At 66.3% G+C, this 110,113-nt stretch carries 107 protein-coding genes; 67 read left to right on the top strand and 40 right to left on the bottom strand.

The genetic code is table 11. The annotated features are described in order from the left end of the window. Positions 1-98: 98 nt before the first annotated feature. Together ACOMD9_RS15100 and ACOMD9_RS15095 are read left to right on the top strand one after the other, a co-directional pair. Complete coding sequence (locus ACOMD9_RS15100) at positions 99-1,112, top strand: isocitrate dehydrogenase (RefSeq protein WP_421416436.1); 1,014 nt, start codon at positions 99-101, stop codon at positions 1,110-1,112. Positions 1,113-2,097: 985 nt separating this feature from the next. Beyond that, entirely contained in the window at positions 2,098-2,280 is a 183-nt protein-coding gene (locus ACOMD9_RS15095) for a hypothetical protein (RefSeq protein WP_421416434.1), read from the top strand. Here the strand turns inward: ACOMD9_RS15095 and ACOMD9_RS15090 are convergent. The 7 genes from ACOMD9_RS15090 to kdgD form a co-directional block, all read right to left on the bottom strand. Further along, positions 2,249-3,817 (bottom strand): aldehyde dehydrogenase (NADP(+)), encoded by a 1,569-nt coding sequence (locus tag ACOMD9_RS15090; RefSeq protein WP_421416432.1) that lies wholly within the window; start codon positions 3,815-3,817, stop codon positions 2,249-2,251. The two genes, ACOMD9_RS15095 and ACOMD9_RS15090, sit on opposite strands and share 32 nt — an antisense overlap. 23 nt (positions 3,818-3,840) lie before the next feature. Further along, positions 3,841-4,578 carry a FadR/GntR family transcriptional regulator gene (locus ACOMD9_RS15085; RefSeq protein ID WP_421416429.1) on the bottom strand — a complete coding sequence of 246 codons (738 nt, stop codon included), beginning with the start codon at positions 4,576-4,578 and terminating at the stop codon, positions 3,841-3,843. 72 nt (positions 4,579-4,650) lie between these two features. After that, positions 4,651-5,976, bottom strand: coding sequence for an enolase C-terminal domain-like protein (locus tag ACOMD9_RS15080; RefSeq protein WP_421416426.1), 1,326 nt, complete (start codon positions 5,974-5,976; stop codon positions 4,651-4,653). A gap of 82 nt (positions 5,977-6,058) precedes the next feature. After that, a complete protein-coding gene (locus ACOMD9_RS15075; protein WP_421416423.1) occupies positions 6,059-7,567 on the bottom strand; it encodes a tripartite tricarboxylate transporter permease in 1,509 nt (502 codons plus the stop codon). 17 nt (positions 7,568-7,584) lie between these two features. Beyond that, positions 7,585-8,028: a tripartite tricarboxylate transporter TctB family protein gene (locus tag ACOMD9_RS15070; RefSeq protein WP_421416420.1), complete on the bottom strand. Its 444-nt coding sequence runs from the start codon at positions 8,026-8,028 to the stop codon at positions 7,585-7,587. A 106-nt stretch (positions 8,029-8,134) separates the two neighbouring features. Beyond that, a complete protein-coding gene (locus tag ACOMD9_RS15065) occupies positions 8,135-9,190 on the bottom strand; it encodes an ABC transporter substrate-binding protein (protein WP_421416417.1) in 1,056 nt (351 codons plus the stop codon). A 26-nt stretch (positions 9,191-9,216) separates the two neighbouring features. Continuing rightward, on the bottom strand, positions 9,217-10,134 hold the full coding sequence (kdgD, locus tag ACOMD9_RS15060; RefSeq protein WP_421416415.1) for a 5-dehydro-4-deoxyglucarate dehydratase: 918 nt from the start codon (positions 10,132-10,134) through the stop codon (positions 9,217-9,219). Between the two features lie 352 nt (positions 10,135-10,486). Here kdgD and ACOMD9_RS15055 point away from each other — a divergent pair, with 352 nt between their 5' ends. The 11 genes from ACOMD9_RS15055 (at position 10,487) to ACOMD9_RS15000 (ending at position 20,961) form a co-directional block, all read left to right on the top strand. Next, positions 10,487-10,822: a Rossmann-fold NAD(P)-binding domain-containing protein gene (locus ACOMD9_RS15055; protein WP_421416457.1), complete on the top strand. Its 336-nt coding sequence runs from the start codon at positions 10,487-10,489 to the stop codon at positions 10,820-10,822. Positions 10,823-10,841: 19 nt separating this feature from the next. Continuing rightward, the gene (locus ACOMD9_RS15050) at positions 10,842-11,051 is read left to right on the top strand and encodes a hypothetical protein (RefSeq protein WP_421416412.1); all 210 of its coding nucleotides are present in this window, start codon (positions 10,842-10,844) and stop codon (positions 11,049-11,051) included. Between the two features lie 24 nt (positions 11,052-11,075). Further along, complete coding sequence (locus ACOMD9_RS15045) at positions 11,076-11,345, top strand: hypothetical protein (protein WP_421416409.1); 270 nt, start codon at positions 11,076-11,078, stop codon at positions 11,343-11,345. Positions 11,346-11,699: 354 nt separating this feature from the next. Continuing rightward, positions 11,700-12,065: a hypothetical protein gene (locus tag ACOMD9_RS15040; protein WP_421416406.1), complete on the top strand. Its 366-nt coding sequence runs from the start codon at positions 11,700-11,702 to the stop codon at positions 12,063-12,065. Between the two features lie 79 nt (positions 12,066-12,144). Then, complete coding sequence (radC, locus tag ACOMD9_RS15035) at positions 12,145-12,684, top strand: RadC family protein (RefSeq protein WP_421416404.1); 540 nt, start codon at positions 12,145-12,147, stop codon at positions 12,682-12,684. Positions 12,685-12,777: 93 nt separating this feature from the next. Continuing rightward, the gene (locus tag ACOMD9_RS15030; protein ID WP_421416401.1) at positions 12,778-13,368 is read left to right on the top strand and encodes a DUF3275 family protein; all 591 of its coding nucleotides are present in this window, start codon (positions 12,778-12,780) and stop codon (positions 13,366-13,368) included. A gap of 82 nt (positions 13,369-13,450) precedes the next feature. Further along, entirely contained in the window at positions 13,451-14,044 is a 594-nt protein-coding gene (locus tag ACOMD9_RS15025) for a hypothetical protein (protein WP_421416399.1), read from the top strand. A 68-nt stretch (positions 14,045-14,112) separates the two neighbouring features. Then, the gene (locus ACOMD9_RS15020; RefSeq protein WP_465249813.1) at positions 14,113-15,615 is read left to right on the top strand and encodes a DUF6094 domain-containing protein; all 1,503 of its coding nucleotides are present in this window, start codon (positions 14,113-14,115) and stop codon (positions 15,613-15,615) included. 94 nt (positions 15,616-15,709) lie between these two features. Continuing rightward, positions 15,710-17,974, top strand: coding sequence for an SNF2-related protein (locus tag ACOMD9_RS15010; protein ID WP_465249812.1), 2,265 nt, complete (start codon positions 15,710-15,712; stop codon positions 17,972-17,974). A gap of 321 nt (positions 17,975-18,295) precedes the next feature. Beyond that, positions 18,296-20,023 carry a MobH family relaxase gene (gene mobH / locus ACOMD9_RS15005; protein ID WP_421416396.1) on the top strand — a complete coding sequence of 576 codons (1,728 nt, stop codon included), beginning with the start codon at positions 18,296-18,298 and terminating at the stop codon, positions 20,021-20,023. Further along, entirely contained in the window at positions 20,020-20,961 is a 942-nt protein-coding gene (locus ACOMD9_RS15000) for a tyrosine-type recombinase/integrase (protein WP_421416394.1), read from the top strand. Before mobH ends, ACOMD9_RS15000 begins: the two co-directional genes overlap by 4 nt. 478 nt (positions 20,962-21,439) lie before the next feature. Here the strand turns inward: ACOMD9_RS15000 and ACOMD9_RS14995 are convergent, their stop codons facing one another. Next, positions 21,440-21,679, bottom strand: a complete 240-nt coding sequence (locus ACOMD9_RS14995; RefSeq protein ID WP_421416391.1) for a hypothetical protein — start codon at positions 21,677-21,679, stop codon at positions 21,440-21,442. 197 nt (positions 21,680-21,876) lie between these two features. On the opposite strand from ACOMD9_RS14995, the gene thpD reads away from it, so the two are divergent. Then, entirely contained in the window at positions 21,877-22,875 is a 999-nt protein-coding gene (thpD, locus tag ACOMD9_RS14990) for an ectoine hydroxylase (RefSeq protein ID WP_421416388.1), read from the top strand. Positions 22,876-22,979: 104 nt separating this feature from the next. Beyond that, positions 22,980-23,648 carry a fumarylacetoacetate hydrolase family protein gene (locus tag ACOMD9_RS14985; protein ID WP_421416385.1) on the top strand — a complete coding sequence of 223 codons (669 nt, stop codon included), beginning with the start codon at positions 22,980-22,982 and terminating at the stop codon, positions 23,646-23,648. A gap of 78 nt (positions 23,649-23,726) precedes the next feature. On the opposite strand, the gene speA is transcribed toward ACOMD9_RS14985, so the two are convergent. The 3 genes from speA to ACOMD9_RS14970 form a co-directional block, all read right to left on the bottom strand. Next, positions 23,727-25,649, bottom strand: a complete 1,923-nt coding sequence (speA, locus tag ACOMD9_RS14980; protein ID WP_421416382.1) for a biosynthetic arginine decarboxylase — start codon at positions 25,647-25,649, stop codon at positions 23,727-23,729. Next, entirely contained in the window at positions 25,646-26,605 is a 960-nt protein-coding gene (locus ACOMD9_RS14975) for a homoserine kinase (protein ID WP_421416380.1), read from the bottom strand. The genes speA and ACOMD9_RS14975 overlap by 4 nt, the downstream gene beginning before the upstream one ends. Before the next feature lie 165 nt (positions 26,606-26,770). After that, the gene (locus ACOMD9_RS14970; protein ID WP_421416378.1) at positions 26,771-27,064 is read right to left on the bottom strand and encodes a DUF2782 domain-containing protein; all 294 of its coding nucleotides are present in this window, start codon (positions 27,062-27,064) and stop codon (positions 26,771-26,773) included. A gap of 160 nt (positions 27,065-27,224) precedes the next feature. On the opposite strand from ACOMD9_RS14970, the gene polA reads away from it, so the two are divergent. Continuing rightward, on the top strand, positions 27,225-29,984 hold the full coding sequence (gene polA / locus ACOMD9_RS14965) for a DNA polymerase I (protein ID WP_421416375.1): 2,760 nt from the start codon (positions 27,225-27,227) through the stop codon (positions 29,982-29,984). A 145-nt stretch (positions 29,985-30,129) separates the two neighbouring features. Here the strand turns inward: polA and ACOMD9_RS14960 are convergent, their stop codons facing one another. Continuing rightward, positions 30,130-31,155 carry a Fe(3+) ABC transporter substrate-binding protein gene (locus ACOMD9_RS14960; RefSeq protein ID WP_421416450.1) on the bottom strand — a complete coding sequence of 342 codons (1,026 nt, stop codon included), beginning with the start codon at positions 31,153-31,155 and terminating at the stop codon, positions 30,130-30,132. Positions 31,156-31,422: 267 nt separating this feature from the next. On the opposite strand from ACOMD9_RS14960, the gene ACOMD9_RS14955 reads away from it, so the two are divergent. Then, the gene (locus ACOMD9_RS14955; protein WP_421416447.1) at positions 31,423-32,547 is read left to right on the top strand and encodes an ABC transporter ATP-binding protein; all 1,125 of its coding nucleotides are present in this window, start codon (positions 31,423-31,425) and stop codon (positions 32,545-32,547) included. Here the strand turns inward: ACOMD9_RS14955 and ACOMD9_RS14950 are convergent. The 4 genes from ACOMD9_RS14950 to dctP (ACOMD9_RS14935) all read right to left on the bottom strand — a co-directional run bounded on the left by ACOMD9_RS14950 (position 32,461) and on the right by dctP (ACOMD9_RS14935) (position 37,369). Next, positions 32,461-34,146: an ABC transporter permease gene (locus ACOMD9_RS14950; protein ID WP_421416374.1), complete on the bottom strand. Its 1,686-nt coding sequence runs from the start codon at positions 34,144-34,146 to the stop codon at positions 32,461-32,463. The two genes, ACOMD9_RS14955 and ACOMD9_RS14950, sit on opposite strands and share 87 nt — an antisense overlap. Positions 34,147-34,312: 166 nt before the next feature. Beyond that, entirely contained in the window at positions 34,313-35,647 is a 1,335-nt protein-coding gene (locus ACOMD9_RS14945) for a TRAP transporter large permease (protein ID WP_421416371.1), read from the bottom strand. Next, the gene (locus ACOMD9_RS14940) at positions 35,644-36,144 is read right to left on the bottom strand and encodes a TRAP transporter small permease subunit (protein ID WP_421416369.1); all 501 of its coding nucleotides are present in this window, start codon (positions 36,142-36,144) and stop codon (positions 35,644-35,646) included. The genes ACOMD9_RS14945 and ACOMD9_RS14940 overlap by 4 nt, the downstream gene beginning before the upstream one ends. A gap of 121 nt (positions 36,145-36,265) precedes the next feature. After that, positions 36,266-37,369, bottom strand: a complete 1,104-nt coding sequence (gene dctP, locus ACOMD9_RS14935) for a TRAP transporter substrate-binding protein DctP (RefSeq protein ID WP_421416366.1) — start codon at positions 37,367-37,369, stop codon at positions 36,266-36,268. 336 nt (positions 37,370-37,705) lie between these two features. Here dctP (ACOMD9_RS14935) and ACOMD9_RS14930 point away from each other — a divergent pair, with 336 nt between their 5' ends. Together ACOMD9_RS14930 and ACOMD9_RS14925 are read left to right on the top strand one after the other, a co-directional pair. Next, on the top strand, positions 37,706-39,856 hold the full coding sequence (locus ACOMD9_RS14930) for a tRNA(Met) cytidine acetyltransferase TmcA (RefSeq protein WP_421416365.1): 2,151 nt from the start codon (positions 37,706-37,708) through the stop codon (positions 39,854-39,856). Positions 39,857-39,917: 61 nt separating this feature from the next. Then, positions 39,918-41,387 (top strand): aminoacyl-histidine dipeptidase, encoded by a 1,470-nt coding sequence (locus ACOMD9_RS14925; RefSeq protein WP_421416363.1) that lies wholly within the window; start codon positions 39,918-39,920, stop codon positions 41,385-41,387. Positions 41,388-41,423: 36 nt separating this feature from the next. Here the strand turns inward: ACOMD9_RS14925 and ACOMD9_RS14920 are convergent, their stop codons facing one another. Next, a complete protein-coding gene (locus ACOMD9_RS14920) occupies positions 41,424-41,825 on the bottom strand; it encodes a hypothetical protein (protein WP_421416361.1) in 402 nt (133 codons plus the stop codon). Positions 41,826-41,967: 142 nt separating this feature from the next. Here ACOMD9_RS14920 and ACOMD9_RS14915 point away from each other — a divergent pair, with 142 nt between their 5' ends. Then, the gene (locus ACOMD9_RS14915; RefSeq protein WP_421416360.1) at positions 41,968-43,386 is read left to right on the top strand and encodes a DNA recombination protein RmuC; all 1,419 of its coding nucleotides are present in this window, start codon (positions 41,968-41,970) and stop codon (positions 43,384-43,386) included. A 70-nt stretch (positions 43,387-43,456) separates the two neighbouring features. Here the strand turns inward: ACOMD9_RS14915 and ACOMD9_RS14910 are convergent, their stop codons facing one another. Both ACOMD9_RS14910 and ACOMD9_RS14905 read right to left on the bottom strand, forming a co-directional pair. Then, positions 43,457-43,930, bottom strand: coding sequence for a Dps family protein (locus ACOMD9_RS14910; protein ID WP_421416358.1), 474 nt, complete (start codon positions 43,928-43,930; stop codon positions 43,457-43,459). 132 nt (positions 43,931-44,062) lie between these two features. Further along, complete coding sequence (locus tag ACOMD9_RS14905) at positions 44,063-45,202, bottom strand: glycerate kinase (protein WP_421416356.1); 1,140 nt, start codon at positions 45,200-45,202, stop codon at positions 44,063-44,065. Positions 45,203-45,333: 131 nt separating this feature from the next. On the opposite strand from ACOMD9_RS14905, the gene ACOMD9_RS14900 reads away from it, so the two are divergent. Genes ACOMD9_RS14900 through ACOMD9_RS14885 form a run of 4 tightly spaced genes read left to right on the top strand, consistent with a single transcriptional unit; the run spans position 45,334 to position 47,958 of the window. After that, complete coding sequence (locus ACOMD9_RS14900; protein ID WP_421416354.1) at positions 45,334-45,882, top strand: hypothetical protein; 549 nt, start codon at positions 45,334-45,336, stop codon at positions 45,880-45,882. Beyond that, on the top strand, positions 45,879-46,241 hold the full coding sequence (locus ACOMD9_RS14895; protein ID WP_421416352.1) for a hypothetical protein: 363 nt from the start codon (positions 45,879-45,881) through the stop codon (positions 46,239-46,241). Before ACOMD9_RS14900 ends, ACOMD9_RS14895 begins: the two co-directional genes overlap by 4 nt. A 38-nt stretch (positions 46,242-46,279) precedes the next feature. Then, the gene (locus ACOMD9_RS14890) at positions 46,280-46,966 is read left to right on the top strand and encodes a DUF1007 family protein (protein ID WP_421416349.1); all 687 of its coding nucleotides are present in this window, start codon (positions 46,280-46,282) and stop codon (positions 46,964-46,966) included. Then, positions 46,957-47,958 carry a nickel/cobalt transporter gene (locus ACOMD9_RS14885; RefSeq protein WP_421416347.1) on the top strand — a complete coding sequence of 334 codons (1,002 nt, stop codon included), beginning with the start codon at positions 46,957-46,959 and terminating at the stop codon, positions 47,956-47,958. Before ACOMD9_RS14890 ends, ACOMD9_RS14885 begins: the two co-directional genes overlap by 10 nt. Here the strand turns inward: ACOMD9_RS14885 and ACOMD9_RS14880 are convergent, their stop codons facing one another. Next, positions 47,959-48,381 (bottom strand): HIT family protein, encoded by a 423-nt coding sequence (locus tag ACOMD9_RS14880; RefSeq protein ID WP_421416346.1) that lies wholly within the window; start codon positions 48,379-48,381, stop codon positions 47,959-47,961. Between the two features lie 138 nt (positions 48,382-48,519). Here ACOMD9_RS14880 and ACOMD9_RS14875 point away from each other — a divergent pair, with 138 nt between their 5' ends. The 4 genes from ACOMD9_RS14875 (at position 48,520) to ACOMD9_RS14860 (ending at position 50,149) form a co-directional block, all read left to right on the top strand. Next, complete coding sequence (locus ACOMD9_RS14875) at positions 48,520-49,266, top strand: sulfite exporter TauE/SafE family protein (RefSeq protein WP_421416343.1); 747 nt, start codon at positions 48,520-48,522, stop codon at positions 49,264-49,266. An 86-nt stretch (positions 49,267-49,352) separates the two neighbouring features. Beyond that, positions 49,353-49,484 (top strand): entericidin A/B family lipoprotein, encoded by a 132-nt coding sequence (locus tag ACOMD9_RS14870; RefSeq protein WP_421416340.1) that lies wholly within the window; start codon positions 49,353-49,355, stop codon positions 49,482-49,484. A gap of 91 nt (positions 49,485-49,575) precedes the next feature. Beyond that, positions 49,576-49,707 (top strand): entericidin A/B family lipoprotein, encoded by a 132-nt coding sequence (locus ACOMD9_RS14865; RefSeq protein WP_421416339.1) that lies wholly within the window; start codon positions 49,576-49,578, stop codon positions 49,705-49,707. 175 nt (positions 49,708-49,882) lie between these two features. Further along, entirely contained in the window at positions 49,883-50,149 is a 267-nt protein-coding gene (locus ACOMD9_RS14860) for an I78 family peptidase inhibitor (RefSeq protein ID WP_421416337.1), read from the top strand. Positions 50,150-50,155: 6 nt separating this feature from the next. On the opposite strand, the gene ACOMD9_RS14855 is transcribed toward ACOMD9_RS14860, so the two are convergent. From ACOMD9_RS14855 to ACOMD9_RS14835, 5 genes are all read right to left on the bottom strand, one after another. Then, complete coding sequence (locus ACOMD9_RS14855; RefSeq protein ID WP_421416335.1) at positions 50,156-50,659, bottom strand: acyl-CoA thioesterase; 504 nt, start codon at positions 50,657-50,659, stop codon at positions 50,156-50,158. 28 nt (positions 50,660-50,687) lie between these two features. After that, a complete protein-coding gene (locus ACOMD9_RS14850) occupies positions 50,688-51,071 on the bottom strand; it encodes a DUF1622 domain-containing protein (protein WP_421416332.1) in 384 nt (127 codons plus the stop codon). Between the two features lie 81 nt (positions 51,072-51,152). Then, positions 51,153-52,466, bottom strand: coding sequence for a short-chain fatty acid transporter (locus ACOMD9_RS14845; protein ID WP_421416330.1), 1,314 nt, complete (start codon positions 52,464-52,466; stop codon positions 51,153-51,155). Positions 52,467-52,595: 129 nt separating this feature from the next. Then, positions 52,596-53,951, bottom strand: a complete 1,356-nt coding sequence (locus ACOMD9_RS14840) for an MATE family efflux transporter (RefSeq protein WP_421416328.1) — start codon at positions 53,949-53,951, stop codon at positions 52,596-52,598. Between the two features lie 101 nt (positions 53,952-54,052). Next, complete coding sequence (locus tag ACOMD9_RS14835; RefSeq protein ID WP_421416326.1) at positions 54,053-54,676, bottom strand: outer membrane beta-barrel protein; 624 nt, start codon at positions 54,674-54,676, stop codon at positions 54,053-54,055. A gap of 188 nt (positions 54,677-54,864) precedes the next feature. Between ACOMD9_RS14835 and ACOMD9_RS14830 the strand changes: the two genes are divergently transcribed. Further along, complete coding sequence (locus ACOMD9_RS14830) at positions 54,865-55,188, top strand: hypothetical protein (protein ID WP_421416324.1); 324 nt, start codon at positions 54,865-54,867, stop codon at positions 55,186-55,188. Positions 55,189-55,286: 98 nt separating this feature from the next. Here ACOMD9_RS14830 and ACOMD9_RS14825 read toward each other — a convergent pair whose 3' ends face one another. From ACOMD9_RS14825 to ACOMD9_RS14815, 3 genes are read right to left on the bottom strand one after another with little or no spacing between them, the layout of a single operon-like run. After that, complete coding sequence (locus ACOMD9_RS14825) at positions 55,287-55,535, bottom strand: YfhL family 4Fe-4S dicluster ferredoxin (protein ID WP_421416321.1); 249 nt, start codon at positions 55,533-55,535, stop codon at positions 55,287-55,289. A gap of 57 nt (positions 55,536-55,592) precedes the next feature. Next, on the bottom strand, positions 55,593-56,072 hold the full coding sequence (coaD, locus tag ACOMD9_RS14820) for a pantetheine-phosphate adenylyltransferase (RefSeq protein ID WP_421416319.1): 480 nt from the start codon (positions 56,070-56,072) through the stop codon (positions 55,593-55,595). A gap of 5 nt (positions 56,073-56,077) precedes the next feature. Then, on the bottom strand, positions 56,078-57,958 hold the full coding sequence (locus tag ACOMD9_RS14815) for a beta-ketoacyl synthase (RefSeq protein ID WP_421416444.1): 1,881 nt from the start codon (positions 57,956-57,958) through the stop codon (positions 56,078-56,080). Between the two features lie 341 nt (positions 57,959-58,299). Here ACOMD9_RS14815 and trmB point away from each other — a divergent pair, with 341 nt between their 5' ends. The 12 genes from trmB to ACOMD9_RS14755 all read left to right on the top strand — a co-directional run bounded on the left by trmB (position 58,300) and on the right by ACOMD9_RS14755 (position 69,561). Continuing rightward, a complete protein-coding gene (trmB, locus tag ACOMD9_RS14810) occupies positions 58,300-59,001 on the top strand; it encodes a methyltransferase domain-containing protein (protein WP_421416316.1) in 702 nt (233 codons plus the stop codon). After that, a complete protein-coding gene (locus ACOMD9_RS14805; RefSeq protein ID WP_421416441.1) occupies positions 58,998-59,330 on the top strand; it encodes an SMR family transporter in 333 nt (110 codons plus the stop codon). Before trmB ends, ACOMD9_RS14805 begins: the two co-directional genes overlap by 4 nt. Positions 59,331-59,393: 63 nt before the next feature. Continuing rightward, on the top strand, positions 59,394-60,830 hold the full coding sequence (gene dacB / locus ACOMD9_RS14800) for a D-alanyl-D-alanine carboxypeptidase/D-alanyl-D-alanine endopeptidase (RefSeq protein WP_421416314.1): 1,437 nt from the start codon (positions 59,394-59,396) through the stop codon (positions 60,828-60,830). Positions 60,831-60,843: 13 nt separating this feature from the next. Then, positions 60,844-61,215, top strand: a complete 372-nt coding sequence (locus tag ACOMD9_RS14795) for a diacylglycerol kinase (RefSeq protein ID WP_421416311.1) — start codon at positions 60,844-60,846, stop codon at positions 61,213-61,215. 76 nt (positions 61,216-61,291) lie between these two features. After that, complete coding sequence (gene glnE / locus ACOMD9_RS14790) at positions 61,292-64,288, top strand: bifunctional [glutamate--ammonia ligase]-adenylyl-L-tyrosine phosphorylase/[glutamate--ammonia-ligase] adenylyltransferase (protein ID WP_421416310.1); 2,997 nt, start codon at positions 61,292-61,294, stop codon at positions 64,286-64,288. Between the two features lie 17 nt (positions 64,289-64,305). Next, positions 64,306-64,749 (top strand): type II 3-dehydroquinate dehydratase, encoded by a 444-nt coding sequence (aroQ, locus tag ACOMD9_RS14785; protein ID WP_421416308.1) that lies wholly within the window; start codon positions 64,306-64,308, stop codon positions 64,747-64,749. Between the two features lie 149 nt (positions 64,750-64,898). Continuing rightward, on the top strand, positions 64,899-65,072 hold the full coding sequence (gene napE, locus ACOMD9_RS14780; RefSeq protein ID WP_421416307.1) for a periplasmic nitrate reductase, NapE protein: 174 nt from the start codon (positions 64,899-64,901) through the stop codon (positions 65,070-65,072). Between the two features lie 12 nt (positions 65,073-65,084). After that, the gene (gene napF, locus ACOMD9_RS14775; protein ID WP_421416304.1) at positions 65,085-65,633 is read left to right on the top strand and encodes a ferredoxin-type protein NapF; all 549 of its coding nucleotides are present in this window, start codon (positions 65,085-65,087) and stop codon (positions 65,631-65,633) included. Next, positions 65,623-65,907, top strand: coding sequence for a chaperone NapD (locus ACOMD9_RS14770; protein WP_421416302.1), 285 nt, complete (start codon positions 65,623-65,625; stop codon positions 65,905-65,907). The genes napF and ACOMD9_RS14770 overlap by 11 nt, the downstream gene beginning before the upstream one ends. Beyond that, a complete protein-coding gene (gene napA, locus ACOMD9_RS14765; protein WP_421416299.1) occupies positions 65,904-68,408 on the top strand; it encodes a nitrate reductase catalytic subunit NapA in 2,505 nt (834 codons plus the stop codon). The genes ACOMD9_RS14770 and napA overlap by 4 nt, the downstream gene beginning before the upstream one ends. A gap of 23 nt (positions 68,409-68,431) precedes the next feature. Beyond that, positions 68,432-68,920: a nitrate reductase cytochrome c-type subunit gene (locus tag ACOMD9_RS14760; RefSeq protein ID WP_421416296.1), complete on the top strand. Its 489-nt coding sequence runs from the start codon at positions 68,432-68,434 to the stop codon at positions 68,918-68,920. Continuing rightward, complete coding sequence (locus ACOMD9_RS14755) at positions 68,917-69,561, top strand: NapC/NirT family cytochrome c (RefSeq protein WP_421416294.1); 645 nt, start codon at positions 68,917-68,919, stop codon at positions 69,559-69,561. Before ACOMD9_RS14760 ends, ACOMD9_RS14755 begins: the two co-directional genes overlap by 4 nt. Positions 69,562-69,655: 94 nt before the next feature. Here ACOMD9_RS14755 and ACOMD9_RS14750 read toward each other — a convergent pair whose 3' ends face one another. Both ACOMD9_RS14750 and ACOMD9_RS14745 read right to left on the bottom strand, forming a co-directional pair. Beyond that, positions 69,656-70,549, bottom strand: coding sequence for a DMT family transporter (locus tag ACOMD9_RS14750; RefSeq protein WP_421416291.1), 894 nt, complete (start codon positions 70,547-70,549; stop codon positions 69,656-69,658). A 163-nt stretch (positions 70,550-70,712) separates the two neighbouring features. Beyond that, positions 70,713-71,495: an IclR family transcriptional regulator domain-containing protein gene (locus ACOMD9_RS14745; protein WP_421416438.1), complete on the bottom strand. Its 783-nt coding sequence runs from the start codon at positions 71,493-71,495 to the stop codon at positions 70,713-70,715. 151 nt (positions 71,496-71,646) lie between these two features. Here ACOMD9_RS14745 and ACOMD9_RS14740 point away from each other — a divergent pair, with 151 nt between their 5' ends. The 10 genes from ACOMD9_RS14740 (at position 71,647) to pcaG (ending at position 82,227) form a co-directional block, all read left to right on the top strand. Next, positions 71,647-72,990, top strand: a complete 1,344-nt coding sequence (locus ACOMD9_RS14740) for a class-II fumarase/aspartase family protein (RefSeq protein WP_421416290.1) — start codon at positions 71,647-71,649, stop codon at positions 72,988-72,990. Positions 72,991-73,168: 178 nt separating this feature from the next. Continuing rightward, positions 73,169-73,999 (top strand): CoA transferase subunit A, encoded by an 831-nt coding sequence (locus ACOMD9_RS14735; RefSeq protein WP_421416289.1) that lies wholly within the window; start codon positions 73,169-73,171, stop codon positions 73,997-73,999. Beyond that, positions 73,999-74,772, top strand: a complete 774-nt coding sequence (locus ACOMD9_RS14730; RefSeq protein WP_421416286.1) for a CoA-transferase subunit beta — start codon at positions 73,999-74,001, stop codon at positions 74,770-74,772. Before ACOMD9_RS14735 ends, ACOMD9_RS14730 begins: the two co-directional genes overlap by 1 nt. A gap of 10 nt (positions 74,773-74,782) precedes the next feature. Beyond that, positions 74,783-75,985 carry a 3-oxoadipyl-CoA thiolase gene (pcaF, locus tag ACOMD9_RS14725; protein ID WP_421416284.1) on the top strand — a complete coding sequence of 401 codons (1,203 nt, stop codon included), beginning with the start codon at positions 74,783-74,785 and terminating at the stop codon, positions 75,983-75,985. 116 nt (positions 75,986-76,101) lie between these two features. Then, complete coding sequence (locus ACOMD9_RS14720; RefSeq protein WP_421416282.1) at positions 76,102-76,932, top strand: 3-oxoadipate:acetyl-CoA acetyltransferase; 831 nt, start codon at positions 76,102-76,104, stop codon at positions 76,930-76,932. A 91-nt stretch (positions 76,933-77,023) separates the two neighbouring features. Next, complete coding sequence (locus tag ACOMD9_RS14715; protein ID WP_421416279.1) at positions 77,024-78,202, top strand: alpha/beta fold hydrolase; 1,179 nt, start codon at positions 77,024-77,026, stop codon at positions 78,200-78,202. A gap of 389 nt (positions 78,203-78,591) precedes the next feature. Continuing rightward, positions 78,592-79,797 carry an MFS transporter gene (locus ACOMD9_RS14710; RefSeq protein WP_421416278.1) on the top strand — a complete coding sequence of 402 codons (1,206 nt, stop codon included), beginning with the start codon at positions 78,592-78,594 and terminating at the stop codon, positions 79,795-79,797. Next, entirely contained in the window at positions 79,798-80,727 is a 930-nt protein-coding gene (gene pcaQ / locus ACOMD9_RS14705) for a pca operon transcription factor PcaQ (protein ID WP_421416275.1), read from the top strand. A 101-nt stretch (positions 80,728-80,828) separates the two neighbouring features. Beyond that, positions 80,829-81,563, top strand: a complete 735-nt coding sequence (gene pcaH, locus ACOMD9_RS14700) for a protocatechuate 3,4-dioxygenase subunit beta (RefSeq protein ID WP_421416272.1) — start codon at positions 80,829-80,831, stop codon at positions 81,561-81,563. A gap of 31 nt (positions 81,564-81,594) precedes the next feature. Next, positions 81,595-82,227, top strand: a complete 633-nt coding sequence (pcaG, locus tag ACOMD9_RS14695) for a protocatechuate 3,4-dioxygenase subunit alpha (RefSeq protein WP_421416270.1) — start codon at positions 81,595-81,597, stop codon at positions 82,225-82,227. A 109-nt stretch (positions 82,228-82,336) separates the two neighbouring features. Here pcaG and ACOMD9_RS14690 read toward each other — a convergent pair whose 3' ends face one another. Next, complete coding sequence (locus tag ACOMD9_RS14690; RefSeq protein WP_421416268.1) at positions 82,337-84,046, bottom strand: sigma 54-interacting transcriptional regulator; 1,710 nt, start codon at positions 84,044-84,046, stop codon at positions 82,337-82,339. A 348-nt stretch (positions 84,047-84,394) separates the two neighbouring features. Between ACOMD9_RS14690 and ACOMD9_RS14685 the strand changes: the two genes are divergently transcribed. The 10 genes from ACOMD9_RS14685 (at position 84,395) to ACOMD9_RS14640 (ending at position 94,838) form a co-directional block, all read left to right on the top strand. Then, on the top strand, positions 84,395-84,769 hold the full coding sequence (locus ACOMD9_RS14685) for a c-type cytochrome (protein ID WP_421416266.1): 375 nt from the start codon (positions 84,395-84,397) through the stop codon (positions 84,767-84,769). 4 nt (positions 84,770-84,773) lie between these two features. Further along, positions 84,774-85,322, top strand: coding sequence for a hypothetical protein (locus ACOMD9_RS14680; RefSeq protein WP_421416264.1), 549 nt, complete (start codon positions 84,774-84,776; stop codon positions 85,320-85,322). A gap of 32 nt (positions 85,323-85,354) precedes the next feature. Beyond that, on the top strand, positions 85,355-86,905 hold the full coding sequence (locus ACOMD9_RS14675; RefSeq protein WP_421416263.1) for an FAD-binding oxidoreductase: 1,551 nt from the start codon (positions 85,355-85,357) through the stop codon (positions 86,903-86,905). A 36-nt stretch (positions 86,906-86,941) separates the two neighbouring features. Further along, complete coding sequence (locus ACOMD9_RS14670) at positions 86,942-88,408, top strand: aldehyde dehydrogenase family protein (RefSeq protein WP_421416261.1); 1,467 nt, start codon at positions 86,942-86,944, stop codon at positions 88,406-88,408. Positions 88,409-88,478: 70 nt separating this feature from the next. Continuing rightward, entirely contained in the window at positions 88,479-89,387 is a 909-nt protein-coding gene (locus ACOMD9_RS14665; protein WP_421416258.1) for a SphA family protein, read from the top strand. A gap of 277 nt (positions 89,388-89,664) precedes the next feature. Further along, positions 89,665-90,564 carry an NAD(P)-dependent alcohol dehydrogenase gene (locus tag ACOMD9_RS14660; RefSeq protein WP_421416257.1) on the top strand — a complete coding sequence of 300 codons (900 nt, stop codon included), beginning with the start codon at positions 89,665-89,667 and terminating at the stop codon, positions 90,562-90,564. A gap of 293 nt (positions 90,565-90,857) precedes the next feature. Then, a complete protein-coding gene (locus ACOMD9_RS14655; RefSeq protein ID WP_421416255.1) occupies positions 90,858-91,694 on the top strand; it encodes a universal stress protein in 837 nt (278 codons plus the stop codon). A 294-nt stretch (positions 91,695-91,988) separates the two neighbouring features. Then, positions 91,989-93,020, top strand: coding sequence for a TRAP transporter substrate-binding protein (locus tag ACOMD9_RS14650; protein WP_421416253.1), 1,032 nt, complete (start codon positions 91,989-91,991; stop codon positions 93,018-93,020). 14 nt (positions 93,021-93,034) lie between these two features. Continuing rightward, entirely contained in the window at positions 93,035-93,559 is a 525-nt protein-coding gene (locus ACOMD9_RS14645; protein ID WP_421416251.1) for a TRAP transporter small permease, read from the top strand. Next, complete coding sequence (locus tag ACOMD9_RS14640; RefSeq protein ID WP_421416250.1) at positions 93,552-94,838, top strand: TRAP transporter large permease; 1,287 nt, start codon at positions 93,552-93,554, stop codon at positions 94,836-94,838. The genes ACOMD9_RS14645 and ACOMD9_RS14640 overlap by 8 nt, the downstream gene beginning before the upstream one ends. 168 nt (positions 94,839-95,006) lie before the next feature. On the opposite strand, the gene ACOMD9_RS14635 is transcribed toward ACOMD9_RS14640, so the two are convergent. Then, positions 95,007-95,468: a MarR family winged helix-turn-helix transcriptional regulator gene (locus tag ACOMD9_RS14635; protein ID WP_421416248.1), complete on the bottom strand. Its 462-nt coding sequence runs from the start codon at positions 95,466-95,468 to the stop codon at positions 95,007-95,009. 338 nt (positions 95,469-95,806) lie between these two features. Between ACOMD9_RS14635 and ACOMD9_RS14630 the strand changes: the two genes are divergently transcribed. Together ACOMD9_RS14630 and ACOMD9_RS14625 are read left to right on the top strand one after the other, a co-directional pair. Next, positions 95,807-97,645 carry a feruloyl-CoA synthase gene (locus tag ACOMD9_RS14630; RefSeq protein ID WP_421416245.1) on the top strand — a complete coding sequence of 613 codons (1,839 nt, stop codon included), beginning with the start codon at positions 95,807-95,809 and terminating at the stop codon, positions 97,643-97,645. Positions 97,646-97,664: 19 nt separating this feature from the next. Continuing rightward, on the top strand, positions 97,665-98,108 hold the full coding sequence (locus ACOMD9_RS14625) for an acyl-CoA thioesterase (protein WP_421416242.1): 444 nt from the start codon (positions 97,665-97,667) through the stop codon (positions 98,106-98,108). Here ACOMD9_RS14625 and ACOMD9_RS14620 read toward each other — a convergent pair. The 8 genes from ACOMD9_RS14620 to ACOMD9_RS14585 form a co-directional block, all read right to left on the bottom strand. Next, positions 98,105-98,575, bottom strand: coding sequence for a MarR family winged helix-turn-helix transcriptional regulator (locus ACOMD9_RS14620; RefSeq protein WP_421416240.1), 471 nt, complete (start codon positions 98,573-98,575; stop codon positions 98,105-98,107). The two genes, ACOMD9_RS14625 and ACOMD9_RS14620, sit on opposite strands and share 4 nt — an antisense overlap. A gap of 95 nt (positions 98,576-98,670) precedes the next feature. Beyond that, a complete protein-coding gene (gene maiA, locus ACOMD9_RS14615; protein WP_421416239.1) occupies positions 98,671-99,318 on the bottom strand; it encodes a maleylacetoacetate isomerase in 648 nt (215 codons plus the stop codon). Next, positions 99,315-100,022, bottom strand: coding sequence for a fumarylacetoacetate hydrolase family protein (locus ACOMD9_RS14610; protein ID WP_421416236.1), 708 nt, complete (start codon positions 100,020-100,022; stop codon positions 99,315-99,317). Before ACOMD9_RS14610 ends, maiA begins: the two co-directional genes overlap by 4 nt. Positions 100,023-100,074: 52 nt before the next feature. Beyond that, a complete protein-coding gene (gtdA, locus tag ACOMD9_RS14605) occupies positions 100,075-101,124 on the bottom strand; it encodes a gentisate 1,2-dioxygenase (protein ID WP_421416234.1) in 1,050 nt (349 codons plus the stop codon). Positions 101,125-101,143: 19 nt separating this feature from the next. After that, positions 101,144-102,346: a 3-hydroxybenzoate 6-monooxygenase gene (locus ACOMD9_RS14600; RefSeq protein ID WP_421416232.1), complete on the bottom strand. Its 1,203-nt coding sequence runs from the start codon at positions 102,344-102,346 to the stop codon at positions 101,144-101,146. Between the two features lie 31 nt (positions 102,347-102,377). After that, positions 102,378-103,637 (bottom strand): TRAP transporter large permease, encoded by a 1,260-nt coding sequence (locus ACOMD9_RS14595; protein ID WP_421416230.1) that lies wholly within the window; start codon positions 103,635-103,637, stop codon positions 102,378-102,380. 3 nt (positions 103,638-103,640) lie between these two features. Continuing rightward, positions 103,641-104,153: a TRAP transporter small permease gene (locus ACOMD9_RS14590; protein WP_421416228.1), complete on the bottom strand. Its 513-nt coding sequence runs from the start codon at positions 104,151-104,153 to the stop codon at positions 103,641-103,643. A gap of 44 nt (positions 104,154-104,197) precedes the next feature. Next, a complete protein-coding gene (locus tag ACOMD9_RS14585) occupies positions 104,198-105,217 on the bottom strand; it encodes a TRAP transporter substrate-binding protein (RefSeq protein WP_421416225.1) in 1,020 nt (339 codons plus the stop codon). 250 nt (positions 105,218-105,467) lie between these two features. Here ACOMD9_RS14585 and dctP (ACOMD9_RS14580) point away from each other — a divergent pair, with 250 nt between their 5' ends. The 4 genes from dctP (ACOMD9_RS14580) to ACOMD9_RS14565 form a co-directional block, all read left to right on the top strand. After that, positions 105,468-106,601: a TRAP transporter substrate-binding protein DctP gene (dctP, locus tag ACOMD9_RS14580; RefSeq protein WP_421416221.1), complete on the top strand. Its 1,134-nt coding sequence runs from the start codon at positions 105,468-105,470 to the stop codon at positions 106,599-106,601. Positions 106,602-106,661: 60 nt separating this feature from the next. Beyond that, positions 106,662-107,180, top strand: coding sequence for a TRAP transporter small permease (locus ACOMD9_RS14575; RefSeq protein ID WP_421416219.1), 519 nt, complete (start codon positions 106,662-106,664; stop codon positions 107,178-107,180). 5 nt (positions 107,181-107,185) lie between these two features. After that, a complete protein-coding gene (locus ACOMD9_RS14570) occupies positions 107,186-108,484 on the top strand; it encodes a TRAP transporter large permease (protein WP_421416216.1) in 1,299 nt (432 codons plus the stop codon). Between the two features lie 117 nt (positions 108,485-108,601). Next, on the top strand, positions 108,602-110,113 hold a 1,512-nt coding region (locus ACOMD9_RS14565), incomplete at its 3' end, for an acyl CoA:acetate/3-ketoacid CoA transferase (protein WP_421416213.1).

The following is a 110,113-nucleotide window of genomic DNA, read 5'->3' as shown; positions in this document are numbered from 1 at the left end:
GCGCTGACCCATGCCGGCCCCCTGACACCCTTCCTGGAGCCCGCCTGAGGGGCGGTCTCCATTTCATGCAACACAACACCCACCACGAGGATCCCCAGGTGAGTCAAACGATTGCGGTATTGAAAGGCGATGGTATCGGCCCCGAGATCATGGAGGCCACCCTGCGCGTACTGGACGCCCTCAACTGCGACCTGACCTACGAGTTTCATGATGCCGGCCTTGCCGCCCTGGACAAGCATGGCACCCTGGTACCTCCCGAGACGCTGGCGGCGATAGCGACACACTGCGTGGCCCTCAAGGGGCCGCTGACCACCCCGATCGGCAAGGGGTTCTCCTCCATCAATGTGCAGCTGCGCCGCCACTTCGACCTCTATGCCAACGTGAGGCCGGCGATCAGCTTTCCCGGCACCCGTTCACGCTACGATGACATCGACCTGATCACGGTGCGCGAGAACACCGAAGGCGCCTACCTCGCCGAAGGGCAGAGCCTCTCCGAGGATGGCGAGACCGCCCTGTCGAGCATCCGCGTGACTCGCAGTGGCTCCGAGCGCATCGTGCGCTATGCCTTCGAGCTGGCTCGCCAGAAAGGTCGCCAGAAGGTCACCGCGGTGCACAAGGCCAATATCATCAAGACCAGCTCTGGCTTGTTCCTGGAGGTTGCCCGAGAGGTGGCCAGGGACTATCCGGAGATCGAGTTCCAGGAGATGATCGTCGACAACGCCTGCATGCAGCTGGTGATGAACCCGAACCAGTTCGACGTCATCGTCACCACCAATCTGTTCGGCGACATCCTTTCCGACCTGTGTGCCGGCCTGGTCGGTGGTCTGGGCCTGGCCCCCGGGTCCAACATCGGCAGTGAGGTGGCCATCTTCGAGGCGGTGCACGGCTCGGCGCCGGACATAGCCGGCAAGAAGGTCGCCAACCCCTGTGCCCTGCTGCTGGCAGCGGCCGATATGCTCGACCATCTGGGAATGATGGAAAAGGGCGCGAAGATCCGGGGGGGCATCCGCGAGGTACTGGAGAATGACCGCGAGCAGGTCACACCGGACATGGGAGGAAGCGGTAATACCGACACTTTCGCTGATGCTTTGGTTAAAGTAGTTCGGAGGTAAACGTCTTAGAACGGGGCACTATTGCTGGAGCTGCCCCGGTTCAGTAAGCAAAAAAAAGATACAACACTCCCGGTTCTGCCCACATAGGACGGCACCGGGAGTGTTGCCGTGACATACATGCAGAGATATACCAGCTCCGCGAAGGATTTGCGTCCCTCACTGCCCACTACGATGTGATCGATAACGCGGATCTCCACCAGACCCAGCGCTTCTTTCAGTCACTCCGTGATACGTCTGTCGGCATCGCTGGGCTCAGGATCACTGCTGCAGCGTTACAGGCCAAAGTCTGTTTCACGACTTACCTCGGGTAGACACTGGTCAAGTCGATGATGCAGTCCATTCATACCTGACAAGGTCTGGCATCGCTTTTTCTCTGATGCTCACCACCAGCGTTCATGACGTCAGCAGTTCAAGGTGGTTTGCAATCACCGCCTGACTGGCGAACCCGAGGGGCTTACCCTCATCACAGATAAGCATAGCCGGCACATTACTCGTGCTCAGCATTCAAGGCACACCGATAAATTTCTTGACAACTACCGCTTTCAGAACCCTCCGAAGGACGGTCTTAAAGAGATCGGATAACGGAATCCCGTCGGCCAAGTAGATCGCCTCCCTCCATGATCTGATAGCCGATCAGAGAGACTCCAACGATGCCTGAGTGATCAAGGAAAAGTATCGCTGGATCCAGAAGTCGCCTCCGCCGCATCCCCCCCAGTGACTCATCACGAACTACCTCGAGATCATGCAGGAGACCGTCACCGCCAAGGCACTACTCAAGGCGATGGCCAAGGCCCTTACGAAGCTGGATCTCTAGCCTGACCAAAGCATGTCTGGAAGGTATGGACGGCCTGTTATAGGCGGCCCAATAACAACGCGCGCGCAGCAACCGTAAGAGATCAACGTCATTACGGTGACCTACCTTATAAGCAGCCCAGTGAAGAGCCTGCTCGATCAGGAAAAATCCACATGCTTTAACGATGAACCCATGAATCTGCACCCGGAGGAATTGCTGAAAAATCGCTATGGCTACCAGCAGAGGATAAATGCTAAAGCACATTTGATCATCTGGGACACTACAAATCAAAAAGGCGGCCCGCAGGCCGCCAAAGGGTCCAACCGCTTACAAGCTCTGGGGGTTAATCGCGCTTGCCGTCCACCAGCCGGCTGACGCCCAGCGGGTTGCCCTCCTTGAGGGCCTCGGGCAGCAATCCTTCGGGCAGGTTCTGATAGCACACCGGGCGCAGGAAGCGGTGGATCGCGGCACTGCCCACCGAGGTCGTGCGGCTGTCCGAGGTCGCCGGGAACGGGCCACCGTGGACCATGGCATGGCACACCTCGACGCCGGTGGGCCAGCCGTTGGCCAGCACACGACCGGCCTTGCGCTCGAGTACCGGTAACAGCGTCCGGGCGGCGTCCAGGTCGCCATCGTCCATCTGCAGCGTGGCGGTGAGCTGGCCCTCCAGGTGCTCGGCCACGGCGCGCATCTCCGCCAGGTCCCCGCACTCGATCACCAGCGAGGCGGCACCGAACACCTCGGCCTGCAGGGCCGCGTTGGCCAGGAAGTCGGCGCCGCTCGTGGCGAACAACGCGGTCTGGCACTGGTGAGGGCCCTCGCTGGCCGAGCCGCGAGCGATCTCGCGAGCCTCTCCGGCCAGCTGGCTCACGCCATCGTCGTAGGCGGCGTGGATGCCCGGGGTGAGCATGGTCTGGGCGGCGCTGCCCTTGACCGCTTCACCGGCGGCAGCGGTGAAGGCGTCCAGCGCCTCGCCCTTGATGGCGATCACCAGGCCCGGGTTGGTGCAGAACTGTCCGGCGCCCATGTTCAGCGAGCCGATGAAGCCCTCGGCGATCTCCTTGGCGCGTGCCTGGAGCGCCTCGGGCAGCAGGAACACCGGGTTGATGGAGCTCATCTCGGCGTAGACCGGGATCGGCTGGGGGCGGGCCTGGGCGGTAGCCATCAGCGCCAGGCCCCCGTTGCGCGAGCCGGTGAAGCCCACGGCCTGGATATGCGGATCGGCGACCAGCGCCTGGCCGATCTCCTTGCCCGAGCCGAACAGCAGCGAGAACACGCCTTCGGGAAGGCCACAGCTGGCCACGGCCTTCTGCACGGCGCGGCCGACCAGCTCGGAGGTGCCGGGGTGAGCAGAATGCGCCTTGACCACCACCGGACAGCCGGCGGCCAGCGCCGAGGCGGTATCGCCCCCCGCCACGCTGAACGCGAGCGGGAAGTTCGAGGCGCCGAACACCGCCACCGGGCCCAGGGCCACGTGGCGCTGGCGCAGGTCGACGCGGGGCATCGGCTGGCGATCCGGGAGAGCCGGGTCGATGCGCACGTCGAGCCACTCGCCGGCACGCACCACGGAGGCGAACAGGCGCAGCTGGCCGCAGGTGCGCCCGCGTTCACCCTCGATCCGTGCCTGAGGAAGGCCGGTCTCGGCCATGGCGCGCTCGACCAGCGCATCGCCCAGCGCCTCGATCTCGGTGGCGATGGTTTCCAGAAAGCTCGCCCGCTCCTCCAGCGAGGTCTCGCGGTAGGTGGTGAGGGCCTCCTCCGCGAGCTGGCAAGCTTCGGCCACCGCGTGGCGGTCCAGCCCCGGATACTCGGGGGCCAGCGCCTCCCCGGAGGCCGGGTCGATGGGGCGGATGACGGCCTGGTCGCCGGTGACGGCGCGCTGGCCGATCAGGGAAGTGCCTTGTGGGGTCATGCTGTCTCCCTTGGTTCGGTGGTTCAGCTTTCCTGGTACTGGGCGTACATGTTTCGTGACCGGTTGAGGTGCTGAAACATGGTCTCTCTTGCCGCCTCGGCATCGCGCGACAGAATTGCCTCGAGAATAAAGGCGTGTTCTTCCTGGACCCGCTCGAGGTAACGCGCCGCCGCGGCGGGATTGATGTCGATGCTCAGCAACTTGGCACGAGGAATGCTGCTGGGACTGAGCTGCTCGTAGAGCTGCGTGAAGGCCGGATTATGGGTGGCCTGGGTAATGGCATGGTGGAACTCGTAGTCCTCCACCCGTGCCTGGGATTTCTCGGCGCACGCCTTGAGAAAGGCCGCGTGCTTCTCCTCGAGCCGGCGACCGTCTACCTCATCGTGACGCAGCGCGGCCAGCTCCGCCGCAGCAGGCTCCAGGGCCAGGCGGAGCTCGAGGACATGCAGGATATCCTCCACCGTGGTCGGGTTGATGCGCTCTGCCGGTCGAGCCTCCACGGCCTGGGAACGCAGCACCGTAGTGCCCACGCCACGCCGTGTCGCCACTAGCCCCAGCGACTTGAGGTGGGTGATCGCCTCGCGGATGACCGTGCGGCTGACGCCGAAGGAATCACACAGCTGACTTTCCGTGGGGAGTTTCTCGCCTACCTTGGCCTTTCCCTCAAGAATCAGCGCCTCGAGTTGGTCGGCGACATGGGCGGAGAGACTTCCCTGCTTGGCCACCTTGTGCACGTCCAATCGCGCGATTTCTGGCGACATTTTCGTATCCTCTGCCATGGAAAAATGCCTTTGACCAAAAGTATGACTTTTAGTCTAGCAGCCTGGCAAACCCTAGCGCACCAGTGCCGGACGCTTTGGGTCGAATTCCCAGCCGGGAATCAGGTACTGCATCGCCATGGCGTCGTTGCGCTGCGTCACATCGAGGCCCTGGTAGAGGCGATGCGCCTCCATTAGCTTCTCCTCGTCCAGCTCGACACCCAGGCCTGGGGTCTTCGGCACGGTTAGCTTGCCGTCGCGGATCAGGAACGGCTCCTTGGTGATCCGCTGGCCGTCCTGCCAGATCCAGTGGGTATCGATGGCGGTGATCTCGCCAGGGCAGGCCGCGGCCACATGGGTCATCATGGCCAACGAGATGTCGAAGTGGTTGTTGCTGTGGGAGCCCCAGGTCATGCCCCACTCGTGGCACAGCTCGCCCACCGCCACGGCGCCCTGCATGGTCCAGAAGTGGCAGTCGGCCAGGGGGATGTCCACGGCATTGAGCTGTACGGCGTACTGCAGCTGCTTGAAGTCGGTGGCGATCATGTTGGTCGCCGTGGGCAGACCGGTGCGCTTCTTGAACTCGGCCATGGTCTCACGGCCCGAGTAGCTCTCCTCCTGTCCGCAGGGATCCTCGGCATAGCTCAGCAGGTGCTTGATCGGTTCCAGCACCCGCACCGCCTCGTCGAGTTTCCAGGCACCGTTGGGGTCGAGGGTTAAGCGGGCCTCCGGGAAGGCCTCGTGAAGCGCGCGGATGCAGTCGGCCTCCTGCTCACCGGGCAGCACGCCACCCTTGAGCTTGAAGTCCCTGAAGCCGTAGCGCTCATAGGCCGCCTTGGCCAGGTTGGCCACGGCATCGGGGGTCAGGGCCTCACGGCGGCGTACCTCGTCCCAAGCATCCTGTGGGTCGCTCGCCTGAGGATAGGGCAGGTCGGTCTTGGCCGGATCACCAAGCAGGAACAGATAGCCCAAGGCCTCGACCTCGTCTCGCTGACGACCGAACTGACCCAGCAGGTCGGCCACCGGCATGCCCAGTGCCTGACCATAGAGGTCGAACAGGGCGGATTCGATACCGGTGGTCACATGCACCGCCACCCGCAAGTCGAAGGTCTGGCGACCTCGCTCCTCGCGGCCGTTCTGAGCCAGCCGCAGGCGTACCTGGTTGAGGGTCTGCTTGATATCGTTGACCCGCGAGCCTTCCACCAGCTCACGGCACTGCTCCAGCCCCTTGAGGATGCCGGCGCTGGCCGGAATCTCGCCGACCCCCTGGTTGCCGGCATCATCCTCGAGGATCACCACGGAGCGGATGAACCAGGGCGCATGTCCACCGCTGAGGTTCAGCAGAAAACCATCGTATCCGGCCACGGGAACCACGCGCATGGTCTTTATCTTCGGGAGCATGACTCTTTTCCTCTGGAAAGTTTCGGTCAGATGACTAGGTTCGACTAAGCGACCTTGCCGCACCAATATTAGAAGGAAGCATTTATACCACCTGGCTTCGACGGTCTCTTGTGCGATTCTTCAAGCTCATCACGATGGAGAACACCACGGACGCCAGGATCAGTAGCCACAGCACCACGGCAATGGGGCTCTTGGTGAAGAAGATCGAGAGGGTGCCGAACGACTCGAGGCTCTTGACGAAGTAGACTTCCGCTTGACCGCCCAGGATGAACCCGATGATCAGCGGTGCCACTTCCAGGCCGATCTTCTGGATCAGGTAGCCGAGGATACCGAAGATCAGCAGGGTCCAGACATCGAACATGATGCCGTAATTGATCGCATAGGCGCCCACCACACACATCATAGTGATCAGCGGATAGAGGATATGCTTGGGCACCATCACTACCTTGGCGATGTGCTTGATGGCGAAGAACATCAGGAAGAATATCACGAAATTGGCAAAAACCAGCGCCGTCATCATGATGTACCAGGTATTGGCATTTTCGGGAATGAACAATGGTCCTACCTGAATGCCCTGGAGCGTGAAAGCGCCGATCAGCACAGCAGTGGTGGAATCACCGGGGATACCCAGAGAAAGCAGCGGAATCAGCGCACCGCCGGTCAAGGCGTTGTTGGCCGACTCCGAGGCCATGAGCCCCTGGGGCGCTCCCTTACCCATCTCCGAGGAATCCCGCGACAGGTTCTTCTCCTGAGTATAGGCGAGCACCGAGGCAGCACTCCCACCCACGCCGGGCAGCATGCCCACGAAGGTACCGATAAAGGACGAGCGCACCAGGTTGGTAAAACGTCCTTTGAAGATGGAGAACGCAAACGTTCCACCCTTGCCAAGTTTCAGCCGATCGCTGGTGAGGTCGCTTTTCACGCCTTTTTCGGCCTCGAGGAGAATGGTTGAGATACCAAATATACCTATCAGCACGGGCAGCAGAGAAAAGCCTTCATACAGGTAGGGCTCCATGAAATCGAACATCAACCGGGTCTTTCCGTTCCCGCCATCGGAGATGCTGTAGACACCCACCAGACTCAGCCAGATGCCGATCACGCCACTAAAGATACCCACCAGCATGTTGCTGGAGAGAGATGCGATGACAGACAGCGCTAGCAGGATGATCAGGAACTTCTCCACATAGGAAAACTTGATAGAGAAGTCCGCCAGCATGGGAGCGAACAGAAAAAGCACGGCAGCACTGATCAATCCACCAATAACGGAGGCAACGACACAAACTCTCAGGGCCTTCTCACCTTCGCCCTTCTGGGCCATGGGATAGCCATCGAAGGTCGTCGTGATCGAGGATGGCGTTCCCGGTATATTGAGCAGAACGGCCGGGACCATCCCTCCGGAGATCCCACCGACATACAGCCCCAGCAACAGCGCAAGGCCATTATGCAGGCCCAGAGCATAGGTCAGCGGCAAGCACACGGCCACGGCCATCGTGGCCGTCATGCCGGGGATCGCACCGAAGATGATGCCCACCAACGCGCCAAAGGCGGCTAGCAGAAAAAACGTGAAATCGAGAAGTGACAAGAATTCCATAGTGGCATCCACCTAGATCACGGCAGGGTGATTCTGAACAGCTTGGCCAGGACAAACCAGACCAGACTGGGGGCGACAACGGCATTGATCAGCACGATGACCACAGCTTTCTTCGTCCACTCATGCAGGTACATGAGAGCCATCAAGAAGACGAAGGGCATCGAGACGAACAAGAAACCATATCCCGTATAGGGGAACATATTCCCCACTACCGCCATGAGGTAAAAATACGCGACGATGAGGGCGAGGGTTCCGAAGAAACGAAAGCCATCCATGGATTCACCCACGATGGGCAGGGCACGCTCTCCTCGCTTCACCGCAGCCAAAAAGGGAATCACCTGGGTTACCAGGATAATGGCGAACAGCACCGCCAGGACCCAGTGAATGATTGTCGGGAAAACCAGGTGAGAGGTCTCGAAATCAATCGAGACACTGAGCAGACTGGACAGGCCTGATTCCATAGCGGCTCCGACGACGGGAAGGTAACCCTGCCCGTCCATTTTCTATGTCGATAAATGCCAGATAGCAGGAGCATCGGCGGCTTGTCACCGCCGATGCTCGAAGCGGTTACTGGATGTTTTCGATAATCGCTTCGTAACGCGACATCTTGTTCTTCAGATACTCAGAGGCTTCATCGGACGGTTTGAAATTCGGAATGAAGAAAGACTTCTTCTGAGTTTCCTGAATCTCGCCCTCGGCATAGATCTCTTCCAGAGCCTCATCAATCTGTTCGACGATGCCGGAATCCATCTCCTTGTTGTAGAGGAAGAAGAATTCCTTGTCGAAGGTGAAGTTTTCATCCTCGCCCATGGTGACGGTCACGTTGGGCTCGACATACTCCAGCAGCTGCTCGCGGCTGGTCTGTCCCATGCCTTCTTCCGGCGCCTGCTCGATGGTGCCCTGGCGAGCCGTCAGCCATACAAAGCGCATAGCCTTCTGATCGTCTTCAGGCAGGCGAGTGAACTGCTCGTTGGCCTGCACGGACCCATGGATCATGTCGACCTGGTCATCGTAGAGCTGCTGGTTCTTGTCCGCCTGGGACCCAGTGTTCACAGCGACCAGGTTGTCTTCCTGCCCCGGATGCTCGATGGCGATGGCGTTCTTCAAGGCACTGAAGCCGATCTCGGACACACCGCCCGGCTGGATCGCCACGCGCACCTCATCACCCTCACCGACTGCTGCGATGATCTCGTCAAGGTTCTCGTACGGCGAGTCCTTGGGTACCAAGTAGGCATTGCCCGGGTTAATCGCTACGGTCGGCCCGATGGTGTATTTCTCGAAAATGTTCTCGTAACCCTGAACGCCATAGAGGTAGCCCAGGTAGGACTGATCGTGGAAGATCATCAGGGTGTTACCGCGCGGATCGCGATCCAGCGTGCGGAAAGCGGAACTCGCACCGACGGCATCGACCTTCATGTTGAGGTCAAGCTTATTGGCCAGCTTGTCCACCACGATGCTGGAGTTCTGGTAGGTATCGCCCCCGGTAGACGTGGAGCCGATCACGACGCGGATATTGCCGCGCAACTGGCCTTCCTGGGCCATGGCGATGCCGGTGCCGAAGGTCATGGATGCCATGACGACAGCGGTGCCCAGTCCTGCCAGGGTCTTCTTGGATACGGTCATGCTTTCACCTCTTCGCTATTGTCGATTTATAGTTGCTTGGCAATGCCCACCAGCGTCTCGAGCTGCTGGCGCTCCTCGGATGAGGGCATGGTCAGGGGCGCGCGTACGCTGCCCGCCGGACGACCGATGATCTCGGCGCCGGCCTTGATCAGGCTGACGGCATAGCCCTTCTTCCGATCCCTGAGGTCCACGAAGGGAATGAAGAAGTCGTTGGTGATCTGCTTGACGACTTCGCTGTTGCCCTTGCGGAGTTCCTTGTAGAAGGTCACGGCCATGTCGGGCACGAAGTTGAACACGGCCGATGAGTAGGTGTTGACGCCGATGGACAGATAGGCCTCGGCGAAGATCTCGGCGGTCGGCACGCCGCCGATATAGACAAGCCGGTCGCCCACGGTCTTGACGATCTTGTTCAGGGCCTGGATGTCGCCCTTGCCGTCCTTGAGACCGACCAGGTTGGGGCAGGCCTCGGCCAGTGCCTTGACGGACCCGGCATCGAGGATCCCGTTGCCGCGGTTGTAATAGATGACATTGAGCGACGTGGACACACAGATCTGGCGGGCATATTCGACCAGTCCGTCCTGGGGGCATTCGGTCAGATAGGGTGGCATCAGCAGGATGCCGTCAGCACCGGACTCCTCAGCCGCCTGGGCGAAGGCCTTGCCGCTCTCGACGCTCAGCCCGGCACTGGCGATCACCGGCAGCTTGCCGTCCACCGTATCCACGGCCACGCGCACGATCTCGCGGAACTCGTCGAACGACAGGTTGAAGAACTCGCCGGTACCACCGGCCACGAAGACCGCGGAGATGTCGTGGCTGATGAACCACTCCAGCCGACGGCGATAACTCTCGGCGTCGAAACGGCCCTCCTGGTCGAAATCCGTGATGGGAAACGACAGCAGACCATCGCCGATGGCTTGCACCACTGCTTCTCTGGAAAACTTCACGCAACCGTCCTCATGCTTTCCGGGTCAGGGGCTCCCCGACCGCCTCGCGGGTGATCGACAACGGGTGTGTTGTCATACATCATACAACCGACAAACTAATCACCGACCGGTAGGCGGGCAAGCCCTAATGATCAAATTGCGACCAAAGTTTTAGGAAGCTCCCGACGTTGCCTCGTGCAAGGTCGCTTCTACAGGCTGGCTTACCCGCCATGAAGCAGTCGCTGCCGGCCAGATACTCATAAAGGGGGCAGACTGACCCCTGTTCGAAGCTCGCCCTCGCCGGGAAGCGGCCCCCTCCGCAAATAGCCACTCGACCCATCGCCTCAAAGGAACCTGAACCATGTAGAAGTGCATCCTGGCCTATGGCCGCCTGAACGATGAGCAACTGGCCCAGCTTGGCGAGGACTTCGAGGTCCAGGCCTTTCCGGGCCTGGCCTCCGCCGACGACCCGGCCTTCCGGGCCGCGCTACCCAGCGCCCACGGCCTCATCGGCGCCGGCCTGGCCATCTCGCCCGAGGTGCTCGACGCCGCGCCCCAGCTCGAAGCCATCGCCACCATCTCGGTATGCTACGACAACTACCCGGTCGAGGCGCTTACCCGTCGCGGCATCCTGCTGTGCAACACCCCCGACGTGCTCACCGAGACCACCGCCGACACCGGCTTCCTGCTGGTCATGGCCGCTGGGTGAACCCGACAAGGTGCAGGTGGTGGATCCGGATCCGCGTGATGGTGTGGCGGGGTCACTGGAGCTGCGCTGCAAGCTCGATCATGCGATCGGGTTCCCGTACTACAAGATCGAGGGGCTGGCGGCGATACTCGGTGAGCGTGGCGATGGCCTGCTGCTGTTCGGCGTGCGTGAACAGGGCAGAACCCATGACGACTTCGCCTATGTGTGCCGTTTGGTGGGAGCGCATTAAGAGATCAGTGACCAGGGCAATGTCGTGCTCATCGACGAGATACGAGAGTTTTACGCTTTCGACCCGAGGCACCATGAGGGCGTACGTTACGAATGCGGCCTCTCAAGCCTGGAGTATGATCCCTATCATGCCCGGCTCTATCTGTTGACCAGTTTCGAAACCGAGCTGGACGGTGTTCCCCATATCGGGGGTTACCTGTGGGTGATGGGGCTCGAAGATTTACCGGCGGGTCGACAACCCACGCTATTGACCACAGCAGGTTCTCTCGAAGGTGATGCGGAGTGTGGCGCTTGACGCACGGCTTCCGATGGTCGTGCCAATAGCTGGGTAGTCTGCGCATTCGCGTGTGATGGGCTCGCTTGACTCCTCATGCTTGTGTCGTAAGCTCAGACATGCAAGCCCCGCTGATGGCGGCCCGGTGGCCTCGACCGGCACCAACCGAGGCACCCCGGCACCCAGGCGTTTTGAGGGTGCGCCGCTTGGCGGTACGCCACCACCCAAGGCCTCGCGCATCCCGAGACGAGGCCGCCCGCCCGGGCTGGATGCAGTACGTCTTCCTCGGCACTGACGTGCCATCACCCACCAGGGGATTCACATCCCCGGTGGGGTAGGTGTGTCCCCTGTGTGCATTACCACAGGAGATCCACCATGAAATCCTTCGATATGTCGTCTCTGGCTCGTGACTACGGTTTTGTGGACAAGGTCCGCATCAGCGAGCGGGTCATGGATGACTGCATGTATGTCGCGGAGCACCTGGTCTCGGACTATGGGGCCAGCCCCATCGAACGATTCCAGCTGCTGCTGCAGCGCGTGGCCAGCCAGCTGTCCGGGTACCCAGAGGGGACTCAGGCGGTGCGGCTGACCCACCATCGCATCCCGCCCAGCGGGAACCCCCACCAGCCTCTGGCTCTTGAGCTCGAGGCCATCGTCGTGCAAGACGACCGTCAGCACGGTGACTACCTGCTGGTGGCTCGGCACGACGAGCTGAACCACGCGCTGCTCGCCGCGGCGTAACCCTTCCTCACTACCCACCCCGACCGGGACCACGTTCCCGGAGGGGCGCGGTCTCGGTCATGTCCAGGAGGTACTGGTCATGACACTTTCCTCTGCAGCTGCCTGCCCGGCAGATTCTCGCTACTCCTCTCCGAATGTGCCTCAGCTGTTCGTACGCGACAGCGACGGCAATTACCTGGCGGCCCCCGATGATCATGTCATTGATGTGGCGCGGCAGGTGGTGGAGCGCTCCGTTTCCAAGGGCGTGAAGCTCAATTCACCGACCCGGGTGCGTGAGTTCCTGTGGCTCAAGCTGGCCGGCTACGACCACGAGGTGTTTGGTGCCATCTTCCTGGACAGCCAGCACCGCGTGATTGAGTTCAGCGAGCTGTTCCACGGCACCCTGGATTCGGCCTCCGTCTATCCGCGGGAGGTGGTCAAGGCGGCGCTGCACCATAACGCCGGCGCAGTGATCTTCACCCACAACCACCCGAGCGGAGAACCCGACCCGAGCGATGCGGACCGACGCATCACCCAACGCCTCCAGGAGGCACTGGGTCTGATCGAAGTTCGCGTGCTCGACCACATCGTGGTGGGCGGCTCGGACTCGGTCTCCTTCGCGGAGCGGGGCTATCTCTGACACCTCGGGCTCTTGCCCGTGACCTCTTGGACGGGTGCCGGCACGGCCGGCCCCGTCCGCTCTTTTTGCATCCTGTCGAACAGGAGTCTGGTGATGATCAAGATCCCCGGGCGGCTCACCGTCCGCACCATTCATGGGCGAAACGGCCCCTTCAACGTAGGCCGGCTGGAGGCCTCGATCGGCGAGTTCGTCATCAAGGACCCTCAGCTGGACCAGTTCAGCGAAGGGGTATTTGAGGGCGAGTTTCTGCTGCTCGAGATTCGTCCGGCGAGCTACTTCACCGGAGGCCGGCTGGTCGTGGAGGTGCGTGCCAAGGTTGGCGAGATGCTGCTGACCGAGGACGGCATTCTGGTGACTCAGCATGGCCCGCGCTTCGACTCCGCAGAGATGGATCCGCTGGAGGAGGAGCCTGCACCTGCGCCGCCAGAGCCGACGGCTCCGAATGTGCCATCGTCTCAGGGTGAAGCCGGCGAGGCGCCAAGGCCTCAAGCCCCGGATACCCACGCCGGTGGCCAGGAGGCCAATCCCGACGCCGAGCTCTTCGGCCTGCTCTGGCCTCTGGGGCAGAGCGTCAAGCTCGATTCCACCGTGGATCGGGCGCTGTTCCGCCGTCAGGTGAGTCGACTGAAGGAATTGGGCTACCGATTCCAGGCGCCGACCCAGACCTGGCAAGCCGCTGCCTGAGGCAGCCACTTCCCACCGGGGCATCTCGATGCCCTGGGCTCGGGATGTCCCCATCGCTCTTCGCTAACCGATGGAGGCCACCATGCCCGAGCTCTATACCCTCGATGAGTGCCTGGACCTATACGCCGATGCGTTCTGCATTGGCCGGCAGCGTGAGTGCCTGTTTCTCTCTCTGTGGGGGCGGGATACGGCGCTGCAGGAGCTGCTGGCCAGGCTGACGCTGCCAGCGGCAGACAATGGCCTGGATACCCTGCATCTCTGCCAGGGCGACACTCGCCACCCCATGGTCTTTGGCGACATGGACCGCTACTCCCGGCGCTCCGCCCGGCTGCGCCAGACGCGCTTCGGCACCCTGGTGCACGTGTGGCTCTTCGACCAGCGGTGCATTACGCCGGATTGCGCCAACCTGCACAGCATCGCCCTGCTCGACGACGAGGAGGGCGCCTGCCCGGTTGATGACCAGCTGTGGCCTCTTGTGCGGGAGCTCAGCCCGCTGCCCCTACTGGATCACTGGCAGGCGCCGGTGATGACGCTGTTGCATGCCCAGCAGGCGGTACTGCCGGCCTCGTTTTCGCAGGGGCCGATTCAGGCCTGGGAGATCTCTCTCGATGAGAGCGACCTGGCCCCGCGCCTCAGTGGCATGATCCGCGCCGGCGTGCTCACCCCCGAGCCCTGAGCGCTCGCTCCACCCTGGTGCGGCCATTCTGGCCGCGCCTACCATACCCAACCGACAGGAGATGTCGCATGGCACTGATGTTTCAGCGCATTGCGCGCAACTTTGCCAGGAATGGCTATTTCCCCACGGATGAGGCGTCGCTCGAGCGGGTGCTTCAGGCGCTGACCCCGGCAAGCGCCGGACGGATGCGAGTGCTCGATCCCTGTGCGGGGGAGGGTGCTGCCATCGCCGAGCTTGCCCACCACCTGGGGCGCGAGCACGTTCAGGCCTGCGGCGTGGAGTATCACGCCAAGCGGGCCGCCTCGATGCATAGCCTGGTGGACAGGAGCTTGCAGGGCGACCTGATGGACACGGTGATCTCGCCGCGCAGCATGGGCTGCCTGTGGCTCAACCCGCCCTATGGCGACCTGCTGGCCGACCACGCCGGCTATGAGCTCTACCAGGGCAAGGGGCGTCGGCGGCTGGAGAAGCTGTTCTACCAGCGCACCATTGGCACCCTGCAGGTCGGGGGCGTGATGGTGCTGATCGTCCCCGACTACACCCTGGACAAGGAGCTGACCGGCTGGCTGGTCAATCACTTCACCGAGCTGCGGGTCTTCCGCGCCGCCGTGGATGACTTCCAGCAGGTCGTGATCCTGGGCCGCCGGGTGCGACGCCGTGAGGCGGAGCGCCGTCAAGAGGCCAAGGCCATGCGCGCCCAGCTACTGCGTGTGGGGAGCAAGGAGGTCACGCCCGAGGTGATTCCGGAGGTGTGGCCCTTCGAGCCCTACGTGGTGCCGGCGGCTCAGGGCGAGCTATGCCACTTCTATCGCGTTTCGCTCGATGCCGAGCAGCTGGCCGATGAAGTCGTGCGACTGCAGGGGCTCTGGCCCGAGGCGGGCAGCGTGTTCGGGAAGACCGGCCTGGCGCCGCGTCCTCCGGTACGCCGACTCTCCTCCTGGCATCTGGCCCTGTCGCTGGCGGCCGGGGCGATCTCCGGCGTGGTGACCGCGCCCAACGGCCGCTGCCTGGTGGTCAAGGGCAACACCCACAAGAATAAGGTCGCCAAGACCGAGTTCACCGAGCGGGAGGACGGCTCCATCACCGAGACCCGTGTGCTCACCGACCGCTTCGTGCCGGTGATCCGCGCCTGGGAGATGACGCCGGACTCTCCTCACTGTGGGCAGCTGCTGACCATCACCTCGACCACGGCGGCCAACGATGGCGAGCCGGGGGCGGGTAGCCCAGAGGCAGACGCAGAGCCAGGCGATACGCCTGCACCGCTCAACCGGGTCGCCGAGCGTGCCGCGAGGCCAGATCCACGCCGCTTCGATCTGGGGCGCGTGGTGATGACCCGGGCCGTCAACGAGTTGGTGGAGCGGGGCGAGGTCTCGCCCATGGCGCTGCTCCGACGACACGTCACCGGCGACTGGGGTGACGTGCCCGAGGAGGACCGTCAGAGCAACGAGCAGGCCCTGATTCACGGTGACAGGCTGCTCTCGTCCTACCGGATCGGTGAGTCGCTCACGGTCTGGATCATCACCGAGGCGGATCGCAGCGCCACCACGCTGCTGCTGCCAGAGGACTACTGACCGGCGCCCCTAGGTGCCATTCCCCACGGCGGGCCTTTCCAGCCCGCCAGGGGAGGGGAGTGTCCGCCGTTTTCTTATGTACAAGGAGACGGAAATGAACGACATCACTCAGCTGCCGGCGCCGGCCGGCATGGCGCAGTCTGGCGAGGTCTTCGGGCCTCAGGTGGACCTCAACGCCTTTGTGGAGGAGTTTGGTGATGGCCTGCTGGCCTCGCTCAATCGCTCCCATCCCCCGGTCTATGACGGCGAGGCCAACCCTCGTCGCCAGGCCGTCATGGCGGCCCTCAAGCGGGCGCCTTTCCCCGAGCAGGCCGAGGTGGTCCAGGCCATCTCGGCGCTGCTGCTCGATCGGCACGAGCCGGCGGGCATCATCAACGCCGAGATGGGCACCGGCAAGACCATGATGGCCATCGCCACCGCGGCGGTCTGTCACGGTGAAGGCTATCGGCGCTTCCTGGTGATCGCGCCGCCCCACCTGGTCTACAAGTGGCGGCGGGAGATACTGGAGACCGTCGATCAGGCTAGGGTCTGGGTGCTGAACGGCCCGGATACCCTGGTCAAGCTGCTCAAGCTCCGTGAGGCCCTGGGCCAGCCGTCCGATGGGCGGCCGGAGTTCTTCATCCTGGGGCGTGTGCGTATGCGCATGGGCTTCCACTGGCGTCCCGCCGCGGCGCGCAAGCGCGTGCCTGGCGGCGAGCTGGCGGCCTGCCCCCAGTGTGGCGGCACGGTGGTCGATAGCGACAACGAGATGGTATCGCTGTCGCAGTTTCTCCGTGAGGAGCGGCGCCACAAGTGCCGGCACTGTCACAGCCCTCTCTGGACGCTGATGCGGCCTCAGCGGGCGACGGGCAGCCTGCAACGCGACCTGGTGCTCAAGGCGCTGCGCAAGCTGCCCACCATCGGCAAGGTCTCCTCGGAGCACCTGGTGCAGCAGTTTGGTGAGGAGTTCCTGGCTATGCTGCTGGGCGACAACATCCACGAGTTCATCAACCTCATGGATGAGAATGGGGAGCTGGTGTTCTCCGACCGGCAGGCGGCCCGCATGGAGCGCGCCATGGCGACGATGGAGTTCGGCTTCGGTGAGGGCGGCTATCAGCCGACCGAGTTCATCAAGCGGCAGCTGCCGGATCATACCTTCGACCTGCTGATCGTGGACGAAGGGCATGAGTACAAGAACGCCGGGTCGGCCCAGGGCCAGGCCATGGGCGTGCTGGCAGCCAAGGCGCGCAAGTCGTTGCTGCTGACCGGCACCCTGATGGGCGGCTACGCTGACGACCTGTTCCACCTGCTGTTCCGCATCCTCACGCCGAAGATGCTCGAGGACGGTTATCGCCCCAACGGGCGCGGATCGATGGGCCCTGCGGCCATGTCGTTCTTACGTGACCACGGGGTGCTGAAGGACATCTACACCGAGCGCGATGGCGACTCGCACAAGACAGCGCGAGGCAAGAAGCTGTCGGTGCGCACCGTCAAGGCCCCGGGCTTCGGCCCCAAGGGGATCATGCGCTACGTGCTGCCCTTCACCGTCTTCCTCAAGCTCAAAGACATCGGTGGCAATGTGCTGCCGCCCTACGATGAAGACTTCATCGAGGTGCCGATGGACGACGAGCAGGCCTTTGCCTACCGGCGGCTCGAGGGTCAACTGACCGCCGAGCTCAGACAGGCGCTGGCACGCAAGGACACTACCCTGCTGGGCGTGGTGCTCAATGCGCTGCTGGCCTGGCCGGACTGCTGCTTCCGACCGGAGACGGTCAAGCATCCGCGCTCGGGCAGCCTGCTGGCGTTCGTGAAGAGCCTCTATGGCGAGCAGCAGCCGATGCCCAAGGAGCGCAAGCTGGTGGCGATCTGCCGGCGAGAGAAGGCTGAAGGTCGCAAGGTGCTGGTCTACACGACCTACACCGGCAAGCGCGATACCAGCAGCCGACTCAAGGCGATGCTCACCCAGGCCGGCTTCAAGGTCGCGGTGCTGCGCTCCAGCGTGGAGACCCAGCGGCGCGAGGACTGGATTGCCGATCAGGTCGACCGCGGTGTCGACGTGCTGATCACCAATCCGGACCTGGTGAAGACCGGGCTCGACCTGCTTGACTTCCCCACCATCGTTTTCATGCAGACGGGCTGGAACGTCTACACCCTGCAGCAGGCCGCCCGCCGCTCCTGGCGGATCGGCCAGCGGCAGCCGGTGAAGGTGCTCTACCTCGGCTATGCCGGATCGTCACAGATCGCCTGCCTGTCGCTGATGGCCAGGAAGATCGCCGTGGCGCAGAGCACGTCGGGCGACGTGCCTGAGTCGGGTCTGGATGCCCTCAACACGGACGGCGACTCCGTGGAGATGGCCTTGGCTAGGCAGCTGGTCACCTGAGCGATACCTCAACCCATGCCCCCTCTTCGGAGGGGGCTTTTCTTCAAGCTCACCGAACTGGCACTTTCGCGACTCATACTTTAGTTGTAATACAAAAGCTTCATAAAAATAAGAAATATCTCATTTAACCGATAGTGATTTTTCCAGTGCAATGACTTTCCTGATAAGTAAAATCACTCGCGCTTGGGTTGCATCCCATAGCTATTGCACCAGGGCAAGGAGTGCCCTGGGGTAAAGCCTTCTCATCGCATTTAACGTTTCTTCTGGTGCCCGTCAGGGACTACCGCTGTGATGCATGGATTGCATCCAGAGGAGCGAAATTTGCTGATCCTCAATTTTCTACGCGGGCGCCGTGGCTCGACTGACGCTGGTAGCGTGCAGGGTGACACCGATTGGGAAACCCCGCGCACCGGTGCAGAACTACTGGCGACACCATATCGCCAGCAGCTACTCAAGGCGATCCAGGAAAGCACCTCGCTGACACCGCCCGTGTTCGAGGCTTATGTTAAGGAACCGGTGCAGCGATACGCTGAGCGGGTACAGCTGCTGCCGGCCTCGGAATCTCACCACCATAGCTACCCGGGTGGGATGCTGGACCATGGCCTCGAGACCTGCGTGTTTGGCCTGAGGCTGCGTCGACAGCACCTGTTACCGCCAAAGGAATCGCCCGAAAGGCAGTCCTCTACCGGGGAGCTGTGGAGCGTGGCGGTCATCTATGCCTGCCTGCTGCACGATATCGCCAAGGTCATCGTCGACGTCGATATTCACCTGAAATCTGGTCGCAGGTGGTGCCTGTGGGAAGGCGTGATTCCCGATGAGTATCGTTTTCGGTATGTCAAAGGGCGCGACTACTTCCTGCACTCTGCTACCAATCTTCTCTTGTGTAAGGAGGTGGTCGGCAACTCTGGTCTCGAGTGGTTAAGAAGCCAGCCGGATTTGTTTGGTTTGGTGATGTATGCCGTGAGCGGCCACTCCGAGCGATCCGGCGTGGTCGGAGAGATCGTCAGTCAGGCAGATAGAGCCAGTGTTGCCAAATCGTTGGGCGGAAAAGTCTCCAATATTGAAAAAGCACCCAGGGACTCCCTGCAGAGCAAACTGAAAGGTGCCATTCGCCACATTGTCAAAGAGAAAATCAGTCTTAATGAAAAGGGGGCGCAGGGGTTTGTCACCTCAGAGGCGCTGTGGCTGGTCACCCCTCTTGTACCGCGTGAGATAAAGAGCTACTTGCTTTCCCATGGCATCGAGGGCGTGCCATCCAACGAGACTCGCCTCTACGATGAAATGCAGTCCCATGGACTGATTATGGAAAACCAGGAGGGGCGCTCGGTATGGAAGTGCCGAGTTGAACTGAATGAATGGAGTGCTGAACTCTCCATGATAAAAGTCCATAAATCACTCGTTTGGAGTGGCGAGGAGGTTGCTGAAGAGTTTCCTGGCAGTATTCAGGCCCTTGAGGGTAACCAGGATCAGAAAGAAGAGCCTTCAACAACACCTCCAGACGAAGTTCCTGCACCGCAATCACACGAATCTGATGAGGCAAAGTGCCTACCGGATGATCTGGAAGCATCCATCCTCGCTATCGCGGGAGGGGACAAAGAGGAGCCACCGGCTCCAGGTGAAAAGTCAGAGGGGAAGGGCAGGAAAGAAGAAATGGGCCCCGAGGCGGGCTCACCAGGGGAGGCTTTCCTGGAGTGGATAAGGAGTGGGCTGAGCTCTCACAAGATATTGATGAATGACTCGAAGGCCCTGGTGCATGCAGTAGATGGAAAGCTGTTGGTTGTGAGTCCCAAGGTGTTCAAGCGCTACTGTCAGGAGGTGAGTGGAGAAGAGAAAGGTTGGAAAGTGGTTCAGGACTCATTCCAGAAGCTGAAGCGGCACAAGAAGAACAAGGATGGCGGAAGTTTTCACAAGGTAAAGGTGGTCGGTCCAAACAAGAAGTCGAGCACCCTTTCTGGGTATCTTGTGGCTAAGGATGACCTGATAGAGGAGGGTAAGGAGGTTTTTGATAACCCCTTTATTGACCTGATTGAAGGGAAACCCGAAGAATGAAAACATTTACCTTTGACGACTTATTGCAATCCTATTTTTCTGAGCGCTGGCTGACGGAACGAAGCAGAACTTCATATTTTGTTCCTGTAAAGCTTTTTCGACGGTTCGTTGGTCAGGATAAGCTTCCTGAGGAAGTGACTCGTGATGATGTCAGACAATGGAGGGACTTCTGCTTCTCTGAGACGGGGAGAAACCTTGCACATTCGAGCTGGAACAACTACTGCCGGCATAACAGAATCCTCTTCAAACATGCGATAGATCATGCCCTGATCCCTATCTCCTCGAATCCGTTTGCTAAAATGGAGGTGAGCTCCCCGAAGAAGCGGAAAAAGACCCTGAGCAAGCGCCAGGTTGAGATGGCCAGGGAAGCGATTGACCTGCACAAGAAGATAGAGTGCTACCGGAACACTCCATCGGTGCTGCATCCTGTCTGGTTCTGGGAGGTGGTGTTTGAAACGTTCTACCATACGGGCATTCGCCTCACCCAGCTACTGCTGATGAAGCCCGAGGATATCGACTTGAAAGGGCGAGTGCTTACCGCCACTTGGCAGGGGGCCAAGAACAATCGCGAGCACTTTGTTCCGATCTCCAATGCCCTTTATCCACACCTGGAGAACCTGGTGAATTCGGCTAAGATGGTGGGGGTCAAGCGTGGTGAGCAGATTTTCAACGTCAACCGATTCAGCGTTCGGCACCGAATGGAGATGATGGACTCCTGGCAGGTGGAGAGCTTCTATCAGAAGCTTTCCCAGATTTGCGGCTATCAGATGAGCCCGCACCGATTCCGTCATACGTTAGGCACTGAGCTGATGAAGGACCCAGACCGCAACCTGCACATCGTCAAGGCGCTGCTTGGCCACAGCAACATCAGCACGACGCTTGAGTACGTCGAGGTCGACATCGGCAGCTTGCGCAGCGCCCTCGAGGGGCGTGTTTAGGCTCAGCGGCGCTCGAGCGCAAATCTGACCATGACCCACCTGCGGTGCCAGGGGCTGGCTTTAATGCCCCGGCACCGCTTTTGCCGTCCTCATGGGGCTTTCCCCTCGGCTGCTGGCCCGCCTCCTACCATCGTCTGAATTAGACTGCCCTCATACAGGTTGACAGCTGGACCCCTGTGCTCTTCAATAGCTACTTGATGATGCCGTGTGATGCTGATGATGGAGCCTGCCCTCAGGCCGCCTCTGTAAGCATTCCACGAAGTTTTTTCCACGCAGTAACGTGTTGATTTTTTGATATTTTTTGGTGCTGTGACTTGTAATCAGTAGGTCCCGGGTTCGACTCCTGGTGCCGGCACCATCAAGACGTCGGGACAATCAACGAGTTGCAGCATAGAGAGGCCGCCCATCGAGGCGGCTTTTTCGTCTTCCGGCATCTTCCCGAACCGCTGCCATCGAGGGGGCGACGGTGATCGGTCGTCTATTCGGCCCCCAGGGCGGCGTATCCGGTTTCGGTGAGCTCGAGTTGCCGAGGGGCGTCATGGGACCGGTCGCGCTTCACCTCGATCAGCCCCCTGGCTTCCAGGTCGTCGATGTCATCCAGTACTTCCCGCAGCAGGCTGTCCTCGCCCGGGTGGCCGAAGGGGGAGGCCAGCACCCCGCCGTGCTGAAGGATGCGGGCGAGGAGTTCAAGCTGGTGGCCGTTCAGGTCGGCGCTCATGTCCGGCTCCTTGTCGTCGGTCAGGCCCACAGTATGGTGGAAGCGCGGCCGGGGAGTACATCCCTGCAGGCCTTGAAACCCTGTCGAAGCGTCACCACATCACCGAGCGCGGCTTTCTGCGGGAGCCCGACGCGGCTGTCCCGCCGTCGTAGCGAGTGCTAACTGAGACTGATCACGGATACACAGGAGGTGATTGGATGTCAGTGCAGACATCGTACAAGCAGGCGCCGAAACAGGCAGATTTCCACGTCATCGGCGACTCCCCCGAGCCGACCAGCCAGGTGAGGAGTGCGCCACGCCACGGGCAGGACTCCTATCCCACCCGACTCTCCGCACCGCTGGACATGCCCTGGCTCAGCCGCCGCGAGGCGGTGGTCAAGGGGCATGCCGAGGACGGCCCCCTGAGCCAGGCGCAGCTCGATGCGTTCGAGCGCCAGGGCTTCCTGTTCGAGCCCGGCTTCATCAGCGGCGACGAGCTCGCCGAGCTGCGTCGGGAGCTGAAGGCGTTGCTGGCCCGCGAGGACTTCCGCGGCCGTGACTTCAGCATCACCGAGCCGCAGGGCCGGGAGATCCGCTCGCTGTTCGCGGTGCACTTCCTCTCCCGGGTCTTCAAGCGGCTGGCCCACGACGAGCGGCTGATGGGGCGCGTCCGCCAGATCCTCGGCGGGGAGGCCTATGTGCACCAGTCGCGGATCAACTACAAGCCCGGCTTCGAGGGCAAGGGCTTCAACTGGCATTCGGATTTCGAGACCTGGCACGCCGAGGACGGCATGCCGGCCATGCATGCCGTGAGCGCCTCCATCGTGCTCACCGACAACCATCACTTCAACGGCCCGCTGATGCTGATCCCCGGCTCCCACAAGGTCTTCGTGCCTTGCCTGGGCGAGACACCGGATGACCATCACAAGCAGTCACTCAAGACCCAGGAGATCGGGGTGCCGAGCCGCGAGTCGCTGGCCAGGCTGGTCGAGCGTCATGGCATCGAGGCGCCCACCGGGGCCGCCGGCGGGCTGCTGCTGTTCGACTGCAACACCCTGCACGGCTCCAACGCCAACATGTCACCGGACCCGCGCAGCAACGTGTTCTTCGTCTACAATCGTCGCGACAACCGCTGCGTGGCGCCCTTTGCGGCACACCGCCGCCGGCCGGGCTTCCTGGCCCATGCGCCGGACGAGGAGTGGTCGCCGCAGGCCTGAGGCAATCTGTCCGGCCCCGAGAGTGGACCCGCGCCGCAGGTGGGGTAGACTGTGACGCCTGTCGCTGAGAAGCGGCACGCATAACGAGAAGGAGAAGACCCGCCATGCGCTTTGTTCCACGTTTTACCGATGGCCAGGAATTTCCCCATGCGCTGGGCAAGATCGTCTGCGTTGGCCGCAACTATGCCGATCATGCCAAGGAGCTGGACAACCCGGTGCCCAGCGAGCCGTTGCTGTTCATCAAGCCGGCAACCAGTGCGGTGGCCCTCGAGGAGCCGCTGGACGCCCCGTTTTCCCGGGGTGAGGTGCACTACGAGACCGAGCTGGCACTGCTGATCGGCGAGGAGCTCTCCCATGCCACCGTGGACGAAGCCGAGCGGGCGGTGGTCGGCATCGGGCTGGCGCTGGACCTGACCCTGCGCGACATCCAGACGCGCCTGAAGGAGAAGGGGCACCCCTGGGAGATCGCCAAGGCCTTCGATGGCGCCTGTCCGCTGTCGGCCTTCCTGCCGCTCACCCAGGTGCCCAACTGGAGCGCCCTGACCTTTTCCATGGAGATCGACGGGGAGCTGCGCCAGCATGGCGAGGGGGCGGACATGCTCTTCCCGGTGGCGACGCTGGTGGCGGAAATGAGCCGCCACTTCACCCTGCAGCCGGGCGACGTGGTGCTGACCGGGACCCCGGCCGGTGTGGGGCCGCTGCCTCGTGGCGCCGAGCTTCGCTTCACCCTGACCGGCGGCCTGGAGGTGACCACCCGCGTGGTCGATGATTGAGCAGGCGCGAGATGCATGGCAAGACGCCCCCATCGGCGAGGCCGTGGGGGCGTCTTCGTGCCGCCTTCGCGTGCCGACCTATTCCAGGTAGGTATAGCCCTCGAGCCCCGCGGAGAGGTCATCGAGGAAATGCTGCTGCTCGGTCTCGCTCAGGCCGCTGGCCGCGAGCTGCTCGGCCAGGCGGTCACGCAGGACCCGGGCATCGAAGTTCACGTAGCCCAGCACATCGGCGACCCGGTCTCCCTGCTGGATCTGGCTGATGGACCAGTCGCCGCTTGCGTCCAGGGCGGCGTCCACGGAGTCGGTATCGCCGAACAGGTTGTGCAGGTCGCCGAGGATCTCCTGGTAGGCGCCGACCATGAAGAAGCCCAGCAGCTTCTCCTCCCCCTCCTGCCACTCCGGCAACGGCAGGGTGGTTTCGACCCCCTGGCCATCCACGTAGCCATCGATGCGCCCGTCGCTGTCGCAGGTGATGTCCTGGACCACCCCGCGACGCTCCGGCTCGCGATCGAGGCCGGTCAGCGGCAGTACCGGGAAGATCTGCTGGATGCCCCAGACGTCGGGCACCGACTGGAACAGCGAGAAATTGACGAAGAGCTTGTCGGCGAGCTTCTCGGCCAGCTCGTCGGCGATCTCGCGATGGACGCGGTTGCGGGTGTCGAGCCGCTCGCGTAGCAGGGCACAGGCAGCGAAGTAGACGCCCTCGCCCTCGGCTCGCGCCTCGATGTCGGCCATGCCGATGACGAAGCGCTCGTGGAGTTCGCCCATGGCATGCACCAGGTCGTGCCAGGCCTCCACCAGCCCCCGGGGCTCGGGTGAGGCGCTCAGCAGGTCGTGAACCCGCCACAGCTCGTCCACCTGAGGATCACCCTCGACACGGCGCTCGGGGGGCTGGTCGCTGACTCGCTCCTCGCCGATCACGTTGGTGATCAGCACCGCGTGGTGGGCGGTGAGCGCACGGCCCGACTCGCTGATCAGGTGTGGCGGGGCCAGGTCCAGCTCCTGGCAGGCCTGGTTGAAGGCGTAGACCACGTTGCGGGCGTACTCCAGCATGGAGTAGTTGGCGGAGCAGAAGCTGCGCGACCGCGTGCCCTCGTAGTCGACGCCCAGGCCGCCGCCCACGTCCACGGTGTCCACGGGGGCGCCGAGTGTCACCAGGCTCTGGTAGAACCGGGCGCACTCGCGCAGGCCACGCTGGATATCCCGGATATTGGCGATCTGCGAGCCGAGGTGGAAGTGCACCAACTGCAGGCTGGCCAGGGCGTCGGCCGCACGCAGTTGCTCCACGACTTCGAGGATCTGGCTGGCGGTGAGGCCGAACTTGGACTTCTCGCCCCCGGTGTTCTGCCAGCGGCCGCGTCCCACCGAGGCCAGGCGCGCCCGCACCCCGATGCGCGGCTTGACGCCGATGCGCTCGGCCTCCTCGAGGATCAGCGGCAGCTCCGAGAGCTTCTCCACCACCAGGTAGACCCGGTGCCCCAGCTTCTCGCCCATCAGTGCGAGACGCACGTACTCGCGGTCCTTGTAGCCGTTGCAGACGATCAGCGAGGAGCCGTCGCCGGACAGCGCCAGCACCGCGAGCAGTTCCGGCTTGCTCCCGGCCTCGAGGCCCACCCGGCCGCGGCCACGCTCCTGGGTGGCGAGGATCTCTTCCACCACCCGGCGCTGCTGGTTGACCTTGATCGGGTAGACGGCGGTATAGCCGCCCTCGAAGGCCTCCTCCGCCATGGCCGTGTCGAAGGCGGCACACAGCTGTTCGACCCGGTCGTGGAGGATGTCCGTGAAGCGCACCAGTACCGGCAGGCGCAGGCCGGCACGCTTCAGCTCGGCGACCAGGTCGTCGAGGGGCAGGGCGGGGCCATCGGCCTCGCTACCCAGGGGCCGCACCAGGGCGTGGCCGGTATCGTCGACGTCGAAGTAGCCGCTGCCCCACTGGTCGATGTTCCAGGTGCGACGGGCGCGCAGCGCCGGGCCGCCGGTACTGCCGATGGCCCGGCTCATGCCTCCACCTCCGGAAACGGCAGGGGGCCATGCTCGAGGCGCGCCAGCAGGATGGTACGGAACTGCTCGGGGTCATGGGGGGTGAGGTCGTGGGCCGGCGGGTCCACATAGACCACCAGCAGTCGCGAAAGCCAGTAGCGCAGGGCGGTCATGCGCAGCATCATCGGCCAGGCGTCGCGCTCCATGGCCGTCAGCGGCCGGCGTGCCAGGTAGGCGCTCATGATGGCATCGTGGCGGTCGGCATCCAGCTTGCCGTCCGGCTCGGTGGCCCAGTCGTTGATGACGATGGCCAGGTCGAACAGCAGGTCGCCGGTGCAGCCGTTGTAGAAGTCGATGATGCCACCCAGGCGGTCGCCCTCGAACAGGGTGTTGTCGCGGAACAGGTCGCCGTGCAGGGCGCCCTGGGGGAGCTCGGGGGCGTCTCCGAAGAAGCCCTGATAGATCTCCACCTCGTCCTTCATCAGGGTCTGGTCTTCCGGTGACAGGTAGACCAGCACCTTGTGGTGCATGGGCAGCAGCCAGTGCAGGTCGCGCGGGTTGGGCCGGTGGCCGGGAAAATGCTGTGATACCAGGTGCATCCGGCCCAGGACATCGCCCAGGGCACGGCACTGGGCCAGGTTGGGGGCCCTGGGGTGCTTCCCGGGCATGCGCGGGAACAGCAGCGTCGGCTTGCCGGACAGGCTGTGCAGCGCCACGCCGTCGCGGTCATGCAGTGGACCGGGTACCGGAAGACGGTGCTCGTCCAGATAGTCGAGCAGTTCGACGAAGAACGGCAGCTCCTCGTGCTCGCCCTGCTCGAACAGGGTCAGCACCAGCTCGCGCCGGTCGGTGGTGACGAAGAAGGTGCTGTTCTCGGTGCCGGCGGCTACGCCTTCCAGGGAGACCAGCGAGCCGGCATCGAACTGTGCCAGGAAGTCCGCGACCTGGGTCTCGGTAAGCGGTGTGAATACGGCCATGTGTCTCTCACCCGGGTTGCCAAGCCGCCTATTGTAGCGACTTGGCAGTGTGATGCACGTGCCGGAATCTGCCGGTTTTGGCAGGGTGCGAGGCTTCTCCGGCGACAGCGTCCAATCTCCGACCTGTCCCCGGCACCTCGCGATGGCGCAGGACAGGGAGGGCAGTCAGAACGTCCGCAGGATCCACTGCGGCACGGCGATGCGGTCGCCCTCCTGACGCTCGAAGTTGCCGTCGCCGTCGTGGTCCACGAGGTAGTAGGAGGGGCCGCGGGTGGGGCGGATCTCGATGGCGTAGAGTTCGCCGTTGACCCGGTATTCGCGGATGGTGCGGTCCTCCTCCTGGCGGATGGTGATATCCGGCTCCACGTCGGTGGACGACTGGGCCATGGCCGTCGGGCCGACGAGTCCGAGAGAAAGGCCCAGCAGCAGGATGGGGAGGGAGTGTCGCAGTGGCTTCATGGTGACCTCCAGGACCGCTCATGGCAGGGGGGTGGCGATACCCCCAGTGTAAGACGTCGCCGATCCATCGCCTATCGCCCGCGGCAAAAGGATCGCGCAATGCGTATCATGGCTGATCAGGATCACGCTTTCCTTGCACAGACTCAATGGATGCCGATACATGGCCGATACGCCCATCGTTCTCGTCGACGGTTCTTCCTATCTCTACCGCGCCTTCCACGCCCTGCCGCCGCTGACCACCTCCAGTGGCCAGCCCACCGGTGCCATCAAGGGCGTGCTCAACATGCTCAAGCGGCTGATCAAGGACTACCCGGACAGCCCCATGGCGGTGGTCTTCGACGCCAAGGGCAAGACCTTCCGCGACGAGCTGTTCGAACAGTACAAGGCCCATCGCCCACCGATGCCCGACGACCTGCGCTCCCAGGTGGAACCCCTGCACGCCTGCGTGAAGGCACTGGGCCTGCCGCTGCTGTGCATCGAGGGGGTGGAGGCCGACGACGTCATCGGCACCCTGGCCCGCCAGGCCACCGAGGCCGGCCGTGACGCGGTGATCTCCACCGGCGACAAGGACATGGCCCAGCTGGTCAACGAACACATCACCCTCGTCAACACCATGAAGGACGAGACCCTGGATGTCGACGGCGTGAAGGAGAAGTTCGGCCTGCCGCCGGAGCTGATCATCGACTTCCTGGCGCTGATGGGCGACAAGGTCGACAACATTCCCGGGGTGCCCGGCGTGGGCGAGAAGACCGCGCTGGGTCTGCTGCAGGGGATGCAGGGCGGGCTGGAGACCCTCTACGCCGACCTGGAGAAGGTCAAGGAGCTCGGCTTCCGGGGCGCCAAGACGCTGCCGAAGAAGCTCGAGGAGCATCGCGACCAGGCGTTTCTCTCGTATCAATTGGCCACCATCAAGACCGATTGCGAGCTGCCCGTGGGCCTCGATGACCTGGCTATCGCCCACCCCGATCGCGAGGCCCTGCTCGAGCTCTACCGCGAGCTGGAGTTCAAGGCCTGGCTCTCGGAGCTGCTCGAGGGCCAGGACGAGGGTGTCGACGACATCGAGGGCGGCAAGCCCACTCCCGGCGCGGCAGGTGACACCGGCAGGGGTGCCGCGCGTGAGGATCGTGTCCTCCTCGAGCAGGGCGAGCTCGATGCCTGGCTCGGGCGCCTGAAGGAGGCCGATACCTTCTGTTTCGACCTGGAGACCACCAGCCTCGACTACATGGAGGCGGAGATCGTCGGCGTGGGCCTGGCGCTCGAGCCGGGCGAGGCGGCGTACATCCCGCTGGCCCATGATTACCTGGATGCCCCGGCTCAGCTCGATCGACAGGCCGTGCTCGAGGCCCTCGAGCCGCTGTGGCAGGACCCGGACAAGACCAAGGTCGGCCAGAACCTCAAGTACGACATCTCGGTGCTGGCCAACCACGACATCACCGTGGCCGGGCCCCTGGAGGACACGATGCTCGAGTCCTATGTGCTCGACTCCACGGCGACCCGCCACGACATGGATTCGCTGGCGCTGAAGTACCTGGGCGAGAAGACCATCTCCTTCGAGGAGATCGCCGGGAAGGGGACCAAGCAGCTCACCTTCAACCAGATCGCCCTGGAGCAGGCCGCCCCCTACGCCTGCGAGGACGTGGACATCACCCTGCGGCTGCATCGCGAGCTGCGCCCGCGCATCGAGGCCGAGGGCCGGCTCGCCGAGGTACTCGAGGAGATCGAGCTGCCGCTGATTCCGGTGCTCTCGCGCATGGAGCGCAGCGGGGTGGCGCTGGACCCCGAGCGGCTGCATGCCCAGAGCCGCGAACTCGAGACCCGCATCCGCGAGCTGGAGGCCCGCGCCCACGAGCTGGCCGGGCGCGAGTTCAACCTGGGCTCGCCCAAGCAGCTCGGCCAGATCCTCTTCGAGGAGCAGAAGATCCCGGTGATCAAGAAGACCCCCAAGGGGGCACCCTCCACCGCCGAGGCCGTGCTCGAGGAGCTGGCGCTGGACTACCCGCTGCCCAAGGTGATCATGGAGCACCGCGGCCTGGCCAAGCTCAAGTCCACCTACACCGACAAGCTGCCGCGGCTGGTGAACAAGGCCACCGGGCGGCTGCACACCAGCTACCATCAGGCGGTCACCGCCACCGGGCGGCTCTCCTCCAGCGACCCCAACCTGCAGAACATCCCGATCAGGACCGAGGAGGGGCGCAAGATCCGCCAGGCCTTCATCGCCCGGCCCGGCTACCGCATCGTCGCCGCCGACTACTCCCAGATCGAGCTGCGCATCATGGCGCACCTCTCCGGGGACAAGGGGCTGCTCGATGCCTTCGCCGAGGGCCGCGACATCCACGCCGCGACTGCCGCCGAGGTATTCGGCGTGCCGCTGGAGAAGGTCTCGAGCGACCAGCGACGCAGCGCCAAGGCGATCAACTTCGGCCTGATCTACGGCATGAGCGCCTGGGGCCTGGGCCGGCAGCTGCATATCGAGCGCAACCAGGCCCAGACCTACATCGACCGCTACTTCGACCGCTACCCGGGCGTGGCGCGCTACATGGAGCGCATCCGCGCCCAGGCCGCCGACGACGGCTATGTGGAGACCGTGTTCGGCCGACGCCTCTACCTGCCGGAGATTCACTCCCAGAATCGCGCCCGCCGCCAGGGGGCCGAACGCACGGCGATCAACGCCCCCATGCAGGGTACCGCGGCGGACATCATCAAGCGGGCGATGATCGACGTCGACGCCTGGCTTGCCGGCGAGGCCTTCGATGCGGTGATGGTGATGCAGGTCCACGACGAGCTGGTCTTCGAGGTGCGCGACAAGCAGGTCGATGCCTTCATCGAGCAGGTGAAGGGGCGCATGCAGGCCGCCGCGGAGCTCAGCGTGCCGCTGATCGTCGAGGCCGAGAGCGGGGCAAACTGGGACGAGGCCCACTAGGCGAAGGGCGAGCTGCTACTGTGCCTCGGCGCCCCCACCTATCTTCGCTCGTGACGCAGCTCCCACCTTCGCCAACCATAGAGTTGAACAAAAAACGCCACCGCGGCTGCGGTGGCGTTTCGGGGTGGGGCGGGGGCCGGAAGGCTCAGCGCCAGCCGGCGCGATCGAAGATGCGAATCGCTTCGGGGTTGTTCTCGCCCAGGATGCTGATGTTGAGGTCGTCCTTCTTGAAGTCGCCCCAGGACTCCAGCACCGGGTTCTTCTTCACGCCCTCGACCGCCGGGAACTCGTAGTTGCCGTTGGCAAAGATCTCCTGGGCGGTATCGGAGGCCAGGAACTCCAGGAAGCGTACGGCGTTGTCGCGGTTCGGCGCGCCCGCGACCACGCCGGCCCCGCCGACGTTGATGTGGGTGCCACGATCGTCCTGGTTGGGGAAGATCACGCCGACCCGCCGGGCGGCCTCACGATCGGCCTCGCTGTCCGAGTGCAGCAGGCGAACATAGTAGTAGTGGTTGGCCAGCGCGAGGTCACACTCGCCGCTGGCAACGCCCCGGATCTGGTCGGTGTCGCCGCCTTCGGGGTCGCGTGCCAGGTTGTTGACCACGCCCTGGGCCCAGGCTTCGGCTCCCTCGGCCCCGTGGTGCTCGATCAGGGATGCCATCAGGGACTGGTTGTAGATATTGTTGGAGGAGCGGATGCAGACCCGGCCCTCGAGCTCGGGATCGGACAGGTTCTCGTAGCTGGCGACCCGGCTCGGATCGAAGTCCTCGCGATCATAGAATATGACCCGTGCCCGCTGGCTGAAGCCGAACCACAGCCCCTCCGGGTGGCGCATGGACGACGGCAGGCGCTCGTCGAGCACGGCTGACTCGACGCCCTGGAAGATACCGTCCTGCTCGGCGCGCCAGAGGTTGCCGGCGTCCACGGTGATCATCACGTCGGCAGGGCTGGCCACGCCCTCGCGCTTGATACGCTCGATCAGCTGGGCGGAGTCGCCTTCCAGGAGGTTGACCTCGATGCCGGTCTCCTCGGTGAAGGCCTGATAGAGCGTCTCGTCGGAGTCGTAGTGGCGTGCCGAATAGACATTGAGCGAATCGGCGGTTGCCCCAGTGGCGAAGGCGGAGCTGGCCAGGGCAACGGCCAGCGGGGCGGCAAAACGAACAGGCTTCATCATCGGGACCTCGTGTGCCTCGGGAATAAGAATGATAATGCGTTGCATTAACTCGTGGCCATTGAACCCTCTCCCCCGAGAGCCGTCAAGCCCGGGGGCGCCGGATTCTTGCGCTGGCGCAGGGAACGATCGAAATGCGAGTCTCTTTCAAACGCATTAACACTTGGGATCGGTTATGATAGGGCCATGTTGTCCGGCACGATGTCGAGAACGCCCATGAAGCACAATCTCATGCAAGCCTCCGGGACCCGTGAACTGGCGCTGTCGATGGCAGGGATCCACCATGCCTTCGGCAAGCGCGACGTGGTCAAGGGAGTCGACCTGGAAGTGGCCCCGGGCGAGGTAGTCTGCCTGCTGGGGCCGTCCGGCTGCGGCAAGACCACCCTGCTGCGGATCGCGGCCGGCCTGGAGTCCCTGCAGCACGGGCAAGTGGTCCTGGACGGGCAGGCGGTGGCTCGGCCTGGCAGGAGCACCCTGCCCCCCGAGAAACGCAGCGTCGGCCTGGCCTTCCAGGACTCGGCACTGTTTCCCCACCTTTCGGTGCTGGAGAACGTCACCTTCGGCCTCAAGCGCCTGCCCGGCCGCGAGCGACGCCGTCGGGCCCTGGTGCTGCTCGAGCAGTTGGGCATGGCGGCCCACGCCGAGAGCTATCCGCACATGCTGTCGGGCGGTCAGCAGCAGCGCGTGGCCCTGGCCCGGGCGCTGGCGCCGGAGCCGCAGCTGATGCTGCTCGACGAGCCCTTCTCCAGCCTCGATGCGCGCCTTCGCGACCAGATCCGTGACGACACCCTGCACGTGCTGAAGAAGGTGGGTGCCGCCACGCTGCTGGTGACACACGATCCGGAAGAAGCGATGTTCATGGCCGACCGGATCGCGCTGATGTGCGATGGCCGAATCATCCAGATGGGCACGCCACGCGAGCTCTACTGCACCCCCAATGACCCCTTCGTGGTGTCGTTCTTCGGCGAGGTCAATGAGCTCTCGGGTGTGGTTCGTGACGGCATCGTCAGGACGCCGGTGGGCAAGGTCGAGGCCGGCTGGCTGGCCGATGGCTGCGAGGCGAGGGTGATGGTGCGCCCGGAAGCCCTGCAGGTCTCGGCGCTGGATGCGCCGCAGGAGTCACACCAGTACAGTCATGTCGTCATGGCCAAGCTGCTGGGGCGCAGCAGCCTGCTGCACATCTGCGCCCATGGGGCCGACGGTGAAGAGGCGCACGTCCACGCCCGCATGCCCGGCGTCTTCCTGCCCGCCGAGGGGCAGCCGGTGACGTTGCGGCTGGACCCCTCCCAGGTATTCGTCTTTCCCTCACTTGCCGCTGCCGGGACGCGAGCGCCGCATGGCCAGGCTGAGCAGGATCACCGGGATTATGCCTACGGCGACGATGGCCAGTGAGGCCGTGGAGGCCTCGGCGAGCCTCTCGTCGGCCGCCAGGCTGTGAGCCCTCACCGCCAGGGTGTCGAAGTTGAAGGGGCGCAGGATGATGGTGGCCGGCAGCTCCTTCATCACGTCCACGAACACCAGGATACAGGCCGCCAGCAGGCTGCCCCGCATGATCGGGGTATGCACGCGCCTGAGCGTGCCGGTGGCCGTCTGCCCCAGGGTACGCGCGGCGGCATCCATGCTCGGCGTGACCTTGCCCAGGCTTGCCTCCACGGCGTTGAACGACACGGCCAGGAAGCGGACAACGTAGGCGTAGATCAGGATGAACGCCGAGCCGCTGAAGATCAGGCCGATGACCTCGCCGCGATGCTCCAGTAGCCAGGTATTGATGGCATTGTCGAGCCAGGCGAAGGGGATCAGGATGCCTACCGCCACCACCGAGCCCGGAATCGCATAGCCCATCGCCGAGATGCGGGCGGCGGTGCTGGTCAATCGCGTGTCGTTGAGGCGCACCCCGTAGCTCAGGACGACGGCCAGGGCCACCGCGACCAGCGAGGCGACGGTGGCCAGCACCAGGCTGTTGCGGGCGTACCCGACAAAGCGTGTACCGAACAGGGCGTCGCCCTGCTCGATCGCCAGCTGGGTGAGGATGCCGCTGGGAATCAGGAACCCCCCCAGGATCGGCAGCAGGCAGGCCAGGAAGGCGCCCACTGCTCGCCAGCCTCCCAGGCGGAACTCGGGCAGCTGCTGATAACGGCTGGAGGTGTGGAAGTAGCGCCGCTTGCCTCGCGACCAGCGCTCCAGCAGCACCAGGGCGATGACGAAGGCCAGCAGGCAGGCCGCCAGCTGGGCGGCGGCGACCTGCTCCCCGAGCCCGAACCAGGTGCGATAGATGCCGGTGGTGAAGGTGTCCACGCCGAAGTACTGGACCGCGCCGAACTCGTTGAGCGTCTCCATCAGGACCAGCGACACGCCGCCGATCAGCGCCGGCCGTGCCAGGGGAATCGCCACGCTGCCGAACAGCCGCCAGGGGCCCCGCCCCAGTGAACGGCCCACGTCGAGCATGCAGACCGACTGCTCCATGAAGGAGGCACGGGCCAGCAGATAGACGTAGGGATAGAGCACCAGGGTGATCAGCGTCGCGGCGCCGCCCAGGGAGCGGATGGCGGGGAACCAGTAGTCGCCGTGGCTCCAGCCGAAGAGCTCGCGCAACCCGCTCTGCAGCGGGCCGGAGAACTGCAGGAAGTCGGTGTAGGCATAGGCGATCACATAGGTGGGCACGGCCAGCGGCAGCAGCAGGGCCCACTCGAACAGCCGGCGCCCGGGGAAGCGACACATCACCACCAGCCAGGCGGTGCCGGTCCCGATCACCAGGGTCCCGATCCCCACCGTGATGACCAGGAAAAGGGTGTTGGCCAGGTAGCGCGGCAGGACGGTGCTGGCCAGGTGCTGCCAGACGCCCTCGGTGGGCATGACGATGTGCGCCATGATGGAGAGGATCGGCAGCGCCACGATCAGGGCGATCCCGAGCAGGAGTATCGTCCAGGGGGTCAGGTGGGGGATCAGCCGGCGCTTCGTGGCGGGCAGGCCGCCACTGCTGGATCTAGACAAGCGGGTGACTCCTTGCAGAGCAGTTGCAAATGAGTTGCGTTGACGGTGGGGAATAGTATCAGGTGCGTCGTTCGGCTGCAGCCGCGTTCGGCTGACGGGCGTCAATACGAGAGCACCCGCCATGCAGGCATGGCGGGCGCTCTGTCGTGCGGGTGAGGGGTGCGGCTCAGTAGCCGAGCAGCATCGAGGGCAGGCCGGTGATCAGCGCCGGGAAGAAGGCCATCAGCAGGCAGGCCAGCACGATCAGCGCCACGAACGGGATCACCGCCTTGTAGAGGTCGACGATCTCGACCCCCTTGGGTGCCACCCCCTTCAGGTAGAAGAGCGCATAGCCGAACGGCGGGGTCAGGAAGGAGGTCTGCAGGACCACCGCCACCATCACCACGAACCACAGCACGTCGATACCCATCTCCTGGACGATCGGCAGCATGATCGGGAAGCTCAGCAGCACGATGCCGGTCCAGTCCAGGAACATCCCCAGGATGAAGACCAGGAACAGCATCAGGATCAGCGCGCCGGTGGTGCCGCCGGGCATGGCCAGCACCAGCTCGCTGATCACCGTCATGCCGCCGCCGCGGGAGAACACCCCGGTGAAGGCGGTGGCGCCGACCAGCACCAGCATCACCATGGTGGTGGTCTTGCTGGCCTCGAGCAGGGTGCGGTAGCAGGTCCGGGGCTTGCGGTCGCCGAAGATCAGGAACAGCAGGAAGGCGATGGTGACGCCGATGGCCGAGGCCTCGGTGGCGGTGGCGATGCCGGTGAACAGCGCGCCGAGCACGCCGAGGATCAGCGACATGGGCGGCAGCACGTACTTGGCCAGCATGACCAGCAGCTCGCCGGTGCTGGTCTCGGCGCGCTCCTCGACGGGCACCCGCGGGCCGTAGCTCGGCTTGACCAGGCAGATCACCAGCACGTAGAGGGCGTACATGGCGCCCAGCATCAGCCCCGGCACCAGGGCGCCGGCGAACAGCGCACCCACCGAGACCGGCGAGTAGCTGGCCATCAGGATCAGCATGATGCTCGGCGGGATCAGGATGCCCAGGCAGCCGCTGGCCATGATCACCCCGGTGCTGAGCTCCTTGTTGTAGCCGTACTTGAGCATCGGGGCGAGCGCGATCATGCCCATCACCGCGATCGAGGCGCCGACGATGCCGGTGGTGGCGGCGAGCAGCACCGAGACGATGACCACGGTGAGGGCCAGGCCGCCGCGCAGCCGCGCCAGCAGCAGGCGCATCGCCTCGAACATCTTCTCGGTGACCCCCGAGTCGTTGAGGAAGCGCGCCATCAGGATGAACAGCGGGATGGCCACCAGTACGTAGTTGTCCATGGCATTGCCATAGATGTTGTTGATGATGGTGCCGAGCACGCGCTCGCCGGGGCCCAGCCAGGCGCCGATGACGGCCACGCCGCCCAGCACGAAGGCCAGCGGGTGGCCCATGAACAGGCCGACCAGCAGGCTGGCGAACATGAACAGGGTGAGCATTTCCGGACTCAGGTTCATGCCGTTTCCTCCCGCAGTTGCTGGATGGCGCGGATGACGATGGCGATGGCCTGGAGCAGGATGGCCACGGCGGCGATGACGATCACGGCCTTCACCGGGTAGACGGGGATGGAGACCATGCCGTAGGTGGTCTCGCCACGGCTGAAGGAGCGCATGAAGAAGCTCCAGCCGAAGGTGAGCAGCATCCAGATGAAGGGGACGAAGAAGATCAGGTAGCCCAGTATCTCGAGGAGGGCCTGCCGGCGGCGCGAGAGCAGGCGCTTGAGCACGTCGACCTCGACATGGGCGTGGTGGCGCAGGCCGTAGGCGGCCAGCAGCATGAAGTGGGCGCCGAACAGCATCTTGGTGACATCGAAGGCCCAGTCGCTGGGGCGCCCGAAGAGGAAGCGCATGCCGATGTCATAGATCACGATCAGGGTGATCACGGCGATCAGGGGGGCGAGCAGGCGACCGAAGCCCTCGTTGAGCGTGTCGATCGCCTTGGCAATGGCATTCATTGTCCGGATTCCCGAGAGGTTGAGAGGATGCACAACGCAACGGTGGTTGACGGCGAGCCAGCTCGCCGTCAACCACCGGTTCAAGGTGCCTACCGGTCATGCCGGGAGGTCTCGCCTGCGCTTACAGACAGGCTTCGATCTCCTCCAGCGACGGCAAGTTGTCCATGGTGCGGCTCATGTTGTAGGGCACCGAGATATCGCGCCAGTTGGCGTAATGCTCCAGGTAGCTGATCATGGAATGATAGACCTTGGCGTGCATCGGGTCCTCGCAGGCTCCCTGGAGGATCACGTCATTGGTGATGTCCTGGATGCGCGCCAGGTCCTCCTCGGAGAGCTGGTTGATCACGGTGCCGTCCTCCAGGAACTTGATGGTACCCTCGGTGGATTCCCGCTCGGACCAGGCCAGCGACCAGGCCAGGGTGGCGTCGGCGGCGATCTTCAGCTTCTCCTGGGTCTCCTCGGAGAGGGCATCCCAGGCATCCTTGTTGATCATCACGCCGAACACGCTGGCGGACTGGTGCCAGCCGGGTACCGACCAGTAGTCGGCGACCTCGGAGAAGCCGGCGTTGTAGTCGACGCCCGGGGTGGAGAACTCGGCACCGTCGACCACGCCACGCTCGATGGCCTGGTAGATCTCGCCGCCGGCCAGGGTGACCTGGGAGCCGCCGAGCTGCTCGAGCACTCGACCCTGGTCACGACCGGAGAGGCGCACACGCTTGCCTTCCAGGTCGGCGAGGCTCTCGATGGGCGTGCCGCCGCGGAAGCCGGACTCGTTGTTGGTGACGCCGTAGGGCAGATAGATCATGTTGTAGTCGCCGTAGACCTCCTGGTAGAGGTCGAAACCGCCCCACTGCTGGATCCAGTTGATGTAGTCGACGGCGTTGAACAGGCTGGTGGTGGTGGCCAGAGGCGAGAAGGCCGGGCTGCGGCCGGCCCAGTAGCCGGGCCAGTCGCCGGCGGCCTCGATGCTGCCGGTCTCGGTGGCGTCGAACACCTCGGTGCCGGGCATCAGGGTGCCGCCGGCACGGAACTCGATCTGCAGTTCGTCGCCGGCCAGCTTGTTGACCAGGTCGGCCCAGTGGCGGTCGATCTCGATCAGGTCCAGGCTGTCGGGCCAGGTGGTGGTCATGGTCCAGCGTTCCTGGGCCTGGGCGGTGGAGGCGAGGGTCGCGAGGGCGACGCCCGCTGCCAGCCCGGTAAGGGTGAACTTGGTCATCTTCTTCATTGAGGTGCTCCCTTGTGGGTTGTTCTGCTTGTCGAGAAGTCGATGGTAAACGGCCGTCAGGTTCCGGTGGCGCCCTCTGCGGTGGGCCTGACCGGCCGGGCAACTCGGCAACAGGAATCAAGCTAGCATGGGTCGACGGAAATGTTCGACCTGGGCCGTGGCCGCCTCGGTGATTCGTGGAAGCCCCGGCGGACCTCGAGGATCTGGCGCGTAACCCATTGTAAATCAGGGTGTTGAAACGATTGTATGACAATGATGTTGCAGTGCCGAAATGATCGGCAACGTTGAAAGGCCGCTCGCCATTAGACCAAAGTTGACCCACCGAGGGAGCCCTGGATGATCCCCGACCGCCTCGCCTCCCTGGAGGAGACTCGTCAGCAGTTGGGTCAGCGCCGCTGGCGCGGCCTGGTCTGGCTGACCGGCGCGGCCGACGCTTGCCGTCGCGAGGCCCTGGCCCTGTGGCAGGCCAGGACCTGGCCACAGCCGCTGTGGGTGTCCGCGGAGCATCCCGAGGGCATCGAGGCATCGAGCTGGTTGCCGGCGTCCAAGGCCCGCATGCGGCTGGGGGGCGAACAGGACCTGGTGGTGGTCGATGCCGTGTCGGCCTCGAGCGGCTTCGACCCCGAGGCCTTCGGGGCGCTTTCCGGCACCCTGCGGGCCGGCGGCCTGCTGGTGCTGATGACCCCTGCCGACTGGGGTGCCGGCCCCGATGCCGACTACCGCCGCCTGGCCGAACACCCCTGGCGGGTCGAGCAGCTCACTGCCCACTACCTGGTGCGTCTCACCCGGCTGCTGCATGCCGATGAGCGGGTGATTCGCTGGCGGGCGGGGGAGGCGCCGCGGCGCTTGCGCCTGCCCGAGGCGCCGGCGGCAGGGTTGGCCACTGCCGTCGGGGATGCCGACTGCCTGACCCTCGACCAGGCCGAGGCGGTGACGCGGCTCACCCGGCTGCGCCGGCGTCGCCCGCTGGTGCTCACCGCCGATCGCGGCCGTGGCAAGACGGCGGCCCTGGGGATCGCCTGTGCACGGCTGCTGGCGTCGGGTGAGCCGCGGATCCTGGTCACGGCACCGCGCCCGGCGGCTGTGGCGGCGCTGTTCGAGCGCCTGGAGGCGCTCTGCCCCGGGGGCGGGCGTCATGGGCAGGATTTCGTTCTCGACACCGGAAGGGTCGCGTTCCTGGCGCCGGACGAGCTCACGGCGCTGGTCCGGCGTGGCGAGGTGGGAGGGGCCGGCCAGTGGCTGCTGGTGGACGAGGCGGCGGCGATTCCCGCCACCCTGCTCGGCGAGTGGCTCGAGGCCTTCCCGCGGATCGCCTTCGCCACCACGGTGCACGGCTACGAGGGCTCGGGGCGCGGCTTCGCCCTGCGCTTTTGCCAGCGCCTCGAGCGCCGCACCCCCGAGTGGCAGCCCTGCCACCTGAGCACTCCCATCCGCTGGGCTGCCGGGGACCCGCTGGAGGCCCTGGTCACACGTCTCCTGCTGCTCGATGCCGAGCCCGGCGAGGCCAGGGAAGCCCCGTTGACGATGCGGCGTGTCCGGCGTGCCGAGCTGGCCGAGGACGAGCCGCGACTGAGTACGCTCTTCGGGCTGCTGGTGCAGGCCCACTACCGCACCACCCCTGCCGACCTGCGTCGCCTGCTGGACGGGCCCGGGGTGGGCATCGTCACCCTCGAGGCGGGGGAGAGCCCCCAGGCGGTGCTGGTCACCACCGACGAGGGCGGCTTCGATGCCGGGCTGGCCGAGCGAGTCGCCCGCGGGGAGCGACGGCCGAGGGGGCACCTGATGGCCCAGTCACTGGCTGCCCACGCCGGCTGTCGTGAGGCACTCGAAGGACGGCTGCGGCGCGTGCTGCGGATCGCCGTGCACCCCGACCGGCGCCGTCGAGGGCTCGGTCGGCGACTGCTCGAGGCCGAGCGGGAGCGTGCCCTCCATGAACCCGTCGACCTGCTGGGGGCAAGCTTCGGTGCCGAACCGGCGCTGGTGGCCTTCTGGCAGGCGCAGGGCCTGCGCACCGTGCGGCTTGGACTGACCCGTGAGACCGCCACCGGTGAACATGCCCTGATGATGGTGGCGCCGGTCAGTGACAGGGGCGAGCGGCTGGCCGCCGAGCTCCAGGCACGCTTCCAGCGTCAGCTGCCGGGACTGCTGGCCTTCGAGCTCGCGGGGCTCGAGCCCGAGGTGGCGGCTGCCCTGCTGGCCGAGGGTGAGGGCCCGGTACCGTCCCCGGGCGATCTGCGCGATATCGACGATGTGGCCTTCGGCCATCGCGAGCCGGCACTGGCGCGCCCTGCGCTGCAGGGCCTGGTGCGTCATGCCCTCGCCTCGGGCCTGGCGCCCGACGACGACGATCTGCGACTGCTGGTCGCCTGGGCCTTTCAGGGGGCCGGCATGGCGCGGCTGGCGAGAGGGTTGAAGCTCTCCGGGCAGCGGCAGGCCACCGCTCGGTTGCGCCAGGCGGTGGCGGCCCTGCGCGCGCGCCTCGACTGAGGCTTTCCATGCCGCGGGCCGGTGGGTAAGGTAGGCCGGTTAACGTCGATGAAGAACCCCCATGAACGCACATCTCGAGCAACTCTCGCCGCAGCCGCTCTGGCGTCACTTCCGCACCCTGTGCAACACGCCGCGGCCCTCCGGTCACGAGGCGGCCCTGGTCGCTCTCCTCGAGGAGTGGGCCGAGACACACGGTCTCGCCCATGACCGCGACGCCTTCGGTAACCTGCGCATTCGCAAGGCCGCCACTCCCGGCCACGAGCAGGCTTCCGGAGTGATCCTGCAGGGGCATCTGGACATGGTGGCCCAGGCCAATGCCGGCCATCCCCACGACTTCACCCGCGACCCGATCGACACCCATGTGGCCGACGGCTGGCTGCACGCCCGCCATACCACCCTGGGCGCCGACAACGGCCTGGGCGTGGCGGCGGCGCTGGCGATCCTCGAGGACGAGAGCCTGGTGCATGGCCCGCTGGAGGCGCTGTTCACCCTGGAGGAGGAGTCCGGCATGGGGGGCGCCCTGAACCTGGCCGAGGGCTGGCTGGAGGGGCGGGTGCTGCTGAACCTGGACTCCGAGGACCGCGGCCAGGTGTTCATCGGCTGTGCCGGTGGCGCCGATGTGGTGGTCGAGGCCCAGTTGCCCACCGCTGCCCTGGCCGACGACGAGGCCGCCGTGCGCCTGTCGCTGACCGGCCTGGTGGGCGGTCACTCCGGGATCGACATCCACAGGGGGCGCGGCAACGCCAACCGCCTGCTGGTGCGGGTGCTGCGCACCCTGGAGGGCTTCGATGCGCGCCTCATCGACTACCACGGCGGCACCCTGCGCAACGCCCTGCCGCGGGAGGCCTTCGCCACCCTGGCGTTGCCGGCCGATGAGCTCGAGCACGCTCGCGAGCGCTTGGTGATGCTCGAGGCCGAGATGCGTGCCGAGCTGACGGGGGTGGACGAAGGGCTGGCGCTGGGACTCGAGCCGCTGGACGAGCGGCCCGCCGAGGCCCTCACCCCCCACGCCAGCCGCATGCTGATCGGCGCGCTGCATGTGGCGCCCTGCGGAATCGAGCGCATGAGCGCCGAGGTACCCGGTGTGGTGGAGACGTCCAGCAACCTGGGCGTGGTCAGCCTCGACAACGGTCGCTTCCAGCTCTGCGCCCTGGTGCGCTCCCTGCGCGACAGCGCCACCGCGGACCTGTCGGATCGCTTCCGGGCGCTGTTCGACCTGATCGGGGCCCGCACCCGGGTCGAGAACGCCTACCCGGGCTGGGCACCGGTACCGGAGAGTCCACTGCTGGACCGTTTCCGTCGCCTGCATCAGGCACGCCTGGGCTACGCCCCCGAGGCGCTGGTGATCCATGCCGGGCTCGAGTGCGGCATTCTCGGCGGCAAGTACCCGGGGCTGGAGATGATCTCCTTCGGTCCGCTGATCCGTGGTGCCCACTCTCCCGACGAGCGGGTGGAGCTGGCCTCCGTCGAGGAGTTCTGGGGCCTGCTGCGAGCCCTGGTCGAAGACCTGGCGCGGTCTGATGCCGCCTGACTCCGCTCCGGGGAAGGCACCGCCGCCGGCACCGCCTCAGTGGTTGACCTGGATGCGCAGCAGCGGGTAACCATCCACCGAGACCAGCGGGATATCGGTATGACCGCGGTAGTGGCGCTCCCGATAGTGGCGGTGACGGGGCGGTGCCGAATAGTAGTGGTGCTCGACCACCCGCGGCGGCCCCGAGCGGTGCCTGCGCTTCGGCTTGTGCCAATGCTTGCGGTGATGCCTGCCGCGGTCGGCACGATAGCCGTGCTGGTGATAGTCGTGCTGGTGATAGTCGTGCTGGTGATAGTCGTGCTGGTGATAGTCGTGCTGGTGATAGTGGTGATGCACCTGTGGGCCGTAGCCGCCGTGGCGAGGACGGTCGGCGGTTGCCGGCAGGCTCATGGCCAGGGTCAGGGCCGCGAGCGTGGCGGCCAGCAAGCATCTTTTCATGGGGGTGTCCTCCGTGGACGTGGCGTTTGGCGACTCACCCCTCAGGTCCCTGTCTCGAGTATAACTGCCCGGGGAAGAAGCCTCGAACGGTGTTCACTGATATGGCAGCCCTTTTCCGATTCTCTACACATTCGAGGATGCGATGATCGAGCAACTTCAAGGGGCCGGTTCCGGCTGGCCGGTGGCGGTGGCGCTGGGGGCGCTGCTGGCCGGGGCTCTCGGCCTGGTGCTGATCTGGCGTCGGCGCCTGGCCGGGGCCCTGGCGCGTCTGACCGAGCTGGAGACGGCACGCTCGTCGGCAGAGGCCGATGCCCGGCGCCTCGAGCAGGAGCTGGCCCACAGCGATGCCCAGCTCGATGCCAGCCGCGAACGGCTCGAGGCCACCGAGGCGGCACTGGCCGCGGCGCGGGAGCAGCTGGCCGAACGCCGCGAGCGGTGCGCGCGGCTCGAGACAGAGCGGGAACAGCTGGTCGCCCGTCACCGCGAGCAGCTGGCGCTGCTCGAAGAGGCGCGGGCCGGGCTCAAGGAGGAGTTCCAGCAGCTTGCCGGGCGCATCTTCGAGGATCGCCAGCGGGCCTTCAGCGCCCAGAGCCGTGACAGCCTGGAGGCGCTGCTGCGCCCCTTCCGCGAGCAGGTCGACCAGTTCCGCCGCCGGGTCGAGGAGCTGCATGGCCAGGAGCAGCGCGAGCGCGGCTCGCTCAAGGCCCAGCTCGAGCAGCTGGCGGGACTCAACGCTCGCCTGGGCGACGAGGCCGGTGAGCTGGCCCGGGCGCTCAAGGGCGATCGCAAGATGCAGGGCAACTGGGGCGAACTGATGCTCGAGACCGTGCTCGAACGCAGCGGCCTGCGCCGCGACATCGAGTATCGCCGTGAGGTCTCGCTGCACGGGGATCAGGGGCGCCAGCGTCCCGATGCGGTGATCTACCTGCCCGAGGAGCGTCACCTGATCATCGACGCCAAGGTGTCGCTGACCGCCTGGACGCGGGCGGTCAATGCCGACGACGAGGCCGAGCGGGAGGCGGCGCTGAAGGCACACCTGCAGTCGCTGCGCGACCATGTCCGCGGCCTGGCGGCCAAGGCCTACCCCGACCTGCCGGGGCTCAACTCGCCGGATCTGGTGTTCCTCTTCGTGCCGGTGGAGCCCGCCTTTGCCGCCGCCTTCGAGCGCGATCCCGACCTCTTCCAGGATGCCTTCGCCCGACAGGTGGTTCTGGTCACCCCCACCACCCTGCTGGCCAGCCTGCGGACCGTGGCCGGCCTGTGGAGCCTGGAGCGCCAGAACGACAACGCGCGGCTGATCGGCGAGCGTGCCGAGCGGCTGCTGGCCAAGTTGAGCGGCTTCGTCGAGAGCCTGGAGGATGTGGGCCGTCACCTGGAGCGGGCCCGCGAGAGCCATCGTCAGGCGATGGGGCGTCTCTCCACCGGGCAGGGCAGCCTGGTGGCCCAGGCCGGGGAGCTGCAGCGGCTGGGGGTGCGCATGAAGAAACCGCTGCCGGAGCAGCTGCGGCGTGCCGCGGCGGAGGACGTCGAGGACGAGACAGGCCGACCAGGCGATCGGTAACGACACCGCCGCCCGGATGGGCGGCGGCGTGCGGTTGGTAACTGCGGGGGAGTCGGGGCTTCCGTGGCGATCAGCCGAGGTAGGCGCCCAGCATCCAGACGGTCTTCTCCTGCTCGCGGATATAGTCGCCGGCCTGGGCGGCGGTGCCCTCGTCGTCGGCGTCGGAGGCCAGCGAGAGGAGTTCGCGCTGCAGCTCGATCAGGGTCTGGTAGCCTTGCAGGACGCCACGCACGCAGGCCTCGCCGTCGTGGACGTTCTTGTCCTCGGCGATTTTCGCCATTTCCACGTAGTCGCTGTAGGCGTGCACCGGCTGGTGGCCCAGGGTCAGGATGCGTTCGGCGACCTCGTCGACCTTGGCCAGCAGGTCGGTGTAGAGCTCCTCGAACTTCTCGTGGAGCTGGAAGAACTGGCGGCCCTTCACGTTCCAGTGATAGCCACGCACGTTCATGTAGAAGATCTGATAGTTGGCGAGCAGCTCGTTGAGCTTCTCGGCCAGCTGGCTGGCGCTGGCCTCGTGCAGGCCGATGGTGTTGGTGTTGCTCATGCGGATGCCTCCTTGATCGCGATGCGCGTAGTGTAGGTCGCCGGCATGGCGATGGATAAGCGAATTCTGGCCATTGCCTCCATAGTGCCACTGCATGAGATGCAGGCTGGGGCACAGGATTTCAAGGACCGGTCATGGCCGCGGGGCGGCGAGCAGCAACCGGGCGAGGCTCTCGGCCCGGTCCGCCAGCAGCTCGGGGCAGCGTTCCAGGGCTTCCTCGAGTGCCATGGGGCCGTCGGCCAGGGCGAAGGCGGCGGTGACCCCCTCGTCGAAGGCCGCCTGCCAGCCCGGCGCCAGCCGCCCGGCGAACACCACCACCGGAACCCGCTTGCGCCGCGCCGCCCGCGACACGCCCACCGGGGTCTTGCCGGCCAGGCTCTGGCCGTCGAGCTGGCCTTCGCCGGTGATCACCAGGTCGGCCTCCTCGAGCAGGGCATCGAAGCCGGCCTGGGCCATGACCAGCTCGATACCTGGGCGCAGCTCGGCGCCGAGGAAGGCGCGGGCGGCGAAACCCATGCCGCCGGCGGCGCCGGCTCCCGCCAGGTCACGGTGATCCTCGCCCAGCGCCTCGGCGGCGAGATCGGCGAAGCGTGCCAGCGCCGTATCCAGGCGCTCGACATCGGCAGGCGTGGCTCCCTTCTGGGGGCCGAACACGGCGCTGGCGCCCCGGTCGCCCAGCAGCGGGTTGTCCACATCCACCGCGGTATCCACGGCCAGCCCACCCAGGCGAGGGTCCAGCCCGGAGAGGTCGAGCCACTCGAGGTCAGCCAGTGCCGCGCCACCCGGAGGGAGCGGCAGGCCTCGGGCATCGAGCAGCCGGGCGCCAAGGGCGGCGAGCATGCCGGCGCCGCCATCGTTGGTGGCGCTGCCGCCGAGGGTCAGCAGCAGGCGCTCGGCACCGGCATCCAGGGCGGCGAGGAGCAGCTCGCCGACGCCGAAGGTGGTGCTGTGCAGGGCGGTGCGCTCGTTCGGGGTCAGCTGCTGCAGGCCGCTCGCCTCGGCCAGCTCCACATAGGCGGTGCGAGTGACGGGGTGCCAGCCCCACGCCGCCCGGGTCGGACGGCCCAGGGCATCGTGGACCTCGGCCGAACGCCGCTCGGCGCCGGTGGCGGCGATCAGCGCGTCCAGGCTGCCTTCTCCACCGTCGGCCAGCGGGCATTCGATGGTGGTGATGTCGCTGCCGATACGGCGTATGCCGAGGGCGATGGCGTGGGCGGCCGCATCGGCAGGCAGGGCATCCTTGAAACTATCCGGGCAGATCAGGATCTTCATGGGGCGGGCTCGTGTCACGGGAATCTCGATCCAGCTTAACGGGCGCCGGCGTCTGGCTGAAGTCCCGTCGCGTTTTCACTCTGCCGGTTCCGCGCGTACACTGCCCTGCATCCAGGAACTGGAGACTGCCCATGCGCCTCTGGCTGTTGCCCTTCTTGCTGGTGTTGGCCGGCTGCCAGGCCAGCCCCTCCACCCTCCCCGTGGCCGAGCCGCGGCCGGCAGCCGAGTGTCGCTGGCCGGTCGATGACGCGTCTCCCGAGTCCCTGCTGCGCCGGGCCGTGTCGGCACTCGAGGCGGAGGGCTTCCTGGTTCGCCATACCACCCTGTCGCTGGGACTGGTCAGTGCCGAGCGCACCCGGATACTGCCCGGTCACGGTGATTTCGACGATCCCTGGGAGCGCCACGGCATCTTCGGCAGCTATGCCCTGGGCGGTGGTCGTGGTGGCGTGGTCAGCGGCGTGATGATCGGTTTCGGCAGCGGGGGCAGTCTGACCCGGGATGCGACCGAGCTGGAGCGGGTCTCGCTGGTCGCGGGGCCCGAGGAGGTTCGCGTCTCCCGTGACATCCAGCTGTTCGACTGGCGCGGCGATCTGCGCCGGTCGCGCAGTGCCAGCAGTGCCGACTTCTGTCGTCGGCTGCGCAGCGCCATCGAGGCCATGCCGACGGGAGAGGTACCATGACGTCGAGACTGTTCGCGGTGCTGGCCACCACGCTCTGGCTGGCGGGCTGCGCCACGCCGACGCCCGCGCCCGAACCCCGGGAGCTGGGCTTCGCGGCATCGCCGGAGGCCACCCTGGAGGAGGCCATCGCCGTGCTGATGGACCGTGGCTATGTCATTCGCCATGCCGATGGCGAGCTGGGCCGTGTGGAGGCGGTACTGGCCCGCTGGCCCGGCTACCGGGTGGCACTGCAGGTCAGCGGGCAGGGCGACGACAGCCACGTCAGTGTCTCGGCCAGCCGCGGAGGACGCCCGATGCCACCGCATACCCTCGACCCCTTGCTGGTGGAGCTGCAGGATCGGCTGGGGCTCCTGCCCTGACGTGCCCTGTACCCCACCCACTTTCGATTCGACATGACATGAAGGCACTCTCACCCATGATCCCTGCTGCTGTCCGGTCGCGCCTCACCGGTGTGGCCCTGTTGACCATCGGCCTGGGCCTGCCGGCGCTGGGTCAGGCCCACCCCCATGGCTGGATCGACCTGCGCATGCGGCTGATATTCGACGACGACGGGCGCCTGGAAGCGCTCTACCAGTCCTGGCGCATGGACCCCTTCTACAGCCTGGTGGTGCTCGAGGAACTCGGCAGGGCCGCAGGCGAGGAGGGGCTCGAATCGGGCCTCGACCAGCTGGGCATGGAGATCCGCGACAACCTGACCCCGCAGGGCTACTTTACCGAACTGCGCCTGGACGGCGAGCCGGTGCCACTGGGCGAGGTCAGCGAGTACACGGTGATGGAGCGCGGCGGGCGGGTCGAGTTCGTCTTCCTGCTGCCGCTGGCCGAGCCGTTGCCGGTGGCCGGGGAGACGCTGCGCTACCAGGTGTTCGACCCGACCTACTACATCGAGATGGTGCACGAGGATGACGACGGGACGCCCCTCGATGACGCCCTGGTGGTGAGCGGCCGGGAGTGTGTGACCAGCATCATCCCCGCCGACCCGGACCCCGAGCGAATCCGGGAGGCGGCGATGCTGGATGTCACCGACGAGGCCGAGCCGGGGCTCGGTCGCCACTTCGCCGAGACCGGGGAGGTGACATGCGGCTGACCTGGAGACCCCTGCTGCTGGCGGGGTTGCTGTTGCTGGCCTTCCTGCTCTATCCACTCTTCCAGGATGGCTTCCAGTCGCTGACCCTGCAGCTGGTGGCCTGGCAGCGCGACTTCCACCGTGCCCTGACCCTGGCCATCACCGAGTTGTCGGGGACTCCCTCGCCGGCCACCTGGATGACCCTGCTGGGCATCAGCTTCGGCTACGGGGTCTTTCATGCCGCCGGCCCCGGTCACGGCAAGGCGGTGCTCACCACCTACCTGCTTTCCCAGGGCGGTGCCGTGCGGCGTGCCCTGGCGCTCTCCTTCGCCGCCTCCCTGTTGCAGGGGCTGGTGGCCATCGCCCTGGTCGTGGTGCTGGTCCATGGGCTGGGCTGGCTGACCCGCCAGGCGATGGGCAGTGTGGCCTGGGTGGAGCAGGCGAGCTTCGTGATGGTGGCGCTGCTGGGTGCCTGGCTCTGCCTGCGTGCCATCCGGCAGTTGCGCCGCCCCCTGACGGTGGCAGCGGGGCAGCACCAGGAGCCTGGGCACGGGCACGATCACCACCATTGCTGCGGGGGGCACCACCATGTGGATCCGCAGCAGGCGAGCGACTGGCGCACCGCCCTGGCCACGGTGGTGGCCATCGGTATTCGCCCCTGCAGCGGTGGCGTGCTGCTGCTGGGCGCCGCGACCCTGCTGGGGCAGTTCCCGGTGGGGGTGGCGGCGGTGCTGGTGATGTCGCTGGGGACGGCGCTGACGGTGTCGGGGCTGGCGCTGGCCAGCGTGGTGGCGCGGGGCTGGGCCGAGCGCCGACTGGCCCGCCAGAGCAGTGCCCGGCGGGCCGGACGCCTGCTGAACTGGGCGGCCTTGGGGGGCGGCCTGGCCATCGTCGTGCTGGGAGTGTCGCTGGCGGTGACCGGTGTCAGCCAGCCGGCGAACGCGCCGCTGCTGGGCGAGCCGCCGGCGCGAGGGGGCGACGAGGGGGCGACTCGCCACCCCCTGGGGGGCTGATCAGTCGAGCTCCAGTCCCTCGACCTGCGCCAGCAGTTGATCGCGCATGGTGGCCAGGGCATCCAGGTCATAGGGCTCGGGCTCGCCCTGACCCCACACCGGCCCCGGCCAGGCGGCATCGCCATGGCGGCGGATGACCACATGGACATGCAGCTGGGCGACCACGTTGCCGAGACTGGCGATGTTGAGCTTGTCGCCCCCGAGGCTCTCCTTGAGGGCCCGCCCGATCCGGGATGCTTCCCGCCACAGCTGCTGCTGCTCGGCATCCTCGAGCTCGAACACCTCGCTGATGCCGCGGCGGCGCGGGACCAGGACCAGCCAGGGAAAGCGGGCATCGTTCATCAGCCGCAGCTGGCATAGCGGCAGCTCGGTCACGGGGTAACTGTCTTCCACCAGGCGGGCATCCGGCTCGAAGTCTGACACTTGCGGGCTCCTTATCACGGGACTCTCCTGATAGGCATCATGGCACAGTCGTCGGCCCGCGGCGCCACGATTTCCCCTCGCCGAGCGGGCCGGCTATGCTGGACGGCGCTTTCGATTCGACGAGGAAGGGAATCCCGCATGACGCTTCTCGAGGGGCTGGCCCTGCTGGTGATCGGTGCCGTGGCTGGCTTCATCAACGTGCTCTCGGCGGGTGGCTCCATGCTGACCCTGCCGCTGCTGATGTTTCTCGGCCTCCCGCCCCAGGTCGCCAACGGTACCAACCGGGTCTCCATCGTGCTGCAGAGCGTCTCGGCGGTGGCCAGCTTCCTGCGCGCGGGAGCGCGCCACGTGGGGTTGAGCCTGCGGCTCTCGGTGCCGGCGGTGGCAGGCTCGCTGCTCGGGGCCTGGTTGGCGCTGAGGGTCAGCGATGCCCTGTTCGAGACCCTGCTGATCGTCGTGATGGCTGGCGCGGCGGTGCTGATGCTGCTCCCCCAGCCACGCCTGGACACCCGACCGCTGACCGCCGATCGCCTCACCCCGGCGGTCTATCTGGCGATGTTCGCCATCGGGCTCTACGGCGGTTTCATCCAGGTGGGGGTGGGGATCCTGTTCATCGTGGTGCTCTACCGCATGCTCAGGATCGACCTGGGCCAGGTGAATGCCTTCAAGGTGCTGATCATCCTGGTCTATACCCTCCCCGCCCTGGCGATGTTCCTCTATCACGACCAGGTGCGCTGGGGCTACGGCCTGGTGCTGGCGGCGGGCAGCATGTGTGGCGCCTGGCTGGGGGTGAAGGTGAATGTCAGCCCCCGCGGGGCCCTGTGGGTCAAGTGGCTGACCATTGCGGTGATCGCGGCGATCATCCTGCGACTGTTGCTCGGCTGATGGCGCCTTTCCTTCCCGCCAGACGGTGCTAGAGTGAAAGCGTACGGGGTCGTATGGCAGGCCTCTCATGGAGCAAGGAGTCCGATATGAAACGCATGCTGGCCGTTCTCATGCTGTCACTGTTCACCCTCTCGCTGCTGTCCGGCTGCAACACCATGCGTGGGGCGGGGGAGGATATCGAACGAGGAGGTGAGGCGATCCAGCGGCAGGCGGAATGATCCCGCTGGTGTTACACACGGCGATGGGGTGGCTGCTAGGCTGATAGTGGCGGCAAGGAATGGACGACGAATGTGTTAAGGAGAACATGCCATGAAGAATGCCATTGCCATGAGCTTCACCCTGCTGCTGATCGCCGGCGTACTGGCGGGCTGCAATACCCTCGAGGGCGCCGGCCAGGACGTCGAGCGTGGTGGGGAAGCCGTCCAGGATGCCGCCAGCTGATCAGTCGTTGGCGTCACTTACGCATCGAGCGGGCATGCCGACCGGTATGCCCGCTCGCTTGCGCCGGTCGGCGCTTCCTCTTCGCATCATCCGCCATGGAGGCGCCGTGATGATCCTTCCCTTGAAGCCTCTCCTGTCGATTGCCGGCCCCTTGCTGCTGGCAGGTTGTACCGCCATGACGCAGTCGAATGCACCGCGCGAACCGGCGCCGGAACCGCCCCGGGTCAGTGAAGGCGGGGATGCCTGCGGGGCCAGGCATGTCCAGGATCGGGTGGGTCGCCAGTACGACGAGACCCTGGGGCAGTCCATCCATGAGGAGAGCGGCGCCGGGGCGTTTCGCGTGCTGCGCCCCGGGGAGGCCCATACCCTCGAGTACCGCGCCGACCGCCTCAACGTGCGGCTGGACGAGGACGGGGTGATCACCGCTATCGGTTGCGGCTGAGGCGCCTCATTCGACGCCGTGCTCGGCCTGGGTGCGGCGCTCCTCCTCCTCGGCCTGCTTGCGCAGCTTCTTGCGCAGGGCGGCCTTCTCGAAGCGCAGCTTCTGCAGCGGTGTCGCGAGTGTCAGCGGCGGCACCCGGGCCGGGTTGCCGTCGCCGTCCACTGCCACCATGGTCAGGTAGCAACTGTTGGTGTGGCGGATCAGCTTCTGCTGGATGTCCTCGGCCACCACCTTGATGCCGACCTCCATGGAGGAGCGGCCGACATGGTTCACGCAGGCCAGGAAGGTGACCAGCTCGCCGACATGGATCGGCTGCTTGAACAGCACCTGGTCCACCGAGAGCGTCACCACATAGTGGCCGGAGTAGCGGCTGGCACAGGCATAGGCCACCTCGTCGAGTTTCTTGAGGATGGCGCCGCCATGCACCTTGCCGCTGAAGTTGGCCATGTCGGGTGTCATCAGCACGGTCATGATCAGTTCGTGCTGACCGGGCAGGTTCGGGGTGTCCATGCGGGGGCTCCTTGTCGTTTGCCCGGGCTCAGGGGGCGTCGGAATCGTGGTTCTGGCGGCGCTGCGGGCCGTGTGGCGGCTGCCAGGGCCAGTGCCCCTCGACCTCCACGTGCAGGGTGAAGCCGAGGAAGGCACGGATCAGCACCACGGCGGCGAGGGTGGCGATCTGTTCCCCGCTGTTGACGACGATGACCGTCTTGATCAGGTCGCCGGCAATCAGGAAGTCCAGCCCGAGGAGGATCGCGCGGCCGATACCGTGACGATACTCCAGATAGGCGTGCCGGCTGTCATAGAAGTTGTGGTGCCTGACGAATCGCCAGGTCGCGATGGCAAAGCCTGTCACGATGATCAGGACGCCCAGGGATTCGAGGATCAGGGTGATGGTCGTGATCAGCGAGAGAAAGTATGCCATGGCGTCGACGCCCCGTGCCGGCGGTGGAGGATGAGGCGCCCCCCGGCAACTGGCAGGGGGCGCAAGAGGGTCGAGGGCGGATCAGAACCAGGTCAGGCCCACGGCGATGATGATGCCGGTGATGAGCAGCTGGACCAGGCAGAAGCCCATGATGTCCTTGGCCTTGAGTCCGGCGATGGCGAGCACCGGCAGGGCCCAGAAGGGCTGCAGCAGGTTGGTCCAGGCATCGCCCCAGGCCACGGCCATGGCCACCCGGGAGATGTCGACGCCGAGGGCCTCGGCGGCAGGCAGCATCACCGGGGCCTGCACGGCCCACTGGCCGCCACCGGAAGGCACGAAGAGGTTGACGATGCCGGCACTGATGAACGACCAGAACGGCAGCGACGCCTCGGTCGCGAACGAGATCAACGACTCGGACATGGTCTCGGCCAGGCCCGACTGGATCATGATGGCCATGATGCCGGCATAGAAGGGAAACTGGATGACGATGCCGGCGCCGCCCTTGATCGCCTCGTGGAGGCTTTCCAGCAGGCTGCGGGGCGTGCGGTGCAGCACGATGGCCAGGAACAGGAACATGAAATTGACGACGTTGAGGTTCAGCCCGCCACCCCGCAGGACGAAATGGTCGAGCAGGAAGATCACCCCCGGAATGCCCACCAGCCAGGCCAGGGTGACGCTGTTTTCCAGCCGCTCGGCGGGGCGGGTGATGCGTACCCGGGTCGCCTCGTCGTCCTCTTCCAGCAGTTTCGGGTCGACATAGACGCTCTCCTTGTCATCGGGGAGCATCAGGCGGTTGACCAGCGGAATGGAGATGAACAGGCAAGCCACGAGGGCCAGGTTGAAGAAGGCGAAGATGGTCGAGCCGGTGCCGATCACGCCGATCTGGTCGGCGGTGAAGTGGCCCTCGGTGGCGATGGTCAGCGGGATCGAGCCGGCGAGTCCCCCGTGCCACACCACGAAGCCGGAGTAGGCGCTGGCCACCAGCAGGCGGTAATCGACCCTCACCAGGCGTGCCAGCTCCTTGGCGAACAGGGCTCCCACCACCAGGCCGAAGCCCCAGTTGATCCAGCTGGCGGCCAGCGATACCAGGGTGACCAGGATGATGGCACCACCGGCGTTCCTGGCCAGGCTGGCGAGCTTCTGCAGCAGGCGCTTGATGGGCGGGGAGCTGGCCAGCATGAAGCCCGTCACCAGCACCAGCAGCATCTGCATGGAGAAGGTCAGCAGGTTCCAGAAACCGTCGCCCCAGAAGCGCATCACCGCCAGTGGCGTCTGGCGCTCCACGGCGATGGCCGCGGCGGCGGCGATGATGGTCAGCAGCAGCACGAAGATATAGGGATCGGGAAGGTAGCGCTCGACCAGCTTGACGGCCGGCCTCGACAGAAACTTGAGCATGGCGGTGTCGCTTCTTCTGTTGTGTGGGAGGCGTCTCAGGAAAAGTAGCGCAATCTCAGAAAGTTGCGATATTGGCCGGGTCAACGTTGCCGGCAATGCAACCTCTTGTCAAAAGTGGGCCGAGGCGGGTCAGGCGCGGTCGTGCCAGCGGGTGCGCCGGTAGTGCCGATAGTAGGCCGCCAGCACCGCCGAGCGCACCAGGGCGAAGCCCAGGAAGGCGAGCCACAGGCCATGGTTCTCGAAGTCCGGGCTCCCCAGCCACTGGGTCAGCCACCAGATCGGCAGGTAGGCGGCCAGGCCGGCAAAGATGCTGTTGCGCATTTCGCGGATCGCCGTGGCCCCGATGAAGACACCGTCGAACAGGTAGCTCCAGACGGCGATCAGCGGCATCGCCACCATCCAGGGCAGGTAGGTGCCGGCGGTCTGGCGTACCTCCGGCAGGCCGGTGAGCAGGGCGATCAGCCACTCGCCGCCCAGGGCGAAGGCCAGCGAGGCCGCGGCGGCGGTGAGCAGCGAGAACCCGGCCGCGCTCTTCACGGCCTGCCCGAACTCGTCCCAGCGGCGGCGGCCCACGGCGCGCCCGGTGATGGCCTCGGCGGCATGGGCGAAGCCATCCAGGGCGTAGCTGGTCAGCATGATGAACTGCAGCAGCACGGCATTGGCGGCCAGCACGGTGTCGCCCTGAACGGCGCCCCGGGAGGTGAAGAAGGCCATGGCGAACAGCAGCCCCAGGGTGCGCACGAAGAGGTTGGCGTTGACCGAGAACAGCTCGGCATAGGCGGTTAGCCTGAGCAGCCGTTCGCGCAGGAAGCGACCCTCCAGCCACCTGAGCTGGCGCGACACCAGCCACAGGCCGAAGGCCAGGGCGGTGTAGTCGGCGATCACCGTGGCCCAGGCCACGCCATCGCTGGTCATGCCCAGGCCCACCACGAAGAGCAGGTCCAGGGCGATGTTGACGCCGTTGGTCAGCACCAGGATCGCCAGGGTCACCCGGGAATTCTGCTGGCCCAGGAACCAGCCGAGGATGGCGTAGTTGGCCAGCACCGCCGGCGCCGAGAGGATGCGGATCTGGGCATACTCGGCGGCCAGGGCCGTGGCCACCTCGCTGCCGTCGAGCAGCCACAGGCCCAGCGCGATCAGCGGGCGGGAGAGAAGGATCAGCATCGCGCCGATGCCGGCCGCCAGCAGCAGCGACTGGCCCAGCAGGTTGCGCACCTCGCTGTCGTTCTCGCGGCCCACCGCCTGGGAGGTCAGCCCGGTGGTGCCCATGCGCAGGAAGCCGAAGCCCCAGTAGAGGAAGCTGAACAGGGTGGCGCCCAGGGTCACCGCGGCCAGGTAGCGGGAGTCCGGCAGGTGGCCGACCACGGCGGTATCCACCAGCCCCAGAAGGGGCACGGTGATATTGGAGAGGATGATCGGCCAGGCCAGCGCCCAGATGCGTTGGCGGGCGGCCCCGGGACGCCTGGCCTCGGAGAGTGATGACACGGCGACTTCCGCTGTCGGTCAAACCGTGCAGCATGGCGGGAGAGGCGCCGCAACGCAACCGCCCCGCGCGAGGGCGGGGCGGCTGGAGGGCAATGGTTGGCCTAGAAGCGGTAGCCGATGCTGGCGGAGATCATGTCGATCGTGAAGTCCTCGCCGCTCTCGCTGATATCGTAGCGCTCGAGCTCGGCGCGCATCATGATCTGGTCCACGACATACTCGGCGCCGATCCCGTAGAAGGGGTCGGTGCCGTCCTCGCCATAGCTGGCCGAAGCAGACATTCCCATGAAGCTGGCGCTTTCCTTTAGGTCCGCATCCCAAGCAACCATACCGAGCTTGCCGTAGACGCTGAAGCCACTCTGGATCGGCAGCTTGCCCACTAGTGCTGCAGTAAAACCATCTACACTCAACTTAGCATTCCCAGAAAAATCTGTAGCTGTCGAACTGGCAGTGAAACTCCCGAAGTCGACATAACCTGCCTCGACGGCGAAGTAGGGGTTGAACTGGTAGCCGGCAAACAGCTTGTAGCTGACATCGGTATCATCAGAGCTGACATTGGGAAAACCCAAGTCTCGGTAGAAGCCCTCAATGTCGAAATCCAGCTTCGCATGCCCGATGCCGGCCCCGAGATAGGGCCCCTCGTCGGGCACTCCTGGATAGCTCTGGGCGAAGGCGGGGGTGGCGACCAGGGTGGCCAGGGCGGCGGTGGCGATCAGACGCTTCATCATGCGCTCCTTTGCATGCATGGGAGGGCCGGGGCCCGTCGGGTGGGCAGCTGCGGAAAGACGGCTGCCCTTGATGTAAACTCATGTGACAAACTGTAGTCTTATCTAGACTATAAGTTAAGCGCATTTAGTGCCATGGCTGATTGCGGTCATGGGAACAGCGGATCACAAGGACTGCAGGGAGCGGGGGAATGATCACGACACGCAAGATTCTGGTGGCTGCCGTGCTGGCGCTGGTCACCATCCTGGGCAGCACGCCGGCGATGTCACAGTCGCAGCAGCGCCTGGAGGCGCAACCCAGTGGCGGGGCCATGGTGGCGGATGCGCTGGTTGCCCGGCCGCTGCTGGTCGCGGCAACCCTGGGCGGTACGGCGGTGTTCCTGGTGTCGCTGCCGTTCACCGCCCTGGGGGGTGGGGTGGACACCGCGGCAGAGACCCTGATCAAGACGCCCGCCGAGGCCGCCTTTCGGCGATGCCTGGGCTGCACGGTCAGCCGGCGCGCCGACGAGCTGTAGCTCGGCGCCAGGATAGCGTGGCCACACACACCGGCGCCCCGCTCGATGAGCGGGGCGCCGGTGTCGTCGCGTCCTGACCAGGGGTGGGCAGGAGAGCGTCAGGCCGCGGTGATGATGTGGTACTTCTCCATCAGCGCGTCGCGGCTCTCCTTGTGGTCCGGGTCCAGCGGGATACAGTCCACCGGGCAGACCTGCTGGCACTGGGGCTCGTCGTAGTGGCCGACGCACTCGGTGCACAGGTTGGGGTCGATGACGTAGATCTCCTCACCCGGGGAGATGGCGCCATTGGGGCATTCGGGTTCGCAGACGTCACAGTTGATGCACTCGTCGGTGATCATCAGGGCCATGGGGATACCTCACGCAGGGGCAGCACTCGGGCGGAAGTGCTTTTCCGAGTATTCCAGTCAGGCATTGTAATGGCTGCTCAACGTTTCGGCGACCCTGGGATGAACCAGCTTGGTGACATCACCGCCGAGCTTGGCGATCTCGCGCACGATGGTGGAGGAAATGTAGGAGTTCTCCACCGCCGGGGTGAGGAAGACGCTTTCCAGCTCCGGGACCTGGGCACGGTACATGTTGGCCAGCTGCAGCTCGTACTCGAAATCCGATACCGCACGCAGTCCGCGCAGGATGATGCGCGCCTGCTGCTCGGCCATCATGTCGGTCAGCAGGCCATCGAAGCCGATCACCTCGACGCCGTCGAGCCCGGCGAGTACTTCCCGGGCCAGGGCGATCCGGGTGTCGAGTTCCAGTACCGGCCCCTTGCCGGGACTGGCCGAGATGGCCACCACCACCTTGTCGAAGAGCCGCGAGGCGCGTTCGATCAGGTCGTAGTGGCCGTTGGTGATGGGATCGAAGGTGCCGGGATAGACGGCGATATTCATCTCTGTCAGTCCTCGAGTCGACCGAAGGGGTTGTCCACTGCCAGCGAGACCGGGCGGGCATAGCCGGGAATCTGGATCTGCCGGTCGCTGACCTCGAGCTCCGGCCCCTCCAGCACCCCTTCCCCGAAGCGGTAGCGGGCCTGGAAGTGGCCTTTGTCGGCCTGGCTCAGGTAAGCGGCGGCAGCCTCACGGGTGGCCTCGCGGCGGTCCTGCCAGGCGGCCACGGCGGTCTCGCCATGGCGCTGCACCAGCAGCCGTTCGGTCACCGCCGGCGAGAGCACCACCCCGGTGGCGTTGTTGCCGCCGAAGCCCTTGGCATTGATGAAGGCGGCGTCGGCCCGGAACGCGACCGGGGTCCGCGAGAACGAGAGCCGGTCGGCGTAGACGTCATGGGCCACTTCGTCGAGGGTGGGGATGCCCGGCAGCAGTCCATGGGCGAAGCTGCCCAGGGCACTGGCGAGCTGGTCGCCGGCGGCGCTGCCCTGGGAGTGGCCGACGAAGGCCTTGACCGCCACCACCGGCCAGGCCTCGATGCCGTAGGCGTGGGCGACCATGTCGAAGACATGGGACTCGGTGACCCGATTCTTGGGGGTGCTGGTGCCGTGGGCGTGGAGAAAGGTGCGCTCGCGCAGTGCCGGCTCGCCGAGCATGTCGCGTACCAGCGATGCCGCCTTGCCCAGGGTGATGTAGTTGCCGATCCCCGGGGCCGAGATGGAGCGCTTCCAGCCGTCGGCGTTGACGTACACTGCCGGAACGCTGCCGAGGATCTCGGCACCGCTCTCCAGGGCCAGGGCGTCATCCATCAGCATGATGAACTGGCTGGACTCGGCGATGGTGAAGCCGCAGTTGCGGGCGAAGGGGCGGCAGGCCTTCTGGTAGTCGGCATCGGTGAGCAGCTCCAGGGCGTCCAGGGCCCTGAGGCTGTCGTCGTCGGCCAGGGCGCCCATGGCGCGGAAGCCCTCGATGATCTCCGGGGTGACCGGAGCATCGGCGGTGCCGACCATGACCACCCGGCGGCGGCCGGCCTGGATGTCGTCCACGCCGATTCGCAGGTTGTAGAGGAAGCTGGCGCAGGCGCCCAGCACCGCGCCGGTACCGCCCACGCTGCCCAGCACGTAGGCATTGAGGAAATCGGCGGGCATCTGGCCGTAGCCCAGCGGCATCTGCTTGGAAGTGGCGCGGTTGCCCGAGACGAAGCTCTTGAGCAGGCCGCCCCAGCCCTCGTCATCGAGCTGGCCGATGGAGTTGCCGGCGTAGACGGCGACCTCGTCGGGGTCGAGGCGGTCGCGCAGGCTCTCCCACTCCAGGCCGCTGTCGCCCAGGCAGTCGCTGGCGGCGAAGATCGCCATGGAGAGGCCGCGGGGATGGTGCACGCTGCGGTAGAACTGGCTCGGCTCGAAGCCGCTGGGTAGCTGGCCGGCGGCCCGCACCTGGGCCTGGCGGGTCTCCGGCAGCATCACATCCATCTGGCCGGCGGGCACGATGACTTCCAGGGTCTGGCGGTCCAGTTCGCGTACCTGCCAGGTGGGCGGCAGGTCCGCCGGCAGCTGGCGACGGCGGATGCGGAAGGTCAGTGGTGACTCCAGGGCGAGGCTGGCCCGGCGGTGGGCGGGCAGGCCTTCGTCGCCGAAGCGAGGATCCTCGATGCGCCGCACCAGCGTATGGTCGAGCACCCGCTGACGGGTCTGCTCGACGATGGCGGAGGCCTCGAGGGCATGGCCCTCGGCGTCCTTCCAGCCGCCATCGTCCTGGCCGCTGGCCAGACGCATCATCGCCGCCAGACCCAGCAGGGTCCGGGCCTGGTCGTCGTCGGGCAGGGCGCCAAGCACGGTGCGGCGAAACGCCTGGTGGCCCGAGGTCCTGCCGGCGGGATTCACGCCGCCCATGCCGACGATCACCGGTAAATGTGACAAGCCGGATTCCTCGTTGTGCTGTTGATGATCTGCGAGTCGGTTGTTGGTATCAGGCCATGGATCATAGCACCCGGCCTGCCGCGGCGTCATGCGGCTGCCGAGGGCATCGGGGGGTGGTTCGGGATCTGTCGTGATGAAACATCCGTTTGAAATCCGCGCCGTCATGTGTCAGGATGAAACGGCTGTTTGAGTCATATGAGTTGGTCGTGGGCGCGCCTCTTCGAGGCGCGCCATTTTTTTCCCGGGCCTGGCATCGGCGTCGCGCCTGGCGGGCTGCTAGAATGGCGCTCCGCCAATCGCCCCGGGTCGCCGTCATGCAAGCCTCCTCCCGTGCCATCGTCTCCAACCAGCCAGGCCCCCATCAGGACCTGGCGCGGCGCGTGGCGCGCGGCCTCGAGCACCCGCTGCGCAAGCCGGTGGCCGACCATACCCGGGTGGCCTTCGAGTCTGCCGCCCGCTGGCTCGCCGCTCGCGCCGACCGGCCGCTGATCCTCGATGCCGGCTGCGGCGTGGGGCTCTCGACCCGCCGCCTGGCCGCGCGCTTTCCCGACCATGCGGTGATCGGTATCGATCGCAGCGCCGATCGCCTCTCCCGGGATCACGGCGCCCTGCCCGACAACGCCCTGCTGGTGCGTGCCGACCTGGTGGATTTCTGGCGTCTGGCACTGGCGGCAGGCTGGCAACCGGTGCGTCACTACCTGCTCTACCCCAATCCCTACCCCAAGGCGGCGCATCTCAAGATGCGCTGGCACGGCCACCCGGTGTTCTCGGTGCTCCTGGCACTCGGCGGGCGGCTCGAGCTGCGCTCCAACTGGCGGCTCTATGTCGAGGAGTTCGCCCTGGCACTGGCCCAGGCCACCGGCGTGGTGGCGGAGGTGGAACGCCACCTCCCCGGCGAGGCGTTCCTGACCCCATTCGAGGCGAAGTACCACGCCAGTGGCCAGGCCCTCTGGCGGCTGATGGTGGACCTGCCCTACGCTCCCGATCTTGTCCCTGCCCTCCGAGGAGATGCCTGATGCCCTTCGTCTACCTGGCCCTGGCCATCGTCGCCGAGGTGGTCGGCACCACTGCCCTCAAGGCCACGGACGGCTTCACCCGGCTGTGGCCCAGCGTCGTCGTGGCGGTGAGCTATCTGCTGGCCTTCTACCTGCTGTCGCTGGTGCTGCGCAGTATTCCGGTGGGCATCGCCTATGCGATCTGGGCGGGCCTGGGAATCGTGCTGGTCGCCGCGGTGGGCGTGGTGGTCTATGGCCAGCGCCCCGACCTGCCCGCGTTGCTGGGCCTCGGCATGATCGTTGGCGGGGTGGTGGTGATTCAGGTTTTCTCCTCGGTGTCGGCCCATTAATCTGGGCCTCGATATCGACGGCTTTCGCCGCTCCACTGCTCGCACCATGAGGATCTGGCCGCCATGCCGACACGACTGCTATCGACCCTCCTGCTCTGCCTGCTGCTGACGCCGCTGGTGCAGGCCGGCGGGTTCGCACGCCTGGCCGAGCTCGGCGAGCGGGGCTTCCTGATCGGTGCCGAGGCCCGACTGCTGGACAGCCGTGAGGTGCTCGGCGCCATCGAGCCGGAGCGCCAGCTCTCGCCGGCCTCCGTGACCAAGGCCTACCTGGCCGCCGCGGCACTCGATCGCTGGGGCCCCCAGTACCGTTTCACGACGCGTCTGGTCAGTGATGCCGAGCTCGACGACGACGGGGTCCTGCGAGGGGACCTGGTGCTCGACGGCGGCGGCGACCCGGCACTCTCCACCGAGGACCTGTGGCGGCTCACCCAGCGGCTGCACCAGCGCGGCGTGCGGGAGGTCGATGGCAGGCTGGTGATCAGCCAGTGGCGCTTCGGGCCGGTGGAGTGCATCACCACCGACCGCTGCGAGGCCCAGGCGCGGGTGGCCAATGCCTACAGTGCGCTGCTTTCCTCGGCGGGAGTCAACTACGGCAGCTGGTGCGTCAGCGTGGCGCCAGGCGCCGCCGCCGGCGAGCCGGCGCGGATCACCAGCTGCGACAGTCAGGCAATGATCGTCGACATCGATAACCGGGTCGAGACGAAGCCCGACGACAGCGGCACCGAACTCAACGCCGAGCGCGTGACCCGGGAGGGACGCGACGTGATGGTGGTGAGGGGCCAGATCTCCACCAATGCCAGGCCACGCGAGGTCTATCGCGCCAGTTCCGACCCGGCACTGCAGACGGCGCGGACCTTGCTGGCGATGCTGACACAGGCGGGTATCGAGGTCCGTGAAGGCGCCACCACCAGCATCGCCGAACCTCCCGCGACGGTACGGCGTCTCGCCGAGGTGGAGGGGATGCCATTGCAGGAGCTGCTGCTGCGCACCATGAACCACTCCAACAACTTCATGGCCGACCAGCTCGCCCTCAACCTGGTCGAGACCCCCCGGGCCGATCTGCTCCTGGGGGGGCAGGCCATCGAGCAGTTCGTGGCCGGGATCCCCGACCACGGCCCCCTGCTCCTGCGCAGCGGCAGCGGGCTGACGCCCGAGAACCGGACCTCGGCCAAGGGGGTGAATACCCTGATGGAGAGCATGTTCCACCGCCCCGCGCTCTTCCCCAGCTTCGTGGCCAGCTTCCAGTCGCCGGGCAACGGGGTGATGCGCTTCATCCGTCGCGGCTCAACGACCTTCCAGCACCATGTCATGCTCAAGACCGGCACCCTCAACCAGCCGGTGGCGGTGCGCTCGCTGGGGGGCTACTTCCGCACCCGCAGCGGTCGCTGGGGGGTGTTCAGCGTGATGGTCAACGGCACCTCGTCCACGCCGTGGCTCAACTGGGCCCAGGTGCTGGACCCGCTGGCCGAGGATCTCGAGCGGATGATCAACGAGAACTGACAGGGACGTCGTCATGAAACCTGGACACACCGGCTGGCGCCACCTCATCAGTGCCACCGACTATTCCCTCAGGGGGCTGCGTGCCGCCTTCCGCCACGAGACCGCCTTCCGCCAGGAGGTGCTCGTCTTCGTGCTGGTGCTGCCGCTGGCCTGGTGGATCGGCCAGGGGCCGGTGGAGTGGATCCTGCTGGTCGGCAGCTGCCTGCTGGTGCTGATCGTGGAGCTCATCAACAGCGCCATCGAGAGCGTGGTGGATCGCATCGGCCCCGAGCGCCATGAGCTCTCGGGGCGCGCCAAGGACATCGGCTCCGCCGCGGTGATGCTGGCGCTGTTCCTGGCCGGGCTTACCTGGGTCCTGCTCGCCTGGCAGAAGTTCCTGGGCTGATTCGCCGCGCCGGGTGCCGCTGGCGCCTGGCCTTCGCTATGCTGGGGGCATTCGCCAATCCGGATGCGAGATGCCCATGGCCCTTTCCGACGACTTCCTTCCGCTGTTCGACATTCCCGAGCCCCTCAAGGCGCCGCTGCGTCATGTGCATCGGCGCCTGGCCGAGGCCCTGGAGCAGGCCGACAACCTGGCCGGGATGGCCGGGCGGGAGTCGCCGCTGGAGGACTGGCAGGGGCTCTCGACAGCGCGGCGAGAGCAGCTGGCGCGGGTGCTGGCCGTCTCGGATTTCGTCGCCGAGACCCTGGTGCGCTATCCGGAGTGGCTGCTGCACCTGGATGCCAGCGGCGAGCTCGAGGTCGCCCCCGACGCCGAGACCCTGCGCGACTGGCTCGACGAGCGGCTGGAGGAGGCCGAGGACGAGGCCGCCATGCAGTCCGCCATCCGGCGCTTCCGGCGCGCGCGGATGACCGGCATCGTGTGGCGTGACCTCACCCGCCCCGAGGGCATCGACATGTGGGCCACGGCGGCGGCGGTGTCGCGGCTGGCCGAGACCTGCCTGGAGGGGGCGCTCAGCTGGCTGGAGCGCTTCCTGGAGCCGCGCTGGGGGCGTCCGGCACCACGCCGCGACGGCAGCGAGCAGCGCCTGGTGGTGCTGGGCATGGGCAAGCTCGGTGCCGGCGAGCTCAACCTCTCCTCCGATATCGACCTGATCTTCGCCTTCCCCGAGAAGGGCGAGACCGAGGGTGGACGCAAGTCACTGGAGCACCAGGAGTATTTCACCAAGCTGGGGCAGCGGCTGATCAGCGCCCTGGACGCGGTGACCGCCGACGGCTTCGCCTTCCGGGTCGACATGCGCCTGCGCCCGCTGGGTGACGGCGGCCCCCTGGTGGGCGGCTTCTCGTCGCTGGCCGGCTATTACCAGGACCAGGGCCGCGAGTGGGAGCGCTACGCCATGCTCAAGGCGCGCCCCGTGGCCGGCGACCTCGGTGCCGGTGCCGAGCTGCTGGCGAGCCTGCGGCCCTTCGTCTATCGCCGCTATCTCGACTTCGGTGCCATCGAGTCGCTGCGTGAGCTGAAGGGGATGATCAACCGCGAGGTTCGCCGCAAGGGCATGGAGGGCAACATCAAGCTCGGCCCCGGCGGCATCCGCGAGGTGGAGTTCGTGGTGCAGGCCTTCCAGCTGATCCGCGGGGGGCGCGACACCGAGCTGCAGGTCACCTCGCTGAAGACGGCGCTGGAGCGGCTGCCCGAGCTCGGCCTGCTGCCCCTCGAGGTGGTCGAGGAGCTCACCCCCGACTATGTCTTCCTGCGCGACCTAGAGCATGTGCTGCAGGCCCTGGAGGACCGCCAGACCCAGAGCCTGCCCGACGACGACCTGGACCGCGAACGGGTGGCCCTGGCCCTGGACATGGAGGATTGGCCCGCGGTCATGGCGCGCCTCGACGAGGTGAGGGCGCGGGTACGGAGGCACTTCGATGCGGTGATCGCCGAGCCCGAGGAGGAGGTCGAGGAGGGCGACGCCGCCCAGGAGGAGGGCATCCCCCTGGAGAGCTGGCGCGCCCTGTGGCGCGGCGAGCTCGACGACGATGAGGTCGCCGAGCTGCTGGAGGAGGCCGGGTTCGACGACCCCGCGGCGGCGGCGCGGCGGCTGCACGGGCTCTACCAGTCGCGCCAGGTGCAGGGCATGCAGCGCATCGGCTATGAGCGGCTGGAGGCGCTGATGCCGCTGCTGATGGATGCCGTGGTACAGAGCGAGGCGCCGGACACGGCGCTGGAGCGCGTGCTGCCGCTGGTGGAGTCGGTGCTGCGGCGCACCGCCTACCTGGCGCTGCTGCGCGAGAACCCCGATGCCCTGGGCCACCTGATGTCGCTCTGCTCGGCCAGCCCCTGGATCGCCGAGCAGCTGGCCCGCTACCCGATCCTGCTCGACGAGCTGCTCACCCCGGAGACCCTCTACACGCCGGCCGACAAGGCACGACTCTCCGACGAGCTGCGCCAGGCGCTGGGGCGGATTCCCGAGGAGGACGAGGAGGCCCAGCTGGAGGCGTTGCGGGTGTTCAAGCACGCCCAGGTGCTGCACGTGGCGGCCTCCGATATCGCCGGCACCCGCCACCTGATGAAGGTCAGCGACTACCTGACCTTCATCGCCGAGGTGATCCTCGAGGCGGTGCTGGCCATGGCCTGGAAGCACCTGACCCGCAAGCACGGCTTTCCGGAGTGTGCCGAGGGCGGTCGTGCCGGCCACGAGCCGGAGTTCCTGGTGGTCGGCTACGGCAAGCTGGGCGGCATCGAGCTCGGCTACGGCTCGGACCTGGACCTGGTGTTCATCCATGACGGCGCCGCCCGCGGGAGCACCGACGGCAAGCGCCCGCTGGACAATCCGGTCTTCTTCACCCGGCTGGGCCAGCGCATCATCCACCTGCTCACCGCGGTGACCCCCGCCGGCAGCCTCTACGAGGTGGACATGCGGCTGCGTCCCTCGGGCAACTCGGGGCTGCTGGTCAGCTCCCTGGACGCCTTCGCCGACTACCAGCGCCGCGATGCCTGGACCTGGGAGCACCAGGCGCTGGTGCGCGCCCGGGTGGTGGCGGGTCACGAGCGGCTGGCGACCCGCTTCGCGGCGATCCGCGCCGAGATCCTGGGGCGCGAGCGCGAGCTTCCGGCGCTGCGTGACGAGGTGGTGAAGATGCGCCAGAAGATGCGCGACCACCTGGGCGGCAAGAGCGGCGAGGGCGAGTTCGACCTCAAGCACGACCCCGGCGGCATGGTCGATATCGAGTTCCTCTGCCAGTTTGCCGTGCTCTCCATGGGCCACGAGACGCCCGAACTGCTGGAGTGGAGCGACAACATGCGTCTCCTCGAGACCCTGGAGGCCACCGGCCGCCTGCCCGCCGAGGAGTGCCGGCGCCTGCGCGAGGCCTACCTGGCCCTGCGCAGCGCCGCCCACCGCGCCTCGCTGACCCGCGAGCCCGCCCGTGGCCGCACGGAGGACTTCGAGGCCCATCGCCAGGCGGTCATCGCGGCCTGGGAGCGGCTGCTGGAGCCGACACGGGACGCTTCGCCCAAACACTGATGGAGACACCCGAGCGCATGAACAAGGTACTGGTACTGCACGGCCCCAACCTCAACCTGCTGGGCACCCGCCAGCCCGAGATCTACGGCCACGAGACCCTCGAGGACATCAACAACGCCCTCTACGAGCAGGCGGCGCTGGGAGGCTGGGAGATCACCTGCCGGCAGAGCAACCACGAGGGCGAGCTGATCGACTGGATCCAGGCGGCGCGCCTGGACGGCACCGCCGCCATCATCATCAACCCCGCGGCCTATACCCATACCTCGGTGGCGATCCTCGATGCCCTCAACGCCTTCGAGGGCAGGGTGATCGAGGTACACCTCTCCAACGTCCACAAGCGGGAAAGCTTCCGTCACCGCTCCTATGTCTCGCTGCGTGCCGACGGCGTGATCGCCGGCCTCGGCAGCCAGGGCTACCATGCCGCCCTGGACGCCGTGATCGAGGCGTCCGGTTCGAGCTGAACCGCTCTCTCCCCCTTGCTCTTTCGCGGGCCCACCAACGGCGGGCCCGCGGACCGACGTGCCCGACCGGGGCACTGACAAGTCGGGAATCTTGGCTACCCTGAGAGCCAGTGCGCGTGAAAGTCCGTCACCGGGAGGAGGGGATTGTCATGGAGGAGCCGGATACTGCCGCACCGGAGGTCCGCAGGAAGCAGGAGTTCAGGCTGTTCCTGTTCATCGCTGTCCTGTTGTTCCCGATCCTGGCGATTGCCGTGGTCGGTGGCTACGGTTTTGCCGTCTGGATGTACCAGCTCTTCGTCGGTCCGCCCGGCCCGCCGGCCTGATCGGAGGGTGGCATGCAGGCTCCAGACAACAACAACAACCCCGACACCCGCCCCCTCGACAGCAACGGTTCCGTCCCCAGGGGCAGTCGCCGCGAGTTCTTCCGCACGCTGAGCGGGCGTGGACCCGTCCGCCGGCCTCCGTGGTCCGGCGAGGATTTCACCGAGCAGTGCATTCGCTGTGATGCCTGCATCGAGGCCTGCCCGGAGGGCGTGCTGCATCACGGTGGCGGCGGCTACCCCGAGCTGTGCCTCGATGAACGGGCCTGCACCCTCTGTGGTGCCTGTGTCGAGGCCTGTGACGCCCCTGTCTTCGACCTGCAGCGCCCCGCCTTTCCCTGGCATGCCAGGGTCGAGTCGAACTGCCTGGCCCTGGCCCGGATTCACTGCCAGAGCTGCCAGGATGCCTGCGAGTGGGGCGCCATCCGCTTTCCCCCGGAAGCGGGCCGCCCCCCGCGCCCCCGGGTGGATACCCAGGCCTGTACCGGCTGCGGTGCCTGCCAGGTCCAGTGCCCGAACCACGCCATCGTCATGGCAAGCCAGGAGGTGGCCCATGCCGACTGACGCCCTGCATATCGCCAGTTTTCTGGTCCATGTCCAGCCAGCACATCGCGACGAGATCACCGAATGGCTGGCCACCGAGCCCGGCTGTGAACTCAGGGCTGAGGACCCGGCCGGGAAGCTGGTGGTGGTCATGGAAAGTCGCCGGGAAGCCCGGATCCTCGAGGTGATCGACTCGCTCCAGTCACATCCTGCCGTGCTCGGTGCGGCACTGGTGTATCACCAACTGCTCGACCCGGATACCGCCGATGAACCGGAAGAGGCCCCGATACCATGAAGCTGACCCGTCGTGAATTCGCCAAGGCCAATGCGGCAGCCGTCGCCGCGGCCACCGCCGGCATGACCATGCCCGCCGGCGCCAGCAACCTGATCACCAATGCCGAGCTGACAAGGCTGAACTGGAACAAGGCGCCCTGCCGCTTCTGCGGGGTGGGTTGCAGCGTGATGGTGGCGACCCAGAACGACCGCATCGTCGCCACCCACGGCGATATCCATTCGGAGGTCAACCGCGGGCTCAACTGCGTCAAGGGCTACTTCCTGTCGAAGATCCTCTACGGCGAGGATCGGCTGCGCCAGCCCCTGCTGCGCAAGCGCAACGGCGTCTTCGACAAGCGGGGGGACTTCGAGCCGGTTTCCTGGGACGAGGCCCTGGATCTGATGGCCGAGAAGTTCAAGGCCGCCATCCGCGACCACGGCCCCGAGAGCGTGGCCATGTTCGGTTCCGGCCAGTGGACCATCTGGGAGGGCTATGCGGCGAGCAAGCTGTTCAAGGCCGGTTTCCGCTCCAACAACATCGACCCCAATGCCCGCCACTGCATGGCCTCGGCGGTGTTCGGCTTCATGCGCAGCTTCGGCTCCGATGAGCCCATGGGCGTCTACGACGACATCGAGCACGCCGACGCCTTCGTGCTGTGGGGCTCCAACATGGCCGAGATGCATCCGGTGCTCTGGACGCGGGTCACCGACCGCCGGCTCTCCTACCCGGATACCCGGGTGGCGGTGCTCTCCACGTACGAGCACCGCAGCTTCGACCTGGCCGACATTCCCATGGTGATGAGGCCCCATGCCGATGTGGTCATCCTCAACTACATCGCCAACCACATCATCCAGACAGGACGGGTCGACCGGGCGTTCGTCGACGACCACGTGGGGTTCGCCCGAGCCACCACCGATATCGGCTATGGCCTGCGGGACGAGGATCCGCGCCAGCAGGCGGCCGCCAACGCCGACAACGCGAACAGCTGGTCCGAGATGCGTTTCGAGGAGTTCGCCGAGCATGTCGCGCCCTTCACCCTGGAGCGGGCGGCGCGGGAGTCCGGCGTGGCCGAGAGCCGCCTCGAGGAGATGGCCGAACTCTATGCCGACCCCGGCACCCGGGTGATGACCTTCTGGACCATGGGCGTCAACCAGCACACTCGCGGCGTCTGGGTGAACAACCTGATCTACAACCTGCACCTGCTCACCGGAAAGATATCCGAGCCCGGCAACAGTCCCTTCTCGCTGACCGGCCAGCCCTCGGCCTGCGGCACCGCCCGGGAGGTGGGCACCTTCGCCCATCGCCTGCCCGCCGATCGCGTGGTCACCAATCCGGAACATCGTCGTGATGCGGAGCGTATCTGGAAGCTGCCCGAGGGGACCATCCCGGAGAAGGTCGGCTTCCATGCGGTGGAGCAGAGCCGGCGGCTGAAGGATGGCGACCTCAAGGTCTACTGGACCCAGGTGACCAACAACATCCAGGCCGGGCCCAACACCATGCAGGAGACCCTGCCGGGCTGGCGCAACCCCGAGGCCTTCGTCATCGTCTCCGACATCTACCCCACGGTGTCGGCCCAGTCGGCCGACCTGATCCTGCCGGCAGCGGGATGGGTAGAGAAGGAGGGGGCCTTCGGCAACTCCGAGCGCCGTACCCAGTTCTTCCATCAGCTGGTCAACGCCCCCGGCGAGGCTCGCTCCGACCTGTGGCAACTGGTGGAGTTCTCCAAGCGCATCCGCGTCGACGAGGTATGGCCGCGGGAACTGCTCGAGCGGGCCCCGGAGCTGCGCGACAAGACGCTCTTCGAGCTGCTGTTCGCCAACGGCCAGGTGGACCGCTTCCCGCTTTCCGACATGGAGGAGGGCTACGCCAACCAGGAGGCCGAGGATTTCGGCTTCTATCTGCAGAAGGGGCTGTTCGAGGAGTACGCCCGCTTCGGTCGCGGCAAGGGCAAGGACCTCGACGACTTCGATGTCTACCACCGGACCCGTGGCAAGCGCTGGCCGGTGGTCGATGGCGAGGAGACCCTGTGGCGCTACCGCGAGGGGTACGACCCCTACGTGGAAGCGGGGAAGGGGGTGCAGTTCTACGCCAAGCCCGATGACCGGGCGCTGATCTTCGCCGTCCCCGACGAGCCGCCGGCCGAGGCACCGGACGAGGAATACCCCTTCTGGCTGTGTACCGGCCGCGTGCTGGAGCACTGGCACACGGGCTCCATGACTCGACGGGTCGAGGAACTGCACCGGGCGGTTCCCGAGGCGCTGCTCTACATGCACCCCGAGGACGCCCGTGAACAGGGCATGCGGCGCGGCAGCGAAGTGAAGGTGGTCAGCCGGCGCGGCGAGCTGCATCTCAGGGTCGAGACCCGGGGGCGGGTCAAGCCGCCGCGGGGGCTGGTCTATGTGCCCTTCTTCGATGCCAATCGACTGATCAACAAGGTCGTGCTGGACGCCACCGATCCGATCTCCAAGCAGACGGACTTCAAGAAGTGTGCGGTGCGGCTGGAACTGGTCAGCCTGGCCTGAGGCGAGATGCAAGGAGAAACGCGATGAAATGGCTCACTATCCTCGGTCTCTCGTCGGCGCTCGTCCTCGCCGGCCTGGTGGTGGCCGAAGAGCACCGGGACGCCCCGGCACCCGACGGCCTGCGCCCTGGCGGCACGGTCAGCCAGACCCTGCCGGCTCCTCCCATGGCCGGGCAGTCGCGGGAACCCGGAAGGGAGGTCCTCAACTATCCGGAGCAGCCCCCGGTGATTCCCCACGACATCCGCGACTACCAGGTGGACCGGCGCAGCAATCGCTGCCTGACCTGCCATAGCCGCAGCGAGGCCGTGGAGGCCGGGGCACCGATGGTCAGCGTTACCCACTTCATGGACCGCGACAAGCAGGTGCTGGCGGCGGTGTCACCGGATCGCTACTTCTGTACCCAGTGCCATGTGCCCCAGACGAATGCGGTACCGATCGTCGGCAACAGCTTCCTCACCGTGGACGAAGTACTGGGCGAGATGGCCAGGGAGCGTGAGGGGGACGAACCATGAGACGCTGGCTGGCACGCTACTGGCAGATCCTCACCCGTCCCAGCCTGCATTTCAGCCTGGGGTTCCTGACCCTGGGCGGCTTCATCGCCGGGGTGCTGTTCTGGGGCGGTTTCAATACCGCGGTCGAGGCCACCAACACCCAGCAGTTCTGCGTCTCCTGCCACGAGATGGAGCGCAACCCCCTGCGCGAGATGCAGGGCACGATCCACTACAGCAACCGTTCGGGCGTCAGGGCACAGTGTGCCGACTGCCATGTGCCCCATGACTGGACCCACAAGATGGCACGCAAGATGGAGGCCTCCAAGGAGGTATGGGGCTGGATCTTCGGCACCATCGACACCGAGGAGAAGTTCGAGGCCAAGCGTCGCGAGCTCGCCGAGCGGGAGTGGGCGCGGCTGCGCGCCAACGACTCCCTGGAGTGCCGCAATTGCCACGAGTTCGAGCACATGGACTTCACCGAGCAGAGCGCCCGCGCCGCCCAGGCCCACTCCACGAGCCTGGCCAGCGGCGAGGCGACCTGCATCGACTGTCACCAGGGCATCGCCCACGAGCTGCCCGACATGGGGCCGGACTTCCAGGCCGGCAGCCGGGGGTTGCCGGGCGTCGACTCCTGGGTGGCGCACCTGGAGCGGGATGACTAGGGGGCACTGCTGTGTGCCTCGTGGCCGATGGGGTCAAGTGCGGCCAGGGAATCTCGCCTGCATGACGTGCCGGGAGCGATGAATGGGCTCGGCTTCAGGCGCGGCGCGTCGCCAGGAAGATGCCGGCGCCGATGATCAGTACGGCTCCCAGGTAGGTCTCGAGCAACGGGATATCGCCGAAGACCAGATAGCCCGAGACGGTGGCCCAGACGATCTGCAGGTAGAGAAAGGGCGAGACCAGCGAGGCGGGGGCACAGCGCATGGCCAGGATCAGGCCCAGCTGGCTGATCGCGCCCAGGGTGCCGACCAGCAGGAAGAGGGGGATGTCGCCGGTGGCGATGGGCGTCCAGAAGAAGGGAACGATCACCGAGCTGGCCAGGGCGCCGGCAAGGCCGGCGTAGAACAGCGACGCCAGCGGGTGGTCGTTGCGGCCGAAGCGTCGCGTGGCGAGTTGATAGAGCGCGAAGCAGAAGGCCATGCCGAAGGGCAGCAGGGCCGCGGGCTGGGCACGCCAGTCGACCGGGCCCACGGCGATCACCACCCCGATGAAGCCGGTGGCGACCGCGGCGCCGCGGGCCGGGGTCACCGTCTCCTTGAGCAGCGGGATGGCCAGCAGGGTCACCAGCAGCGGCGCGCTGAAATTGATGACGTAGACCTGCAGCAGCGGCAGCTCGCGAAAGGCCAGGAAGGCGAAGGTGCTGGCCCCCAGCAGCAGCAAGCCACGCACGAACTGACCGGGAAGCGACTCGATGGAGGCCAGGATTTCCCGGCAGCGCGGCCAGCCGAGCATGAGCAGGTAGCCCCCCAGGACCAGCATATGCCCGGCATAGCGGGCCCACACCACCTGCACGGGCGAGTAGGTCTGGGTGAGCCACTTGACCCCGGTATCGAGCAGGGTAAAGAGCAACCCGGCCCCCAGCATGAAGGCGATGCCCAGCAGGGGGCGGTCAGCCCTGGGGATGCGTGTTGTCGTGATGGACGGCGGCATGGCGCTCGACGATTGCGATGTGGAAGCTTGATACTAGCAGGCTAACGGGTCGCACGGGTGCCTGCCGGCAGGTCGCACTCCAGCGTGGTGTCGTCCATGTCGGGCTTCGCTCGGATATCGACAACGCCAATGCCGGAAACCCGTCCCGGCGTGCGGGCCGTTCTTACCCGCTGATGGTGGTTGTGATCTGCCGGGCCTTCTCCTGCAGCAGCGGCAGGTACTCCTTCATGAGGGTGTCGAGATTTACGCGGGCGGCGTTGGTGCTGATGTTGATGGCCCCCAGCAGCTTGCCGTTGGCGTCGAAGGCCGGCACGGCGATGGAGCGCAGGCCGGAGTCGAGCTCCTGGTCGGCGACGGCGTAGCCCTGCTGGCGCACCTCGAGGATGCACTTCCTGAGCTCGGCCTTGTCGGTGATGGTCTTGTCGGTATGCTTCTCCAGCACCACACGCTCGAGCCAGGCGTCGAGTTCGTCATCCGGCAGCTGGGCCAGCAGCATGCGGCCCATGGAGGTGTGGGCCGCCGGCAGGCGGGTGCCCACCGAGAGGGTGATGGCCATGAGGCGGTGGCGCGAGGCGGAGCGGGCCACGTAGGTGACCTCGTCGCCGTCCAGCACGCCCAGCGACGACGACTCGCCGCACTCGGTGGTGATATCTTCCAGCAACTGCTGGATCACGTTGCGGTAGTTGTTGGCGGAGAGGAAGGCGTAGCCGAGCTGCAGTACCTTGGGGGCCAGTTCGAAGTGGCGCTGCTGCTTGCGCACGTAGCCCAGGGCATGCAGGGTCAGCAGGAAACGTCGTGCCCGGGCACGGTTCATGCCGGTGCGCGTGGCGACCTCGCTGAGCGTCATGCGCGGGTGGGCCTCGTCGAAGGCCAGGATCACCTCCAGGCCGCTGGCCAGTGCGGTGACGAAGTCACGATCGTCCGGACGCAGTGCCTCGTCCTGCATTGCCGTTTCCATCCCTCGTTATCCCTGGTCGTGTTGCCGAAATGCCGCCGGCTAATCTAGCATACTTGTTCGAAATGCGAACACTTGTACGACCATTGGTGGAGCCTGACCCCGTCGATCGAGGCCCCACGATATCATCGGAGAGACCGCCATGCCTGCCGCCCTGATCCAGCACCCCTTCATGAGCCAGCAGGCGCTGGCCGAGTGCAATGTCGAGGCCATGGTCGACGCCATGCTGGCCTTCGAGCTGGCCCTGGCCGAGGTCCAGGAGGCCCGCGGTGCCGTGCCGGAGGGGGCGAGTGCGCGGATGCGCGATAGCCTCGGGACGCACGCCTTCGATCTCGATGCCATCGCCAGCGGTATCGCCAGCGGCGGCAATGCCGCCATCCCCTTCGTCAAGCAGGGGCGCGCGGCCTTGCCGGAGGAGCTCAAGCGCTGCTGGCACCAGGGCGCCACCAGCCAGGATGTGGTCGATTCGGCGCTGATGCTTCTCCTCAAGCCTCGCCTGGAGGCCCTGGATGCGCTGTTGTTGCGCTGCCGTTCCGCCGCCCTGTGCCTGATGCAATCCCATGACGAGACCGCGATGGTGGGACGGACCCTGATGCAGCAGGCCCTGCCCATCACCTTCGGCGTCAAGGTGGCCCACTGGGCCATCGGCCTGGAGCAGGCGCGCCGTCGCCTGGCCGGGGTCACGCTGCCGGTGCAGTTCGGCGGCGCCGTGGGGGTGCACTCTGGCCTGGAAGGGCCTGGCAGGGACGACCTGGGGCTCGACTTCATGGATGCCCTGGCCGAGCGGCTCGGCCTGATGGCGCCGGTACTGCCCTGGCATACCGATCGTCAACCGATCCATGCCCTGGCCACGGCGCTGGATGCCGTGGCCGGCGCCGCCGAGAAGCTGGCCCTGGACGTGGCCCTGCTGACCCAGACCGAGGTCGGCGAGGTCGCCGAGCCGACGGCACCGGGCATGGGGGAGTCCTCGTCGATGCCCCACAAGCGCAACCCGGTACGCTGTGCACTGATCCGCGGGGCTGCCCGCCAGGTGCACGGCCACACCACGGTGCTGCTCAATGCCGCCGCCCAGCCGCTGGAGCGAGGGCTGGGGGAGTGGCATGCCGAGTGGGCGCCGCTGGTCGACAGCGCCCTGCTGCTGGAAGGCGCGCTGGAGCAGGCCGCCGTGCTTCTCGAGGGGCTGGAGGTGCACCCCGAGGCCATGCAGCGCAACCTGGCGGCGACGGGCGGCGGCATCATGGCCGAGCCGGTCTCGCGGCTGCTGGCCCCGGTGGTGGGCCAGGATGCCGCCAAGCGCATCAGCGCCGAGGCCGCCGAGACGGCACGCCTGACCGGCCGCCCCTACGCCGAGGTCCTGGCGGGGCACGAGGAGGTGAGAGGTCGCGTCGAGCGTGCCGACCTCGAGCGGGCCAGTGATCCGACCTTATACCTTGGTAGTAGCCGAGCCCAGGTCCAGCGCGCCATCGCCTGGCTGGAGGGCCGGTAATCGACTGAAATATAAGAATTTTACCCAGCATGATCGCGAGGGGAGGCCAGGCCTCCTCTTTTTCGTGTTCGCTCGGCGGGATTTGACGAGCGAAGACGACGGGCGTAATTTGTTCGCATCACAAATCAAAGTTCGCTATTCGAACTTATCGAGAGAGCCACCGCCAGGAGGAGATCCCATGGCCGAGTTCCTGAGCCTGCATGACGCGGTCGCGCGCTACGTCGAGGACGGCGCCACCGTGGCCATGGAGGGCTTCACCCACCTGATTCCCTTCGCCGCGGGTCACGAGGTGATTCGCCAGGGCAAGCGCGACCTGACCCTGATCCGCATGACCCCCGACCTGGTGTACGACCAGTTGATCGGCGCGGGCTGCGCGAAGAAGGTGATCTTCTCCTGGGGCGGCAACCCCGGGGTGGGCTCGCTGCACCGCCTGCGCGACGCCGTGGAGAAGGGCTGGCCCCGCAGGATCGAGATCCTCGAGCACAGCCATGCCGCCATGGCCTGCGCCTTCGAGGCCGGGGCCGCCGGGCTGCCGCTCGCCGTGCTGCGCGGCTACGTGGGCAGCGAACTGCCCAACGTCAACGACCAGATCAAGTTCATCGAGTGCCCCTTCACCGGCGAGCGCCTGGCGGCGGTGCCCTCGGTGCGCCCGGACGTCTCCATCGTCCACGCCCAGAAGGCCGACCGGAAGGGTAACGTTCTGGTGGAGGGCATCGTCGGCGTGCAGAAGGAGGCCGTGCTGGCGGCAACGCAGAGCATCGTCACCGTGGAGGAGATCGTCGACGACCTGACCACTCAGGCCGACTACCATCCCAACGCCTGCATCATCCCGGGCTGGGCCATCAGCGCCATCGCCGTGGCCGAGAAGGGCTCGCTGCCCTCCTATGCCCACGGCTACTACCCGCGCAACAACGCCTTCTACAAGGAGTGGGATGCCATCGCCCGGGATCGCGACGCCTTCACGGCCTGGATCGAAGAGAACGTCATGAATGCAGGGGGGAACGCCTGATGAGCCTCGATTACACCTCCGCGGAGATGATGACCGTCACCGCCGCCCGCGCCCTGGAAAACGGCATGACCTGCTTCGTCGGCATCGGCCTGCCCTCCGAGGCCGCCAACCTGGCGCGCCTGACCCATGCCCCCGACGTGGTGCTGATCTACGAATCCGGCACCCTGCAGACCAGGCCCGACGTGCTGCCGCTCTCCATCGGCGACGGCGAGTTGTGCGAGTCGGCGCTGACCACCGTCGCGGTGCCGGAGATGTTCCGCTACTGGCTGCAGGGCGGCAAGATCAGCGTGGGCTTCCTGGGCACCGCCCAGATCGACCGTTTCGCCAACCTCAACACCACCCTCATCGGCGACTACCATGATCCCAGGGTGCGCCTGCCGGGCGGCGGCGGGGCGCCGGAGATCGCCACCTGTGCCGGCGAGGTGTTCATCACCCTGAAGCACTCCCGGCGTGCCTTCGTCAAGGACGTGGACTTCGTCACCACCCTGGGCTTCGGCCGCGACGGCAAGGGCCGTGACGGCGTGCCCAACATCGGCAAGGGGCCCTCTCGCGTCATCACCGACCTGTGCGTGATGAAGCCCGACCCCGAGAGCAAGGAGCTCGTCGTGGTCTCCCTGCATCCGGGTGTGACCCGCGAGGACGTGATCGAGGCCACGGGCTGGGAGATCCGCTTCGCCGAGGCGCTCGAGAGCACCCCGGAGCCTTCCGAGCGCGAGCTCGAGATCCTGCGCGAGCTGAAGGACAGAACGGCACGTGCCCACGCCGGCGAATAAGGAGAGCCTGATGACCGACGTATTCCTGTGTCACCCGCGGCGCAGCGCCGTGGGCCGCTTCGGCGGCACGCTTTCCGGCGTGCGCCCCGACGATCTCGCCGCCAGCATCTTCAAGGCGGTGCTGGCCGAGGCCCCGAACCTCGATCCGGCGGCCATCGAGGATGTCTTCATGGGCTGCGCCAACCAGGCCGGCGAGGACAATCGCAGCGTGGCGCGCATGTCGGCGCTGCTCGCCGGCCTGCCCACCTCCGTGCCCGGCACCACACTGAACCGCCTGTGCGGCTCCGGCATGGACGCGGTGGGCACCGCCTTCCGCGCCATCAAGGCCGGCGAGATGGACCTGGCCCTGGCCGGCGGCGTGGAGTCCATGTCCCGGGCCCCCTACGTGATGGGCAAGGCCGACAGCGCCTTCTCCCGCGCCCAGAAGATCGAGGACACCACCATCGGCTGGCGCTTCGTCAACCCACTGATGAAGAAGGCCTACGGCGTCGACTCCATGCCGGAGACCGCCGAGAACGTCGCCGAGCAGTTCAAGATCGCCCGGGAGGACCAGGACGCCTTCGCCCTGCGTTCCCAGCAGAAGGCCGCCGCCGCCCAGCAGGCCGGCCGCTTCGCCCTGGAGATCACCGCCATCGAGATCCCGCGGCGCAAGCAGGAGCCGCTGCTCTTCGACCGGGACGAGCACCCGCGGGAGACGACGCTCGAGAAGCTCTCCGGCCTGCCGACGCCCTTCCGCGAGGGCGGCAGCGTCACCGCCGGCAACGCCTCCGGGGTCAACGACGGCGCCGCTGCCATGCTGGTGGCCAGCGCCGCGGCGGTGGAGCAGCACGGCCTGACGCCCATGGCCAGGATCCTCGGCATGGCCACCGCCGGCGTCGAGCCGCGGATCATGGGCTATGGCCCGGTGCCCGCGGTGAACAGGCTGCTCGAGCGCACCGGCGTGTCCCTCGACGAGATCGACGTGATCGAACTCAACGAGGCCTTCGCCGCCCAGGCCCTGGCCTGCATGCGTGACCTGGGCCTCAAGGATGACGACCCCCGGGTCAACCCCAACGGCGGTGCCATCGCGCTGGGCCACCCGCTGGGCATGTCCGGCGCGCGCCTGCTGCTCACCGCCGCCCATGAGCTGCAGAAGAGCGGCAAGCGCTACGCCCTGTGCACCATGTGCGTGGGCGTGGGGCAGGGCATCGCAACGCTGATCGAGCGGGCATAAGCGCCCGCGTTACCGGCCTCGTGACGCATCCATGACCGCCGAACGAGTCCTTGAGCTTTGTCCGAAAAGTCGTCGAGCGATGGTCAGACAAAGCGCAGGCATTACGCGAGGTTCCCATGTCAAATCCCTGCATTATCTGCGTTGCCATCACCGGCAGCCTGCCACGCAAAGAGAACAACCCGGCGGTTCCGATCACCATCGAGGAACAGGTCGAGAGCACCCAGGCGGCCTTCGAGGCCGGGGCGACCATTGCGCACTGCCATGTGCGCAATGACGACCAGACCCCGACCTCGGATCCCGAGAAGTTCGCCCGCCTGCTCGAAGGGCTGCGCAAGCACTGCCCGGGGATGATCGTCCAGCTCTCCACCGGCGGCCGCTCGGGAGCCGACCGTGAGCGTGGCGGCATGCTGCCGCTGAAGCCCGACATGGCCAGCCTGTCGGTGGGCTCCAACAACTTCCCCACGCGCGTCTACGAGAATGCCCCGGACCTGGTGGACTGGCTCGCCTCCGAGATGCTGAACCATGACATCAAGCCCGAGATCGAGGCCTTCGACCTGTCGCATATCCATCAGGCGGTGAACCTGATGAAGCAGGGCAAGATCAAGGCGCCGCTGTACGTCCAGTTCGTGATGGGCGTGAAGAACGCCATGCCGGCCGACAAGCCGACCTTCGACTTCTACATCGAGACCCTCGAGCGACTGGCGCCGGGTTCCCAGTGGTGCGGGGCCGGGGTCGGCGCCAACCAGCTGGTGCTCAACGAGTGGTCGATCGCCGCCGGGGGCCACACCCGCACCGGTCTCGAGGACAATGTCCGCTGGGACAAGGAGCGCCTGGCCCCCTCGAATGCCGCCCTGGTCGAGCGAGTGGCGGCGCTTTGCGAGAAGCACGAGCGCCCGGTGGCTACCTGGCAGCAGGCTCGCGAGATCCTGGGACTCAAGGCTGTCTGACGACTCGCCATCGGGGCCACTGACGGACGGTGCGAACCGCCGTCGAGGGGACAACACTGAATTTTCACGTTAGGCGTCAGGAGAGACTTCCATGGCATTTCTGAACATCAACGGCCGCAGCGTCGCCTACCGCCTGCTCGGCGCCGAGGCCAATCCCCTGGTGATGCTGGCCCATCCGCTGGGCATGACCCAGGCGGTGTGGGACGGCCTGCTGCCGGCGCTGCTGCCACGCTACCGGGTGCTGACCTGGGACCTGCCCGGCCACGGCGCCAGCCAGGCCTGGGGCGAGGGGGCGATCACCCCGGCCGACCTGGCGAGCGAGGCCCTGGCCCTGGCGGACCACGCCGGCGCCGGCCGCTTCCACTTCGTCGGCACCTCCATCGGTGGCGTGGTGGGCCAGCAGTTGGTCAGCGAGCGCGGCGAGCGGCTGCTCTCCGCCACCCTGACCAACACCGGGGCGGTGATCGGTACCGAAGAGCTCTGGACCACCCGCGCCGGCCGCGTGCGCCAGGAGGGCCTGGCGGCGATGTCCGAGGAGATCGTGCCGCGCTGGTTCGCCCCGGCCCGCTTCGAGGCCGAGCCGGCCCTGAAGGCGGGCTGGTGCACCCAGATGGGCCGCGGCGACGATGACTCCTACGCCAAGCTCTGCGAGATGCTGGGCAGCCACGCCTTCACCGGCAAGCTGGCCGGGAAGGGCGTCAAGGTGCAGCTCTTCGGCGGCAGCGAGGACCTGGCCACCCCGCCCGAGACGCTGGAGGCCCTGGCGGCCGAGTGCGACGGCGCGCCCCTCGAGATCCTCGCGGGCGTCGGCCACGTGCCCTCCGTGGAGGTGCCGGGCCTGTTCGCCGAGAAGCTGCTGGCGGTGATGGCGGTGGACCTGGGCGACGTGGCCGCCAAGGGCGTGGACTACGCCACCGGCCTCGAGACCCGCAAGCAGGTGCTGGGCGAGGCACACGTGGCCCGCTCCACCGAGAACGCCACCAGTCTGGACGCCCCCTTCCAGGAGATGATCACCCGCCTGGCCTGGGGCGAGCTGTGGAGCAACGACGACCTGACCCGTCGCGAGCGCAGCATGATCACCACCGGCATCCTGGCCGCCCTGGGCCGCGAGGAGCTGACGCTGCACCTCAAGACCGCCAGGCGCATCGGCCTCACCGAGGCGGAGCTGCGCCAGGTGCTGATGCACGTGGCGATCTACGGCGGCGTGCCGGCGGCCAACCATGCCTTTGCCCTGGCCAAGCAGCTGGGCTGGGGCGGGGAACAGGCCTAAGTCGACGCCAGCGATCCCCCAGGAGCCTTGCTGAAAAATCAGCAGGCTGGAAAGTGTTCGGGCGATGAGCTGCCGGCGCTGGGAGGCTCTAGGGGGTCAGACCCCGGCGGGGTCGAATCCGCTCGCCATGTGCACGATGACAAGCCTGGCAATTTGGCTGGGGTCTGACCCCCTGGGGGCGGGCCTCGGTGCCTTAATTCGACGAATATGCCGTCATCATCGAGAAATTCGTGGGGAACCCCATGGAGCCAGGCCTCGGTACCGTTGAGGGGCGATCCGCTTGGACCTTTTGTTAGGGTGCTAACAAGGTGTCTCCCATGGCATCCTGACGAACCGGCCACCGGGCCGGTTCGTCATTCTGTGGGTCGGGAAGTATTACGGAGGCAGGCATGAGCCAGGACGCGGCAACCATGGAATCTTCGGGGCGGCTGCGCCAGGCCCTGCTGGCCTATGGCCTGCTGTGGTGCCTGGGGCTCTACCTGCGCCTGACGGTGCTGGTGGTGCCGCCGCTGATTCCCCAGCTCAAGGCGGTGCTGGGGTTCACCAGCGGCGAGGTGGCCATCGCCACCAGCCTGCCGCTGGTCACCCTGGCCGTGGGCGGGCTGGCGGCCGGCTGGCTGCTGGCCCGGGTCGGGGTGCTCTCCAGCATGCTGCTGGGGCTGGCGGTGATGGCGGGGGGCAGCGCCCTGCGCAGCCTGCCGGAGGGCTTCCTGGCGATGATGGCGGCCACCGTGATCATGGGCGTGGGCATCGCCTTCATGCAGGCGGCCATGCCGGTGCTGGCCAAGCTCTGGTCGCCGGGGCGGATCGGCCGGGCCTCGGCGGTCTACACCAATGGCCTGCTGGTGGGCGAGCTGCTGGCCGCCGGGGCCACCGGCCCCCTGGTGGCGGGCTGGCTGGGCGCCCAGTGGCAGTGGGCCTTCGCCCTCTGGGTGGCGCCGGTGCCGCTGCTGATGCTGGCACTGGCCGCGGGCAGTCGCCGGCTGCCGGCCACCGGGCGGGGCTCCTCCAGCGCCGAGCTGGTGCTGCCGGATCGCCATGATGCCCGCATGTGGCGGCTGGTGACGCTGCTCGGCGCCGCCGCGGCGCTCTACTTCACCGGCAACGTCTTCCTGCCGCCCCTGCTCGAGGAGAGCGACCGCCTGGCGCTGCTGGCACCCAGCCTGACGGCGCTCAACGGCGCCCAGATGGTCTCCTCGGCACTGCTGATCCTCTACGCCGACCGCCTGATGGGCCATTCGAGGCCCTTGATCGCCATCACCTCCCTGGCCCTGCTGGCGCTGCCGCTGATGCTCTGGTTGCCCGGCCGCGGGGTGGTGTGGGCCGCCGGGGTGTTCGGCTTCTTCACCAGCGCGTTGTTCATCTTCGTGCTGGCGTTGCCGGCCTGGCTGGTGCGCGTCGAGGCCCTGCCGCGCCTGATGGGCGGGATGCTGTTCTTCGGCTATCTTCTGGTCTTTGCCATCACCGTGGTCGGCGGCTGGCTGATCGATCTCTCGGGTGTCGTGGCGCTGGCCTTCCTGCCTACCCTGGTGATCGGCCTGGCGGCCATGGCCAGTACTCGCCGGCTGCTCGCATCTCGCCAACGGGAGGCCTGAATGCTCAACGCCCGCATCAAGCTGCGCCACCTCCAGGCCTTCCTGGAGGTGGCCCGCCAGCGCAGCTTCGCCCGCGCCGCCGACCGCCTGGCGATCACCCAGCCGGGCATGTCCAAGACCATCAGGGAACTCGAGGAGATCCTCGGCACCGCGCTCTTCGAGCGTAGCGCCCGGGGGGTGGCCCTGACCCAGGCCGGCCTGACCCTGTTGCGTCATGCCGGCCCGGCGATCCGCGCCCTGGAGGAGGGGGTCAGCGCCCTGGGCGAGACGCGCGATGCGATCCGCTGGCTGCGGGTGGGAGCCCTCTCGACGGTGGAGAGCCGCCTGCTGCCCGAGGCGATCCAGCGCTGGCAGCAGGCCGAGGCCGGCGAGACGGGGGTCAACGTGGTGACCGGGGCCAGCGCCTTCCTGCTCTCGCGGCTGCGCCGCGGCGAACTGGACCTGGTGGTGGGACGCATGACCGAGGCCCGCGAGATCCGCGACCTGACCTTCGAGCACCTCTACTACGAGCGCCTGGTGCTGGTGGTGCGGGCCGGCCACCCGCTGGCCGGGGTCGAGCCGCTCGAGGCCCGCCGGCTGGAGGACTACCCCTGGGTACTGCCGCCGCCCCGGACCACCCTGCGCCAGCAGGTCGACAGCTTCTGCGTGCGCCACTCGCTGCACCTGCCGGGGCACCAGCTGGAGACCCTGTCGCTGCCGCTGAGCCACCGCTATACCCGGAGCTGCGACGCCGTCTGGGTGGCGCCGGAAGAGGCGGTGCGCGAGGCCCTGGTCGATGGTCGACTGTGCGAGCTGGCCCTGCCGCTGGAGCGGCAGGGTGGCTCGGTGGGGCTGTGCACCAACACCAGCCTGGAACCGTCGCTGGCCCTGGAAGGCTTCTGCGAGACCCTACGCGAGGTGGCGGCGGGCATGGCCGTGACCGAGAGATGAGGCATAACCCATGGGTTATGCGAGAGGGTGGAGACGTCAATTGGCAGGCCTGCGGCACGCCGCCACACTGACCGGGATTCACACCCCCGGAGACGATCGATATGCAGGACGACAACAAGCGCTTCGTGGAGCGCGATCGCAACTGGCATCCGCCGGCCTATGCCCCCGGCTACAAGACCTCCGTCGCCCGCTCCCCGCAGCAGGCGCTGGTCAGCATGCAGAAGCCCACCGTGTCGGAGCTCTCCGGTCCGGACTTCCGGCATCTGCGCATGGGCCCCCACGACAACGACCTGCTGCTCAACTTTCGCCAGGATCCGACCCAGGGCCAGGGCCTTCCCCAGGGCGAGCGCATCATCATGTTCGGTCGCGTGGTCGACCAGTTCGGCAAGCCGGTGCCCCACACCCTGGTGGAGATGTGGCAGGCCAACGCTGGCGGGCGCTATCGCCACAAGAACGACCGCTACCTGGCGCCGCTGGACCCCAACTTCGGTGGCGTGGGCCGCTGCCTGACCGATGATCAGGGCTGGTACCGCTTCCGCACCATCAAGCCGGGCCCCTATCCCTGGCCCAACGACATGAACAGCTGGCGTCCGTCCCACATCCACGTCTCGGTGATGGGCCCGTCGATCTCCACCCGCCTGATCACCCAGATGTACTTCGAGGGCGATCCGCTGATCCCGCTGTGCCCCATCGTCAATACCATCAAGGATCCCGACGCCGTCGAGACCATGATCGGCCGCCTGGACATGGCCCGCAGCAATCCCATGGACTGCCTGGCCTATCGCTTCGACCTGGTGGTGCGCGGCGAACTGCAGACCTTTTTTGAAAACCAGTAAGCGGGTTCGAGAACCAGTGAGGGGCAACCAGATGAAACAGCCGAATACCCAGCCTGCCAGCGAGCTGATGCTGCGCGAGACCGCCTCCCAGACCGCCGGGCCCTACGTGCACATCGGCCTGGCCCTGGCCGCCGCGGGCAATCCGACCCGCGACGAGGAGATCTGGAACGAGATGGCCCGGCCCGAGGCCGAGGGCGAGGCGATCGAGGTGGTCGGTACCGTGATCGACGGCAACGGCGACCTGGTGCGCGACGCCTTCCTCGAGGCCTGGCAGGCCGATGCCAATGGCGAGTACCAGCGCGGGTTCGACCTGAAGAAGCCGTTCAACAGCTTCGGGCGCACCGCCACCACCTTCGACCACGGCAGCGAATGGTCGCTCAAGACCATCAAGCCGGGCCCGGTGGCCCATGCCAGCGGGCAGCCCCAGGCGCCGCACATCAACCTGACGATCTTCGCCCGCGGCATCAACATCCACCTGCAGACCCGCCTCTACTTCGAGGACGAGGCCGAGGCCAACGAGAAGTGCCCGGTGCTCTCCCGCATCGAGTCGCCGACCCGCCGCCAGACCCTGATCGCCCGGCGCGAGGAGGTCGACGGCAAGGTGCGCTACCGCTTCGACATTCGCCTTCAGGGCGAGGGCGAGACCGTGTTCTTTGATTTCTAGACGCTTCGACTTCTGATCGACGCTCGCCCCGGGCGCGAGGCCCCGCCATCCGTTTCGGGAGGGCGGGGCCTCTTGCGTTCCAGGGGATTCGCCGCGATGCGCCCCGGCCTCAGCGCATGCCGTGCTTCTTGAGCCGATAGGCATAGGCGGCGCGGGTCATGCCCAGCCGTCGGGCGGCGGCGGTGATGTTGCCGTCGCTGTCGGCCTGGGCGGCCTCGAGCATGGTGCGCTCGACCTCCTCCAGGGTCATGCCGGCCTCGATCAGCGCACGGACCCGATCGAGCGGTGAGGTCTCGGCCGAAGTGCCGCCCGGGGAGGCGGCGAGCATGCCCGAGGCATCCAGGCCCTGGCCCTTCTCGCGCTCCAGGGTGGGGACCCGGTAGTCACCGAACAGCGCCTTCTCGGTGATGCGCTTGTGGTCGGCGGTGAGGATGACGCCGCGCTCGACGCTGTTCTTGAGTTCGCGGATGTTGCCCGGCCAGCGGTACTGGGTCATGGCCGAACGGGCCTGGTCGGAGAAGCCCAGGGTGCGTCGCCGGTAGTGGTGCTCGAAGCGCGACAGGAAGTGCTCCGCCAGGGCGGCGATGTCCTCGCGCCGCTCGCGGAGGGGCGGCACGGTAAGGGTGAAGGCGTTCAGGCGGTAGAAGAGGTCCTGGCGAAAGCTGCCCTCCTCGACGCGACGCAGCAGGTCGGTATGGGTGGCGGCCACGATGCGCACGTCCACGTCCTGCACCGCCTGGCCGCCGACCCGCTCGATCTGCTGCTCCTGCAGCACCCGCAGCAGGGCGGCCTGGGCACGCGGCGAGAGCTCCGCGAGCTCGTCGAGGAAGAGGGTGCCGCCGTCGGCGCGCTCGAAGCGCCCCATCCGCGACTGCACCGCGCCCGTGTAGGCTCCCTTCTCGACCCCGAACAGTTCCGATTCGATCAGCTCCGGCGGGATGGCCGCACAGTTGACGGCGACGAAGGGGCCGTCGGCGCGGAGGCTCTGGTCGTGCAGGCGCCGGGCCAGGATCTCCTTGCCGGTGCCTGTCTCGCCCAGCAGCAGCACGGGGACCTCGGAGGGCGCCGCGCTGTCGAGCATGGCGAGCATCTCCTGGAAGGCCGGGGTCGAGCCGATGGGCGCCCAGTCCTCCTGGCCGCGGGTGCGGGCCAGGTCCCCCTCCAGGGTGGCGATGCGCGCCTGCAGCTCATAGAGCTCATCGATCAGTGGCTCCTCGCGGAACTGCTCGGCGAAGGCCTCGTGGTCGGGCCACTCCTCGGCCAGCTTGCCGACGATGCGGCACTCCGCATCCCCGCAACCCCGACACGCGACCTCGCGGAACTGCACCTCGCGGCCCAGCAGGTGGCTGGCATAGGCGCAGGCGTAGCCCAGCAGGGTCCAGCAGACGGGCTCGGCCTGGGGCCCCCGCGAACGCCAGACGTCGACCTCGAAGGAGCCCTTCCAGACGAACTCGCTGTAGAACCTGCCGTGCGCCAGGTCCATCTCCAGGTGCACCGGCACGGCCTGGACATGGCCCTGGAGGGCGTGCAGCTGGGGGCCCGCCAGGTAGCTCTCCTCCAGCTCCTCGTCGCCACCCCGCAGTGACCTGCCCAGCTCGGCATCCAGCAGGCCGGAGTAGTAGCCCAGCCGCATGAAGAGCCCCCTGGCGCGCTCCATGCCCAGGGTGGTCACCAGCTCGTTGCGGAAGAAGGACGAGGCCGCCAGCGGCATCAGCAGCATGCGTTGCTCGCCGAGCCAGATCTGGCCCTCCTCCGGCAGGAAGCGCAGGGCATCCATCAGGTCGCGGGCGCTGGGATAGTCGGGTGGGGAAGCGGACATGACGTACTCGAGCTGTCTCGGATCGAGGCAAGAGGATATCACCCCCGTCCCGAGGAAGGGGGGAGGGCCGCCCGTCGTGGTGACGTGAGCCCTTCACCATTTCGTCATGGGGTAACCAAATGGTTGAGCCATATTATCGAACATATGTCCGCATTGCGGACAAATAGAGGCCGGAGGTTCGCCTACTGCCCTGATGGCGGGGTTTTTTCCGATGTCGGCACGGTTCTTGACACATGAAGGACGTGGAGCCCGATGCCAACCCCCTTGATTTATACCAAAGTATAAGGCGCTGGTGTCGGTGTGCTCCGACGGCGACATGCCCTTGACGAACTGACGGGTGACACTGACATGCAGAACACAACAACGGTGCCCTTCCGGCACCTCCCATCGCTCAGGCTCGGGACCCTGGCCCTGCTCGGGGCCCTGCTGCTGCCGCCACTGGCCTCTGCAGCCGAGCGGGAGGCGCGTGAACCCGCCGAGACCTACCGGCAGGTCTGCGCCCACTGCCACGCCCCGGACAAGGCCGTCGGCCCCGAGATCACCAAGGCCTTCCCCGAGGCGGCCCAGGAGAGCTGGAGCACCTATATCCGCCTGACGGTGCGCAATGGCCGTGCCGCCATGCCGGCCTTCCGTGACAGCGAGATCGGCGATCCCGAGCTCGAGGCGCTGAGCCAGGCCCTGGCACGCGGTGAGCTGGCCGACTCCGATGCCGATGAGGAGTGACGCCATGCGCCTGACACGCCGACAGCTTCTCAAGAATGGGCTCCTGATGGGCTCGGCCGTGCCGCTTTCCCTGGGCGCCGCCTGGGCCGGCGGCCAGGGGGCGTCCGACGCGGCGCCGAGGAAAGGCCGGATAAGCCTCTATGGGGTTGACCGCTCGGCCACCGAGCTGGGCCTGGGACTGCGCCAGCAGGGCTGGGAACCCCACTACGAGGGGCGTCTCGACCCCCTGGCACTGCATGCGCTGCCCGCCGGCACCCTGGCCACCGGCTTCACCGACGAGGCGGGACTGACGCTGCTGACCAGCCTGCTGGCCGGCCGCGGCCGTGTCCTGGCGCTGGGGCGCCACGAGGCGGGAAGGCACCGGCTGTTGAGCCATCGCGGCCCGCTCGCGGCCCCGCTGGCGGTGGAGGCCGGCAGCTGGCAGGCCGCACTGGGCCGAGAGTATGCCCGCCTGGCAATGGCCGACGGTTCCGGGCGCCATGCCGGACGGTTCCGCCGTCCCGGCGCTGCCGTCGCGAACGCCACCGAGCTGAGTTTTCTGGTGCGGCTTTGAGCCCCCGACCACAACAATCGAGAGATGACACCATGAGCACGACACAGCGCATCCTTCCCAAGGGGATTGCCGAGGCGGATTTCGACGCCGCCCTGGAACGCTTCCACGAGATTCTCGGCGCCGGTGGCGTCCTGACCGAGAGCGAGCAGCTGGCCCCCTACACCAAGATCATGATGGCCGGCGATGCCGAGGACTACATCCCTTCCGCGGCCCTGCTGCCCACCACCACCGAGCAGGTGCAGGAGATCGTGCGCACCTGCAACCGCTACAGGGTGCCGATCTGGACCATCTCCACCGGCAAGAACCTGGGCTACGGCTCAGCCGCCCCGGGGGAGACCGGCCAGGTGATCCTCGACCTGCACCGCATGAACCGCATCCTCGATGTGGACCCGGACGTCTGCACGGCCCTGCTGGAACCCGGGGTGACCTACCAGCAGCTCCACGACCACATCCAGGAGAAGGGTTACAAGCTGTGGCTCGATCCGCCGGCGCCTTCGGCGATCGCCGGGCCGGTGGGCAACACCCTGGATCGCGGCGTGGGCTACACCCCCTACGGCGAGCACTTCATGTTCCAGTGCGGCATGGAGGTGGTGCTGGCCAACGGCGAGGTGGTGCGCACCGGCATGGGCGGCATCGAGAATTCCAGCTCCTGGCAGGTCTTCAAGTGGGGCTATGGTCCCTATATCGACGGCCTCTTCACCCAGTCCAACTACGGCATCGTCACCAAGATGGGGCTGTGGCTGATGCCCGAGCCGCCCGCCTATCGCCCCTTCATCATCCAGTACCAGGACCCGGAGGACATCGAGGAGATCGTCGAGGTGCTGCGGCCGCTGCGCATCGCCCAGATCATTCCCAACGCCGTGGTGATCGTGCACACCCTGTGGGACGCGGGTACCCACGTGGAGCGCAAGGCGTACTACGACGGTACGGACGCCATTCCGCGGGAAGCCATCGAGCGCATCAAGGCCGACGAGGGTATCGGCGAGTGGAACGTCTATGCGGCGCTCTACGGTACCCCGGAGCAGATCGAGGTCAACTGGCGGATCGTCGAGCAGGCCTTCGGCAAGAGCGGCAAGGCGAAGATCATGTACGGCGAGGAGGCCGAGAAGCGCGGTGGCGGCTTCGAATACCGTGCAGCGCTGATGAAGGGCGACATGAACCTGCAGGAGTTCGGCCTCTACAACTGGCGCGGGGGCGGCGGTTCCATGTGGTTCGCCCCGGTCTCCCAGGCCAGGGGCAGCGAGACCCGCGACCAGACGGAGCTGGCCCAGCGGATCCTCGGCAAGTATGGCTTCGACTACGTGGCCGAGTACATCGTCGGCTGGCGCGACATGCACCACGTCATCGACCTGCTCTACAACCGCCAGGACCCGGAGGAGACCCGGCGCGCCCACGACTGCTTCGCCGAGCTGATCGACGAGTTCGCCAAGCGCGGCTACGGCCTCTACCGCACCAATACCGAGTTCATGGAGCAGGTGGCCGGCACCTTCGGCGAGCCGCTGCGCGAGGTGCACACGACGCTGAAGAACGCCCTGGACCCCAACGGCATCCTGTCGCCCGGCAAGTCCGGCATTCGCCAGTAACCGTTGACCCGCGATATCCCCGGAGGAGAGTGACTCATGAGCACTGCATACCGCGACTTCCATCTCCAGCCCATCGCCGGCGAGTGGCGCGAGGGCGGCAGCGAGCGCCGCGCCGAGGTGACCAATCCCTATGACGGCAGCCCGCTGCTGTCGATCCGCCTGGCCGGGAGCGACGACCTCGACGCCGCCTTTGCCGCCGCCGAGCGGGCCCAGGCCGCCTGGGCGGCGACCCCGCCGGCCGAGCGCAGCGCCCTGCTGCAGCGGGTGGTGGGCATCTTCGACGCCCGCAAGGAGGAGATCATCGACTGGCTGATCCGCGAGTCGGGCAGCACCCGCCTCAAGGCCAACGTCGAGTGGGGGGCGGCCCGCGGCATCACCCAGGAGGCCGCCAGCATGCCGGGCCGCGTGCACGGCATGACCCTGGCCTCCAACGTGCCGGGCAAGGAGAACCGCGTCTACCGCAAGCCGCTGGGCGTGGTGGGGGTGATCAGTCCCTGGAACTTCCCGCTGCACCTCTCCCAGCGCTCCATCGCCCCGGCGCTGGCGCTGGGCAACGCCGTGGTGGTCAAGCCCGCCAGCGACACCCCGGTCACCGGCGGCCTGCTGCTGGCGAAGGTCTTCGAGGAGGCCGGCCTGCCCGAGGGGCTGCTCAGCGTGGTGGTGGGCGCCGGCAGCGAGATCGGCGACGCCTTCGTCGAACATCGCGTGCCGCGCCTGATCTCCTTCACCGGTTCCACCCAGGTGGGCCGCGGCATCGGCCGCATCGCCAGCGGTGGCGCGCACATCAAGAAGGTCTCCCTGGAGCTGGGCGGCAACAGCCCCTTCGTGGTGCTCGACGACGCCGACCTGGACCAGGCGGCGAATGCCGCGACCATGGGCAAGTTCCTCCACCAGGGCCAGATCTGCATGGCGGTCAACCGCATCATCGTGGCCGAGAGCCGCTACGACGCCTTCGTCGAGCGCTTCGTGGAGAAGGTCAAGGGACTCCAGGTGGGCGATCCCGACGACATGGCCACCGTGGTGGGCCCGGTGATCAACGCCAAGCAGCGCGAGGGGCTGGAGGAGAAGATCGCCACCGCCAGGCGCGAAGGCGCGACCGTGCTGCTGGAGGGCGAGATCGACGGCCAGCTGGTGCCGCCCCACGTGTTCGGCGATGTCACCGCGGAGATGGAGATCAGCCGCGAGGAGATCTTCGGCCCGCTGGTGGGCATCCAGAAGGCCCGCGACGAGGCCCACGCCCTGGAACTCGCCAACGGCACCGAGTACGGCCTCTCCAGCGCCGTGTTCAGCGGCGATCTCGAGCGCGGCCTGCGCTTCGCCCAGGGCATCAGGGCGGGCATGACCCACGTCAATGACATGCCGGTCAACGACGAGGCCCACGTGCCCTTCGGCGGCGAGAAGAACTCCGGCCTGGGCCGCTTCAACGGCGACTGGGCCATCGAGGAGTTCACCACCGACCACTGGATCAGCGTCCAGCAGACGCCGCGCGCCTACCCGTTCTGACCCCCACCGTCAGTCCTGCCATCCACCCCGGGCGGGTGGCAGGACGAGCCAACAAGAGAGACAACACGCGATGAAGACTCAGAAAACCGCCTGGCTGGCCGCCCTCGGCGCCGGTCTCCTCGCCACGTCGGCGCTTGCCGCCAACGGCCACTATGCCCCCGGCATCGAGGGGCTGAGCGCCGCCGCGGCACCGCCGGAAGGGCTCTACTACCGGGGCTACCTGCTCCACTACGATGTAGAGCGCTTTAACGACGCGAGGGGAGACGCCGCTCCCGGGCGCAACGAGGGGACGGTCACCGCCCTGGCGAACCGTTTCATCTGGATGACCGACAAGCAGTTCCTCGGTGCCGACTATGGCATGGAGGCGATCGTCCCAATGTTCGATATCGAGTTCGACCTCGATGTTGCCGGCAGCAATCGCTTCAGCGACAAGGGGGTGGGTGACCTCTTCGTGGGGCCGGTGATCCTGGGCTGGCATGGCGAACGCTGGGATGCCACCTTCGCCGCCGGCCACTGGTTCGATACCGCCAGCTTCGATGCCGGCAACCCGGCCTCGGTGGGCAAGGGCTACGGCACTACCATGCTCACCCTGGGCGGCGTCTGGCATCTGGATGCCGACAGGCGCTGGAACCTCTCGGCGCTGTCGCGCTACGAGATCAAGACCGAGCAGGAAGACACCGGCATCACCCCGGGCGACAGCTGGCTGGTGGAGTGGGGACTCGGCCACCGCCTGGCCAACGGCCTGGAGCTTGGCCTGGTGGGCTATGACGCCTGGCAGCTGGAGGCCGATGACGGTGCGGCGACCGGCGCCAAGGCAGAGCGGCACGCCATCGGCGTCGAGGCGGGCTACCTCTGGCCGGCAGTCGGCGTTCAGCTCAAGGGCGCCGCCTACCACGAGTACGATGCCGAGGCGGGTGGCCTGAAGGGCCTGGAGAGCGAAGGCGACGCCATTCGCCTGCAGCTGACCAAGTTCCTGTGAGCCTTCCCCGGCGGCCACCGACGTGGCGGCCGGGGGCATCACCGGAGCGCTACCGACCCCGCTCGGCCGCCGGCCGGGCGGGGCCTTCGATGGAGGAGAGAATCCATGCAGATTCAAGCGGCCGTGACCCCGGCGCAGGGGAGTGACTTCGAATGGCAGGCGGTGGAGCTCGCTGAGCCCGCCGTGGGCGAGGTGCGGGTGCGTATCGTGGCGACAGGCGTCTCGGGATCTCGGCATTGCCCCCTACCCCATCGTGCTGGGCCATGAGGGCGCCGGCGTGGTGGAGGCCCTCGGCGAGGGGGTGACGGGACTCGAGGTGGGCGACCACGTGGTGCTGTCCTTTGCCCACTGCGGCGGCTGCGATCACTGCCTGACCGGCCACCCCACCGTCTGCGATACCTTCAACGAGCTCAACTTCGGCGGCACCATGGATGACGGCAGCCACCGCCTGGCCCGGGGCGACGAGGCGCTGGCCACCTTCTTCGGCCAGTCCTCCTTCGCTACCCACGCCGTGGTCAGCGCCCGCAACGCGGTCAAGGTCGACCCGGAGGTGGACCTGGCGCTGCTGGGTCCGCTGGGCTGCGGCATCCAGACCGGTGCCGGCACCGTGCTCAACCGCCTCAAGCCCGAGTTCGGGTCGAGCCTGGTGGTCTATGGCTGCGGTGCCGTGGGGCTCTCCGCCATCATGGCGGCGCGGATTGCCGGCTGCCGACAGATCATCGCTGTGGACGTTCACGACAGCCGGCTCGAGCTGGCCCGGGAGCTGGGCGCGACCCATGCGATCAACGGCCAGCGGGAGGAGACCGTCGAGCGGGTGCGGGAGATCACCGGCGGCGGCAGTCGGTTCGCCGTGGAGACCACCGGGGTGCCGGCGGTGGTGCGCCAGTCGCTGCAGGCGCTCAAGCCGCTGGGCGTCTCGGCCATCGTCGGCGTCACCCCCGAGGTCACCCTGGACGTGCACCACGACCTGATGGCCGAGGGCAAGTCGATGATCGGGGTGATCGAGGGCGACTCCGTGCCGCGGGCCTTCATCCCGCAACTGGTGGCCTACTACAAGGAGGGGCGCTTCCCCTTCGATCGGCTGGTCAAGTTCTACGCACCCGAGCAGATCAATAAGGCCTTCGAGGACTCGAAGGACGGCACCACCGTCAAGCCGGTGCTGAAGATCGCTTCCTGAGCCGAGGGTAGATCGACAGGAGGTGGCGTCTGCGCCAGGCAGACGCCACCTTGTTGTCGGAAGGGAAGGGGCTCAACCTGTGTGGCAAACCGGTACCCGGCTGAGGTAGTTATACTCGTCGGCCAGGGGCAGCAAGCCGCGAGGGTCAGCACTTTCCGGCTGCAGTTGACCAAGGCGTGGTAGTGGTCGTCTCCCCGATGCACGGGCCTGCCTTGTCGAGGGAAAATCGAGACCGGTAGGCTCGTGCTTATCTGCTTTACTTCAACAAGCATGACGGCAACAGGGGTTTCGAGATGCACACAGTCTACGTGGCAGTTGACGACTCGGCCTACTCTCTGGGCGGTATCGCCCTGGCTGAACGGCTCAACCGGCAGTTGAAGGGGCACCTGGTACTTGCCTCGATAGTGTCGCCCGACGATGAGCCCGAGGTTCAGCGCGAGGCGCTGGAGATGGAACTGGCCGATGCGGGGTATGCGAGGTACCAGGACTCGCTGCACGTCGAGCAGGGAGACGACGCGGCCGAAGCGCTGGCAGGGCTGGTCGCCGAGCGGGACGATGCGCTGCTCTGCATGACTTCCCATGGCCGACGCCCGGTGACCGAGCTGTTCCTGGGAAGCGTGGCGGCGGAGACCGTGCGGCTCAGCGGCAAGCTGGTGGTGCTGCACGGCCCCCGTTTCGACCCGGATGCGCGCCGGCGCATCGATACCCTGATGGTGTGCGTCGATGGTTCGGCCCTGGCCGAGGCGGTGCTGCCCCAGGCCGTGGCCCTGGCCGATGGGCTCGGTGCCCGGATACAACTGCTGCATGTGCTCGAAGTCGACTCCCTCGCCGCCTCTGCACTGCCGGGGGGCGTCGGCCATGGCGATATCATGGAGTCGGGCTATGTCCAGAGCCTGGCGCACAGGATTCACGCGGAGTACCGGGCCGAGGTGGACTGGGAGGTGCTTCACGGCAAGGAGCCGGCCAGCTCCGTGGTCAGCTATCTCGCCAATCAGCCTGATGTCATGGTGGTCATGACGACTCACGGACGCAGTGGACTCTCGCAGCTGGCGGCGGGCAGCGTCAGCCGCGAGGTGCTGCACCAGGCACGTTGTCCTGTGGCAGTGATGCGGCCGGTCGAGGCAGGCTGACTCCGGCCGTTCACTCCACCAAGCGGGTGGCCGGAACCTGGCAATAGGACTAAAGTCGCTTCGTTATCTTGGAAATATCCAAGCGATAGCGCTGATTTTGCCTTATCTGGTGAACCGCTTCGGGGAAAATGATAACTCCGTCGATGCTGCCTCCATCGATACCGGGTCGCCGGCCATGGACCAAGGTCGATTATCGCGAGGGCGGCATGATGGGTTACGTTCATAGCTTATGAGCGAACGAGAATTCGCATCGCGAACATGTAGTGTGTCCACAACGATAATCGGAGCGTCCTGATGAACCGCACCCTGTCCCGCTGCCTGCTGGCGGTCTCCATCGCCGGCCTCACCGCCGCTTCCGCCCAGGCATCCACCACCCTGCGCATGGCGCATTTCTGGCCCGACGGATCCGGCATCAACCAGGAGATCTTCCAGGCCTGGGCCGATGCCGTCGAGGCGCAGTCCGGTGGCGAGCTTGTCATCGAGAACTACCCCTCCCAGACCCTGACCCGTGCCGACCAGGCCTACCAGGGGGCGGTCAACGGCATCTCCGACATCGCCATCACCGCCCAGGGCTATACGGCCGGGCGCTTCCCGCTCTCCCAGATCGTCGAGCTGCCGGGGGTCTCCGATACCGCCAGCCAGGGCGCCTGCATCCTGCAGAGCCTCTACGACGACGGCCATATCGCCGGCGAGTACGACGACACCAAGGTGCTCTACCTGTTCACCACCGGTCCGGGCTACATCCATACCGTCGACACCGATGTCCAGTCTCCGGGTGACCTGGAGGGCTTGCGCATTCGTCGTCCCACCGCCGTGGCGGGCCAGATGCTGGAAAACCTGGGTGCGCAGCCGGTCGGTATGCCGGCACCCGATATCTACACTTCCCTGCAGCGCGGGGTGGTCGATGGGCTGAGCTTCCCCTGGGAGGGCATGAAGGTGTTCCGCCTCAACGAGCTGGCCAACTATCACACTCAGGTGCCGTTCTATTCGCTGATCTTCGTCGCCACCATGAACCAGCGCAGCTTCGATGCCCTGAGTCCCGAGCAGCAGGCCGTCATCGAGGCCAACATGGGCATGGCCTGGAGCCAGGTGGCCGGGGATGTCTTCGATGGCCTGGACGAGGCCGGCAAGCAGGAGGCCGAGGAAGCGGGCCACACCATTCGCGTCATCGACAATCCCCTGGAACATGAGGAGTGGGCGGGTCCGCTCCAGGACGGTATCGAAACCTACCTGAGCGAGCTGGAAGAGCGTGGCCTGGACAGCGCCCGTGAGGTCTATGAGGCCGCCATGGCCGCCCGCGAGTCCTGCCCGGTCGAGCAGGGCTGAGCGGGAGCCACTCCATGCAATCCCTGTCGTTCGTGAGTCGCCAGCTGGCACGCCTGTGCCAGCTGGTCGCCGGGCTGGCGCTGCTGGCCCTGATGGGCGTGACCATCACCGATGTGCTGATGCGCCTGGTATTCCGCCTCTCCGGCGGAGCGCTCAACTGGAGCGTGGTGGGCAGCGTCGAGTTGGTCAGCTACCTGATGCTCTTCGCCCTGCTCGCTGCCATGGCGGCCAGCGTGGAGCGCAGCCAGGTGGTGGTCGAAGCCTTCAGCCACGGCCTCTCGCCGACGCTCAAGGAGCGTCTGGGAGGCTTCTTCCTCCTCGGTTTCGTGATCCTCGGCGTGGTCATGACCATCGGCCTCTGGCAGGAAGCCGAGACGGCCGCCCTGCGCGGCCAGGTCACCCAGGACCTGCGGATCCCCATGGGGCCGATCTACCAGTTCGCCGCGCTGCTCTGTGCCCTGCTGGCGCTGCGCAGCCTGCTGCATGCCCTGCTGGGCGTCTTCTTCGCCGCCGACGGAGGGGGTGTCCATCATGAGTAGCGAGATGATAGGCGGCATCGGCCTGATCGGCCTCCTGGTGCTGCTGGTACTGCGCGTGCCGGTGGCCCTGGCCATGCTGACCGTCGGCGTGGTGGGCTTCGCCCAGGTGATCTCCTGGCCGGCGGCGGTCTCCATGGTCAAGTCGGTGCCGGTGGACGTGCTCTCCAGCTACAGCTTCAGTGCCATCCCCATGTTCATCCTGATGGGGGTGCTGGCGGCCCACTCCGGCATGGCCGGCATGCTGTTCAACTCCACCCGGGTGATCTGTGGCGGCTGGAAGGGGGGCATGGCGATTGCCACCGTCGGCTCCTGCGGGGTCTTCTCGGCGATCTCCGGCTCCTCGCTGGCCACCGCCAGCACCATGACCCGTGTGGCGCTGCCGGAGATGGAGAAGCACGGCTACAAGCGTTCCCTGGCGACCGGCACGCTGGCGGCGGGCGGCACCCTGGGGATCATGATCCCGCCGAGCATCGCCCTGCTGATCTATGCCGTGATCACCGAGCAGTCGGTAGGCGACATGTTCGCCGCGGGCATCCTGCCCGGCCTCCTGGGACTGCTCTTCTATGCGCTGACGGTGAGCGTGGTGATGCGGATCTGGCCGGACACCGCGGTGCCCGGCGAGCCGACATCACTGGCCGAGAAGCTGCGCTCGTTATCGGGCCTGGTGCCCTTCTTCACGGTCTTCGTGATCATCATCGCCGGGATCTACCAGGGCATGTTCACCCCCACCGAGGGGGCCAGTGTCGGGGCCTTCGCCACGCTGCTCTATGCGCTGTACAAGGGCATGCGGCTGGCCGGGCTGTGGCGCAGCGTGCAGGAGACCCTGGCGCTCTCGGCCGTGGTGTTCTTCATGCTGCTGGGAGCCGAGACCCTGGGCTACTTCATCTCGGTGTCGCGGATCTCCTTCACCATCAGCACCTTCCTGGGGGGGCTGGACGTGCCGACCATCGTGGTGCTGCTGCTGATCCTGCTGCTCTACTTCGTGCTCGGGATGTTCATGGACTCCATCGCCATGCTGGTGATCACGGTGCCGGTGGTCTTCCCGATCATCACCATGCTGGGTATCGATCCGATCTGGTTCGGCATCCTCACGGTGCTGACCGTGGAGCTGGGACTGGTGACGCCACCGGTGGGCATGAACGTCTTCGTGATCAAGGCCATGGCGCCCCATGTATCCCTTGGCGAGATCTACCGCGGGGTGGCGCCCTTCATCGTCGCCGACCTGCTGCGCCTGATCCTGCTGATCGCCTTCCCTGTCCTGACGCTGTGGATGCTGTAGCCGGAGAGCAATCCGGTGGGGGAAGGCCCGGCCGTGTGCAGGGCCTTCTTCTGTCGGGTTGACCTCGGGGTTATAGGGTTGGCCCGGAACCGGAATTGCCGGTGAGGTGAGTCCGGCACAGGCTGTCATCATCGAGGCGGCTCTGGTGAGCCTCGCGGGGGACGGAAGTCAGCTTCCCTTTCTTGCCTCGATGATTCGGTCGAGAATGTCGAGGAGCCACTCACGCTCACCTTCCTTCATGAAGGAGTCGAAACCATCCTCGCCCGCGGCAACCTTCCGTTCGAGCCGCTCGGTGAAGTCCTTGCCCTTTTCGGTCAGGTAGAGCGCGTAGGAACGACGGTCATTCTTCGACTTTCGGCGCTCCACCACCTCCATGCCCTCCAGCTTGTCGATGGCCGCCACCATGGCAGAGCGGTCCACGTCCAGGGCCGTGGAAACCGCCGACTGGGTGAGCCCCGGATTGTGATAAATGATGGCGAGGATGCTGAACAGTCCCGGCGTGATGCCTTCCCGGGCACAGGCTTCGAAGAACACATCGAAGTAGACGAGCTGCGCCCGGCGTAGCTTGTAGCCGAGACGGGACTGCAGCATGGAGTAGTCGATACCGTTCTGGTGGTCGTCGTTGCTCATATCTTGGTCGGCCCTGACGTTGGGTGAGTCACGAGGGTGGCAAGCGGCGAGTAACCTGTCGGATACCGGACGGCAAGGCCTGCAGGCTCATCAACTTTAGTCGCAGCCCAACCATGAGTACCGTCACCGATACATGCCTGAGAATTTGTATCCCTTTGATATCCGATGGTTTTATCGCTTGCCTTCGGTTCCTCAGCCCATAATGCTGTGCTGTTGAAATGTTTGACACTACAACAATTTATAAAAATACTGGACTCCATGTTACCAAGGCTCCCATGCCGAGGGTAGCGAGCTGCCCCTTCCGATCCTGATAACGATCACAAACAGCAGGAGCGCCCATGTCTCACTCCTTTCGCGATGTCCACCTGGGCACCGCCACCGCCAGGCTGATCCCGCGTAATGATGGAACCCAACTTCTCAGCGTCGAGGAGCCTCTCGGCGACTACCCCGATACCCTGAACGAGTGCCTGGAACGCTGGGCTCACGAGGCGCCGGACAGGACCTTCGTGGCGAGACGCGACGGTACAGGGGAGTGGGAGCGCCTGAGCTATGCCGAGACCCTCAGCCGAGTGCGCCACCTGGCGCAGGGGCTGCTGAATCACGGCCTGAGCGCCGAGCGCCCCCTGGCCATCCTCAGCGGCAACTCCACCGAGCACCTGCTGCTGGCGCTGGCCGCCATGTACGTTGGCATCCCCTTCGCCCCTGTATCGCCGGCCTATTCGCTGGTCAGCCGGGACTTCGGGAAGCTGCGCCATATCGTCGATCTGCTGACGCCAGGCATGCTGATGGTCGACAAGGCCAAGGATTTCACCGCCGCCCTGGCGGCGGTGCAGCCGGCGGACTGCGAGTGTCTCGCCGTGGATCCGTCAGGCTTGCCGGGTGGGCGCGCCCTCGACGAGCTCCTGGACACCCCCGTGACCGCGGCGGTGGATGAAGCCCGTGCGGCCGTTGCCCCCGAGACCATCGTCAAGTTCCTGTTCACCTCCGGCTCCACCGGCATGCCCAAGGGGGTCATCAACACCCAGCGCATGCTCTGTTCCAACCAGGAGATGTTGGCCTCCCAGATGCCCTTCCTGCGCGACGAGCCCCCGGTGCTGGTGGACTGGCTACCGTGGAACCATACCTTCGGCGGCAACCACAACGTCGGCATCGTGCTCTACAACGGCGGCAGCCTCTACATCGACGATGGCCGCCCGGTGCCGGGCGAATTCGAGACCACCATCGCCAACCTGCGCGAGATCGCACCGACGGTCTACTTCAACGTGCCCAAGGGCTTCGAGATCCTGGTGGATTACCTGAAGCGCGAGGATATCCTGCGCGAGACCTTCTTCTCCCGGCTAAACCTGATGTTCTTCGCCGCGGCGGGGCTCTCCCAGCACATCTGGGACGAACTCGACCGCCTGGCCATCCAGACCCTGGGCTGCAAGGTGGGCATGTTGACCGGCCTGGGGGCCACCGAGACCGCGCCCTCGGCGATGTTCGCCTCGCTGGAGGAGTCCAGGTCCGGCGTGGTGGGCCTGCCGGCCCGTGGAGTGACGATCAAGCTGGTGCCCAATGGCGGCAAGCTGGAGTGTCGGGTCAAGGGGCCCAGCGTGATGCCAGGCTACTGGCGCCAGCCCGAGGTCACCGCCAGGAGTTTCGACGAGGAGGGCTTCTACTGCCTGGGGGATGCGGTCAAGTTCATCGACCCGGACGACCCCCAGCGCGGCATGCGCTTTGACGGGCGCATCTCCGAGGACTTCAAGCTGGATACCGGCACCTGGGTCAGCGTCGGGCCGCTGCGAGCGCGCATCATCGAGGCCGGTGCCCCGCATGTGAAGGACGTGGTGATCGCCGGGCTCGACAGGCCCTTTGTCTCGGTCATGATCTTCCCGGACCTGGAGAAGTGCCGCGAGCTGGCTGGCCTGGGGCGTGAGGCGGACGCCGCCGCGGTGCTGGCCAGCGAGCCGGTGCGCGAGCGCTTCGAGCAGTTGCTGCGCGACCTGGACGCCCGGAGCTCGGGCAGTTCCACACGAGTGCGCCGAGCGGTGCTGCTCGACGAGCCGCCGCGTCTGGATGCCCATGAGGTCACCGACAAGGGCTCGATCAACCAGCGCGCCGTGCTGGAGAACCGGGCCAAGGTGGTGGCCGAGCTCTACCGCGAGTCGCCGCCGCCGGCCGTGCTGCGGCTCGACTGAGCACGCCCCAGGAGACGACATGCCGACCCATACCCACACCCGCCTGATCGAGTGGGGCGACTGCGATCCGGCGGGGATCGTCTTCCATCCCCGCTACCTGGCTTACTTCGATCACTGCACCAACCGGCTGTTCGCCCGGGTGGGCCTTGACCTGGCGATGCTGCAGGCACGCTTCGAGGTGATCGGCTACCCCGTGGTCGATCTGCGTACCCGCTTCCTCGCCCCCTGCCGCTACGGCGACGAGGTGTGCATCGAGACGCGGATCGCCGAGTTCCGCAACAGCAGCTTCGATGTGCAGCATGTGCTGCATCTCGGGGAAACCGTGGCGGTGGAGGCCAGGGTGACCCGTGTCTGGGCGGTGCGGGATCCGGAGGATCCGCAGCGCATGCGGGGACGGCCGGTGCCGGAGGAGGTGAAGAAGTCCCTGTGGCAGGCCGAGGACCTACCGAGAGATCACAGCTAGATGGCCTGGCGGATCGGCACCCGGCTCAGTGCGTTGTTCTCGTCGGCCAGGCGCTGAAGCAGGCGACACAGGGTCGCCCGCTCATCGGCGTCGAGCGGAGCGAGGATCCTCTCCTGGGCCTCCAGGACCTCGGGCTCGGCGGCCATGCGCAGGGCCTCGCCCTCCTCGGTGAGGGTGACCAGCATGGAGCGGCGATCTTCGGGGTTGCGATGCCGGGTGACCAGGCCGCGCTCCTCCAGCTTGCGCACCACGACCGCCACGGTGTTGCGATCGAGGGCCGTGTAGCCGCCCAGGGTGATCTGGTCCAGCGAGCCCATCTCGTCCAGGGCGGAGAGGATCACGTACTGCAGCTGGGTGAGGTGATAGGCCTCGCACTGTCGCAGGAAGATCGCCACGCTGATCTGGTGGCAGCGTCTGAGCAGGTTGCCGGGGAGTGAATTGGCCTTGGTGAGGGGCGTTCCGGTCATGGTGACGAGTCCCGAGAAACAACAGTAATGAGAACGCCGTGGCCGGTCATGATCCCGACCGGGCCACGGCGAGGGCGCGGTGTCGTCGCGCAGTTTCACCCCGCGTGGGGGTGGTTCTCCGGCAGGGCATCGACGAAGGCCGGCAGCTGCAGGCAATTGTCGTAGATTGACTGCAGGGTGGGGTAGCGCGACATGTCCACGTCGAAGCGGCGGTTGTTGGCCACCTGGGCGAACAGGCAGAGATCTGCCAGGCCGGGGGCGTCACCATAGCAGAACTCGCCGCGCCGGGCATCGCCCTCGAGCTGCCGCTCCAGGGGGGCGAAGCCCAGGTCGACCCAGTGGCGGAACCACTCTCCTGTGCCTGGCTCGTCCACACCCAGCTCGCTGCCGAGGTACTGCAGCACCCGCAGGTTGTTGACCGGGTGGATATCGCAGGCGACGGCCTGGGCCAGGCCGCGCACCCAGGCGCGATCCAGCGGGGCGGCGGGCAGCAGGGCAGGCTCCGGGTGCGTCTCCTCCAGGTACTCGATGATCGCCAGGGACTGGCCGAGCACCGTGCCATCCTCGAGCTGAAGGGCCGGTACCAGCCCCTGCGGGTTGAGCGTGAGGAAGGCCTCGGACTGGTGCTGTTTCTCTCGCAGCACATAGGAGACATGCTCATATTCCAGCCCCTTGAGGTTCAGGGCCGCGCGGACCCTGACCGAGGCCGAACTGCGAAAGAAGTTATGCAGTACCAGGCTCATAGCCCCTCCCGCGGTGCCACGATGGTGATGGCGTGATCGCCCACGCCATCGATGCCGCCGGTGACCTTGTCACCCTCCTCGAGGGGGCCCACGCCGGCCGGAGTGCCGGTGTAGATCAGGTCGCCGGGACGGATGCGCATGGAGTGGGAGAGGATCGAGACGATCTCCTCCACGTCCCAGATCAGGTCGGCGATATCCTGGTCCTGCTTGATCTCGTCGTTGACGGCCAGCCAGATCCGGCCGGTGGTGGGGTGACCGATCTCGCTGGCGCGACGGATCGGCGAGATCACCGCGGACTCGTCGAAGGCCTTGCCCCAGTCCCAGGGACGCCCCTTCTCGCGCGCCTCGAGCTGCAGGTCGCGGCGGGTCAGGTCGTTGCCGGCGGCATAGCCGTAGATGTACTCCCTGGCCTTGTCGGTGGGGATCTGGAAACCGGCCTTGCCGATGGCGACCACCAGTTCCATCTCGTAATGGAAGTTCTTGGTTTCCGGCGGATAGGGCACGTCGCTGCCGTCCGGCACGATGGCGTCGGCCGGCTTGGTGAAGAAGAAGGGGAACTCGCGGCTCGGGTCGCGGCCCATCTCGCGGGCATGGGCCTCGTAGTTGCGGCCCACACAGAAGATGCGGCGCACCGGGAAGCGCTGGTCGTCCCCCTCGATGGCGACGCCGGTGACGGGGTGGGGAGCGAAGACGTAGTCGGTCATGGTGATGACTCCTGTTCTTGGTCGGGGGGTGGTGAGGCCTTCCCGGGCGTTCTTAATGATCGCCGCGGGCTTCGCGCCAGATGCCCAGCTTCTGCTGGGCGACGCGGTCGGAGTAGCTGAACAGCACGGCATCCGCGTCGGCCTCGTGGACGACCTCCTGCCAGCTGGGCACAACGAAGATGTCCTTGGGCTTCCACTCGAAGGTCTTGCCGCCGATGGAGGTGCGGCCGGTGCCTTCGACGACGCTGAACACCGTGGCATCGGTGGAGCGGTAGCCGGCGGTCTTGAAGCCCTTGGGCAGCAGCTGCACGAAGGGCGCGATGGTCGGCATGGCGGAGCCGCCATCCACCGGGTTGATGTAGCGCATCTTAAGGCCGTGGCAGGGATCCCACTCGTCGCGCTGGCGCATGGTTTCCAGCGCCTCGCGGGTGCGCGCATAGGGGTAGTTGAAGATGGGCGAGGCCAGGCCCTTCTTCTCGTAGTCCACCGGCAGCATGTTGGCACCGTAGCGGGCCAGGGAATCGCCGGTGGGCTTGGTGATGGCCTGGGTGTCCTCGCCCAGGCCCTCGGCGAAGGAGGCATCGAACAGCGACAGCATGGGAATGTCGAGGCCATCCATCCAGATCATCGGCGTGTCGGACTCGTTGCCGTGATCGTGCCAGGTCCAGGGCGGGGTGATCACGAAGTCCCCCTCCTGCATGAGGGTGCGCTCGCCGTTGACCGCGGTGCAGGCGCCGCCACCGTCCATCACGAAGCGCAACGCCGACTGGCTGTGGCGGTGGGCCGGGGCCACCTCGCCGGGCATCACCAGTTGCAGGCCGGCGTAGAGCGAGGTGGTGATGCGGCTCTGGCCGCGCAGGCCGGGGTTCTCCAGGATCAGCACCCGGCGCTCGGCTTCCTTGGCGGTGATCAGCTCACCGGCCTCCATCAGCAGCTGCTTGGCCGGGCCGAACTCCCAGAGATGCGGCTGACAGGCGCTCCTGGGCGTGGGGGTGATGATGTCACTCAGCACGTTCCACAGGGCGCTGAAGTCCTGCCTGGCGATCTTCTCGTAGTAGGCCTCGCGCTCGGGGGAGCTCTGCGGCTTCTCGGTAAGAGACATGGTATGTCCTCCTGCGGGTTCAGGCGTCTTGTGAGGTGGTGACGTTGCTCAGGCCGCTGCCGCCGTAGAGCCACTCGATGCGGTCGTAGAAGTCCTCGGGCTTCATGGCGCGCATGGTGGCGTTGCGCATGGCCGCCTTGCCGCCATCCGGGTGGTAGATGTACTCGCCCATCAGGCGTGAATAGGTCTGCACCCGGGCGGTGCGGGCGAAGCGGTCGTTGCGATAGGCCTCGAAGGCCTCACCGAGATCCTGCTTGTCGCCGAGGTGATAGGAGAGGCAGACGGCGTCTTCCATCGCCATGCAGGCGCCCTGGGCCATGTACTGCAGCATGGGATGGGCGGCGTCGCCGAGCAGCACCACCCGGCCGTCGATCCACTGCTCGTTGGGGTCGCGGTCGCACAGCACCCACATCTTCCAGTCCTGGCCGTGCTCGATGATCTGGCGCGGACGCTCGGCGATGTGCGCGAAGCCGCGATGGACCTCCTCCTTGGTTACCGGCTGGCCGGCCACCGGCTCGGGGGCGTCGTTGTGGTAGGTCACCACCAGGTTGTAGACTTCGCCGCCCTTGAGCGGGTAGTGGACGATATGGCACTTGGGGCCGGCCCACAGGGTGGCGGCGTTCCAGCGCAACTCCTCGGGCATCTGTTCGGTGGGGATCACCGAGCGGTAGGTGGTGTGGCCGGACACCCGCGGAGCGCCATCGCCGATCACGTTCTGGCGAATGGGCGACCAGAGGCCCTCGGCACCGATCAGGGCGCGGCCGGTGAAGCGCTCGCCGCCGGCGAGGATGACGGTGACGCCGTTCTCGTCCTGCCCGTAGTCCTCGACCCGGGAGTCGGTGTGCAGCTCGACGAGCTCGTTGGCCTCGCAGGCGTCCAGCAGCACCTTGTGCAGGTCGGCACGATGCACCACGGCATAGGGGTTGTTGAAGCGCTTGCGGAACGCCTCGTCCAGGGGGATGGCCGCGACCCGGCGATCCTCCATGGCATCCATCAGCAGCAGGTTGTCGATATAGACCGCCTTGGCGCGGGCCTCGTCGCCGACGCCCAGGTAGTCGAAAGCGTGGAAGGCGTTGGGGCCGATCTGGATGCCGGCGCCGATCTCGCCGAGCTCGGGGGCTTGCTCGAGGACCAGGGAGCGGATGCCCTGGCGGGCCAGGCCGAGAGCGGCGGCCAGGCCGCCGATGCCGCCGCCGGCGATGATGATGGTGTGGTTGTTCATTGCTTGCCTCTCTCGTTCGCGGTTCGGGCGTCTAGCGGAAGACGGTCACTGCCCAGGGGTTGAAGATGATCAGGAGAATCACCAGGCAGGCCGCCAGGATGAAGGGGGTGATCCACAGGGTGATGCGCGGCAGGCTGACGTTGCTGATCGCCGAGGCCACGTAGAGCCCGGCACCCACGGGTGGCGTCAACAGGCCCAGGGTCAGGGTCATGCAGGTGACGATGCCGAAGTGGATGGGGTCGATGCCGTAGCTGCCCTGAGCCACCGGCAGCAGGATCGGCACCAGGATGATCAGGGCGGCGATGCCGTCGAGCACCATGCCCACCGCCAGCAGCATCAGGAACACCAGCAGCATGAAGATCAGCGGGCTCTCGGTGGCGCCCTGCATCAGGCCGGCCACCTGCTGGGGAATCTGGTTGTAGACCAGTACCCAGCCGAAGGCCTTGGCCGCCGCGATCAGGAACAGCACGATGGCGGTGTTGCGGGCGGTACGCACCAGCACGCCGGGCAGGCTGGCGGCCCGGAGGTCGCGGAACAGCACGCCACCGATGATCAGTGCCATCAGGGTGGCGGCCGCCGCGGACTCGGTGGGGGTGACGATGCCGAAGGCGATGCCGCCGACGATCACCAGGGGAATGCTCAGTGTCAGGATGGCATCACGGGTGGCCTGCCAGCGATTGATGGGCTCCCGCTCGACGTTTGGCGCCTTGCGGGCGCGGCGGGCAATGACCGCGATCAGGCCGCTGATCAGCACGAAGAGCACCAGTCCCGGCAGGATGCCGCCCATGAACATGGCGCCGATGGAGACCTGGGCGATGACGCCGTAGATGATGAAGATCATCGACGGCGGGATGATCGGGCCGAGCAGGCCAGCACCGGCGGTCAGGGCCGCGGCGAAGCCCTTGTCGTAGCCGTCGCGCTCGAGCTCCGGGGTCATCACTCGGCTCATGATGGCGATCTGTGCCGTGGCCGAGCCCATGATGGAGGCGAGCATCAGGTTAGAGGTCAGGGAGACATAGGCGATGCTGTGGGGAATCCACGAGAACCAGGCGCGGGCCGCCTGGATGATGCGCCGGGTGATCCCGCCCTCGTTCATGATCTCGCCGAGGAGGATGAACAGCGGGATGGCCAGCAGATCGAAGACCTCCAGCGAGCCGAACAGCACCTGGGGCAGGCCCTCCAGGATGCGATAGTTGCCGGTGTTGATCACGAAGGCGAAGGTCGAGGCGAGCAGCACGAAGGCGATCGGCATGCCCAGCAGCATCAGCAGGATGAAGACGGCGAGTGTCATGGCTCAGGCCTCCTCGTCGTCGGTCAGGGCGAAGACCGTGCGGGTGCGGTCCGGCAACCTGGCGAGGATGTGGAAGATCCCGGTAGCGCAGAAGATCGGCACGATCAGGTAGAAGTGCCACTTGGGCCAGTCGAGGGTGATGGCGATATCGAAGGCCATCGAGGGGGAGCGAATCCAGCCGATGGAGTACCACAACAGGGCCGCCAGCACGGCCAGGCAGATCAGTTCGGTCAGCCAGTAGCTGAGACGCTGCAGTCGCGCCGGCAGCATTCCCACCAGCATGGTCAGCCGCACGTGCTGGTCGTGGTGGATAGCCACCGAGATGGCCAGGAAGGCCATCCACACCAGGATGTAGACCGCCAGTTCCTCGGCGAAGAACAGCGGACTGCTGAATACGTAGCGGCCGATCACGTTGACGATCAGCAGTGCGCTGAAGGCGATGATCAGCAGGCTGCACAGCAACTGCTCGAGCTGCGCCAGCCATCGGCTGGCGCGGGTCAGGGAGGATATCGGCATAGCTGTTACCCGTGTGCCGAGTGAGGACGTCTTGGCCATGCGGCTTACTCGCCGTCCTGGCGGGCGGCGACTTCCTGCTGGAAGGCCTGGATGACGGGGTGGTCGCCGAAGCGCGCCTGGAAAGCCAGGTTGGCCGCGTCGAAGACGCCCTCGGCGTCCTCCAGGCTGAAGACGTCGATGGTCTCCTTCAGGTAAGCCAGGTTGCTGGCTTCCACCTCGATCTGGGACTCGGTGGCCCAGGTCAGTGCCTCCTGCATGGCATCCTCGAGCAGCTCACGCTCCTCGTCGGAGAGCGACGACCATGTCGCCTGACTGATCACCGACACGGCGGGGAACGCCATGTGGCTGGTCAGGGTGAGGTGTTCGGCCACTTCGTAGAAGCCGGAACCGACCAGGGCGTCGAGGTCGATGTCGATGCCGTCCAGCATGCGGTTCTGCAGGCTCTGGTAGACGTCGGGCAGATGGACCGGGGTGGGCGTGGCACCGGCTTCCCTCCACCAGGCCTGCATGGCCGGGATCGGGATGATGCGGACCTTGTCACGGTGCACGTCGTCGAGGCTCTCGACCCGGCCGTCGCGCATCAGGACGTGGCGCATGCCGGCGAAGGTGTAGCCGAAGGCGTGCAGGTCCTTGTCCTCGAGGTTGGCCAGCATCTGCTGGGCGGCGTTGGTCTCGGTGGCCTCGGCGGCTTCGGCAACGCTGTCGAACAGGAAGGGCGTGAACCAACCGACGAAGGCCGGCTCACGCTGGCTGGTGATGGCGGCGGTCATGATGCCCATGTCCAGCAGGCCGGTTTCCATCTGGGAGAACATCGCCGGCTCGTCGCCCAGCTGCCCGGCGGGAAAGATGGTGATGGTCAGCTCGCCGTCGCTGCGCTCGGCAACTGTCTCGGCGAGGCGCTCGGCGGCCTGGGTCCAGATGTGCTGGGGTGGGGTGATGAGCCCCATGCGCAGTTCGGCGGCCAGGGCCGTCGCGCTGGCTAGCAGCGAGGCACCGAGCAGCGTCGAAGACAGCAGGGCAGAGGAGAGAAGGCTGCGGTTCAGCGTGCGGCGGGGAGTTGTCATTATGGTTACCTCGAATTCATCAGGGGAGGATTCGTGCTGCAATCGTCAGTATTGTGATCGTCACTATTGTGCGCAATTAAACGAAAGTCGAGAAAGCCAGTGACCGGAGAGGTCACACGAAGAGGGTGGCAGTGTTCATACCAAAGTCGGGTATCCGACAGGGCTGTGGGCTGGACTATAATCGGGATTCAAATAGATGGTCATAACCATTGTTTTGCACATAAACAAATATAAACCTCCGAGGTAACCCATGACACGTCGTACCCTGCTCAAGACTGTTGCCGTCGCCGCCACTGCCGGCAGCCTGGCGATCGCCGGCCATGCCCAGGCCCGTGATCTGCGCATGGCACCCGGGGTGCCGCCGGCCCATCCCGCCTACAATCCCATGTTCACCGAATTCGCTGAGCGTCTAGCCGAAAAGACCGATGGTGACTTGACGGGCAACCTGCTGGGGACCGAGGTGGCCAACATCGGCAACATGCGTAACGCCATCCGTAGCGGCCTGGTGGAGGTTGGTCTCTTCCTGCCGGCCTACTTCCCGGCCGACCTGCCCGAGATCAACCTGGTCGGTGACCTGGCCTTCCTGGGCACCAATCCCCATGCCATGGGGGCGGCGGTGACCGAGTACATCGTCAGTTGCGCCGAATGTCAGGAAGAGCTCAAGAAGTTGGGCATCGTCTATACCAGCTCTCATGCGTCAGACCTCTACCGAATACTGAGTACCGAGCCGGTACGGTCTCTTGACGATCTCCAGGGGCTGCGCATGCGAGTGGGAGGTCCACAGTATTCACGCTGGGCCGAATCGGCGGGTGTGACGCCGGCATCCATACCGGTAGGGGAGACTTACGAATCACTCTCCCAGGGTGTCATCGAAGGCACTATCGCCTCCATTGCCGATATCATCTCCTTTCGACTGGATGATGTGCTGAACTATGTCACCGATGTCGAGCTGGGCACTTTCCATAGCACCATTTCCCATGCGGTCGGTCAGCAGGCGTGGGACTCACTTCCTGCAGAGCAGCGTGAGGCACTGGTCCATGCCTCCGTCGAGGCGTCTGCTGCCATCACCCAGCGCTGGGGGTACGAGATGGCCGAGGAGGCCCGGGAGGTTGCCCTCGCCAGTGGTATCGAGATTCTGGAAGCCGAGCCCGAGCTGTTGGCAGCCACCAAGGCATTCCTCGAGGAAGACCTGATCTATGCCGCAGAGCAGGCGGAGAATCGCCACGGGGTGGAAGATGCGGCTGCCAAGATTCAGCGCTTCCAGTCGCTGGTAGAGAAGTGGACCGCTATCGTCGAGGAGGTCGGCGAGGATCCCGAGGCGGTTGCCGATGCCCTGAATCGCGAGGTCTGGGACGGGGTGGATTTCTCCACTTACGGGACCTGATGCCACGCATCCGAAGGCCGGCACGCCGGTCTTCGGTATCGCCTCTGCCGGAGATTCGTCATGGACGCTCTCTATCGCCTCGCCAACCGGGCCGCCGTCGGTCTGGCCCTGCTGGGAACGCTCGGCATTCTGCTGATGGTTATCCACATCACCCTCGATGTGCTGCTGCGCGCCACGCTTTCCGTGTCGATCCCCGCCACCGTGGAACTGGTGACCCGCTACTACCTGATCACCCTGGCGCTGCTGCCGCTGGGCTGGGTGGAGTGGCGCCGAGGGATGATTGCCGTGGAGGCCCTGGAGGGGCTGATGAAACCGTGGCTGGTGCGCCTGTCCGACGTGCTGGTGTCGCTGCTCTCGGCCGCGGTCTATGCCGTTCTGGCCGTGGCCACCTGGGGCAAGGCGATGGAGCAGTACGACATCGGTTCCTACGTGATGTCGCTGAACTTTCCCATGCCGGTCTGGCCGACCTACTTCGCCTTGCCCGCTGCCTTCGCCCTGGCGGCGGTGGTCTGTGTGGTACGGCTGCCGTTCCTGGCCAGGGGCGCGGCCCATCCCTCCAGCACGCCAGATGACAGGTGATTTTCATGTCCGTTGACGTCGGCTTCTACGGTCTCGCCATCCTGATGCTGCTGCTGGCGCTGCGGGTGCCGGTGGCACTTGCGCTCGTCGTTGTCTCGCTGGGCGGCATGACGATGATGTTCGGCTGGAGCACGGCCATCGGCATGCTCTCGTCGACGCCCTACGAATTCATCGCCAAGTGGACGCTCAGCGCGGTGCCCATGTTCCTGCTGATGGGCTTCGTCTGCTATCACACCGGTCTGACCAATGGGCTCTTCAGTGCCGCCAAGGTGGTATTTCGCTGGCTGCCCGGCGGGGTGGCGATCTCCAGCATCGTCGCCAGTTCCGGTTTTGCCGCGGTGAGCGGCTCCAGCGTGGCCTGCTCGGCGGCCATGGGGCGCATCGCCATTCCCGAGATGGTGAACGGTGGCTACAAGCCGAGCTTCGCCTGCGGCACCATCGCTGCTGGTGGCACAATCGGCGCATTGATTCCGCCCAGTATCCTGATGATCGTCTATGGCGTGTTCGCCCAGGTCTCTATCACCCAGGTGTTCCTGGGAGGCATCACCATCGGCCTGCTGACGGCGCTGAGCTACAGCCTGGTGATCCTGGTGGTCAGCTGGTGGCGACCCGATATCGTGCCGCGGGAGGCCGTGGGTTCACGCGATATCACCGCCCGCCAGGCGCTGCTCGATATCTGGCCGGTGCTGGTGCTGGGGGTGCTGGTGTTCGGCGGCCTCTTCTCGGGATTCTTTACCGCCACCGAGGCAGGAGCCGTTGGGGCCGCTGGGGCAATCCTCATCGGCCTGCTGCTCAGACGCCTTAACGGTCAGGCGATGAAGGCCGCGCTGCTCGAGACGCTTTCCACCACCTCGGCGCTGCTGATCATCGGCGTCGGGGCCAGCATGTTCACCCTGTTCCTGAGTCTCAGTGGCCTGGCCGGCTATATCACCGGGGCGGTGACCGGCTGGGAGCTCTCTTATCTCGAACTGATGTTGGTGGTGGTGCTGATCTACCTCTTCCTGGGGCTGTTCATGGAGCCCTTCGGCGCCATGCTGGTGACACTGCCTGTGCTGCTGCCGGTCTTCGAGCTGTATGACGTGAGCCTGATCTGGTTTGGTGTGCTGCTGGTGAAGTTGCTGGAGATCGGCATGATCACCCCGCCAGTGGGCATGAATATCTTCGTGATCAAGGGCGTGGCGGGTCAGTATGCCTCATTGATGGATATCTTCCGTGGCGTGTCGACCTTTCTGGTGGCCGACATCGTGGTCGTGGCATTGGTGATCTTCTATCCCCAGGTAGTACTGGTGCTGACCGGCGGCTGATCCGCAAAGAGGATGCTGACATTGCCAACCGACAGGCCATGCCCGAGTAATACAGTTTGTTTATAAAACAATATGTTTAATTCTCAATCATATATACCTCCCAAGGAGGCCGAGAGAGTGAACAAGGTTATCGACAGCGCCACCGCGGCGGACCTGATTCGGGATGGTGACACCGTCATCTGGACCACCGCCGGCCTGTGCGGATTCGCCGAAGCCGTGGCCACCGCACTGGAGGCGCGATTCCTCGAGACCGGTGCCCCCCGCGATCTCACCGTGGCGCACAGCTGTGGCTGCGGCGACGGCAAGACCCGCGGCATGAACCACCTGGGCCATGCCGGCCTGGTCAGGCGGCTGATCAGCGGGCACACCGGTCAGGCGCCACGCATGGGCGAGCTGATCCGCGAGAACCGTATCGAAGGCTACTTGCTGCCCCAGGGGGTGATGGCCCACCTGTGGCGACACATCGCCGGCAAGAAGCCCGGGGTGCTCAGCAAGGTGGGGCTGGGCACCTTCGTCGACCCGCGCCTCGAGGGAGGCAAGGCCAACGCCGCCGCCGAGGAGGACCTGGTCAAGGTGGTCGAACTCGAGAACGAGGAGTGGTTGCTCTACCGCACCTTCCCGGTGGACGTGGCGGTGATCCGCGCCACCACCGCCGACGAGCGCGGGAACCTGAGCATGGAGCGCGAGGCGCTGCTCCTCGAGCAGCTCTCCATGGCCCAGGCGGCGAAGAACAGCGGCGGCATCGTCATCGCCCAGGTGGAGTACCTGGCCGTCCAGGGCAGCCTGCACCCCCAGCGGGTCAAGGTGCCGGGCGATCTGGTGGACTATGTGGTGGTCGCCGATGCCGAGCATCACATGCAGACCATCAGCACGACCTACAGCCCGGCGCTGGCCGGCGATCTCAAGATGCCGCTGGGCGGTATCAAGCCTCTGCCCCTGGATCCGCGCAAGGTGATTGCCCGACGTGCCGCCATGGAACTGGTGCCGGGGGGTGTCGTGAACCTCGGTATCGGCATGCCCGAGGGAGTCTCCAGCGTGGCGGCCGAGGAGGGCGTCAGCGACCTCATGACCCTGACCACCGAGCTCGGCACCTACGGCGGCGTTCCCGCCAGTGGCGGTGACTTTGCCACCGCCTACAACGCCGAGGCGATCATCGACCACGGCTACCAGTTCGACTTCTACGACGGCGGCGGGCTGGACGTCTGCTTCCTGGGCCTGGCCCAGACCGATCACGAGGGCAACCTCAACGTCAGCAAGTTCGGCGACAAGGTGGTCGGCCCGGGCGGCTTTATCAACATCAGCCAGAACGCACGCAAGGTGGTGTTCTGCGGCACCTTCACCAACGGCGGCGAGGTGGTGGTGGAAGACGACCGCCTGCAGATCCGCCGGGAGGGGCACCGCCGCAAGTTCGTGCAGCGCGTCGATCAGATCACCTTCAGCGGCCGCTATGCCCGGGAGACCGGCAAGCCGGTGCTCTTCGTCACCGAGCGCTGCGTCTTCGAGCTGATCGACGGCGAGGTCACTCTCACCGAGATCGCCCCGGGCATCGACATCGAGCGCGACATCCTGGCGGCCATGGACTTCGTGCCGCGCATTGCCGATGAGCTGCGCGAGATGCCGGTGGAGCTC

The sequence above is a fragment of the Halomonas terrestris genome (assembly GCF_049166755.1).
Lineage (GTDB): Bacteria > Pseudomonadota > Gammaproteobacteria > Pseudomonadales > Halomonadaceae > Halomonas.
Note: the sequence above shows the minus strand (reverse complement) of the source record. Positions and strands in the feature narration are given on the sequence as shown.

What these genes read in the sequence shown, in the direction of transcription:
- ACOMD9_RS14830 (WP_421416324.1), top strand. Translation starts at nt 54,865, where the DNA reads ATGATCACGACACGCAAGATTCTGGTGGCTGCCGTGCTGGCGCTGGTC.
- ACOMD9_RS14635 (WP_421416248.1), bottom strand. Translation starts at nt 95,468, where the DNA reads ATGAGCAACGACGACCACCAGAACGGTATCGACTACTCCATGCTGCAG.
- ACOMD9_RS14630 (WP_421416245.1), top strand. Translation starts at nt 95,807, where the DNA reads ATGTCTCACTCCTTTCGCGATGTCCACCTGGGCACCGCCACCGCCAGG.
- ACOMD9_RS14720 (WP_421416282.1), top strand. Translation starts at nt 76,102, where the DNA reads ATGTCAAATCCCTGCATTATCTGCGTTGCCATCACCGGCAGCCTGCCA.
- ACOMD9_RS15070 (WP_421416420.1), bottom strand. Translation starts at nt 8,028, where the DNA reads ATGGAATCAGGCCTGTCCAGTCTGCTCAGTGTCTCGATTGATTTCGAG.
- ACOMD9_RS14595 (WP_421416230.1), bottom strand. Translation starts at nt 103,637, where the DNA reads ATGACACTCGCCGTCTTCATCCTGCTGATGCTGCTGGGCATGCCGATC.
- ACOMD9_RS14715 (WP_421416279.1), top strand. Translation starts at nt 77,024, where the DNA reads ATGGCATTTCTGAACATCAACGGCCGCAGCGTCGCCTACCGCCTGCTC.
- dctP (WP_421416366.1), bottom strand. Translation starts at nt 37,369, where the DNA reads ATGAAGAAGATGACCAAGTTCACCCTTACCGGGCTGGCAGCGGGCGTC.
- ACOMD9_RS14930 (WP_421416365.1), top strand. Translation starts at nt 37,706, where the DNA reads ATGATCCCCGACCGCCTCGCCTCCCTGGAGGAGACTCGTCAGCAGTTG.
- ACOMD9_RS15010 (WP_465249812.1), top strand. Translation starts at nt 15,710, where the DNA reads ATGAACGACATCACTCAGCTGCCGGCGCCGGCCGGCATGGCGCAGTCT.
- ACOMD9_RS14710 (WP_421416278.1), top strand. Translation starts at nt 78,592, where the DNA reads ATGAGCCAGGACGCGGCAACCATGGAATCTTCGGGGCGGCTGCGCCAG.
- napA (WP_421416299.1), top strand. Translation starts at nt 65,904, where the DNA reads ATGAAGCTGACCCGTCGTGAATTCGCCAAGGCCAATGCGGCAGCCGTC.
- gtdA (WP_421416234.1), bottom strand. Translation starts at nt 101,124, where the DNA reads ATGTCTCTTACCGAGAAGCCGCAGAGCTCCCCCGAGCGCGAGGCCTAC.
- ACOMD9_RS14645 (WP_421416251.1), top strand. Translation starts at nt 93,035, where the DNA reads ATGCAATCCCTGTCGTTCGTGAGTCGCCAGCTGGCACGCCTGTGCCAG.
- ACOMD9_RS14585 (WP_421416225.1), bottom strand. Translation starts at nt 105,217, where the DNA reads ATGACAACTCCCCGCCGCACGCTGAACCGCAGCCTTCTCTCCTCTGCC.
- coaD (WP_421416319.1), bottom strand. Translation starts at nt 56,072, where the DNA reads ATGAATATCGCCGTCTATCCCGGCACCTTCGATCCCATCACCAACGGC.
- ACOMD9_RS14795 (WP_421416311.1), top strand. Translation starts at nt 60,844, where the DNA reads ATGAAACCTGGACACACCGGCTGGCGCCACCTCATCAGTGCCACCGAC.
- ACOMD9_RS14815 (WP_421416444.1), bottom strand. Translation starts at nt 57,958, where the DNA reads ATGGGCGGCGTGAATCCCGCCGGCAGGACCTCGGGCCACCAGGCGTTT.
- ACOMD9_RS14625 (WP_421416242.1), top strand. Translation starts at nt 97,665, where the DNA reads ATGCCGACCCATACCCACACCCGCCTGATCGAGTGGGGCGACTGCGAT.
- ACOMD9_RS14910 (WP_421416358.1), bottom strand. Translation starts at nt 43,930, where the DNA reads ATGAGCAACACCAACACCATCGGCCTGCACGAGGCCAGCGCCAGCCAG.
- polA (WP_421416375.1), top strand. Translation starts at nt 27,225, where the DNA reads ATGGCCGATACGCCCATCGTTCTCGTCGACGGTTCTTCCTATCTCTAC.
- glnE (WP_421416310.1), top strand. Translation starts at nt 61,292, where the DNA reads ATGGCCCTTTCCGACGACTTCCTTCCGCTGTTCGACATTCCCGAGCCC.
- ACOMD9_RS15095 (WP_421416434.1), top strand. Translation starts at nt 2,098, where the DNA reads ATGAATCTGCACCCGGAGGAATTGCTGAAAAATCGCTATGGCTACCAG.
- ACOMD9_RS14845 (WP_421416330.1), bottom strand. Translation starts at nt 52,466, where the DNA reads ATGCTCAAGTTTCTGTCGAGGCCGGCCGTCAAGCTGGTCGAGCGCTAC.
- ACOMD9_RS14915 (WP_421416360.1), top strand. Translation starts at nt 41,968, where the DNA reads ATGATCGAGCAACTTCAAGGGGCCGGTTCCGGCTGGCCGGTGGCGGTG.
- ACOMD9_RS14975 (WP_421416380.1), bottom strand. Translation starts at nt 26,605, where the DNA reads ATGGCCGTATTCACACCGCTTACCGAGACCCAGGTCGCGGACTTCCTG.
- thpD (WP_421416388.1), top strand. Translation starts at nt 21,877, where the DNA reads ATGTCAGTGCAGACATCGTACAAGCAGGCGCCGAAACAGGCAGATTTC.
- dacB (WP_421416314.1), top strand. Translation starts at nt 59,394, where the DNA reads ATGCCGACACGACTGCTATCGACCCTCCTGCTCTGCCTGCTGCTGACG.
- ACOMD9_RS14575 (WP_421416219.1), top strand. Translation starts at nt 106,662, where the DNA reads ATGGACGCTCTCTATCGCCTCGCCAACCGGGCCGCCGTCGGTCTGGCC.
- ACOMD9_RS14865 (WP_421416339.1), top strand. Translation starts at nt 49,576, where the DNA reads ATGAAGAATGCCATTGCCATGAGCTTCACCCTGCTGCTGATCGCCGGC.
- ACOMD9_RS14650 (WP_421416253.1), top strand. Translation starts at nt 91,989, where the DNA reads ATGAACCGCACCCTGTCCCGCTGCCTGCTGGCGGTCTCCATCGCCGGC.
- ACOMD9_RS14960 (WP_421416450.1), bottom strand. Translation starts at nt 31,155, where the DNA reads ATGAAGCCTGTTCGTTTTGCCGCCCCGCTGGCCGTTGCCCTGGCCAGC.
- ACOMD9_RS14620 (WP_421416240.1), bottom strand. Translation starts at nt 98,575, where the DNA reads ATGACCGGAACGCCCCTCACCAAGGCCAATTCACTCCCCGGCAACCTG.
- ACOMD9_RS14740 (WP_421416290.1), top strand. Translation starts at nt 71,647, where the DNA reads ATGCCTGCCGCCCTGATCCAGCACCCCTTCATGAGCCAGCAGGCGCTG.
- ACOMD9_RS14875 (WP_421416343.1), top strand. Translation starts at nt 48,520, where the DNA reads ATGACGCTTCTCGAGGGGCTGGCCCTGCTGGTGATCGGTGCCGTGGCT.
- speA (WP_421416382.1), bottom strand. Translation starts at nt 25,649, where the DNA reads ATGAGCCGGGCCATCGGCAGTACCGGCGGCCCGGCGCTGCGCGCCCGT.
- ACOMD9_RS14885 (WP_421416347.1), top strand. Translation starts at nt 46,957, where the DNA reads ATGCGGCTGACCTGGAGACCCCTGCTGCTGGCGGGGTTGCTGTTGCTG.
- ACOMD9_RS14665 (WP_421416258.1), top strand. Translation starts at nt 88,479, where the DNA reads ATGAAGACTCAGAAAACCGCCTGGCTGGCCGCCCTCGGCGCCGGTCTC.
- ACOMD9_RS14870 (WP_421416340.1), top strand. Translation starts at nt 49,353, where the DNA reads ATGAAACGCATGCTGGCCGTTCTCATGCTGTCACTGTTCACCCTCTCG.
- ACOMD9_RS14750 (WP_421416291.1), bottom strand. Translation starts at nt 70,549, where the DNA reads ATGCCGCCGTCCATCACGACAACACGCATCCCCAGGGCTGACCGCCCC.
- ACOMD9_RS14955 (WP_421416447.1), top strand. Translation starts at nt 31,423, where the DNA reads ATGGCAGGGATCCACCATGCCTTCGGCAAGCGCGACGTGGTCAAGGGA.
- pcaQ (WP_421416275.1), top strand. Translation starts at nt 79,798, where the DNA reads ATGCTCAACGCCCGCATCAAGCTGCGCCACCTCCAGGCCTTCCTGGAG.
- ACOMD9_RS14835 (WP_421416326.1), bottom strand. Translation starts at nt 54,676, where the DNA reads ATGATGAAGCGTCTGATCGCCACCGCCGCCCTGGCCACCCTGGTCGCC.
- ACOMD9_RS14925 (WP_421416363.1), top strand. Translation starts at nt 39,918, where the DNA reads ATGAACGCACATCTCGAGCAACTCTCGCCGCAGCCGCTCTGGCGTCAC.
- ACOMD9_RS14590 (WP_421416228.1), bottom strand. Translation starts at nt 104,153, where the DNA reads ATGCCGATATCCTCCCTGACCCGCGCCAGCCGATGGCTGGCGCAGCTC.
- ACOMD9_RS14600 (WP_421416232.1), bottom strand. Translation starts at nt 102,346, where the DNA reads ATGAACAACCACACCATCATCATCGCCGGCGGCGGCATCGGCGGCCTG.
- ACOMD9_RS14890 (WP_421416349.1), top strand. Translation starts at nt 46,280, where the DNA reads ATGAAGGCACTCTCACCCATGATCCCTGCTGCTGTCCGGTCGCGCCTC.
- ACOMD9_RS15085 (WP_421416429.1), bottom strand. Translation starts at nt 4,578, where the DNA reads ATGTCGCCAGAAATCGCGCGATTGGACGTGCACAAGGTGGCCAAGCAG.
- ACOMD9_RS15075 (WP_421416423.1), bottom strand. Translation starts at nt 7,567, where the DNA reads ATGGAATTCTTGTCACTTCTCGATTTCACGTTTTTTCTGCTAGCCGCC.
- ACOMD9_RS15000 (WP_421416394.1), top strand. Translation starts at nt 20,020, where the DNA reads ATGAAAACATTTACCTTTGACGACTTATTGCAATCCTATTTTTCTGAG.
- pcaF (WP_421416284.1), top strand. Translation starts at nt 74,783, where the DNA reads ATGACCGACGTATTCCTGTGTCACCCGCGGCGCAGCGCCGTGGGCCGC.
- radC (WP_421416404.1), top strand. Translation starts at nt 12,145, where the DNA reads ATGACACTTTCCTCTGCAGCTGCCTGCCCGGCAGATTCTCGCTACTCC.
- aroQ (WP_421416308.1), top strand. Translation starts at nt 64,306, where the DNA reads ATGAACAAGGTACTGGTACTGCACGGCCCCAACCTCAACCTGCTGGGC.
- ACOMD9_RS14755 (WP_421416294.1), top strand. Translation starts at nt 68,917, where the DNA reads ATGAGACGCTGGCTGGCACGCTACTGGCAGATCCTCACCCGTCCCAGC.
- ACOMD9_RS15090 (WP_421416432.1), bottom strand. Translation starts at nt 3,817, where the DNA reads ATGACCCCACAAGGCACTTCCCTGATCGGCCAGCGCGCCGTCACCGGC.
- ACOMD9_RS15030 (WP_421416401.1), top strand. Translation starts at nt 12,778, where the DNA reads ATGATCAAGATCCCCGGGCGGCTCACCGTCCGCACCATTCATGGGCGA.
- ACOMD9_RS14900 (WP_421416354.1), top strand. Translation starts at nt 45,334, where the DNA reads ATGCGCCTCTGGCTGTTGCCCTTCTTGCTGGTGTTGGCCGGCTGCCAG.
- ACOMD9_RS14730 (WP_421416286.1), top strand. Translation starts at nt 73,999, where the DNA reads ATGAGCCTCGATTACACCTCCGCGGAGATGATGACCGTCACCGCCGCC.
- ACOMD9_RS15020 (WP_465249813.1), top strand. Translation starts at nt 14,113, where the DNA reads ATGGCACTGATGTTTCAGCGCATTGCGCGCAACTTTGCCAGGAATGGC.
- ACOMD9_RS14770 (WP_421416302.1), top strand. Translation starts at nt 65,623, where the DNA reads ATGCCGACTGACGCCCTGCATATCGCCAGTTTTCTGGTCCATGTCCAG.
- ACOMD9_RS15080 (WP_421416426.1), bottom strand. Translation starts at nt 5,976, where the DNA reads ATGCTCCCGAAGATAAAGACCATGCGCGTGGTTCCCGTGGCCGGATAC.
- dctP (WP_421416221.1), top strand. Translation starts at nt 105,468, where the DNA reads ATGACACGTCGTACCCTGCTCAAGACTGTTGCCGTCGCCGCCACTGCC.
- ACOMD9_RS15025 (WP_421416399.1), top strand. Translation starts at nt 13,451, where the DNA reads ATGCCCGAGCTCTATACCCTCGATGAGTGCCTGGACCTATACGCCGAT.
- ACOMD9_RS14860 (WP_421416337.1), top strand. Translation starts at nt 49,883, where the DNA reads ATGACGCAGTCGAATGCACCGCGCGAACCGGCGCCGGAACCGCCCCGG.
- ACOMD9_RS14945 (WP_421416371.1), bottom strand. Translation starts at nt 35,647, where the DNA reads ATGAACCTGAGTCCGGAAATGCTCACCCTGTTCATGTTCGCCAGCCTG.
- ACOMD9_RS14570 (WP_421416216.1), top strand. Translation starts at nt 107,186, where the DNA reads ATGTCCGTTGACGTCGGCTTCTACGGTCTCGCCATCCTGATGCTGCTG.
- ACOMD9_RS15065 (WP_421416417.1), bottom strand. Translation starts at nt 9,190, where the DNA reads ATGACCGTATCCAAGAAGACCCTGGCAGGACTGGGCACCGCTGTCGTC.
- ACOMD9_RS14940 (WP_421416369.1), bottom strand. Translation starts at nt 36,144, where the DNA reads ATGAATGCCATTGCCAAGGCGATCGACACGCTCAACGAGGGCTTCGGT.
- ACOMD9_RS14905 (WP_421416356.1), bottom strand. Translation starts at nt 45,202, where the DNA reads ATGAAGATCCTGATCTGCCCGGATAGTTTCAAGGATGCCCTGCCTGCC.
- ACOMD9_RS14675 (WP_421416263.1), top strand. Translation starts at nt 85,355, where the DNA reads ATGAGCACGACACAGCGCATCCTTCCCAAGGGGATTGCCGAGGCGGAT.
- ACOMD9_RS14680 (WP_421416264.1), top strand. Translation starts at nt 84,774, where the DNA reads ATGCGCCTGACACGCCGACAGCTTCTCAAGAATGGGCTCCTGATGGGC.
- ACOMD9_RS14670 (WP_421416261.1), top strand. Translation starts at nt 86,942, where the DNA reads ATGAGCACTGCATACCGCGACTTCCATCTCCAGCCCATCGCCGGCGAG.
- ACOMD9_RS14920 (WP_421416361.1), bottom strand. Translation starts at nt 41,825, where the DNA reads ATGAAAAGATGCTTGCTGGCCGCCACGCTCGCGGCCCTGACCCTGGCC.
- ACOMD9_RS14685 (WP_421416266.1), top strand. Translation starts at nt 84,395, where the DNA reads ATGCAGAACACAACAACGGTGCCCTTCCGGCACCTCCCATCGCTCAGG.
- ACOMD9_RS14610 (WP_421416236.1), bottom strand. Translation starts at nt 100,022, where the DNA reads ATGACCGACTACGTCTTCGCTCCCCACCCCGTCACCGGCGTCGCCATC.
- ACOMD9_RS14825 (WP_421416321.1), bottom strand. Translation starts at nt 55,535, where the DNA reads ATGGCCCTGATGATCACCGACGAGTGCATCAACTGTGACGTCTGCGAA.
- ACOMD9_RS14985 (WP_421416385.1), top strand. Translation starts at nt 22,980, where the DNA reads ATGCGCTTTGTTCCACGTTTTACCGATGGCCAGGAATTTCCCCATGCG.
- ACOMD9_RS14855 (WP_421416335.1), bottom strand. Translation starts at nt 50,659, where the DNA reads ATGGACACCCCGAACCTGCCCGGTCAGCACGAACTGATCATGACCGTG.
- pcaH (WP_421416272.1), top strand. Translation starts at nt 80,829, where the DNA reads ATGCAGGACGACAACAAGCGCTTCGTGGAGCGCGATCGCAACTGGCAT.
- ACOMD9_RS14760 (WP_421416296.1), top strand. Translation starts at nt 68,432, where the DNA reads ATGAAATGGCTCACTATCCTCGGTCTCTCGTCGGCGCTCGTCCTCGCC.
- napF (WP_421416304.1), top strand. Translation starts at nt 65,085, where the DNA reads ATGCAGGCTCCAGACAACAACAACAACCCCGACACCCGCCCCCTCGAC.
- ACOMD9_RS14745 (WP_421416438.1), bottom strand. Translation starts at nt 71,495, where the DNA reads ATGCAGGACGAGGCACTGCGTCCGGACGATCGTGACTTCGTCACCGCA.
- napE (WP_421416307.1), top strand. Translation starts at nt 64,899, where the DNA reads ATGGAGGAGCCGGATACTGCCGCACCGGAGGTCCGCAGGAAGCAGGAG.
- pcaG (WP_421416270.1), top strand. Translation starts at nt 81,595, where the DNA reads ATGAAACAGCCGAATACCCAGCCTGCCAGCGAGCTGATGCTGCGCGAG.
- ACOMD9_RS15040 (WP_421416406.1), top strand. Translation starts at nt 11,700, where the DNA reads ATGAAATCCTTCGATATGTCGTCTCTGGCTCGTGACTACGGTTTTGTG.
- ACOMD9_RS14655 (WP_421416255.1), top strand. Translation starts at nt 90,858, where the DNA reads ATGCACACAGTCTACGTGGCAGTTGACGACTCGGCCTACTCTCTGGGC.
- maiA (WP_421416239.1), bottom strand. Translation starts at nt 99,318, where the DNA reads ATGAGCCTGGTACTGCATAACTTCTTTCGCAGTTCGGCCTCGGTCAGG.
- ACOMD9_RS14850 (WP_421416332.1), bottom strand. Translation starts at nt 51,071, where the DNA reads ATGGCATACTTTCTCTCGCTGATCACGACCATCACCCTGATCCTCGAA.
- ACOMD9_RS14640 (WP_421416250.1), top strand. Translation starts at nt 93,552, where the DNA reads ATGAGTAGCGAGATGATAGGCGGCATCGGCCTGATCGGCCTCCTGGTG.
- ACOMD9_RS14735 (WP_421416289.1), top strand. Translation starts at nt 73,169, where the DNA reads ATGGCCGAGTTCCTGAGCCTGCATGACGCGGTCGCGCGCTACGTCGAG.
- ACOMD9_RS14995 (WP_421416391.1), bottom strand. Translation starts at nt 21,679, where the DNA reads ATGAGCGCCGACCTGAACGGCCACCAGCTTGAACTCCTCGCCCGCATC.
- ACOMD9_RS14690 (WP_421416268.1), bottom strand. Translation starts at nt 84,046, where the DNA reads ATGTCCGCTTCCCCACCCGACTATCCCAGCGCCCGCGACCTGATGGAT.
- trmB (WP_421416316.1), top strand. Translation starts at nt 58,300, where the DNA reads ATGCAAGCCTCCTCCCGTGCCATCGTCTCCAACCAGCCAGGCCCCCAT.
- ACOMD9_RS14895 (WP_421416352.1), top strand. Translation starts at nt 45,879, where the DNA reads ATGACGTCGAGACTGTTCGCGGTGCTGGCCACCACGCTCTGGCTGGCG.
- ACOMD9_RS14970 (WP_421416378.1), bottom strand. Translation starts at nt 27,064, where the DNA reads ATGAAGCCACTGCGACACTCCCTCCCCATCCTGCTGCTGGGCCTTTCT.